At 63.5% G+C, this 91,939-nt stretch carries 77 protein-coding genes, 1 tRNA gene and 2 pseudogenes (1 of these 80 only partly in view); 36 read left to right on the forward strand and 44 right to left on the reverse strand.

The genetic code is table 11. The features are described 5' to 3' along the window. From rpoD to ACOZJV_RS32635, 3 genes are all read left to right on the forward strand, one after another. Positions 1-417: the 3' portion of an RNA polymerase sigma factor RpoD gene (gene rpoD, locus ACOZJV_RS32625; RefSeq protein WP_078472865.1), read on the forward strand. 1,431 nt of this gene lie to the left of the window's left edge; 417 of the gene's 1,848 nt are visible here — the last part of the coding sequence; its start codon lies beyond the left edge, outside the window; its stop codon occupies positions 415-417. Between the two features lie 119 nt (positions 418-536). Then, the gene (locus ACOZJV_RS32630) at positions 537-4,280 is read left to right on the forward strand and encodes an EAL domain-containing protein (RefSeq protein WP_201128281.1); all 3,744 of its coding nucleotides are present in this window, start codon (positions 537-539) and stop codon (positions 4,278-4,280) included. A gap of 15 nt (positions 4,281-4,295) precedes the next feature. Next, a tRNA-Ile gene (locus ACOZJV_RS32635) sits at positions 4,296-4,372 on the forward strand. Positions 4,373-4,505: 133 nt separating this feature from the next. Here ACOZJV_RS32635 and ACOZJV_RS32640 read toward each other — a convergent pair. From ACOZJV_RS32640 to ACOZJV_RS32690, 11 genes are all read right to left on the reverse strand, one after another. Beyond that, positions 4,506-5,057, reverse strand: a complete 552-nt coding sequence (locus tag ACOZJV_RS32640) for a serine acetyltransferase (RefSeq protein ID WP_421549401.1) — start codon at positions 5,055-5,057, stop codon at positions 4,506-4,508. Positions 5,058-5,101: 44 nt separating this feature from the next. Next, positions 5,102-5,788: a CatB-related O-acetyltransferase gene (locus ACOZJV_RS32645; RefSeq protein ID WP_153050272.1), complete on the reverse strand. Its 687-nt coding sequence runs from the start codon at positions 5,786-5,788 to the stop codon at positions 5,102-5,104. Positions 5,789-6,032: 244 nt separating this feature from the next. Then, entirely contained in the window at positions 6,033-6,953 is a 921-nt protein-coding gene (locus ACOZJV_RS32650) for a CobW family GTP-binding protein (RefSeq protein ID WP_421549402.1), read from the reverse strand. Beyond that, positions 6,950-8,698: an amidohydrolase gene (locus tag ACOZJV_RS32655; protein ID WP_421549403.1), complete on the reverse strand. Its 1,749-nt coding sequence runs from the start codon at positions 8,696-8,698 to the stop codon at positions 6,950-6,952. Before ACOZJV_RS32655 ends, ACOZJV_RS32650 begins: the two co-directional genes overlap by 4 nt. A gap of 92 nt (positions 8,699-8,790) precedes the next feature. Next, positions 8,791-9,972: a pyridoxal phosphate-dependent aminotransferase gene (locus ACOZJV_RS32660; protein ID WP_078472859.1), complete on the reverse strand. Its 1,182-nt coding sequence runs from the start codon at positions 9,970-9,972 to the stop codon at positions 8,791-8,793. Between the two features lie 48 nt (positions 9,973-10,020). Further along, positions 10,021-10,710, reverse strand: coding sequence for an ABC transporter permease (locus tag ACOZJV_RS32665; RefSeq protein WP_078472858.1), 690 nt, complete (start codon positions 10,708-10,710; stop codon positions 10,021-10,023). A gap of 9 nt (positions 10,711-10,719) precedes the next feature. After that, entirely contained in the window at positions 10,720-11,433 is a 714-nt protein-coding gene (locus tag ACOZJV_RS32670) for an ABC transporter permease (protein ID WP_078472857.1), read from the reverse strand. Positions 11,434-11,469: 36 nt separating this feature from the next. Beyond that, positions 11,470-12,246 (reverse strand): transporter substrate-binding domain-containing protein, encoded by a 777-nt coding sequence (locus ACOZJV_RS32675; RefSeq protein WP_421549404.1) that lies wholly within the window; start codon positions 12,244-12,246, stop codon positions 11,470-11,472. 55 nt (positions 12,247-12,301) lie between these two features. Further along, positions 12,302-13,090 (reverse strand): ABC transporter ATP-binding protein, encoded by a 789-nt coding sequence (locus ACOZJV_RS32680; RefSeq protein WP_020295443.1) that lies wholly within the window; start codon positions 13,088-13,090, stop codon positions 12,302-12,304. A gap of 59 nt (positions 13,091-13,149) precedes the next feature. Next, positions 13,150-14,733 carry an amidohydrolase gene (locus ACOZJV_RS32685; protein WP_421549405.1) on the reverse strand — a complete coding sequence of 528 codons (1,584 nt, stop codon included), beginning with the start codon at positions 14,731-14,733 and terminating at the stop codon, positions 13,150-13,152. A 34-nt stretch (positions 14,734-14,767) separates the two neighbouring features. Then, a complete protein-coding gene (locus ACOZJV_RS32690; protein WP_421549406.1) occupies positions 14,768-16,369 on the reverse strand; it encodes a 5-guanidino-2-oxopentanoate decarboxylase in 1,602 nt (533 codons plus the stop codon). 194 nt (positions 16,370-16,563) lie between these two features. Here ACOZJV_RS32690 and ACOZJV_RS32695 point away from each other — a divergent pair, with 194 nt between their 5' ends. Further along, positions 16,564-17,481 carry a LysR substrate-binding domain-containing protein gene (locus ACOZJV_RS32695; protein WP_078472852.1) on the forward strand — a complete coding sequence of 306 codons (918 nt, stop codon included), beginning with the start codon at positions 16,564-16,566 and terminating at the stop codon, positions 17,479-17,481. A gap of 108 nt (positions 17,482-17,589) precedes the next feature. Beyond that, on the forward strand, positions 17,590-18,708 hold the full coding sequence (locus ACOZJV_RS32700; RefSeq protein ID WP_421549407.1) for a succinylglutamate desuccinylase/aspartoacylase family protein: 1,119 nt from the start codon (positions 17,590-17,592) through the stop codon (positions 18,706-18,708). Positions 18,709-18,831: 123 nt separating this feature from the next. Here the strand turns inward: ACOZJV_RS32700 and ACOZJV_RS32705 are convergent, their stop codons facing one another. Beyond that, positions 18,832-21,201, reverse strand: coding sequence for a glucose/quinate/shikimate family membrane-bound PQQ-dependent dehydrogenase (locus tag ACOZJV_RS32705; protein WP_421549408.1), 2,370 nt, complete (start codon positions 21,199-21,201; stop codon positions 18,832-18,834). 240 nt (positions 21,202-21,441) lie between these two features. Here ACOZJV_RS32705 and ACOZJV_RS32710 point away from each other — a divergent pair, with 240 nt between their 5' ends. From ACOZJV_RS32710 to ACOZJV_RS32760, 11 genes are all read left to right on the forward strand, one after another. Then, entirely contained in the window at positions 21,442-22,353 is a 912-nt protein-coding gene (locus ACOZJV_RS32710; RefSeq protein ID WP_421549409.1) for a sugar ABC transporter substrate-binding protein, read from the forward strand. Between the two features lie 68 nt (positions 22,354-22,421). Beyond that, positions 22,422-22,883 carry an Lrp/AsnC family transcriptional regulator gene (locus ACOZJV_RS32715; RefSeq protein WP_078472848.1) on the forward strand — a complete coding sequence of 154 codons (462 nt, stop codon included), beginning with the start codon at positions 22,422-22,424 and terminating at the stop codon, positions 22,881-22,883. A gap of 267 nt (positions 22,884-23,150) precedes the next feature. After that, complete coding sequence (locus ACOZJV_RS32720; RefSeq protein ID WP_201128296.1) at positions 23,151-24,833, forward strand: flavin monoamine oxidase family protein; 1,683 nt, start codon at positions 23,151-23,153, stop codon at positions 24,831-24,833. Positions 24,834-24,912: 79 nt separating this feature from the next. Next, complete coding sequence (locus ACOZJV_RS32725; protein ID WP_421549410.1) at positions 24,913-25,707, forward strand: carbon-nitrogen hydrolase family protein; 795 nt, start codon at positions 24,913-24,915, stop codon at positions 25,705-25,707. Between the two features lie 48 nt (positions 25,708-25,755). Next, positions 25,756-28,212 carry a pyrroloquinoline quinone biosynthesis protein PqqF gene (gene pqqF / locus ACOZJV_RS32730; RefSeq protein ID WP_421549411.1) on the forward strand — a complete coding sequence of 819 codons (2,457 nt, stop codon included), beginning with the start codon at positions 25,756-25,758 and terminating at the stop codon, positions 28,210-28,212. Between the two features lie 156 nt (positions 28,213-28,368). Then, entirely contained in the window at positions 28,369-28,443 is a 75-nt protein-coding gene (gene pqqA, locus ACOZJV_RS32735; protein ID WP_020295432.1) for a pyrroloquinoline quinone precursor peptide PqqA, read from the forward strand. 111 nt (positions 28,444-28,554) lie between these two features. Continuing rightward, complete coding sequence (gene pqqB, locus ACOZJV_RS32740) at positions 28,555-29,466, forward strand: pyrroloquinoline quinone biosynthesis protein PqqB (protein ID WP_078472844.1); 912 nt, start codon at positions 28,555-28,557, stop codon at positions 29,464-29,466. Between the two features lie 95 nt (positions 29,467-29,561). Then, a complete protein-coding gene (pqqC, locus tag ACOZJV_RS32745; protein WP_020295430.1) occupies positions 29,562-30,314 on the forward strand; it encodes a pyrroloquinoline-quinone synthase PqqC in 753 nt (250 codons plus the stop codon). Further along, positions 30,311-30,586, forward strand: coding sequence for a pyrroloquinoline quinone biosynthesis peptide chaperone PqqD (gene pqqD / locus ACOZJV_RS32750; RefSeq protein ID WP_020295429.1), 276 nt, complete (start codon positions 30,311-30,313; stop codon positions 30,584-30,586). Before pqqC ends, pqqD begins: the two co-directional genes overlap by 4 nt. Further along, complete coding sequence (pqqE, locus tag ACOZJV_RS32755) at positions 30,558-31,727, forward strand: pyrroloquinoline quinone biosynthesis protein PqqE (protein WP_078472843.1); 1,170 nt, start codon at positions 30,558-30,560, stop codon at positions 31,725-31,727. Before pqqD ends, pqqE begins: the two co-directional genes overlap by 29 nt. Next, the gene (locus ACOZJV_RS32760) at positions 31,693-33,525 is read left to right on the forward strand and encodes a prolyl oligopeptidase family serine peptidase (RefSeq protein ID WP_421549412.1); all 1,833 of its coding nucleotides are present in this window, start codon (positions 31,693-31,695) and stop codon (positions 33,523-33,525) included. Before pqqE ends, ACOZJV_RS32760 begins: the two co-directional genes overlap by 35 nt. Positions 33,526-33,593: 68 nt before the next feature. On the opposite strand, the gene ACOZJV_RS32765 is transcribed toward ACOZJV_RS32760, so the two are convergent. From ACOZJV_RS32765 to ACOZJV_RS32790, 6 genes and pseudogenes are all read right to left on the reverse strand, one after another. Then, positions 33,594-33,752 carry a YqaE/Pmp3 family membrane protein gene (locus ACOZJV_RS32765; protein ID WP_003228885.1) on the reverse strand — a complete coding sequence of 53 codons (159 nt, stop codon included), beginning with the start codon at positions 33,750-33,752 and terminating at the stop codon, positions 33,594-33,596. 142 nt (positions 33,753-33,894) lie between these two features. Then, the gene (locus ACOZJV_RS32770; RefSeq protein ID WP_421549413.1) at positions 33,895-34,215 is read right to left on the reverse strand and encodes a helix-turn-helix domain-containing protein; all 321 of its coding nucleotides are present in this window, start codon (positions 34,213-34,215) and stop codon (positions 33,895-33,897) included. Beyond that, positions 34,208-34,563: pseudogene (locus ACOZJV_RS32775) on the reverse strand (type II toxin-antitoxin system RelE/ParE family toxin). The gene ACOZJV_RS32770 and the pseudogene ACOZJV_RS32775 overlap by 8 nt, the downstream one beginning before the upstream one ends. 238 nt (positions 34,564-34,801) lie before the next feature. Then, a complete protein-coding gene (locus ACOZJV_RS32780) occupies positions 34,802-35,527 on the reverse strand; it encodes a type 1 glutamine amidotransferase (RefSeq protein WP_421549414.1) in 726 nt (241 codons plus the stop codon). Beyond that, positions 35,527-36,810 carry an aspartate aminotransferase family protein gene (locus tag ACOZJV_RS32785; protein ID WP_421549415.1) on the reverse strand — a complete coding sequence of 428 codons (1,284 nt, stop codon included), beginning with the start codon at positions 36,808-36,810 and terminating at the stop codon, positions 35,527-35,529. Before ACOZJV_RS32785 ends, ACOZJV_RS32780 begins: the two co-directional genes overlap by 1 nt. Continuing rightward, on the reverse strand, positions 36,807-37,505 hold the full coding sequence (locus ACOZJV_RS32790; RefSeq protein WP_421549416.1) for an MOSC domain-containing protein: 699 nt from the start codon (positions 37,503-37,505) through the stop codon (positions 36,807-36,809). The genes ACOZJV_RS32785 and ACOZJV_RS32790 overlap by 4 nt, the downstream gene beginning before the upstream one ends. A 102-nt stretch (positions 37,506-37,607) precedes the next feature. Here ACOZJV_RS32790 and ACOZJV_RS32795 point away from each other — a divergent pair, with 102 nt between their 5' ends. After that, entirely contained in the window at positions 37,608-38,537 is a 930-nt protein-coding gene (locus ACOZJV_RS32795) for a LysR family transcriptional regulator (protein WP_421549417.1), read from the forward strand. 236 nt (positions 38,538-38,773) lie between these two features. On the opposite strand, the gene ACOZJV_RS32800 is transcribed toward ACOZJV_RS32795, so the two are convergent. The 10 genes from ACOZJV_RS32800 to bioB all read right to left on the reverse strand — a co-directional run bounded on the left by ACOZJV_RS32800 (position 38,774) and on the right by bioB (position 51,206). Continuing rightward, positions 38,774-40,552 (reverse strand): acyl-CoA dehydrogenase C-terminal domain-containing protein, encoded by a 1,779-nt coding sequence (locus ACOZJV_RS32800; RefSeq protein ID WP_421549418.1) that lies wholly within the window; start codon positions 40,550-40,552, stop codon positions 38,774-38,776. A 187-nt stretch (positions 40,553-40,739) separates the two neighbouring features. Next, on the reverse strand, positions 40,740-42,536 hold the full coding sequence (locus ACOZJV_RS32805) for an acyl-CoA dehydrogenase C-terminal domain-containing protein (protein ID WP_421549419.1): 1,797 nt from the start codon (positions 42,534-42,536) through the stop codon (positions 40,740-40,742). Positions 42,537-42,625: 89 nt separating this feature from the next. Continuing rightward, complete coding sequence (locus ACOZJV_RS32810; protein WP_043228644.1) at positions 42,626-43,918, reverse strand: GGDEF domain-containing protein; 1,293 nt, start codon at positions 43,916-43,918, stop codon at positions 42,626-42,628. A 220-nt stretch (positions 43,919-44,138) separates the two neighbouring features. Continuing rightward, positions 44,139-45,944: a phenylacyl-CoA dehydrogenase gene (locus tag ACOZJV_RS32815; protein WP_020295417.1), complete on the reverse strand. Its 1,806-nt coding sequence runs from the start codon at positions 45,942-45,944 to the stop codon at positions 44,139-44,141. Between the two features lie 292 nt (positions 45,945-46,236). Next, the gene (locus tag ACOZJV_RS32820; protein ID WP_020295416.1) at positions 46,237-46,533 is read right to left on the reverse strand and encodes a hypothetical protein; all 297 of its coding nucleotides are present in this window, start codon (positions 46,531-46,533) and stop codon (positions 46,237-46,239) included. Between the two features lie 107 nt (positions 46,534-46,640). Further along, positions 46,641-47,321: a dethiobiotin synthase gene (gene bioD / locus ACOZJV_RS32825; RefSeq protein ID WP_421549420.1), complete on the reverse strand. Its 681-nt coding sequence runs from the start codon at positions 47,319-47,321 to the stop codon at positions 46,641-46,643. Next, complete coding sequence (bioC, locus tag ACOZJV_RS32830; RefSeq protein WP_421549421.1) at positions 47,318-48,130, reverse strand: malonyl-ACP O-methyltransferase BioC; 813 nt, start codon at positions 48,128-48,130, stop codon at positions 47,318-47,320. The genes bioD and bioC overlap by 4 nt, the downstream gene beginning before the upstream one ends. After that, complete coding sequence (locus ACOZJV_RS32835; protein ID WP_020295413.1) at positions 48,123-48,854, reverse strand: alpha/beta fold hydrolase; 732 nt, start codon at positions 48,852-48,854, stop codon at positions 48,123-48,125. Before ACOZJV_RS32835 ends, bioC begins: the two co-directional genes overlap by 8 nt. After that, positions 48,847-50,025: an 8-amino-7-oxononanoate synthase gene (gene bioF / locus ACOZJV_RS32840; RefSeq protein WP_421549422.1), complete on the reverse strand. Its 1,179-nt coding sequence runs from the start codon at positions 50,023-50,025 to the stop codon at positions 48,847-48,849. The genes ACOZJV_RS32835 and bioF overlap by 8 nt, the downstream gene beginning before the upstream one ends. Positions 50,026-50,150: 125 nt before the next feature. Then, the gene (bioB, locus tag ACOZJV_RS32845) at positions 50,151-51,206 is read right to left on the reverse strand and encodes a biotin synthase BioB (RefSeq protein WP_078472827.1); all 1,056 of its coding nucleotides are present in this window, start codon (positions 51,204-51,206) and stop codon (positions 50,151-50,153) included. Positions 51,207-51,298: 92 nt separating this feature from the next. On the opposite strand from bioB, the gene ACOZJV_RS32850 reads away from it, so the two are divergent. The 5 genes from ACOZJV_RS32850 (at position 51,299) to rarD (ending at position 57,140) form a co-directional block, all read left to right on the forward strand. Continuing rightward, complete coding sequence (locus tag ACOZJV_RS32850) at positions 51,299-52,039, forward strand: ComF family protein (protein WP_421549423.1); 741 nt, start codon at positions 51,299-51,301, stop codon at positions 52,037-52,039. A 63-nt stretch (positions 52,040-52,102) separates the two neighbouring features. Then, positions 52,103-52,867 (forward strand): TOBE domain-containing protein, encoded by a 765-nt coding sequence (locus ACOZJV_RS32855; protein ID WP_421549424.1) that lies wholly within the window; start codon positions 52,103-52,105, stop codon positions 52,865-52,867. Positions 52,868-53,042: 175 nt separating this feature from the next. Next, complete coding sequence (locus ACOZJV_RS32860) at positions 53,043-54,944, forward strand: PhoX family protein (protein WP_421549425.1); 1,902 nt, start codon at positions 53,043-53,045, stop codon at positions 54,942-54,944. 125 nt (positions 54,945-55,069) lie between these two features. After that, positions 55,070-56,044, forward strand: coding sequence for a serine/threonine protein kinase (locus ACOZJV_RS32865; protein WP_078472823.1), 975 nt, complete (start codon positions 55,070-55,072; stop codon positions 56,042-56,044). Positions 56,045-56,252: 208 nt separating this feature from the next. Continuing rightward, positions 56,253-57,140, forward strand: a complete 888-nt coding sequence (gene rarD, locus ACOZJV_RS32870; RefSeq protein WP_201128316.1) for an EamA family transporter RarD — start codon at positions 56,253-56,255, stop codon at positions 57,138-57,140. 226 nt (positions 57,141-57,366) lie between these two features. On the opposite strand, the gene ACOZJV_RS32875 is transcribed toward rarD, so the two are convergent. Then, positions 57,367-57,885: a glycine cleavage system protein R gene (locus tag ACOZJV_RS32875; RefSeq protein WP_421549426.1), complete on the reverse strand. Its 519-nt coding sequence runs from the start codon at positions 57,883-57,885 to the stop codon at positions 57,367-57,369. A 501-nt stretch (positions 57,886-58,386) separates the two neighbouring features. Here ACOZJV_RS32875 and ACOZJV_RS32880 point away from each other — a divergent pair. Further along, complete coding sequence (locus ACOZJV_RS32880; RefSeq protein WP_421549427.1) at positions 58,387-60,564, forward strand: malate synthase G; 2,178 nt, start codon at positions 58,387-58,389, stop codon at positions 60,562-60,564. Positions 60,565-60,811: 247 nt separating this feature from the next. On the opposite strand, the gene ACOZJV_RS32885 is transcribed toward ACOZJV_RS32880, so the two are convergent. After that, positions 60,812-61,258: a response regulator gene (locus ACOZJV_RS32885; protein ID WP_201128318.1), complete on the reverse strand. Its 447-nt coding sequence runs from the start codon at positions 61,256-61,258 to the stop codon at positions 60,812-60,814. A 258-nt stretch (positions 61,259-61,516) separates the two neighbouring features. Between ACOZJV_RS32885 and ACOZJV_RS32890 the strand changes: the two genes are divergently transcribed. From ACOZJV_RS32890 to ACOZJV_RS32925, 8 genes are all read left to right on the forward strand, one after another. Then, positions 61,517-63,451 carry a DUF294 nucleotidyltransferase-like domain-containing protein gene (locus ACOZJV_RS32890; protein ID WP_207202151.1) on the forward strand — a complete coding sequence of 645 codons (1,935 nt, stop codon included), beginning with the start codon at positions 61,517-61,519 and terminating at the stop codon, positions 63,449-63,451. Continuing rightward, complete coding sequence (locus ACOZJV_RS32895) at positions 63,448-64,155, forward strand: PolC-type DNA polymerase III (protein ID WP_421549428.1); 708 nt, start codon at positions 63,448-63,450, stop codon at positions 64,153-64,155. Before ACOZJV_RS32890 ends, ACOZJV_RS32895 begins: the two co-directional genes overlap by 4 nt. Positions 64,156-64,378: 223 nt before the next feature. Continuing rightward, positions 64,379-64,897 (forward strand): RNA polymerase sigma factor, encoded by a 519-nt coding sequence (locus tag ACOZJV_RS32900; RefSeq protein WP_078472816.1) that lies wholly within the window; start codon positions 64,379-64,381, stop codon positions 64,895-64,897. Beyond that, complete coding sequence (locus ACOZJV_RS32905; protein ID WP_421549429.1) at positions 64,894-65,868, forward strand: FecR domain-containing protein; 975 nt, start codon at positions 64,894-64,896, stop codon at positions 65,866-65,868. The genes ACOZJV_RS32900 and ACOZJV_RS32905 overlap by 4 nt, the downstream gene beginning before the upstream one ends. 198 nt (positions 65,869-66,066) lie before the next feature. Beyond that, positions 66,067-68,526, forward strand: a complete 2,460-nt coding sequence (locus ACOZJV_RS32910) for a TonB-dependent siderophore receptor (RefSeq protein WP_078472814.1) — start codon at positions 66,067-66,069, stop codon at positions 68,524-68,526. A 69-nt stretch (positions 68,527-68,595) separates the two neighbouring features. Beyond that, positions 68,596-69,726 carry a PepSY-associated TM helix domain-containing protein gene (locus tag ACOZJV_RS32915; RefSeq protein WP_421549430.1) on the forward strand — a complete coding sequence of 377 codons (1,131 nt, stop codon included), beginning with the start codon at positions 68,596-68,598 and terminating at the stop codon, positions 69,724-69,726. Continuing rightward, a complete protein-coding gene (locus ACOZJV_RS32920) occupies positions 69,723-69,902 on the forward strand; it encodes a hypothetical protein (RefSeq protein ID WP_020295396.1) in 180 nt (59 codons plus the stop codon). Before ACOZJV_RS32915 ends, ACOZJV_RS32920 begins: the two co-directional genes overlap by 4 nt. A gap of 380 nt (positions 69,903-70,282) precedes the next feature. Then, positions 70,283-71,590 carry an MFS transporter gene (locus ACOZJV_RS32925; RefSeq protein ID WP_078472811.1) on the forward strand — a complete coding sequence of 436 codons (1,308 nt, stop codon included), beginning with the start codon at positions 70,283-70,285 and terminating at the stop codon, positions 71,588-71,590. A 46-nt stretch (positions 71,591-71,636) separates the two neighbouring features. On the opposite strand, the pseudogene ACOZJV_RS32930 reads toward ACOZJV_RS32925, so the two are convergent. From ACOZJV_RS32930 to ACOZJV_RS32950, 5 genes and pseudogenes are all read right to left on the reverse strand, one after another. Further along, positions 71,637-72,128, reverse strand: a pseudogene (locus ACOZJV_RS32930) (hypothetical protein); the annotation flags it as partial. 240 nt (positions 72,129-72,368) lie between these two features. After that, positions 72,369-73,748 carry a cell envelope integrity protein CreD gene (creD, locus tag ACOZJV_RS32935; protein WP_078472809.1) on the reverse strand — a complete coding sequence of 460 codons (1,380 nt, stop codon included), beginning with the start codon at positions 73,746-73,748 and terminating at the stop codon, positions 72,369-72,371. A 198-nt stretch (positions 73,749-73,946) separates the two neighbouring features. After that, positions 73,947-75,368 carry a two-component system sensor histidine kinase CreC gene (gene creC / locus ACOZJV_RS32940; protein WP_078472808.1) on the reverse strand — a complete coding sequence of 474 codons (1,422 nt, stop codon included), beginning with the start codon at positions 75,366-75,368 and terminating at the stop codon, positions 73,947-73,949. Next, positions 75,368-76,048: a two-component system response regulator CreB gene (gene creB / locus ACOZJV_RS32945; RefSeq protein ID WP_078472807.1), complete on the reverse strand. Its 681-nt coding sequence runs from the start codon at positions 76,046-76,048 to the stop codon at positions 75,368-75,370. The genes creC and creB overlap by 1 nt, the downstream gene beginning before the upstream one ends. A gap of 75 nt (positions 76,049-76,123) precedes the next feature. After that, the gene (locus ACOZJV_RS32950; RefSeq protein ID WP_020295390.1) at positions 76,124-76,624 is read right to left on the reverse strand and encodes an ATP-dependent zinc protease; all 501 of its coding nucleotides are present in this window, start codon (positions 76,622-76,624) and stop codon (positions 76,124-76,126) included. Between the two features lie 200 nt (positions 76,625-76,824). On the opposite strand from ACOZJV_RS32950, the gene ACOZJV_RS32955 reads away from it, so the two are divergent. Further along, complete coding sequence (locus ACOZJV_RS32955; protein ID WP_421549431.1) at positions 76,825-77,712, forward strand: acyltransferase; 888 nt, start codon at positions 76,825-76,827, stop codon at positions 77,710-77,712. On the opposite strand, the gene ACOZJV_RS32960 is transcribed toward ACOZJV_RS32955, so the two are convergent. Then, the gene (locus ACOZJV_RS32960) at positions 77,713-78,270 is read right to left on the reverse strand and encodes a DUF2780 domain-containing protein (RefSeq protein ID WP_201128330.1); all 558 of its coding nucleotides are present in this window, start codon (positions 78,268-78,270) and stop codon (positions 77,713-77,715) included. Between the two features lie 191 nt (positions 78,271-78,461). On the opposite strand from ACOZJV_RS32960, the gene ACOZJV_RS32965 reads away from it, so the two are divergent. From ACOZJV_RS32965 to ACOZJV_RS32975, 3 genes are all read left to right on the forward strand, one after another. Next, positions 78,462-79,103, forward strand: coding sequence for a sigma-70 family RNA polymerase sigma factor (locus tag ACOZJV_RS32965; RefSeq protein WP_201128331.1), 642 nt, complete (start codon positions 78,462-78,464; stop codon positions 79,101-79,103). Continuing rightward, positions 79,100-79,774: an anti-sigma factor gene (locus ACOZJV_RS32970; RefSeq protein WP_421549432.1), complete on the forward strand. Its 675-nt coding sequence runs from the start codon at positions 79,100-79,102 to the stop codon at positions 79,772-79,774. Before ACOZJV_RS32965 ends, ACOZJV_RS32970 begins: the two co-directional genes overlap by 4 nt. Before the next feature lie 149 nt (positions 79,775-79,923). Next, complete coding sequence (locus ACOZJV_RS32975; protein WP_421549433.1) at positions 79,924-80,493, forward strand: hypothetical protein; 570 nt, start codon at positions 79,924-79,926, stop codon at positions 80,491-80,493. A 184-nt stretch (positions 80,494-80,677) separates the two neighbouring features. Here ACOZJV_RS32975 and fdhA read toward each other — a convergent pair whose 3' ends face one another. The 8 genes from fdhA to ACOZJV_RS33015 form a co-directional block, all read right to left on the reverse strand. Beyond that, positions 80,678-81,877 (reverse strand): formaldehyde dehydrogenase, glutathione-independent, encoded by a 1,200-nt coding sequence (gene fdhA, locus ACOZJV_RS32980; protein WP_020295384.1) that lies wholly within the window; start codon positions 81,875-81,877, stop codon positions 80,678-80,680. A 119-nt stretch (positions 81,878-81,996) separates the two neighbouring features. Further along, a complete protein-coding gene (purU, locus tag ACOZJV_RS32985) occupies positions 81,997-82,854 on the reverse strand; it encodes a formyltetrahydrofolate deformylase (RefSeq protein WP_020295383.1) in 858 nt (285 codons plus the stop codon). A gap of 85 nt (positions 82,855-82,939) precedes the next feature. Beyond that, positions 82,940-83,572 carry a sarcosine oxidase subunit gamma gene (locus tag ACOZJV_RS32990; protein ID WP_201128333.1) on the reverse strand — a complete coding sequence of 211 codons (633 nt, stop codon included), beginning with the start codon at positions 83,570-83,572 and terminating at the stop codon, positions 82,940-82,942. A gap of 61 nt (positions 83,573-83,633) precedes the next feature. Continuing rightward, positions 83,634-86,651: a sarcosine oxidase subunit alpha gene (locus ACOZJV_RS32995; RefSeq protein ID WP_078472800.1), complete on the reverse strand. Its 3,018-nt coding sequence runs from the start codon at positions 86,649-86,651 to the stop codon at positions 83,634-83,636. Further along, the gene (locus ACOZJV_RS33000; protein ID WP_020295380.1) at positions 86,648-86,950 is read right to left on the reverse strand and encodes a sarcosine oxidase subunit delta; all 303 of its coding nucleotides are present in this window, start codon (positions 86,948-86,950) and stop codon (positions 86,648-86,650) included. The genes ACOZJV_RS32995 and ACOZJV_RS33000 overlap by 4 nt, the downstream gene beginning before the upstream one ends. Before the next feature lie 14 nt (positions 86,951-86,964). Further along, positions 86,965-88,215 carry a sarcosine oxidase subunit beta family protein gene (locus tag ACOZJV_RS33005; protein WP_078472799.1) on the reverse strand — a complete coding sequence of 417 codons (1,251 nt, stop codon included), beginning with the start codon at positions 88,213-88,215 and terminating at the stop codon, positions 86,965-86,967. A gap of 22 nt (positions 88,216-88,237) precedes the next feature. After that, on the reverse strand, positions 88,238-89,491 hold the full coding sequence (gene glyA / locus ACOZJV_RS33010; protein WP_020295378.1) for a serine hydroxymethyltransferase: 1,254 nt from the start codon (positions 89,489-89,491) through the stop codon (positions 88,238-88,240). Positions 89,492-89,761: 270 nt separating this feature from the next. Then, positions 89,762-90,502, reverse strand: a complete 741-nt coding sequence (locus ACOZJV_RS33015; protein WP_421549434.1) for a TraX family protein — start codon at positions 90,500-90,502, stop codon at positions 89,762-89,764. 220 nt (positions 90,503-90,722) lie between these two features. Here ACOZJV_RS33015 and ACOZJV_RS33020 point away from each other — a divergent pair, with 220 nt between their 5' ends. Continuing rightward, entirely contained in the window at positions 90,723-91,763 is a 1,041-nt protein-coding gene (locus tag ACOZJV_RS33020; RefSeq protein WP_078472797.1) for a low specificity L-threonine aldolase, read from the forward strand. The last annotated feature ends 176 nt before the right edge of the window (positions 91,764-91,939 follow it).

The raw sequence follows: 91,939 nt of genomic DNA on the forward strand, positions 1-91,939 counted from the left end.
CGTGAACCGACCCCGGAAGAGCTGGGCGAACGCATGGAAATGCCTGAGGACAAGATCCGCAAGGTATTGAAGATCGCTAAAGAGCCGATCTCCATGGAAACCCCGATCGGTGATGACGAAGACTCCCATCTGGGTGACTTCATCGAAGACTCGACCATGCAGTCGCCAATCGATGTCGCCACTGTTGAGAGCCTGAAAGAAGCGACTCGCGAAGTACTCTCCGGCCTCACTGCCCGTGAAGCCAAGGTCCTGCGCATGCGCTTCGGCATCGACATGAATACCGACCACACCCTCGAGGAAGTTGGTAAACAGTTCGACGTTACCCGTGAGCGGATTCGTCAGATCGAAGCCAAGGCGCTGCGCAAGCTGCGCCACCCGACGAGAAGCGAGCACCTGCGCTCCTTCCTCGACGAGTGATACCAAAACCCCCAGCCCTGCTGGGGGTTTTGCTTTACGCAGATTAAATTTCCCTCCCCCTCCCCGCCTCGCGTTGCCGTCTACACTCGACACATTCCCCGTGCCATAACGAGACGGTTATGCCCAGACTGCCGGCCGTGCTTCTGCTGTCGCTGCTCGCCTGGACCGCTACGGCTGGCGCGTTGACTCTCACCGATGAAGAGCGTGACTGGCTGGCGGCCCACCCCACATTGCGCCTGGGCGTCGACGCCTCCTGGCCGCCGTTTGAGTATCGCGACGAGGACGGGCGTTACCAGGGCCTGGCCGCTGACTACATCAGCCTGATCCAGAGCCGCCTGGAGATAAAACTCAACCCGATCGAACCGGTCAGCTGGACCGCCGTTCTCGAACAGGCGAAACAGGGCAAGCTGGACCTGCTGCCGGGGATCATGTCGACCCCGGAACGCCAGACTTACCTGGCCTTTACCCGGCCTTACCTCGACTTTCCCATCGTGATCCTCGCCCATGAGGGTGGCGCCCAGCCCCACAACCTCAGGGAGCTCTACGGCCTGAAGATCGCGGTGGTGGAAAATTATGCCCCCCATGAACTGCTGCGCACCCACCATCCAGACCTGAACCTGGTGGCCTTGCCCAATGTCAGCTCGGCCCTGCAGGCCCTCGCGACCGACCAGGTCGACGCTGTAGTCAGCGACCTCGCCTCGAGCATCTGGAGCCTGCGACAACTCAAGCTGGATGGGCTGTATGTCAGCGGAGAAACCCCCTACCGCTATCAACTGGCGATGGGCGCGCCACGGGATGAAAAGATCCTGATCGGCATTCTCGACAAGGTCCTGGCCGACCTCACCCCTGCGGAAATCAGCGTGATCCAGGAACACTGGGTGGGCAATGTGCTGGATCACCGTTCGTTCTGGTCAGACCTGCTGGTCTACGGCCTGCCCACTGTGCTGTTGTTGTTTGCGGTACTGGCGGTGGTGATCCGCATCAACCGCCGCCTGAGCTCTGAGATCTCCCGGCGCGTGGCCCTCGAGCAGCAACTGCGCAGCAGCGAGTACCACTACCGCGGCCTGGTGGAGAGCCTGTCGGCCATTGCCTGGGAAGCGCGGATCAGCGACTACACCTACAGCTACGTTTCGCCCCACGCTGAGGCGCTGTTGGGCTACCCGCTGTCCCATTGGCTGATTCCGGGGTTCTGGCGCAACATCATCCACCCCGCCGACCTGACCCGCGCCCAGACCTTCTGCGACCACGAAGTACTCGCCGGGCGTGATCACAGCCTCGACTACCGGGTCATCACCGCCGATGGCCGATGCCTGTGGGTACGGGACATTGTCAGTCTGATCGAGCATGGCCACGAACCGGTGATGCGCGGACTGATGATCGATATCAGCGAAGCCAAGCACACCGAGGAAGCCTTGCGCCTGTCCGAGCAGAAGTTCGCCTCGGTGTTCCAGCAATGCCCGGACATCCTGGTGATCGCGCGACTGTCGGACGGCTGCCTGCTGGAGGTCAACAAGGCCTTTGAGGAACAGATCGGCTTGCGGGCCGAACAGGTGCTCGGCCAGACCGCCTCCAACCTCAATATCTGGGGGATCCAGGGCGTCGGGCCGGGCCTGCTGCTGCGCCTGCAAGCCGGGAGTATCCGCAACCTGGAGATGCCCTTTCGCCGACACAACGGCCAGTTGTTCACCGGCCTGATTTCCGCCGAACCCTTCGACCTCGACACCACCCCGGCGCTGGTGGTGGTGGTGCGCGATATCAGTCGACTCAAGGAGACCCAGCAGTTGCTGCAGACCTCCGAGGAGAAGTTCGCCAAGGCCTTCCACGCCTCGCCTGACGGCTTGCTGTTGAGCCGCCAGCGCGATGGGCTGCTGATCGAGGTCAACGAAGGCTTCAGCCGCATCACCGGATTCAACAGCGCCATGTCCCTGGATCGCTCGACCCTGGACCTGGGCATCTGGGTCAACCTCAACGAGCGCAAACACATGCTCGACCTGCTGAACCGCGATGGCTACGTGCGGGATTTCAGCTGCCATATCCGGCGCAACGACGGTCAGATCCGTTTGTGCGAGCTGTCCAGCCGCCCCCTGCCCATCGGCAACGAAGACTGCATGCTGACCATCGCCCGCGATATCACCGAACGCCACGTGATGCAGGAAAAGCTCCAGCAAGCCGCCACCGTCTTCGAGAGCACCGCCGAAGGGGTGCTGATCACCGACACCCAGCAACACATCAGCGCGGTCAATCGGGCATTCACCGAGATCACCGGCTACAGCGAAGCCGAAGCCCTCGGCCACACGCCGCGCCTGCTGGCGTCCGGCCTGCACGACAGCGCCTTCTACGCCGCCATGTGGTACCAGTTGACGGCAGAAGGACACTGGCAGGGCGAGATCTCCAACCGGCGCAAGAACGGCGAGCTGTACCCCAGCTGGCTGACCATCAGTGCCGTGCGCAACAAGGAGCAATCGATCACCCATTTCGTTGCGGTGTTCGCCGACATCTCGAGCCTGAAGCACGCCCAGGCACGGCTCGATTACCAAGCCCACCATGACCCGCTGACCGGCCTGCCGAACCGCACCCTGTTCGAGAGCCGCTTGCTGACCGCGCTCAACGGCCAGCAGGAAAACGGCAGCCAGGGCGCGGTGCTGTTTCTCGACCTCGACCGTTTCAAGCACATCAACGACAGCCTCGGCCATCCGGTCGGCGATCTTTTGCTCAAGGGCATTGCCGTACGCCTCAAGGAGCAGTTGCGCGACATCGATACCGTGGCGCGCCTGGGGGGCGACGAGTTCATCATCCTCCTGCCCGGGCTGCAGCAAGCCAGCGATGCCGACCACATTGCCGGTAAACTCCTGAACTGCTTCAGCGCGCCCTTCCAGGCCGGGGAACATGAGTTCTTCATCAGCGCCAGCATCGGCACCAGCCTCTACCCCAAAGACGGCACCGACGTTGCCACATTGATCAAGAACGCCGACGCGGCGATGTATCGCTCCAAGGCCAAAGGCCGGAACCGGGTGGAAAGGTACACCCGCGACCTGACCGCCCAGGCCAGCGAGCGGGTCGCCCTGGAACACGAACTGCGCCGCGCCATCGAGCGCAACGAACTGTCTCTCTACTACCAGCCCAAGATCAGCCTTATCGATCAGGAACTGGTCGGCGCCGAGGCGTTAATCCGCTGGCGGCACCCGACGTTTGGCGATGTGCCTCCGGAGCACTTCATCCCGCTGGCCGAAGAAAACGGCATGATCCTGCAGATCGGCGATTGGGTGCTGGAGCAGGCCTGCCAGCAGATGTCGGCCTGGAACGAACGCTATGCGCCCTTCGGCCCGCTCTCGGTGAACCTGGCCGGCGCCCAGCTGCGCCAGCCCAACCTGCTGGGGCGCATCGAACAACTGCTCAAGGACAACCACCTGCGGCCAGGCTTCCTGCAGCTGGAGATCACCGAGAACTTCATCATGAGCCAGACCGAAGAAGCGCTGGAGGTGCTGCACCAACTCAAGCACCTGGGGGTCCAGTTGGCGATCGACGACTTCGGCACTGGTTATTCCTCACTCAGCTACCTCAAGCGCCTGCCCCTGGACTTCCTGAAAATCGACCAGTCGTTTGTCCGCGGCTTGCCGGACGACCCTCATGACGTAGCGATCGTGCGCGCCATCATCGCCCTGGGCCGCAGCATGCAATTCACGGTGATCGCCGAAGGCGTCGAAAGCCATGAGCAACAGGCATTTCTCGGCGCCGAAGGCTGCGAGCAGATCCAGGGCTACATCGTCAGCCTGCCGCTGTGCGCCGATGAGTTCGCCGCGACTTTTCTGCAGATGGGCGTTTCCGATTTTTCGGATAGCACAGCCGAGAATCCGTCGTTATAATCCGCCGCCTACTGAGGGCCTATAGCTCAGTTGGTTAGAGCAGAGGACTCATAATCCTTTGGTCCACGGTTCAAGTCCGTGTGGGCCCACCAAATAAAAAGCCGCGCATTGCGCGGCTTTCGTGTATCTGGACGTTACGTTTCAGCGTTCAAACGTGCTTCCAGTGAAGTTCGCGGAACACTCGGCACCCCGCTCCCCTGCCCACCTCAAAGGATGCCAACGCATTTACCGCGAAGGCCGGACCTGGCTCTTGCGCTCGTTGTAAAAGGTGCAATTGGCGGGGACGTCTTTGTTTACCAGGGACATCGCGCCGATCGTGGCGTTATCCCCCACCACCAGTTCGTCACCGATGATGCAGCTGTTAGCCCCGACGCTGACGTTGTCACCGATCCTCAGGTTGTAGTGATCGAGGCCGAGGGTCTTGATCCCGACCGTCGTATTTTGCCGGATAAAGAAATTCCGACCGATTTTTGCATGGCCGGAAATCACCACTCCGGGCAGATGCGCAATGCGCAGCCCCGGGCCGATGTCTGCGCCCAGATCAATATCGACCCCGTATTTGAGGTTGAGCTTTTGTTGCATCCGACGTGCACGCGCGGCCCAGAATCCGCCCCGTCGATGCAGGTACTGGGCAAGCCGGAAAGAGAACAGGAAGCGCAGTTTATTGTCTCTCCTGGCCCGCCGGAGAATGTTGGAGATCAGGCCGGTCCGGCTGCCCACTTTCTTCTTGTTGGATACTTCAACCCGCCAATACTCAAACAACTGGTCAAGAGTCACGCGTTCGGTCCTATGTGTTTCCGGGATTGATCATTTGAACACCATCAGCGCAGCACTTTGCACCCTTTGCAGGTCAGCTGGATCTGTCGGTAGTTGGCTGGCGCCAGCTGTGGCAGTTGCTCGAGGCAGGAAGCCGGGTCGTTGAGGGGCAGGTCCTTGAGTTGCGACATGTCCCGCTCCCACCACTTTGAAGCCAGCAGGCGCTCAATCATTTCCGCTGAATAGCGGTAGCGGATCAGCTTGGCCGGCACCCCGGCCACCACGGCGTAAGGGGGCACATCCTGAGTGACCAGGGCGCGAGTGGCGATGATCGCCCCGGTGCCGACGTTGACGCCCTCCAAGACCATGGCGTCGCGCCCGATCCAGACGTCATTGCCGACGGTGCCGAAGTCGATGTGCGCGTCGTATTGCCAGGCGGTATCGGTGTACTGGAAGGGGTGGGTGCTCAGCCAATCCGCAGGGTGGTTGTTTTTCTCCTGGCCAAGGATCACACCGGCACCGATCGAGCAGAAACGCCCGATCGAGGTCACCATTTGCAGGCAACTGTCACTCCTGATGTAGGTATGGGCACCGATCGACAGCTCGCCTCGAACGTCGATGTCCACCTGGCCCATGCGTACACCTTCCTCCAGCTTGAGCGTGGCTCGCTTGCCGATGGTCGAAATAGCGGTGCCAAACTTGAAACCATGCCGCCGGACCTGGCGATTCCAGTACCAATCCCTTATGCCCAACACAACCTCCGACCATCGAAATATGCCTGCCCTGCACCCACCTGAGCAACGCTCACGGTGCAGCACATTACATCAGCAAGAGGAGTTTTTGTTGGCACTTGGCGCTTTGTTCAGGAAACAAAATGGACGCGCGGCGCCTGGATTTCGGCGCCGTCCGATTGGCGCCTGAATCGATCAAAACCGGGGGCTCAGGGCAAGGCCACAACGGGCGCGCGAACACCCTTGCAGCCGCTGCCGTTGTCACTCAAGCCGCAATCAAACACGCCTCCAGGCTGCGGCCCAGGCTTTCGCGCAGTTCACTGCCGCGACGGGCGATGAACACCAGTTGCACCGCCTGCTGTGCATCGCTGTTTTGCGCGGCGCTGAACTGGCTGCGCTGGCCGACATGTTGCAACCACTGGGGAGCCTGGATGCCTTGCAGGTGCACCAGGCCCTTGACCCGGAAGACCTGGGGCGGGATCTGCGCCAGCCACTGGCGAAAGCGCTCCGGGTCCAGGGCTTGCGGGCTCTGCCAGAGCCAGGATTCGAACAGTTGGTCATGGCGGGTGGCGGCCGGGAGCATTTTCAGCGAGCCAGCCTCGCCCCGGTCGCTGAGCAGCAGGCTGTCGGGCAGTTCGGCGTACACCGTCTCGATCACCGGCACCCTCGCCCCCAACTTGCTGCGTATCACGGCCAGTTCCTGCGGGGCGAGCAGATCGGTCTTGTTCAGCAGCACCAGGTCGGCACAGGCGACCTGGGCCCGGGACAGGCGGGCAAACTCCCCTTCCAGGCTGCTGTAGCCGACCCCGTCGACCACGGTGATCACCGCATCGAGCTGCAATTGGGCGCGCAGTTGCGGGTAGGCCAGGGTTTGCAGGATGCGCTGCGGATCGGAAACCCCGCTGCATTCGATGACGATGCGCTCCAGGCGCGGGCTCAGTTGGCTGAGGCTGACCAACTGGGCCAGCAGGTCTTCCTGGACGGTGCAGCAGATACAGCCGTTTTGCAGGCTGTACACGGCATCGGTCACCTCGGCGATGATCGCCGCGTCGATGTTGAGCTCGCCAAAATCATTCACGATCACCGCCAGGCGCCCAGCGTCGTCGCGCTGGACCATGCGGTTGAGCAAGGTGGTCTTGCCGGCGCCGAGAAAGCCGCAGATCACCGTCACGGCAATACGGTTCATGACCCCTCTCCTTCCAGCACCGGCGGTTTCCCACGCCAGGTGGCCTGCAGCGGGGTGTCATCGAACAGCCCCTGCAAGTCGTACACCGGCTGGCCTTCAACCAGGGTCAGTTGCACCTGGGTGCGGTGGATATAGTTGCGCGCCGGCTGGGCGAACAGGTCGCGGTCGAGCACGATCAGGTCCGCCGACTTGCCCACCTCCAGGCTGCCGGTGAGGTGCTCCAGGCCCATGGCGTAGGAGCCATTGCTGGTCACCACTTGCAGTGCCTGCTCCAGGGAGATCGGTTCACCGAAGCAGTCAGGCTCCTGGTTCCACGGGTTCTGCCGGGTGACCATGGTCTCCAGTGCCAGCCAGGGGTCGATCGAGGCCACCGGCCAGTCGGTGCCCATGACCGCGATACCGCCCGCCGCCAACACGCCCTTGAAGTCATAGATACGCTTGAGGCGCTCCTGGCCGTAGCCGGAGCGGGCGCCGGTGGCGAACGGTGTCGGGTACCAGGCCGCCGGGGAAAATTCGGCAATCACTTCCAGCTCGCGAAAGCGCTTGAGGTTGCCCGGGTGCAGCAAGGTGCTGTGGGCGCACTGATGGCGAATGCCGCTGAAGCCATTGCGCCGGCGCGCCTCGGCCACCGCATCGAGGAACACGTCTGAGGCGCCATCGCCGGTGCAGTGGGCGATCACCCGCAGGCCACGGCGGTCCATGTCGACCACCATGTCGGTGATGTGCTCAGGCGTCAGGTTGAGCTTGCCGCGCCAGCTCGCTTCCTGCGGCCAGGGGGTCAGCAGGTAGGACGAGCGCGGCTCCACGGTGCCATCAAAGTGGAACTTGACCGCGTTGGCACTGAGCCGCGCGCTGCGGTAATAGTGCCGCTCGCCACTGAGCAGCTCCCAGCGCCGGCGCACCGGGAAGATATCGTCCTGCCAGCTGATGGCCGCTTCGATTCGAACCGTCAGTTGGCCCTGGTCGTCGAGTTCCTTGAGGGCTTGCAGGCGCTGCTCACAGACATGCACGTACTTGCTGGCCGTCACGCCCCGGGCGCTCTGGAAGTGCACGCCATCGCGGTAGGCCTGGCGCAGCACCTCCACCGGGGTCGGCGGCATGGCGGCGTGGATCATGGCGTAGGCGCCGTCGATCATCAGCCCGGTGGGTTCGCCCGTCAGTTCGTCGCGTTCCAGGTAGCCGTTGCGCGGGTCGCTGGTATGGCGGTCGATGCCTGCCAGCTCCAGGGCCCGGGAGTTGACCATCATGGTGCCCCACATGCGATCGAGCAGCGCGATCGGGCGATCCGGCAGGATGCTGTCGAGCCAGGCCCGCCCCGGGGTCAGTCCCGCCTCGCGAAAGGTGTAGCGCACCCAGTACTGACCATGAATCCAGCCATCGCCCGGGTGACTCTCGGCGTAGGCCAGGATCGCCTGCTTGAGCTGCTCCGGGGTCGGGTCTTCGATGCCCACGTCCAGGTCGTCGCTGTAGCGTGGCGCCAGCGCCAGGTCCGGGTGGGTGTGCATATCGTGCAGGCCAGGCATGCAGAACGCCCCTTGCAGATCATGCACCCGGGTCAGCGGGCCCTTGAACGGCAGCACGTCGCCGCACAGGCCCACCGCAATCAGGCGGCCGCCACGAATCGCCACGCTTTCAGCCCAGGGCTGGGCCGGGTTCATGGTACGGATCCTTCCGTTATCGAGGATCAGATCGGCAAACAGCCCACTGCTGGAGTGGGTCGATGTGAAGTTGTCGATGGCTGTCATGTGCGGCACCTGCTTTTTTCTAGGCAAAGGGAGGCCCTGCGGCGCGTTTTCGCGCCGTTGGACGAAGTCAGTCAGCGGGGTTGGGGCAGGCTCTAGCGGCCGGCCTCCAGGCTTTCGACGAAGCGGGCAATGCGCCGGCAGGCTTCGCTGAGGGCCGTGTCGGAAACCGTGAAGGAGACCCGGACAAAGCCTGCGGTGCTGGCGCCGAACGCACTGGCATCAAGCACCGAGACACCGGTGGCACGGAACAGCTGCCAGGCGAATTCGGTGCTCGACAGCCCCGTGCCGCGCACGTCCACCAACATGAACATGCCCGCCTCCGGGACCTTGCACTTGAGCAGCGGCAACTGGCCCAGGCCGGCCACCACCAGGTCGCGGCGCCGGCGATACAGCTCACGGGCCTGGCCGACGATCTGCTCGTCCAGTTCCAGCGCCTTCAGCGCCGCCGCCTGGATAAACCCCGGCAAGCCGTACAGCATGCACAGCAGCAGGTTATCCAGATGCCCGACCAGCTCGGTGGGCGCCACCACCCAACCAACGCGCCAGCCGGTCATGGCATGGGACTTGGACAGGCTGTTGAGCACCACGGTGCGTTCCAGCATGCCGGGCAAGGTGGCCACGCTCTGGTGGGGCCGGTCGTAGGTGAGCTGGCCATAGACTTCGTCGCTGATCACCCACAAGTCATGGCGCCGGGCGACCAAGGCCACCGCTTCCAGTTCTTCGAGGGTGTAGACGTTGCCGGTGGGATTGTTCGGCGTGGCCAGGGCGATGCCCCGGGTGCGCTCGGTGATCTGCGCCTCAAGGGCCGCCACGCTGAGCCGGAAATCCTCCGCCGCCGGCTGCGCGATCGACACCAGCCGCGCGCCGCTGGCCTGGATGCTGGCGGCGTAGGTCAGGTACATCGGCTCCGGCACCAGGACCTCGTCGCCCTGCTCGAACAGGCACATGGCAGTGGCATACAAGCCATTCTGCGCACCGGCGACCACTGCGATGTTTTCCGCAGTTACCGGCAAGTCGAGCAAGGCCGCCTGCTTGGCGGCAATCGCCGCGCGCAGGGCCGGGCGCCCGACCACGTGGGTGTAATGGGTGTCGCCTTCCTTCAAAGCCTGGACGGCTGCGGCGCAGATGGCCTCGTCGGTGGCGAAGTCCGGATCGCCGATGCTCAGCACAATCGCATCCTCGCCGCGCTCCTGGGCGTCGCAGGCGGCGTAGTGGATGTCCCAGGCACTGACGGTCTCGCCGCTGATGCGTTTGACCACGGATGAATACTGCATTAGCCACTCCTCGCCGGCCCTCGGCCAACGCTTAAATGAATTCAGATCTCAGGCCTGGCGCTGTGGCGTCTTGCCAATGCGGTTGAAGGCCTGCTCGATCACGATCGCCAGAATGATGTAGATCACCGCTACCACCAGCAGCGGCTCGTAGACCCGCAGGGTCTGGGCACGCACCAGGTTGGCCGCACCCAGCAGGTCGGTGACCGCCACAGTGGACGCCAGGGCCGTGGCCTTGAGCAGCATCACGCTTTCCCCGGCCAGGGTCGGGCGCAGCATCTGCAAGGCTCGGGGCATCCACACCCGGCGCAGCACCAGCCAGGGCCGCATGCCATAGGCCCGAGCCGCTTCCAACTCACCCCGCGGCACCGCGCGCAGGCCGCCGCGCAGTACTTCGCCGACATAGGCCGACACGCTCAAGGTCAGGGCCAGGGCCACGTACCAGAAGCCTTCACGCAGGTACGGCCAGAGCAGGCTGCCGCGAATCAGCGGGAAGCTGGCAAACACGCTGCCGACACCGTAGTAGAGGATGTAGATCTGCACCAGCAGCGGCGTGCCGCGCAGCACGCTGGTGTAGAAACGCAGCCCGTTGGCCAGCAGCGGGTTGCGCGACAAGCGACCCAACGCCACGCCGACCGCCATCAGAAACCCCAGGGCGCCGGAAATCAGCAGCAACTGGAAGGTGATCCAGGCGCCACGGATCAGTTCGCTGGAAAAGTTGTTCAGCCAGTTGAAGTCCATGCCCGCCTCCTAGACGTGTCGTGGCATCCAGCGTTCGAAGCGCACTTCGAGTTGCCGGAACACCGAGCTGGAGACCAGCGTGATCAGGTAATAGAACGCCGCCACCGCGAGGTAGAACAGCAGGTAGTGTTTGGTCGATGCCGCCGCCTGGCGCCCCGCCGACAACAGCTCGGTGTAGCCGACGACGCTGATCAGCGCGCTTTCCTTGACCAGCACCAGCCACAGGTTCGACAGCCCGGCGATGGCGAACGGCATCATGCTCGGCAGCACGATGCGCCGCAGCAGCAACAGGCGATTGATGCCATAGGCCCGCGCCGCCTCGATCTGGCCATGGGGAATGGCCTGGATCGCGCCGCGGATGATCTCTCCGGAGTAGGCGCCCTGGACGATCCCCAGCACCACGATGGCCGCCATGAAACCGTTGACCTCCACCCCCGGCCGCCCCAGCTGGGCCATCAGCAGGTTGATCAGGTCGGTGCCGGCGTAATACAGCAGCAGGATCAGCAGCAGTTCCGGCACCGCGCGGTACAGGGTGGTGTAGCAGTTGGCGCACAGCACCAGCCAGCGTGGGCCACGCAGCTTGACCATGGCCACCAGCAAGCCGATGGCCAGCCCGAGGATAAAGGCGCCCAGGGAGATACCCAGGGTTTTCACCATCCCCTGGGCCAGGGCCTGGAGCCAGCCCTCGGCAAAAAACAGCCGGTAGATTTCCGATACAGTCATAAGCGCACCTGCCGGGGATGGACCTGTAGAGCGTGATTATTCAAGGGACGAGATATCGGTCTTGAAGTACTTGGCGCGAATCTTCTCGTAGGTGCCATTGTCCCGCAGGGCCTGCAAGGCCACGTTCAGGCGCTCGCGCAGGGCATCGTTGCCTTTGCGCACGCCGGCGCCGACGCCTTCGCCGAACAGTGGGTCCAGGGGCGCCACGCCTTTGCTGGCGAGCATCGCGTTGTCCGGGCTGTCCAGCAGCGGCTCCACCGCCAATTGATCGGCCAGGAAGATGTCGATGCGGCCACTGCGCAGGTCGGCGAGGATGTCGTCCTGGTCGTTGTAGTAGCGCACGGTGGAGTTGGCGCCGAAGTACTTCTTGATGTACGCCGAGTGAGTGGTGGAACCCTGCACGCCGATGATCTTGCCTTTCAGGCCCTCGGGCGTGGGATCGACCTTGAGGCTGGCGTCGGCCACCCACAGCGCACGGGTTAAGAAGTAAGGCTGGGTGAAATCAATCACCTCCTTGCGCTCCGGGGTGATCGACAGCGAGTTGAGCACCACATCCACCTGCTGCGACTTGAGCGCCGGAATCAGCCCGTCCCAGGCCATTTCATTGAGCTTGCAGTCGGCCTGCATCTGCGCGCACACCGCGCTGATCATGTCCGGCTCGAAACCGCTCCAGGCGCCACTGCCATTTTTGTAGGAGAACGGCGGATAGGGTTCCAGGGCGATGCCGAACACCACCTTGTCTGCGGCGAAAGCCGGTGCGCCGGCACACGTCAGGACGCACGCATGGAGCAGGAGCAACAGTGTCTTTTTCATGATGAAACCCTCGTTTTATCGATTGTTATTGTTGGGTCAGGCCGTTTGAGCCAGGTCAGCGGTTGTCCTGCGCCATCACAAATTGTCGGCAGCGTTCGCTGCGCGGGTCCAGTAATACCTGGGCCGGTGGCCCTTCCTCTTCCACCTGGCCCTGATGCAAATACACCACCTTGCTCGAAACATCCCGGGCAAACGCCATTTCGTGAGTGACCAGGATCATGGTCCGCCCCTCTTCGGCAATGCCCTGGATCACCCGCAGCACCTCGCCCACCAGCTCCGGATCGAGGGCCGAGGTCGGCTCGTCGAAGAGCATCACCTGGGGCCGCATGGCCAGGGCCCGGGCAATGGCCACCCGTTGCTGCTGGCCGCCGGAAAGAAAGGCCGGGAACACGTCACGCTTGTCGATCAGGCCGACCTTCTCCAGCAGGTGCTCGCCGTGGGCGATGGCCTCCTTGCGGTCTTCGCCCAAGACAAATACCGGGGCTTCGATGACGTTTTCCAGCACCGTGCGGTGCGGCCACAGGTTGAAGCTCTGAAACACCATGCTCAGCCGGGTACGCAAGCGCTCCACCTGGCGCGCGTCGGCAATCTGCGCCACGCCCCGGGCGTTGGTCTTCAACTTCACCTGTTCGCCATTGATGCGCAAGCTGCCGCTGCACGGCACTTCCAGCAGGTTGATGCAGCGCAGCAAGGTGCTTTTTCCCGAGCCGCTGGAGCCGATCAGCGAGACCACTTCGCCCTCGTTGGCGCGCAGCGAAATCCCCTTCAGGACATGGTGATCGGCATAACTCTTGTGCAAGTCGTCAATCGCGACTACCGGGGTGTCCGGACTGTTTTTATTCACTGCTGCAGGCACGTCTGTGTCTCCCCTGGTTGCTCTGGTTGCGCGGCGTAAGCCAGCCGTCATTCGTCATCGCGGGCGGGAATCCACCACTCTTCGCCCCGCGCGGTGCGGATGTACTCCGGCCAGCGGAAGCGGTGCGGGGCCTTGAAGTCCGCCGGCAGCAGCGGCGCCTGCCAGCGACTGCCGCCAATCCCGCCGCCGGTGCGCTGCTCGAACTCGGCCTTGGCCGCGCCCAGCAGGTCGGCATCGCCGAACAGGTCGAGCAAGGTGCAGGCAATGGTCTTGGCCGCAACATTGATCATTGGGTCGATGGTCTGGGCAATCCCGCCCAGGGCGTTGGAAACCCAGTCCGGGTAGACCGTGCCCGGCGGCGCGGCAAGCATCGGCCGGGCCACCAGCAGGCGCACGGTGGGGCAGTGCCAGGTGTATTCCGGGTAGTCGTCGGAGGTCAGGTAGTTCTGCCAGGCCGGCATTTGCAGGCGCAGCTGGCGTTCGCATTCCTGGGGGTCGATCAACTCCTCGATGGCCGGCAGGAAGGGCTTGTCCATCGGCGCAAGGCCCAGGTTGACCTGGATCTCGCGGGCAATGGCACAGGCCTCTTCATTCCAACGCGGTGCGCCGATGGCGGCCAGGTTGTCGTAGGTGGACTGGGCCAGCACATGGTTGGGCAGGCCGCCGCGGGACTTGCAGACCCAGGTTTTTTTCCATTGGCAACCGGTGGCCATGGCGGCCGCAGCGGCGTTGTTGTCCATCACCTGGGAGATGGTTTCGGCCTGCTCGATGGAGTCGCAGCGCAGCAGGTACTGGATTTGCGACAGGTGTGGCGGCAAGTTGTCGGCGGTGGCCTGGCCGGCGGTGAGAATCGCCTCGTTGTAGCTCCACAGGCCGGTGAACGGCAGGGTCGAGCGACGCAGGCTTTCGTTCAGGGTGTAGAAGTGCACCAGGGCATCGTTGGCCCCTGGAGCCCGGGCAGCCAGGTGGTTTTGCGGGATCGGGCTGTAGCGATCGGCGGCGATCCAGTTTTGCGGGTCGTCGCAGGTGAAGCTGTAGATATAGGCGTAGGCAATACCGCAATGGGTATTCCAGGTGGTGGTGTTGTTCAGCGGCAGCATGTAGGTCGGGTGAAAGCTGATGGCCGCGTCCAGGTCATCGTAGTAACCCTTGGCCGCGTGCACCGGCTTGGAGGCACGGAGTTTTTCCGCCGGCTCGCCGAAGAACTTGATGGTGCCCTGCAGGCCGAATTCGAGCATCGCCGCTTTTGCCGCCAAGGCCCCGCCCAGGGCGCTGATGCCCAGGGCCGAATGCGGGTCGGTATGCCCCGGGGCAAAGCGCGACAGGCCATCACGGGGCATTTTGCGGGTGGTCGCCGCCTGGCAGTTGCCGGGCACTGCGTCGTACTCGGCGTAGGTCGCCAGCACCGGGCCCGTGCCCTGGGTGAAGGTGGCGCAGAAGGCGGTGGGCATGCCGCCGCTGTTCTGCTCCACGGTGAAGCCTTCGGCTTCCAGCAACTGCACGTACCAGGCGCAGGACTTGTATTCGCGAAACGCCGGCTCGGCGTAATGCCAGATGATCTGATGCCAGTCCGACAGCTGCTGGCGATGGCGTTCGACCCAATCGAGGGCAAATTGCTTGTAGGGAGACATGCACACAACTCCAGGTGGTTTCGCGGCTGTTGGGTCAGGCCGAGAGAAAGGCTTGGGCGTCCACTTCGATCAGCACCGGCTGCCGTGTATCGGCCAGGCTGGCCAGCAATTCGCCCAGCGCTGCGCGTGCGCTCACGCGGTGGTACTGCACGTGGCTGGCCTGGGCCAGGGCGGCGAAGTCCGGGGTCAGGATGTCCACCCCCAGCGGCGCGATATCCCGTGCGGTCATGTAGTCGCGAATCTCGCCGTAGCAGTGGTTGTTCCACAGCACCAGAATCACTCCCAACCCGGCCTCCTGGGCCGCGATCAGTTCCGCGCTGGAGAACTGCGCCCCGCCATCCCCCACCAGCGCCAGCACCGGACGGCCCGGCATCGCCAGCTTGGCGCCAATGGCGGCCGGCAAGGCGTAGCCCAGGGTGCCGAACCCGGTGCCGGCGTTGAACCAGCTATTGGCCTGCGGAGCCCGGTATCCCAGGGCGCCCTGGTACACCGGCTGGGTCGAATCACCGACCACTATCGGTGCCGGCAGGCTGTCGCGCAGGGTATCGAGCAGCGCCTGCATCCGCCCTTGCTTGTGGTTCCAGCCCGCGCGCTCAGCCGCATTCACGGCGGCCACCCGCGCCTCGGCCCAGGTACCCGCAGGCCGCTCCGGCAGAGCGTCGTGCAGCGCCTGCAAGCCCTGCCCGGCATCCCCCAGCAGGCCGATGTCGGCCCGCAGGGCGCCGAGAATCTGCAGCGGATCGATGTCCAGGCGAATCAAGGGTGCGTTCAGGCGCAAGGGCCCGAGGCCGAAGAAGTCGTAGTCGGTTTCCCCAAGTTCAGTGCCCACCGCCAGCACCACGTCAGCCTCGGCGATCAGCTCGCGACCATGGCTCGACGACTGCACGCCATCGAGCAGCAATGGGTGTTCCGGGGGCAGCAGGCCTCGGGCGTTGGTGGTCAGCGCCACCGGTGCCTGCAAGCGTTCGGCCAGGGCGCGCAATGCACCCGCGGCGCGACGTGCGCCGCCTCCGGCAAGGATCAACGGCTTGCGCGCCTGACTCAGCAGCTGCACCGCGCTGGCAATGGCTTCGGCCGCCGGTGCGGGCGCCTGGGGCAAGGCGCGGGGGCGCAGGTCGAGGTCGTCGGCCGGCATTTCCAGTACATCCAGCGGGATCTCGATATGCACCGGGCGCGGACGCGAGCAGCCGAACAGGGCAAAGGCCCGGCCGAGCAGTTCCGGCAGCTCCTGCGGGCGTTGCAGGGTGTGGCTGAAGGCGCAGACCCCGGCGACCATGGCACGCTGGTCAGGCATCTCATGCAGGTAACCGTGGCCCAGGCGCAGATGCTCGCGGCGGCTGGTGGTGGAAATCACCAGCATCGGCACCGAGTCGGCGTAGGCCTGGCCCATGGCCGTGAGGATGTTGGTCATGCCGGGGCCGGTAATGATGAAACACACCCCCGGCCTGCCGCTGGCACGGGCATAACCGTCGGCCATGAAGCCGGCACCCTGTTCATGGCGCGGGCTGACATGACGCAGGGAACTGCCGTGCAACCCACGATAAAGCTCGACCGTATGCACGCCTGGAATGCCGAATACCGACTCCACGCCATAGCCTTCAAGCAACCGGACCAACGCCTGGGCACAACTGACCATGGGAGCTCCTCACATTATTTTTATTAGTGGCCAGGCTCACCCGGAGCTGGCGCAGGTCCCTAGTATTGGTGAATGAATAATTACATCAATCGAATTTATTTTGCGTTAATGTCAAATTAAATTACCCAAACATCAGCCGCCTTGTTGCCTGTCTGCCCGGGCTAGAAGGCACCCCATCGCTGCCAGGAGGTTGCATGCGTTACCCCTCGATGACCGCCCTGCGCGCCCTGGATGCGGTCGCCCGCCTGGGCAGCGTGACCGACGCCGCGCGCCAGTTGAACCTGACCCGCAGCGCCATCAGCCATCAGATCAACAGCCTCGAACAGAGCCTGGGCTTTGCCCTCACCGAACGCATCGGTCGTGGCATTGGTCTGACCTATCGCGGTGAATGTTATGCCCGCGAAGTGCACCAGATCCTCGCCGACATCCAGGAAGCCGGCCGCCGCTTCGAGGACCAGCAGATCTCGGGCAAATTGCGTATCAGCTGCAACCCGGGGTTCGCCAGCTTCTGGCTGTGCTACCACATCAACGATTTCCTGCGGCAGTACCCGCAGGTGCAATTGCAGGTGGTCACCCCTCGCGCACCGGACGACACCAGCGACCCGAATGCCGACCTGTTCATCGCCTATGGCATTGGCGACTGGCCGGACCTGCTGGTGGAGCAGATCGTCGCCCTGCACTTTTTCCCGGTGTGCAGCCCACGCCTGATCAACGCCCTGGGCGGCCTGAAAACACCTCAGGAGCTGGCCGGCTTTCCGCTGATCCACATGAGCGACCAGACCGACTGGCGGGTCTGGCTGGCGGCGGCCGGGGCCTCCAGCATCGACGCCAGCAGCGGGATCATTTTTTCCGACGCCCATTGCGCCCAATCGGCCTGCATCGCAGCCCAGGGCGTGGCCATCGGCGACAACCTGCTCAGCGGCGATGCCCTGGCGCGAGGCCTGCTGGTCAGGCCGTTCGAGATTGCCATCAACCCGCTGCGCGGCTACTTCCTGGTGGTCGACCCGACCAAGGCCGAACGCTCGGTGGTGCAGGCCTTCAGTACCTGGCTGAAAAACCAGTTGCTGGCCACCACCCAGGGCATCAGCGACAAGCCGCCGATCAGCAGTTGAGGCGCGGCAATGGGCAATTGCGCTCACCAGTGAGGCGCAAATTCTTCGATTGATGGGCTGTTTTGCTTTACCGAGAATGGCCCGCCATCACTGCCGAGGAAGCCCCCCATGCGTGTCCAACACCAGCCCTTGCTGGCCCGCAGCCCCTGCACCCGACGGGACCTGACGAGTTTGCATTACGGCGAACCCGGGCGGGGCAAAAAGGTCTACCTGCAGGCCAGCCTGCATGCCGACGAACTGCCCGGCATGCTGGTGCTGCATCACCTGCGCCAGCGCCTGGACCAGGCCCAGGCAGAGGGTGCGATCCTCGGGGAAATCGTCCTGGTGCCGATCGCCAACCCGGTGGGCCTGGAACAGACCCTGATGCACGATGCCATGGGCCGCTTCGACTTCAACAGCGGGGAAAACTTCAACCGCCGCTACCCCGACCTGGCGGCGTTGATCAGCGACGGCCTCGAGGCACGCCTGGGCCAGGACGCCTCGGACAATCGGCGCCTGATCCGTCAGGCCATGGGCCAGGCCTTGCAACAATGGCCAGTCACCAGCGAGCTCGACTCATTGCGACGGGCCCAACTGCTGCTGGCCCATGACGCCGATGTGGTGCTGGACCTGCACTGCGACGCCCAGGCCATCCTTCACCTGTACGCCGAAACCCCTTACTGGCCGCAGATCGAACCCCTGGCGCGCTACCTGGGCGTGCACGCCAGCCTGCTGGCCAGCGGCACCGGCGCCGGCTCGTTCGACGAGGCTTGCGGCCAACCCTGGTGGCGCCTGGCCGAGCGGTTCGGCGAACACTTCCCGATCCCCCTGGGCTGCGCCAGCGTGACCCTGGAGCTGCGGGGCGAAGCCGATGTCGAACACGGCCTGGCACAAAGCGATGCCGGGCAGCTCTTCGCCTACCTGCAGCACCTGGGAGTCGTGGGCGGCGAGGCTCCGGCAATGCCGGCGCTGCACCACCCGGCGACGCCTTTTGCCGGCTCGCTGACCTTGCGTGCGCCCTGCGCCGGGCTGGTGGTGTTTCTGCATAAACCCGGGGCCTGGATCAACCACGAGGACCCGGTGGTGGAACTGATCGACCCACTGTCCGGCGTGACCCAGATGGTGCGCAGCTCAACCTGCGGTGTGATGTACATGCGCTCTGCCATCCGCTTCGCCGCCCCGGGCGTGGAACTGTGCAAGATCGCCGGTGCCGCCCCCCTGCCGGAAGGGGTGCAGGTATCGGCCTGACGATGGGCCCCTCAGTGAACCAGACGTCACTCTGCAGGGACGGCGCAGCCCCAAGCCGACGCAAAACCCCGCCCCATGAAAAAGCCGCGCAATGCGCGGCTTTTCACTGTGCGGTGTCAGCCCTTACTTGGGCAGCGCATAGGCGATCACGTAATCGCCCCGGTCCGTCGACTGACGGGCGCCACCGGCGGTGAGCAGGATGTACTGCTGGCCGGTTTTCGGTGACACGTAGGTCATCGGCCCCGATTGGCTGCCCACCGGCAGGCGGGATTTCCAGATTTCATTGCCATTGCCGGTGTCGAAGGCGCGCAGGTAGAAGTCCTGGGTGCCGGCGAAGAACAGCAGGCCGGATTGGGTGGCCAGGGAGGCGCCCAGGGTCGGCATGCCGATCGGGATCTGCATGTGCATGCGGATGCCCATCGGGCCGGTGTCCTGCACGGTGCCCACCGGCACCTGCCACATCAGCTTGCGGGTCTTCAGGTCGATGGCCGACATGGTGCCGAACGGGGGTTTCTGGCACGGAATGCCAGCCGCCGACAGGAAGCGTTCACGCATGGCGCCAAACGGCGTACCGGCCTGGGGCACCACGCCCATTTCGATGCCGCTGGCACCGGCGGCGATCTTGTCCCGCGGGATCATGTAGTTGGCCAGGCCCAGGCGCATGTCGTTGACGAACATGTAGTTCGTGTTCGGGTCCACCGACACGCTGCCCCAGTTCATGCCCCCCAGGGAACCCGGGAATTGCAGGGCACGGTCCAGGCCCGGCGGGGTATAGACGCCCTGATGGCGCATGCCCTTGAACTGGATCCGGCACATCAACTGATCGAATGGCGTGGCACCCCACATATCGGCTTCGGTGAGGGTCTGGTTACCGATCGACGGCATTTCCACGGAGAACGGCTGGGTCGGCGAATAACGCTCGCCCGGCACATTGCCCTGGGGCACCGGCCGCTCTTCGACCCGGGCAATCGGCTTGCCGGTCTCACGGTTGAGCAGGAAGATCTCGCCCTGCTTGGTGACCTGGGCCAGCGCCGGTTGCACGCCACCCTTGTCGTCCGGCACGTCGTACAGCAGCGGCTGCGCCGGCAGGTCGAAATCCCAGAGGTCGTGGTGGGTGGTCTGGAAGTGCCAGCGCACCTGGCCGGTTGCAACGTCGAGGGCGACGATGGAGGAGCTCCACTTGTCATCGAACTCGGTCCGTTCACCCGCAAAAAAGTCCGGGGTCGCGTTGCCGGTAGGCAGGTAGACCAGGCCCAGCTTGGGGTCATAAGACATCGCCGACCACACGTTAGGCGTACCGCGGGTGTAAGTCTCGCCCGCCGGTGGCCGCTTGGTGGTGTTCGGGTTGCCCGGATCCCAGGCCCAGACCAGCTCGCCGCTGCGCACGTCGAACGCACGCACCACGCCCGGTGGTTCGCCGGTGGAGAAGTTATCGGCGACGCGGCCGCCGACAATCACCACATTGCCCGCCACCAGGGGGGTCGAGGTCTGCTGGTAATAACCGGGTTTGACCTCGCCCATGTCGGTTTTCAGATCGACCGTACCCTGGTCGCCAAAGTCGGCGCAGGGCTTGCCGGTTTCGGCGTCGATGGCGATCAGGCGGGCATCGATGGTCGGCAGGAACAGCCGTTTGACACAGGCGCTCGCCGCCACGGGCTGCGCGGTCCCGGTCGCTGCGCTGCTGCTATCGAAGTAACCCAGGCCACGGCAACGCTGCCAGTTCGGTGCGCTGCCCTTGGGGTCGAACTTCCAGCGCTCGGCACCGGTGTCGGCGTCCAGGGAGAAGACTTTGCCGTAGGCGGTGCAGACGTAAATATTGTCGCCGACCTGCAATGGGGTGTTCTGGTCTTCGGCGCCAGAGCCATTGCTCTCGGGAATGTCGCCGGTGCGGAAGGTCCAGGCCACTTGCAGCTTGTCGATATTGCCTTTGTTGATCTGGTCCAGCGCGGCAAAGCGGTTGCCCGCCGTGGTGTTGCCCCAGTGCGCCCAGTCTTTCTGCTCGGTGCCCGGAACCACCGGGGTCACCGCCGGCTCAACGCTGGCCTTGACCACATGGGTCGGCACAAACATGTAGGCCAGGGTCGCCACCACGCCAAGGCCGAGCCCACCGGCCAGGCCATAGGCGCCACGGCCGGCGGTCGCGCCGGAAGCCCGCACCAGGGTCGGATAGACCAGAGCCACCACCAGGCCGATCACGGCGAAGGTCAGGACCCGCGACACCAGCGGCCAGTATTCCAGGCCGGTGTCCCACACCGCCCAGATCGCGGTCAGCACCAGGGCCACACCATAGAGCCAGGCACCGCGAGGGTTGCGGCGGGCGATCAACAGGCCGGAAACCAGCATCGCCAGGCCCATCAGCAGGAAGTACCCACTGCCACCCAAACTCACCAGGTAGCCACCGCCACCTGCCAGGCCAAGCCCGATCAGTGCGATCAGGACACCCAGGCCCACCAGCAGCCATTTGCTGCCGGCGGCAGCTCCAGAGTTGTTCATGTCGGAAATTTCTCCCATCTTTAACGTGGGCGAGAGAATGTACTACCTAGTTACTTATGACAACTTGTCGCAGCCAATTTGTGGCAAAAAATGTCATGAGCGGTTTCAGATTAGCCATAAAGCCGTACCGCGAAGAAAATAATAAATTCCAAACAGTATTGTTATGGAATATTTATTCCAATAATGTATTTACAGAATCTGCCGTTCCTCGTCTCCCACAATAAAAAAGGATCAGATGCCATGAGACGTTTCCTGGGCTGCCTGTGCGCGTTGCTGCTCTCTGTTTCCGCCCACGCCGAACTGCGCATCGGCGTTACGGTGGGGCAGTACGACAACTACATTTCCTACCTGGTGAAAGCCATGCAAGACCGCGCCAGGCAGGTGCCGGGCGGTGTCACCCTGCAGGTCGAGGACTCCGCCAGCGACGTGGTGCGCCAGTTGAGCCAGGTCGAGAGTTTTATCAGCCAGAAGGTCGACGCCATCATCGTCAACCCGGCCGACACCGCCGCCACCCGCAAGATCAGCGAAAAGGTCCTGGCGGCCGGCATCCCCCTGGTCTACATGAATAGCCGTCCCGAAGTCGAAACCCTGCCGGCCGGCGTGGTGTTTGTCGGCACCGACGAGCGCGCCATCGGCCGCCTGCAGATGCAGTACCTGGCCGAGAAGATGGGCGGCAAAGGCAACCTCGCAGTGATTCTCGGGCGCCTGGCCCACAGCGACACCGGCAAGCGCACCCACGGGGTCAAGGACGTACTGGCCAACTACCCGGGCATCAAGCTCGTCGAAGAGCAGTCCGGCGACTGGCAGCGGGAAAAAGGCATGGACCTGATGAACGAATGGCTGACCAAGGGCCAGGCCATTGATGCGGTCGCCGCCAACAATGACGAAATGGGCATCGGCGCCGCCATGGCCCTGCGCCAGGCCGGGCGCGACGACATCTTGGTGGGCGGCATCGACGGCACCCCGGACGGCTTGCTGGCACTGAAAAAAGGCCAGTTGGCGGTCAGTGTTTTCCGCGATCCGGTGGCCATCGGTGCCGGCTCCCTGGATGCCGCCGTGCAACTGGTCAACCACGAAGCCTTGCAAGGCGATATCTGGATTCCCACGCAGTTGGTCACCCCGCAGAACTACGCGCAGTTCCAGCGTCAGTAGCGCGGCGAGCGTCGGTGCGGGCGAGGCTGTAACATGCTCGCCCACCGATTCCCGCGCCGGAGCCCACCGTGTCTGAAAGCCGCCCTCCCGTCCTCGACGAAATCGATCGTCAACTGATTGCCGCCTTGCAGATCAACGCCCGCGAAAGCGTGGCCATGCTGGCCCGGCAACTGGGCATCGCGCGGACCACCGTGACCTCGCGCCTGGCCCGCCTGGAAAAAGCCCGGGTCATCACCGGCTATGGCGTGCGCCTGGGGCAACGGGTGATCGATGGCGGCCTGCAAGCGTATGTGGGCATCAAGGTCCAGCCGCGCTCGGGCAAGGAAGTGCTGCGCCGCCTCAGCGCCATGGCCCAGGTCCAGCAACTGTGTGCGGTCAGCGGCGAATTCGATTACGTGGCCTGGCTGCGCACCGACTCGCCGGAACAGCTCGACCAATTGCTCGACCAGATCGGCAGCGTCGACGGCGTCGAAAAAACCACCACCTCCATCATCCTCAGCAGCAAAATCGACCGCGGCCACCCCCTCTGACCCTGTAGCCGCTGCCGAGCAGCGCGAGGCGGCGCTGGCCCAAATCGCGCCCGAAAAGTGTCAGGTGTAAACCCATCGCCTGACAGCGCCCGATACTTCACCACCAGCCACACTTCGTCGTTAATTCACATTATTTCGTCATATCGCCTGATATGAATCCAAAACGACGACACTTTGCGTCTTATTTACGGGCGTTACGCTCCCTAGAATGGCTGCCAGCTTTTTCTATACTCAACGCTCTGCGTGAGCCGCCAGCAAGGTCCCGCCATGAACAAGAACAATCGCCATCCTGCAGACGGTAAAAAACCGATCACCATTTTCGGCCCGGACTTCCCTTTTGCCTTTGACGACTGGATCGAGCACCCCGCCGGCCTGGGCAGCATTCCCCAGGCCAACCATGGCGCCGAGGTGGCCATTGTCGGCGCCGGTATCGCCGGCCTGGTGGCTGCGTACGAACTGATGAAACTGGGCCTCAAGCCCGTGGTGTATGAAGCCTCGAAGATGGGTGGACGTCTGCGCTCCCAGGCCTTTGAAGGCGCCGAGGGCATCATCGCCGAGTTGGGCGGCATGCGGTTTCCGGTGTCATCCACCGCCTTCTATCACTACGTCGACAAGCTCGGCCTGCAAACCAAGCCCTTCCCCAACCCGCTGACCCCGGCCTCGGGCAGCACCGTGATCGACCTCGAAGGCCAGACCCACTACGCGCAGAAACTCGCCGACCTGCCGGCACTGTTCCAGGAAGTGGCCGACGCCTGGGCCGATGCACTGGAGGACGGTTCGCGCTTCGGCGAGATCCAGCAAGCCATTCGCGAACGCGATGTGCCGCGCCTCAAGCAACTGTGGAACACCCTGGTACCGCTGTGGGACGACCGCACCTTCTACGACTTCGTCGCCACCTCCAAAGCCTTCGCCAAGCTGTCCTTCCACCACCGTGAAGTGTTCGGCCAGGTCGGCTTCGGCACCGGCGGCTGGGACTCGGACTTCCCCAACTCGATGCTGGAAATCTTCCGCGTGGTCATGACCAACTGCGACGATCACCAGCACCTGGTGGTCGGCGGCGTCGAGCAAGTGCCCTTGGGCATCTGGCGCCATGTGCCTGAGCGTTGCGCGCACTGGCCCGAAGGCACCAGCCTCAGCTCGCTGCATAACGGCGCACCGCGCACGGGCGTGAAACGCATCGCCCACGCCGCCGACGGGCGCTTTGCGGTGACCGACAACTGGGGCGATACCCGGGAATACGCAGCGGTACTGACCACTTGCCAGAGCTGGCTGCTGACCACCCAGATCGAATGCGACGAAACCCTGTTCTCGCAAAAGATGTGGATGGCTCTGGACCGCACGCGCTACATGCAGTCGTCGAAAACCTTCGTCATGGTCGACCGGCCATTCTGGAAGGACAAAGACCCGGAAACCGGGCGCGACCTGATGAGCATGACCCTCACCGACCGCCTGACCCGTGGCACTTATCTGTTCGATAACGGCGACGACAAGCCAGGGGTGATCTGCCTGTCCTACTCATGGATGAGCGACGCCCTGAAAATGCTCCCGCACCCGGTGGAAAAGCGCGTGAAGCTGGCCCTCGACGCCTTGAAAAAGATCTACCCGAAAGTCGACATCGCCGCGCGCATCATCGGCGATCCGATCACCGTGTCCTGGGAAGCCGACCCGCATTTCCTCGGTGCCTTCAAAGGCGCGCTGCCGGGCCACTACCGCTATAACCAACGGATGTACGCGCACTTCATGCAGGACGATATGCCCGCCGAACAACGCGGAATCTTTATCGCCGGCGACGATGTGTCCTGGACCCCAGCCTGGGTCGAAGGCGCGGTACAGACCTCCTTGAATGCGGTTTGGGGCATCATGAAGCACTTCGGCGGGCAGACCCACGCCGAAAACCCGGGCCCAGGCGATGTGTTCCACGAAATCGGCCCCATCGCCCTGGCCGAATAGTCGACACCCGCCCTCGCGGGCCGGCTTGCCAGCAGCATCGCTGCCAAGCCGGCCCCGCGGTTGATCAGGAGTAATCCCCATGCGCGTAGCGCTTTATCAGTGCCCGCCACTGCCCCTGGATGTAGCCGGCAACCTGCAACGCCTGCAAAACATCGCCATGGAAGCCAGCGACGCCGACCTGCTGGTGCTGCCCGAGATGTACCTCAGCGGCTACAACATCGGCCCCGAGGCGGTCGGCGCCCTGGCCGAAGCCCAGGACGGCCCCTCGGCCGAACATATCGCGGTCATCGCCCGGGCTGCGGGCACCGCGATTGTCTATGGCTATGCCGAGCGCGCCGAGGACGGGCAGATCTACAACGCCATCCAACTGATCGATGCCCAGGGCCAGCGCCTGTGCAACTACCGCAAGACCCACCTGTTCGGCGACCTCGACCGCTCGATGTTCAGCGCCGGGGCCGACCAGTTCCCGCTGGTGGAATTGAACGGCTGGAAACTCGGGTTCCTGATCTGCTACGACATCGAGTTCCCGGAAAACGCCCGGCGTCTGGCACTGGCCGGCGCCGAGCTGATCCTGGTGCCGACGGCGAACATGCGTCCCTACGAGTTCGTTGCCGAGGTGACCGTGCGTTCCCGGGCTTTTGAAAACCAGTGCTACGTGGCCTACGCCAACTACTGCGGCAGCGAGGACGAAATCCACTACTGCGGCCTGAGCAGCATCGCCGCTCCCGATGGCACCCTCTGCGCCAGGGCCGGGCTCGACGAAGCGTTGATCAGCGGCGTGCTGGACCGGCAATTGATGCTCGACTCCCGGGCGATCAATCGCTATTTCGTCGACCGTCGCCCCGAGCTTTACGACGACCTGAACAAGCGCTGATCCCGGGTTATCCGCTAGCATGAGCGCTTCTCTGTTCTGGAAGTGCTCATGCCCGCGCTGAACCACCCCCTCCTACCCCACACTGAAACCCTGGCCAACGGCCTGCGAGTTTCAGTGCGCCATGCCCCCCATTTGAAACGCTGCGCGGCGAGCGTGCGGGTCAATGCCGGCAGCCACGATGTGCCTCCGGCCTGGCCTGGCCTGGCGCACTTTCTGGAACACCTGATGTTTCTCGGCACTGAGCGCTTTGCCGCGCAGCAGGGCCTGATGGCCTATGTCCAAGGCCATGGCGGGCAGGTCAACGCCCAGACCCGCGAGCGCAGCACCGAGTACTTTTTCGAGTTGCCACCCGCCGCCTTTGCCGGTGGGCTGGAGCGTCTGTGCGACATGCTGGCCCACCCGCGCCTGGCCGAAGAAGATCAACGGCGCGAGCGCGAAGTGCTGCACGCGGAATTTATCGCCTGGTCCCGGGATGCCACGGCACAACGGCAGTTTTCGCTGTTCGACCGCCTGTCCCCGACCCACCCCTTACGCGCCTTCCATGCCGGCAATCGCTACAGCCTGCCGGTGCCACGCCCGGCCTTTCGCCAGGCCCTGGGCGAGTTCTACCAGACCTTCTACCAGGCCGGGCAAATGACCCTGAGCCTGGCCGGCCCGCAACCGCTGCAAGAGCTGCGGGCCCTGGCCGAACGTTGCGGCGTCGAGTTCGCCAAGGGCGCGCCCGTGCCCCAGGAGCTGCCGCCCGATTTGCAGGCCGACGGCCCCGGGCTTTATGCCCGGCAAGACGGCCGTCACCTGGACCTGCTGCTGTGCGCTGAGCAATTGCCCGAGGGTGCCGCAGACGCTCTGGAGGTGCTCTGTATCTGGCTGGCGTCGAGCAAGCCCGGGGGCCTGGTCGCCGAGTTGACAACACGCGGCCTGATCGATGGCCTCAAAGCCGCGCCGCTGTATCAATTTGCCGGGCAGGCCGTGGTGCATGTCGACATCGGCTTGACTCCCCAGGGCCTGGAACACGTGACGCTGATCCGCCAACAGGTGCAGGACTGGCTGGGCTTTTTTGCGACGCAGACCGACTGGCCGCCACTGAGCGCGGAATACGCGCGCCTGCAACAACGCCGGCAACAGGTCGCGGGCGCGCTGGAACTGGCACGGTTCGACAGCGAGCAGCGCCAGGGCGCATTGACCGGCCCAGGGCTGGCGGCTCTCCAAACACTGCTCCAGCAACTGCAACCCAAGGCGGGCGAGCCCCTGGCGATTGCCTGGCAACTGCCGCCTGCCAATCCGTTTCTGGCTACCGAAGTCGAGCCGCCACGCGCCGGCCTGATTCGCGGACAAACCAGCAAGCACCGCGGGCTGCGCACCTTTGCCCAGGACCGCAGTCGTGGCCGGCTCGAGCTGCCGGCGCTGAACTTCAGCCAGGCCCTGGCCGAAGATACCGGCGAGGCCGCTCTGTACCTGCGGTGGCGTCTGCACCAGGCGGCCCCGGCCGGGCTGCTGCCGGTGCTGGTGCGCAGCCTGCACGAGCTGCAAGTGGATGCGCGCCAGGCCGGGGTGGAGGTGACGCTGAACGCCAATGGCCAGGACTGGCTGCTGAAAATGACCGGCCACCCGCAACCGCTGCCGGCGATTCTGGCCCAGGTGCTCAAACAGCTGAGCCAGCCCGCTGCCGCCACGTGGCTGAGCAGCGAACCCGCCGCCGCGCCCCTGATCCCGATCCGTCAGTTGCTCAAGGCCCTGGCCGAGCCGCAGTGGGAATCTGCCGCGACCAATGATGCCGCGGCCCTGCAGTTACTGTGGGCCGGCGCCCGCTGGGACGGGCTGGGCCTGGGCCTGCCCGAAGCGACGCAACACGCGTTGAAAAGAGCCCTGGGCAAGATGCCCGGTAGCCCCGACAGCGCCCTGGCAGACGTCACCCCCAGCGCGGCCGGCTACCTCTGGCAAACCATCGACTGCGACTCCAGCGAACACGCGCTGCTGCTATTTTGCCCAGCGCCGTCGACCCGCGTGGAAGACGAGGCTGCCTGGCGCCTGCTCGGCCAACTGTCCCAAGCGCCCTTCTATCAGCGCCTGCGGGTCGAGCTGCAACTGGGTTATGCGGTGTTCAGCGGTGTACGCCAGATCAACGGACACACCGGGTTGCTGTTTGGCGTGCAGTCGCCCGGGGCTCCAGTGCCTGAGATCCTCGAACACATTCGGCAGTTTCTGCAGCAACTGCCAACGCTGCTGGCTCAGCTTGACCCCGTGGAACTGGCCTCCCAACGCCAGAGTCTGGCGGCGCAATTCGACTCCGCCAGCCTGGGGCTGGCCCAAGCCGCCGAGCTGCTATGGCACAGCGCCCAGGCCGGCCATCCGTCGGATTATCTGCAGCAATTGCCGCCAGCCATCGAGGGGCTGTCAGCGGCCACTCTGCAGGACGCGGCCCTGCGTCTGAATCACGCCGAAGGCGGCTGGAGGTGCCTGACCACCGGGGTTTGCCCGGGCGCACCGTGGCAGGTGCAGCGCTGATCATTACCGTTGCGGTAAAGGGCTTTCTTGCACAGGGGCAGGTCAGGACCGGGGACCATTGAGTAAGATAGCTCCCTAAGCATCTGAACATCTCCGGCCGGAGGTGGACTATATGTAATGCAGTCACCCGTCCCATCCACTTGAAGGAGCGCCTCCATGTCCTGGTCCAAACCTGCCTACACCGACCTGCGTATCGGCTTCGAAGTCACCATGTACTTCGCCAACCGCTGATTTCTGGCCCCGGGCAACTGCCTCGCAGGAACCCCGGAAACAGAACCCGCAGTGCAACGCCTCGGCTCGCCGGGGCGTTTTTTTGTTGTGTCTTGCCCTGATGGAGCCACCATGTTTGTCCAGATTCTAGGTTCGGCCGCCGGTGGCGGTTTCCCGCAGTGGAACTGCAACTGCGTGAACTGCGCAGGCTTTCGCGATGGCAGCCTGCGGGCACAGGCGCGTACCCAATCGTCGATCGCGATTTCCGATGACGGCGTGAACTGGGTGCTGTGCAACGCCTCGCCGGATATCCGCGCCCAGCTCCAGGGCTTTGCCGCGATGCAGCCGGGCCGGGCCCTGCGCGATACCGGGGTCAGCGCGATCATCCTGATGGACAGCCAGATCGACCACACCACCGGCCTGCTCAGCCTGCGCGAGGGTTGCCCGCACTCGGTGTGGTGCACCGACATGGTCCACGAAGACCTGAGCACCGGTTTCCCGCTGTTCACCATGCTCAAGCACTGGAACGGTGGGCTGGACTGGCACCCCATCGAACTCGGCCAGAGCTTCGGCATCCCGGCCTGCCCCCACCTGCGCTTCAGCCCGCTGCCGCTGCGCAGCGCCGCCCCGCCCTACTCGCCGCACCGCTTCGACCCGCACCCCGGCGACAACATCGGCCTGCTGGTCGAAGACCTGCGCACCGGCGGCACCCTGTTTTACGCACCGGGGCTGGGCCAGGTCGATGGCTCCCTGCTCAAGATCATGGCCAGCAGCGATTGCCTGCTGGTGGACGGCACCCTGTGGGACGACGATGAAATGCAGCGCCGTGGCGTCGGTACTCGCACCGGGCGGGAAATGGGCCACCTGGCGCAAAACGGCCCGGGCGGCATGCTCGAGGTGCTGGAGCAGTTGCCGAACCAGCGCAAGGTACTGATCCACATTAACAACACCAACCCGATCCTCGACGAAGACTCCGCCGAACGTGCCGAATTGGTACGCCGAAAGGTGGAAGTGGCTTACGACGGAATGAGTATTGAGCTGTAGGGCGAATCGCGAGCAAGCTCGCTGTACGGGCTCTGCATCCACTGTGCAGGAGCGGGCCTGCGCGACCTTGCACCCGCAGCCCCCGGAGAACCGCAATGACTGACACCGCACTGTCCCCCGCCGAGTTCGAACAGGCCCTGCGGGCCAAGGGCGCCTATTACCACATCCACCACCCCTATCACGTGGCGATGTATGAAGGCCGGGCTACCCGCGAACAGATCCAGGGCTGGGTCGCCAACCGTTTCTATTACCAGGTCAATATCCCGCTCAAGGATGCCGCGATCCTGGCCAACTGCCCGGACCGGGAAATCCGCCGCGAGTGGATCCAGCGCCTGCTGGATCACGACGGTGCCCCCGGTGAAGACGGCGGCATCGAGGCCTGGCTGCGCCTGGGCCAGGCCGTGGGCCTGGATCCGGATCAACTGCGCTCCCAGGAACTGGTACTGCCCGGCGTGCGCTTCGCGGTGGATGCCTACGTCAACTTCGCCCGGCGCGCCAGTTGGCAGGAGGCGGCCAGCAGCTCGCTCACCGAACTGTTCGCGCCGCAGATCCACCAGTCGCGCCTGGACAGCTGGCCACAGCATTACCCATGGATCGACCCGGCCGGCTACCAGTACTTCCGCACCCGCCTGGGCCAGGCCCGGCGTGATGTCGAGCACGGCCTGGCTATCACCCTGCAGCACTACACCACCCTGCAGGGCCAGCAGCGCATGCTGGAAATTCTCCAGTTCAAACTGGACATCCTTTGGAGCATGCTCGACGCCATGAGCATGGCGTACGAGCTGCACCGCCCGCCTTATCACAGCGTCACCGAACAACGGGTCTGGCATAAGGGGATCACCCTATGAGTTTTGATCGCAGCAAGGTTCCGCACTGGCGACCCGGCTACCGCTTCCAGTACGAACCGGCGCAGAAAGGCCATGTGTTGCTGTACCCGGAAGGCATGATCAAGCTCAACGACAGTGCCGCGCTGATCGGTGGCCTGATCGACGCTGAGCGTGATGTGGCGGCGATCATTGCCGAACTCGACGCGCAGTTCCCCGGCGTGCCTGAGCTGGCGGACGATATCGAGCAATTCATGGAGGTCGCCCGTGCTCAGCACTGGATCGAACTTGCCTGATACCGCGCGCCTGCCGCCCAAACCCGAGGTCGGCCTGCCCTTGTGGCTGCTGGCCGAACTGACCTATCGCTGCCCGCTGCAATGCCCCTATTGCTCCAACCCGCTGGATTTCGCCGAGCAGGGCAAGGAGCTGAGCACCGAGCAATGGCTCAAGGTCTTTCGTGAAGCCCGGGAAATGGGCGCCGCGCAGCTGGGGTTTTCCGGGGGCGAACCCCTGGTGCGCCAGGACCTGGCCGAGCTGATTGCCGAAGCGCGCAAACTGGGGTTTTACACCAACCTGATCACCTCCGGCATCGGCCTCACCGAGCAAAAGATCAGCGACTTCAAACAGGCCGGGCTCGACCACATCCAGATCAGCTTCCAGGCCAGCGACGAACAGGTGAACAACCTGCTGGCCGGCTCGAAAAAGGCCTTCGCGCAAAAGCTGGAAATGGCTCGCGCGGTCAAGGCCCACGGCTACCCGATGGTGCTGAACTTCGTGACCCACCGGCACAACATCGACAAGATCGACCGCATCATTGAGCTGTGCATCGCCCTCGAAGCCGACTTCGTCGAGCTCGCCACCTGCCAGTTCTACGGTTGGGCGCAGTTGAACCGCGTCGGCCTGCTGCCCACCAAGGAGCAGCTGGTGCGCGCCGAACGGGTGACCAACGAGTACCGCGCCAGGCTCGAAGCCGAGGGGCATCCGTGCAAGCTGATTTTCGTCACCCCGGATTACTACGAAGAGCGCCCCAAGGCCTGCATGAACGGCTGGGGCAATATTTTCCTGACCGTCACCCCGGATGGCACCGCCCTGCCCTGCCATGGCGCGCGGCAGATGCCGGTGCAGTTCCCCAATGTGCGCGAGCACAGCATGCAGCACATCTGGTACGACTCGTTCGGCTTCAACCGTTTTCGCGGCTACGAGTGGATGCCCGAGCCTTGCCGCTCCTGCGACGAGAAGGAAAAAGACTTCGGTGGCTGCCGCTGCCAGGCGTTCATGCTCACCGGTGATGCCAGCAATGCAGATCCGGTGTGCAGTAAGTCGGCGCATCATGGGATGATCCTCCAGGCTCGCGAAGACGCCGAGCACGCCACCCAAACCATTGAACAACTGGCCTTCCGTAATGAACGAAACTCACGCCTCATCGCCAAGGGCTGAGCCCTTCAGCGCCGCCCAGGCAGTTGCCGCCGGGGTCGACTTCAGCGAATTGCGCCTCGGCGCCCAGGGCCTGTTCTGGAACGAATATCGCCCGGCCGACGCGGCCTGCCGAATCTGGCACTGGCAACACAACCAGGCCCGGTGCCTGACGCCCAAGGGTTTCAGCGTCAGCAGCCGGGTCTATGAATATGGCGGCGGTGCCTTCTGTCTGAGCGACGACGGGCTGGTGTTCGTCAATGACGCAGACCAGCAGCTGTACCGCCAGTCCGTGCAGGGAGAAATGCCCACTGCGCTGACCACCGGGGAATGCCGCTACGGCGACTTGCAATTCGCCGCGGGCAAGGTCCTGGCGGTCGAGGAGCATCAGGACCGGCACCGGTTGGTGGCCATTGCCCTGGCAGATGGCAGTCGCCAGCTGCTGGCCGAAGGTGCGGATTTCTACGCCGCGCCCACCTTGAGCACCGACGGCCAGCGCCTGGCCTGGATCGAGTGGGATCGTCCCCATCAACCCTGGACCGCGACCCGACTGATGGTCACCGAGCGCCTGGCCAATGGCCTCTGGAGCGCGCCGCGTTGCCTGGCGGGTAACGACACGCAAGAGGCCCTGCAACAACCACGCTTCGATGCCAGCGGTCGCCTGTATGCCCTGACCGATCGCGGCGGCTTCTGGCAACCCTGGGGCGAATCGGCGGATGGCTTGCAGCCGCTGCCCAGCGCCGCTGCCGATCATGCCCCGGCGCCCTGGCAACTGGGCGGTTGCAGCTGGCTGCCGCTGGGTGGCGAGGCATGGCTGGCGAGCTGGACCGAGGCCGGTTTCGGCCGCCTCGGCCTGCGTCGGCAGGACGGCACGCAACAGGACTTGAGCGGCAACTACAGCCGCTTTCGCAGCCTGGCGATGGACCAGCAGTTCATCTATTGCATCGCCGCCTCGCCGGTCAGCCCGTCGGCTGTGATCGCCATCGACCGTCACAGCCAGCAGGTGCAGGTGCTGGCCGGTGGCGTGTCGCCGCTGCCCGCAGAGCAGATCAGCCTCCCGCAGACCCTGAACTACCCGAGCGGCCAGGATCAGGCCCACGGGTTCTTCTACCCGGCCATGGACAACGCCGCCTCACCGCCGTTGGTGGTGTTCATTCATGGCGGCCCGACCTCGGCCTGCTACCCGATACTCGATCCACGCATCCAGTACTGGACCCAGCGCGGGTTCGCCGTGGCCGACCTCAACTACCGAGGCAGTACCGGTTACGGCCGGGCCTATCGCCAGGCCCTGCACCTGCGTTGGGGGGAGGTGGATGTGCAGGATGCCTGCGCCGTGGTCGAGCATCTGGCCGAGCAACGGCTGATCGACCGCAGCCGCGCCTTTATTCGCGGCGGCAGCGCGGGGGGCTATACCACCTTGTGCGCGCTGGCGTTCGCGGATGTGTTTCGCGCCGGCGCCAGCCTGTATGGCGTCAGCGATCCTCTGGGCCTGACCCGCACCACGCACAAGTTCGAGGGCGACTACCTTGACTGGCTGATTGGCGACCCGGAGCAGGACGCCGAACGTTATCGCGCCCGCACACCGCTGCTGCACGCGGGCAATATCCGGGTGCCGGTGATTTTCTTCCAAGGTGAACTGGACGCAGTCGTGGTGCCCGAACAGACCCGCGACATGCTCAAGGCCCTGACGGACAACGGCATTGCGGCCCAGGCCCACTACTACCCGGACGAGCGCCACGGCTTTCGCAAGGCGAGCAACCAGGCTCATGCGTTGGAGCAGGAGTGGTTGTTTTATCGGAAGGTCATGCAAGGGCTGGACTGAATCAAGCGCTCAGCCCGGCCGCCGCAACGCGGCAAGCCCGCCCCTGCCATCAGGGGCGGGCTGCGGCTTCAGCGCTTGGCGATGATGTACACCGCATGCACGATGCCCGGGATATAACCGCACAGGGTCAGCAGAATATTCAGCCAGAACGCGCCGCCGAAACCCACTTGCAGGAACACCCCCAGTGGCGGCAACAGAATGGCGATGATGATGCGGATAAAGTCCATGGGCAGCTCCATAAAGGCAATTGGCTCACACGAGCCTTACAGCTAATCGACCCGCGCCGCTCGACAGGGTTCAGTCGATTTGCCCTGGCCGCTCAGGCTGACGATCAGCCCTAAGCCCTGCGCTACCGGCCTGCGGGTCGATTCACGCCAGTATTTCCAGGCCATGCTTGTGCACGATGCTCAGTAGCTTGAGCGCCATGCCGCTGGGATGTTTGTCACCGGCCTCCCACTGCTTGACCGTGGACGCGCTGGTGTTCAGGTACCGTGCGAACACCGGCTGGCTGACGTGATTGCGCTCGCGGATCGCCTTGATCTCCTGGGCCGACATCGCGGCCGGAACCGCCGCGATGCAGGATTCATCGAAGCGGTGCAGGGTGGTCTTGCTGATCGCGCCGATGGCGTGCAGCGCACTGGCCGATTCGTGGATCGACTCCAGGGCCTCGCTGTTGAATTTCCTAGTCATGCTTGATCTCCACAAAAGCGTTCATTTCCAGCATCTGCTGCACTTGCCAATCGTCCAGGCGGTCATAGACCCTGGCCAATTCGCGGAAGGCCATCAGCTCCTTGAGGCTGATGTTGCCCTGGTCCTGCTTGGCGAAGAGAAACTGATACACCCAATAACGCCGCCCCTGGCCAACACGATCGAACGATGGCGGTTGGCGTTCAGGCGTTTTTTCCAGATTCCGCCGCCGAGGTCGTCAGCTTGCCCGAGCAGCATCTCGCTGAAGGCTTGCCGGAGCGAGCTGTCGCTGATCAAGGCCTTGTTGGCGGCGGCCGTGAATCCTCTGGTTTTGAATAATCGGACTTTCATGGTGTCCCTTCCGCAGAAAACCTACCACTAAGTGGTATATTTTTTCAAATCAGGCCGCCCGACGGCGCCCCGCCCCGACCTCGGCGAATCCGTGCCGAGTGCTTCAGGCAACCCGAAGCAGGACGCCGCTTCAAGTACCACAAAGGGTTTTGCAAAAACCCGAGACAAAAAAACGCCCCGTGCGAAAAATCGGACACGGGGCGACGCGTTATTACCGCGAGACGGTTCAGGAATTCTGTCAACGCAAGGTCGGGTGCGGCCCTGAGAGGTAGTCCAGCAAACGGAACAGGGTCGGCGCCAAGCCACTGCAATGGGGAATGCCGGCGCGGATCGCCTGGTCATCCTCGACGGTATCCGGCCGAGCCTGGTGCTCGGCATTCAGCCAGGCCTTGGGCCGGGCCTGGAGCAGCGCCTCGATACTGTGCCAATCGCTCTGCATCAGGCACTGCAGGGCAATAGCCCGCTCCTGCCAGATAAACCCCTGGTTGGCGCAGGCCGCCGAGCGATACAGCGGCAACGCGCCCTTGGGCAGCTCGAAGCTCTCACCGTGCCAATGAAAGGCCATCAGCCGTTCCGGCAATGCCAGGCCCAGGGGCGAACCCTGGGCATGGGGGTATTTTTCCACCGGCCACCAGCCGATCTCCCGCGATGCGCTGATGCGCACTTCAGCACCCAGCGCCTGGGCCAGCAGTTGGCCGCCCAGGCCTATCCCCAATACCCGCTTGCCCGCGGACAGCGCCTTTCTGATCAAGCGCTTTTCGGCGCCCAGCCAGGGAATCAGGGGATCATCGTGAACGCTCATCGGCCCGCCCAGGGCGATCAGCAAATCGAAACTGTCGAGCCGCGGGATTCGCGCCTGGGCATAGAGATGGCAGATGTGCACGGCACTGGCACGTTCCAGCAGCCACTGGCTGATACGGCCCGGGCCGGCGGCCGGGGAATGTTGCAGAATCAGCACCCGCATCAGACAGCCACTCCCTTGCGGCACTGCAACTGCGCCGTGCGCACCCGAGAAAACGCACGCGCGAGGCGCAGCAGCATTTCATCGATATTGGCTTTGCTCACCGTCAGCGCCGGGGTAAAGCGCAGGCAGTCAGGCTGGGGCGCGCTGAGCAGCAAGCCTTCGTGACGCGCGGCCTTGACCAGTGCCTGGGCCGAGTCGTCGGACAGGCTCAAGCCCCAGAACAGCCCGTGGCCATGCAGCGCGCCCTGGCCGTGACGATGGGCCAGGCGCGCCAGGCCTTCGCGCAGGTATTGGCCGGTGTCGCGAACCTGTTCGAGAAAACCGTGCTCCAGCACCGTGTCGAGGACCGCCAGCCCGGCAGCACTCATCAACGCGTTACCGTGATGGGTGCCGTCGAGTTCGCCCACCTCGAAACAGCAGGCCTTGCCCCGCGCCAGCAACGCCGCCAACGGCACGCCACCCCCCAGGCCCTTGCCGAGCACGGTGATGTCGGCGCGGACACCGTAGACCTGCTCCGCCAGCAGGGCTCCGCAACGCCCGATGCCGGTCTGCACTTCATCGAGAATCAGCAGGATGCCCAGCTCGCGACACAGCCGCTCGACGCCCTTGAGGTAATGCTCGGTGGCGGGAATCACCCCGGCCTCGCCCTGAATCGGTTCCAGCATGATCGCCACGGTGTGTGCGTCCACCGCGGCATGCAGCGCCGGCAGATCATTAAACGGCACATGGCTGAAGCCTGGCAGCCGGGGTTCGAAGCGATTGCCCTGGTTCGGGCTGGCCGAGGCCGACATCGCCGCAAACCCGCGACCGTGACAGCTGTTGCTGGCGGTGATGATTTGCGCCGCGCCGCCCCGATACAGTTGGCCCCACTTGCGCGCCAGCTTGATCGCCGCCTCACAGGCCTCGCTGCCACTGCCCAAGAGGTACGCCTGGTCGCTACCGGTGCTCAGGCACAGGCGTTCGGCGAGCTTGAGCATGCTGCGGTTGTAAAACCCCGAGCCGGGGTTGATCAGCGATTGCGCCTGGGCGGCCAGCGCCGTGACCAGGGCCGATGGGCTGTGGCCCAGGCTGTTGGCGGCCGCGCCCTGGGTGAAGTCCAGGTAGGCGCGGTCTTCGTTGTCCCAGAGCCAGGAACCCTGCCCCCGTACAAACACCGGTTGAGGCCGCTGCACGCTGGGCATCAGGCGCTCGCTGCTGCGCTCGTCAGCGCTGGCCGGTAGGCAGAAATCATTGGCCAGGTCGTCGAGGCTGGCGGGCTTGCGCCGCAGATTGAACAGATTCATGCGCGCAGCCCTTCCAGCGGCAGGCCGAGCAACCGTGAAGACCAGTCTTCGACGCGGCCGGTGCGCATGCGCTTGATTGCGATATCGCGCCAGCGCGAAGCGAGCGCCGGGCAGTCCACCAGTTTTTTCAAGCCGGCATGCTCCAGAGGCTCCTGATAAAAACAACGCAGGGCCCAGGCCACGGTCAGGCCGGGATAGCTGCGCTGGATCAGCTCGAACGGCTGGTCGGCGCTGACGAACCCGGGCTTGAGCACCCGGTAGAACCAGCCGCAACGGCCATTGTCCTGGGCCTGTTGCGGCAGGCTCGGGATGCCCCAGCGGTGGCTCAGGCGATAGCAGGGGGAACGTGGCTGGCTGATCTGCAGCAAGGCGCCGCCCCAGCGAAACATGTCGCCCAGGCACACATGTTCTTCCGTCAGGCCGTGGGTGGAGAGGTTTTCGCCAAAGGCCGGGGCGCACCAGTCGATCTGTGGATAACGCTTGCGCCAATAGGCGTAGTGCTCGGCCGGGTAGTGATGCAGGGCACGCTCGGGGCCGGTATGAAAGCGCGGATCACCGTGCTCATCGCTGCCCAGGCCTTGCGGCCACAACCAGAGTCGATTTGCAACCGGGTGTTTATCCGTGTCGCTGATCAAACCCTGGCCGATGTTTTTTGCCTTGCCTATGTAAACGCCCTCCACATAAACCGTATTCATCGCGCTCTCTGGCCCTGTAAGCCTTGTGAATAGGGGTTAGACTAGGCTTCTTGGCGGCACTCGGCCATTTCGATTTTCCAGCATTTTTGATAAGTAAAACTTATGGATTTCAAGCAACTGCGTTATTTCGTCGCGGTCTATGAAGAAGGCCATGTGGGCCGGGCCGCGGAACGCCTTTCCATCTCCCAGCCGGCGCTCTCGCAGCAGATCCGGCAGCTGGAACAGAACCTCGATGTCAGCCTGTTCGAGCGCAGCAGCAAGCGCCTGTTGCCGACCCTTGCTGCGCACACGTTGTATAACCATGCCCTGCCGCTGCTCGATGGCATGCAACGGGCACGCGAGGCCCTGGGCAACTTCCGCGGCCAGGCCCTGCGGACCCTGGCCATCGGCGTATTGCAGACCGTACACACCAGCCTGGTACCGCAAATGCTTGAGCGGGTGCGCAAGGCACAGCCCCATCTGGTGGTGCAGATCTATGAATTGACCGGCCTGGAAATCGAACGCCGGCTGCTCAATGGTGCGCTGGACATCGGCATCAGCTACCTGCCGCCGCGCCAGGCCGGATTGCACGGCGTGTCACTGTACGAAGATGAGCTGACCCTGGTCATCCCCGCCGACCACCCGCTGCGCGAATTCAAGAAAGTGTCCATCAGCCAGGCGGCCGAGTTGCCGATGCTGCTGCTCGGCGAGGAATTTCAGGTGCGGCAGATCTGGCAGGCGCAACTGGCCAGCCTCGGGCGCCGCCCGCAAGTGCAGGCCGAGTTGAACAATATGGCGGGGATTCTCGATAGCCTGCCCCATACCCGCCTGGCGACAGTGTTGCCAGGGCGCTCACGCCAGGAACATGGCAATAAGGATTTGCTCTGGAAACCGCTGAGTGAACCCAGGGTGCCGTTGAAAGTGGGGTTGGTCTGTCGCGACGTGCAGCGTCAGCAAGGCACATTGGAGCTGCTGCGCAGCCTGCTGGAAGACGTGATGAATGGCCCGCAAGGACGATTGCCCGGGGCCGCCCCCCTGGATGGGCTGGGCTGAAGAGCCCGGAACAAAAACCCGGGCAAAAGAAAACCCCGCCGAAGCGGGGTTTTGCACACTGTTTCCCTGACATCCTTTTCACTCCGCCATCCTGGCAGAATCCTACGTGTCCATGTTTTGCTTTTGCGCTTCCTGCGCGACGTCCATGTGAAGTAGATTAGCTCTGGATCCAATCTGTCGATAGACGTAATCAGCAGCACGCAATGTAAGAGAATGCTTACATTGCGCCCTCAGCCTCAGAACTGCGCAGCGTCCAGCAGGAACAGCGATTCACTGCCCGCCTTGACCGACGCGCTCAACGAGTGAATCCGCGGCAACAGGCGAGCGAAGTAGAAACGCGCGGTGCCCAGTTTGCTGGCGTAGAAGTCTTCCTGCCCTTCCTTGCCCAGTGCGGCCTTGGCCATCAACGCCCACATGTAGGCATAGGCTGTGTAACCAAACGCTTGCAAATACTCGACCGAGGCCGCGCCGATTTCGTTGGGGTTACTCTTCGCCCAATCCAGCAGCCAGGCCGTCAGGTCGTCGAGCACAGCCACGGCGTCATTCAACGGCTTAGTGAATTCCCCCAGGTCGCTGCTGGCGGTCGCAGTGAAATGGCGGATCTCGTCGGCAAACAACTGATAGAACGCACCGCCGTTGCCGACAATCTTGCGCCCTACCAAGTCCAGCGCCTGAATGCCGTTGGTGCCTTCGTAAATTTGGGTGATGCGCACATCACGCACCAGCTGCTCCTGGCCCCACTCGCGAATGTAGCCGTGACCACCGAAAATCTGCTGCCCGTGCACCGTGGTTTCCAGGCCCAGATCGGTCAGAAACGCCTTGGCCACCGGGGTCAGCAAGGCCACCAGGTCTTCGGCGCGTTTGCGCGTGGCGGGCTCTTCGCTGAACTTGGCGGTGTCGAGTTGCATCGCCACATAGGTCGAGAACGCCCGGCCGCCTTCGTTCGAGGCTTTCATGGTCAACAGCATGCGGCGCACGTCCGGGTGGACGATGATCGGGTCGGCCACTTTGTCCTTGGCTTGCGGGCCGGTTGGCGAGCGGCTTTGCAGGCGATCGCGGGCGTACTCGACGGCGTTCTGGTAGGAGCGCTCACCCGAGGCCAGACCCTGGATACCAACCCCCAGGCGTTCGTAGTTCATCATGGTGAACATCGCCGCCAGGCCTTTGTTCGGCTCGCCCACGATGTAGCCGACCGCCTCGTCGAAGTTCATCACGCAGGTGGCCGAGGCCTGGATACCCATCTTGTGTTCGATCGAACCGCAAGTCACCGGGTTGCGCGCACCCAGGCTGCCGTCGGCATTGACCATGAACTTGGGCACCAGGAACAACGAGATCCCCTTGGGCCCGGCCGGTGCGTCCGGCAGCTTGGCCAGCACCAGGTGGATGATGTTTTCGGTCAGGTCGTGCTCACCGCCGGTGATAAAGATCTTGGTCCCGCTGACCCTGTAGGAACCGTCCGCCTGAGGCTCAGCCTTGGTGCGGATAATGCCCAGGTCGGTACCGGCATGGGGTTCGGTCAGGCACATGGACCCGGCCCAGACTCCGGCGTACATGTTCGGCAGGTAGGTCTCTTTCAGTTCTTCGCTGGCGTGGGCGTTGATCGACAGGCAAGCCCCGGCGGTCAGCATCGGGTACAAGCCAAACGACAGGCTGGCGGAGTTGACCATTTCCTCGACCTGGGCCGACACCGCCTTGGGCATGCCCATGCCGCCATAGGCCGGGTCGCCGCCGACGCCAACCCAGCCGCCCTCGGCATAGGTCTGGTAGGCCTGGGTGAACCCCTGGGGCGTGGTCACCGCGCCATTGCTCCAGTGGCAACCTTCTTCGTCAGCGCTGCGGCTCAGCGGGGCGATGCTCTTGCCAGTGACTTTGCCGGCTTCCTCAAGAATGGCCTCGACGGTTTGCGCATCGACCGTTTCGGCCAGCGCAGGCAGCTCGGCCCAGAGTTTGGCGACCTCGAAAACTTCATTGAGGACGAAGCGCATATCGCGCAGGGGCGCTTTGTAGTCAGCCATGGCAAACCTCGCAAGATCTAAACAAGAGGGCCGAAACAGGCCCCAATAACGAAAACCGAAGTGTAACCTAACAACTTTTGTGACACATAGGGTCAACTAGTGACCTTTTTGTTAATTTTAGTCACACAGGATTCCGGACATGATAAAGCCCGCACCAGGCGGGCTTTCAACGGCTTGATCGAACAGGTTAAAGCGCGAACAACTCCGCTGGCAGCTGCATCAGGCAGTCGCTGCCGGCTTCCACCGCCGCCCGATGAGTTGCAGTACGCGGCAGCAGACGCTTGAAGTAAAACTCACAGGTCGCGAGCTTGGCCGTGCAGTAATCCCGGTCACCCTCGCCGGCATCGAGCTGCGCCTGAGCCACCAGTGCCATGCGCAACCAGAGGTAGCCGAGAATGATGTAGCCGCTGTACATCAGGTAATCCAGGGCAGCGGCCCCCACTTCATCGGGATTCTTCAGCGCCGCCATGCCGACCTGGGTGGTCAGTGTGCCCCACTCCTGATTCAGGCCATTGAGCTGCGCGACATAGGCCTTGAGCTGCGGGTGCTCACCCTGGGCCTGGCAGAACTTGTGGACGATCCGGGTGAACCCCTGCAGCAGCTTGCCCTGGCTGCCAAGGACCTTGCGCCCCAGCAGGTCCAGGGCCTGGATGCCGTTGGTGCCTTCATAAATAGGGGCGATGCGGCAATCGCGCACCAGTTGCTCCATGCCCCATTCGCGGATAAACCCGTGGCCGCCAAACACCTGCATGCCGTGGTTGGTCACTTCCAGCCCGGTCTCGGTCATGAACGCCTTGCAGATCGGGGTGAGGAAGGCCAGGAGGTTTTCGGCATCCTGGCGCTGCTCCGGGTCCGCGCCGAGGTGGGCCACGTCCAGCAGTTGCGCGGTGAAATAGGTCAGCGCCCGGTTGCCTTCGTTGAAGGCCTTCATGGTCAGCAACATGCGCCGCACGTCCGGGTGGACGATGATCGGGTCCGCCGCCTTGTCCGGGGCCTTGGGCCCGGTCAGCGAGCGCATCTGCAGGCGGTCGTTGGCGTACTTGATCGCACCCTGGAAGCTCGCCTCGCCCAGACACAAGCCCTGCATCCCGGTGCCCAGGCGCGCATGATTCATCATGGTGAACATGCAGTTCAGGCCCTTGTTGGCCTCGCCGATCAAATAGCCCCTGGCCCCATCGAAGTTGAGCACACAGGTGGCCGATGCCTTGATGCCCATCTTGTGCTCGATGGAGCCACAGCTGACCCCATTGCGCTCGCCCGCCTCGCCTTGAGCGTCAGGCACGAACTTGGGCACGATGAACAGCGAAATGCCCTTGGTCCCCGCCGGCGCATCCGGCAGCTTGGCGAGCACCAGGTGGATGATGTTGTCACTCAGGTCATGTTCGCCGGCGGAGATGAAAATCTTGCTCCCGGAGACCGCATAGCTGCCATCGGCCTGAGGCACGGCGCGGGTCTTGATGATGCCCAGGTCGGTGCCGCAATGGGCTTCGGTGAGGCACATGGTGCCGGTCCACTGACCGCTGGTGAGTTTGCTCAGGTAGGTGGCTTTCTGCTCGCTGGAGCCGTGGGCGTGGATCGCCGACATCGCACCGTGGGTCAGCCCCGGGTACATGCCCCAGGACGTATTGCTGGAACCGACCATCTCGCTGATGACCAGCCCCAGGGACTGCGGCAAGCCCTGGCCGCCGTAACTCGGATCCGCTGCCAGGCCGTGCCAGCCGCCTTCGACGTACTGCGCGAAGGCCTGCTTGAAGCCCTTGGGGGTGGTGACCACGCCATTTTCGAAGTGACAGCCTTCCTCGTCCCCGGAGCGGTTCAGCGGCGCGAGTACGTTCTCGCAGAACCTTGCTCCCTCTTCGAGGATCGCGTCGACCATGTCCGGGCTGGCGTCGGTCGCACCCAGGGCCGCGTAGTTGGCGTGGAAGTCGAACACATGGTCGATCAGAAAGCGCATGTCGCGCAGCGGGGCTTTGTACTCAGGCATGGTCGTGTCTCCGGCAGCAGATAGCCCACGCTACTGCTGCCCACCAGGCCTGCCAATCACAGTCCAGACGCTGAATGCGCCATCATCACTCAACCCGCAGCGCTGTCCATGCGCACCGCGCCACGGCGGTTCTGGCCGAAGGCGATAACGCAGTTACGACCGGCGCCCTTGGCGTTGTACAGGGCCTGGTCGGCGGACTTGAGCACCTCTTCCGGGGAGCGATGCTCCACCAGGCGTTCGGCCACACCAATGCTGACCGTCACCGACACACTGGAGGCTCCGGCGCCCGCTCGGCGCTGGCGGCCTTGGTGATCGTCCTGGGGCCGGCTGTCCTGATTGCGCAACTGGATGTTGTAGCTGGCAATCGACTCACGGATCACCTCCAGGTGCGGCATGCATTCTTCCAGGGTCTTGCCGGCGAACACCAGGGCGAACTCCTCGCCGCCATAGCGGTAGGCGCGCCCGCCGCCACTGATTTTCGACAGCTTGCTGGCCACCAGGCGCAGCACCTGGTCGCCGACATCGTGGCCGTGGGTGTCGTTGAATTTCTTGAAGTGGTCGACGTCACTCATCGCCAGCACATAGTTGCGACCCAGACGCTGCATGCGCTCGTTCAAGGCACGGCGCCCCGGCAGGCCAGTCAGCTCATCGCGGAACGCCATCTGGTACGCCTCATGGGCCACCGCGGCGGCTATCATCAACATCACCTGGCTGCACATGATGTTCAGGGTGAACGGCAGGATGAAAGTCTTGGGCAGCATCCAGAACAGCCCGAGCAAGCCCACCAGTTGCGCCGCGTGCAGGGGCCGTGGATTGCGCCAGTACTGCACCGCCAGCAACAGGAACGCTGCCAGGAACACGGGGTAGGACAGCTGGATCAGGCTCATCCAGGCGCCATGCAGCGCCGGCCAGCGGATTTCCGCCAGCCAGTTCAACAGCGCCTGTGGGTAACTTTGCTCAAAGCCCAGGGCCACGCTGCCAAACGCCAGCAGCACGGCAAACCGCGCCACCATGTCCTGGAACAGGTGGGTACGTTCCTGCCAGGCGGCAAACAGCCCGAACAGCAGCGGCAGCAACAGACACACCAAGTGAAAGACCACCGCAGCGTCCTCACGGACCTTGCCGTTGTCGCGGTAGTAATCGGTCTGGGTATCGAGCAGAAAGTAGGCGATGTACACCGTGACCATCAGGAACAGCTCGCGCTGGCGCCGATAGACCGCGCAATAGGCGCCGCCGAGCAGCAGCACCAAGGTCGGCAGGACGTTGAACAGCGAGGTGAAGAAGACGTTGAGATCCTTGACGTAGGCAGCCGCGAGCCCCGCAAGCAACAGCAGCAAAGACGGTAAAAAGTGACTGAAACGTACAGCAGAAGAACGCGGCAAGGGTAAAGCTCCGACGCGGCTAATCAGTAGATGGCATTGTGCCTGCATTGCATGCAGTTAAGCACAATCAATGTGACAGACATCACATTGCCATCTCTTTAACGGCAGGCAAGACATTCTTCTTAGCGTTTTAGTCAGGAATTTTATTGGCAGATCGCCAGGCATAAAAAAGCCGCTTTCCCCGAAGGAAAAGCGGCCTTTGCATCGACGCCGGTAAGGCTTAGTAGCCCAGGCCGAAGTCTTCTTCTTTCATGTCCATCAGGTTGTTGGCGCCCGACAGCATGGTGGCCACGTGAGTGCGAGTACGCGGCAGGATGCGCTGGAAGTAGAAGCGCGCAGTCTGCAGCTTGGCGGTGTAGAACGCCTCTTCGCTGGTGCCGGCAGCCAGTTTCTCGGCAGCCAGGCGCGCCATGTCGGCCCAGAAGTAAGCCAGGCAGGCGTAACCGGAGTACATCAGGTAGTCCACCGAGGCGGCGCCCACTTCTTCACGGTCTTTCATCGCTGCCATACCGACCTTCATGGTCAGCTCGCCCCACTCTTTGTTCAGCGCAGCCAATGGTGCGACGAACTCTTTGACAGCTTCGTTGCCTTCGTTGGTCTGGCAGAACTTGTGGACGATCTTGGTGAAGCCCTTCAGCGCTTCGCCTTGAGTCATCAGCACTTTACGGCCCAGCAGGTCGAGGGCCTGGATGCCGGTGGTGCCTTCGTACAGCATGGAAATACGGCTGTCGCGAACGTTCTGCTCCATGCCCCACTCGGCGATGAAGCCGTGACCGCCATAGATCTGTACGCCGTGGTTGGCGGACTCGAAGCCGACTTCAGTCATGAAGGCTTTGGCGATGGGCGTCATGAACGCCAGCAGCGCGTCGGCTTTCTTCTTCTCTTCTTCGTCCACACCGTATTTGACGATATCGACCTGTTTGGCGGTGAAGTAGACCATCGCCCGGTTGCCTTCGGCGAACGCCTTCATGGTCAACAGCATACGGCGTACGTCAGGGTGCACGATGATCGGGTCGGCAGCCTTGTCCGGCGCTTTCGGGCCAGTCAGGGAGCGCATTTGCAGGCGATCGCGAGCGTATTTCAGGCCGCCCTGGAAACCGATCTCGGCATGGGCCAAGCCTTGCAGGGCGGTGCCCAGGCGCGCGGTGTTCATAAAGGTGAACATGCAGTTCAGGCCTTTGTTCGCCGGGCCGATCAGGAAACCGGTGGCCGCGTCGAAGTTCATCACGCAGGTGGCGTTACCGTGGATGCCCATCTTGTGTTCAAGGGAACCACAGCTAACGGCGTTGCGCGCACCAATCGAACCGTCGGCGTTCGGCAGGAACTTGGGAACGATAAACAGCGAGATGCCTTTGGTGCCCGCAGGGGCATCCGGCAGGCGGGCCAAGACGATATGGACGATGTTGTCGGCCATGTCGTGTTCACCGGCCGAGATGAAAATCTTGGTGCCGGAGACTTTGTAGGAACCGTCGGCCTGAGGTTCGGCCTTGGTGCGCAGCATGCCCAGGTCGGTGCCGCAGTGCGGTTCGGTCAGGCACATGGTGCCGGTCCATTCGCCGGAGACCAGCTTGGTCAGGTAAGCGTCTTGCTGCTCGGGCGTACCGTGCTCGGAGATGGTGTTCATCGCACCATGGGACAGGCCTGGGTACATGCCCCACGACCAGTTGGACTCGCCAACCATTTCACTCACCGCCAGACCCAGGGACTCCGGCAAGCCTTGGCCACCGTGCTCTACGTCATGCGCCAGACTTGGCCAGCCGCCTTCGACAAATTGTTTGTAGGCTTCTTTGAAGCCAGTCGGGGTTTTAACGCCGGACTCGCTCCAGGTGCAGCCTTCGATGTCACCCACGCGGTTCAGCGGAGCCAGCACCTGCTCACAAAACTTGGCGCCTTCTTCGAGAATGGCGTCAACCATGTCCGGAGTTGCGTCTGCGCACGCCGGAAGGCTCTGATAGTGCGCTTCGTAGCCGAGCAGTTCGTCACGAACGAAGCGAATATCACGCAAGGGGGCCTTGTAGTCAGGCATAGCGATAAACCTCTGCTGATGTAACCGGGAATGAACAACCGCGTGGATTTATTATGGCGGTCAAACAGTTGTTTGAAACATACGTTTACGCCTAATTCTTGTCAAGCACCGCGCAACCGCCATTCGTCATCACGCCGCTGAACGCCGCGCAGGCAAAGGCCCGCGGCGAATGCCACGAAAAATGTCAGGCCACGAATGAAGTAGCGACGCTAGCAGGCAGCGCTTGAGAAACAGGAAGGGAGAAGCGGCGCAGTCTGGCCCGCCCTTCTGAAGGTGCAGGCCGGCGCGGGGATCAGGCGTAGGTATCGATCAACGTACCGAGCATTTCATCGCTGGCCTTGGCGATTTTCACACCCAGTTCGGCCTGGACCTTGCCCATGGACATCTCGACCATGCTCGATTCCAGATCCGACTGCTGGCTGCGGTCCACTGAACGCAAGCGATCAACCTGGACGTCGGAAGACTGGCTGGTGACGGAGCGCTCGATGGTGGTATTGGCGATCTGGCTGGCGGCCTGATCGACACGGTTCTGCCCGGTCTGAATGCTGCTCAGACCCGCGTAGAAAGCGGTATTCCCTGAAATTTCCATGGGAGGACTCGACCTGATTAAGGATGAACGACGCTCATTGAAGCAGACCCGTCAAAAAAACACCCGTCAAAAACAATAATGGCAATCTGCCTTGTCATAGGCAAAATCTAGTCCAGCAGGTCCAGCTGCAAGTGTTCGGCCACCGCCTGGGCGCTGAGAGGCTTGAGCTTGGGCACTCGACCCAGGCACGGGGCCGGCAGGCGTTCAGCCAGGGTGGCGAGGTTTTCCTCCAGGCGGGAGGTCTTGGGATCGATGATATTGGCAACCCAGCCGGCCAGCTGCAGCCCGTCCCGGGCGATGGCTTCGGCGGTCAGCAGCGCATGACTGATGCAACCCAGCCGCACCCCCACCACCAGGATCACCGGCAGGTCCAGGGCCATGGCCAGGTCCGACAGATTGTCCTGGTCAGCCAGGGGCACACGCCAGCCGCCCGCGCCTTCGATCAGGGTGAAATCGGCGCCCCGGGCCAGGATCTGGCGCATGGGCAGCAGCAACGATTGCACCGTCAAGGCCACCCCCGCCTCGCGCGCCGCCAGATGGGGGGCGATGGCCGGTTCGAACGCCACCGGATTGACCTCGGCATAGTCCAGGGCCAGGGAGCACTCCGCCATCAGCGCCAGGGCGTCCGAATTGCGCAGGCCCTTGGTCGTCACTTCACAGCCGGATGCCACCGGCTTGCCGGCCGCCGTACTCAACCCCGCCAGACGCGCCGCATGCAGCAGCCCGGCGGCGATAGTGGTCTTGCCGACATCGGTATCGGTTCCGGTGATGAAATAGGCAGGGCTCATTGCGGCTTCTCCAACACGGCGTACACCGCCTGATAGGTCGCGGGCAGACCCTGAGGCTGACGAAAGCCCTCATAAGCGTCGATCAGGCCCATGATCCGGGCGCGTCCGGTCAAGCCGCCGGGGCGTCCGGGGTTCAGATTATGCGCGCCCAGGGCTTTCAACTCATGGGTCAGGCTGCGCACATCCGGATAATGCAGCACATGGGGCCGGGATTGCAGGTTCAAAATCCGCAGGCCACTGGCCGCGCACAGCTGTTGATAAGTGCCGAGCTCGCGGAACCGATTGACGTGCACCATGCCATCGACCTGCCGCCAGCTGTCACGCAGCTCCTGCAAGGTCCCGACACACAGACTGGCAAACGCCAGCACACCACCGGGGCGCAGTACCCGGTGCGCCTCTCGTAGTACCGAGGCGAAATCCGCACACCACTGCACCGCCAGGCTGGAGAACAGCAGATCGCAGCTGTCTGAACGCAACGGCAGGCGTTCGGCGTCCCCGGCAATAAAATACTGCGCGCCGCCCAGGGGCCGTGCGTGATCGAGCATGCCTTCGGCGATATCCAGCGCCAGCCCCTGGGCCCCAGGGAAATGCTCGGCCAGGGCCCGGGTGAAATACCCGGTACCGCAGCCTATATCCAGCCAGCAGGCGAACGACCGCTCGGGCGGCAGGCGCCGCAGCAGCTCATGGCCCACCGCCCGCTGCAGATCGGCGACGCTGTCGTAACTGGCTGCGGCACGGGAAAAGGACGCCGCGACCTGGCGCTTGTCCGGCAAGCCGCCGAGTAATGGGGGAAGGGACAAATCAGTCATCACCGGACTCATGCAAAAAGGCCTGGATCGCCCCCGCCACACCGTGGGGGTCTTCCAGAAGAAACGCGTGGCTGGCCTGTTCAATCAGGCCAATTTCGACATCGGGCAATAACGCCAGCAACTCGCTCGCGGCTTCTGCCGGCACCAGCGCGTCGAGCCCGGCAAACAGATGCAACTGCGGGCCACGAAACGCCTGTAACGCGTCCCGTGTATCCAGCTGCGCCAGCAACTCCAGCCCGGCCATCAACACCGCTGGCGGGGTATTCGGCGCACCCCCCAGCAGCAGGCGCGACAGGCCGCGCGGGTCCTCGGCGCCCTGGGCACAGAGCAGGCCGAAACGCTTGAGGGTCAGTCGCGAGTCGGCGTTGCAGCCGGCCAGAAAGGCGTCGAAGGTTTCCCCGGCCATGGCGCTTGCCCACTCGCCATGGGCCACAAAGCTCGGGTTGCTGGCCAAGGTCAGCAAGCCGCAACAGCGATCGCCACGGCGCGCCGCCAGCTCACTGGCCAGCATCCCGCCCAGCGACCAGCCGCCGAGCCAGGCGTTGTCCGGCAAATCCGCGTCGAGTTCATCGAGCCAGTCCCCCAGGTCGCTGGACTCCAGCTCCGGCAAAGGCTCGATTTCGACCTTCAGGTGCTGGTCCAGGCCCTGCAACGCCGCCGCCAGCGGCTCCAGCGGGGAAATGCCCAGGCCCCAACCCGGCAGCAGAATCAGTCGATCACGCATGGCTTGGCTCCGGTCCCAGTTCGCTAAAACAATCCGCCAGTGCGTTTAACAATAGCTGGACCTGGGCTTCGCTGTGGGCTGCGGACAAGGTCACACGCAAGCGCGCACTGCCCGCAGGCACGGTTGGCGGGCGGATGGCCGTGACCATCAGGCCGCGTTCGCGGAGCATCTGCGACAGGCGAATGGCCCGCCCGCTGTCGCCAATCATGATCGGCTGGATCGGGGTAAAACTGTCCATCAACGCCAGGCCGATCTGCTCGGCGCCACGGCGGAACTGGTGGATCAGGCCGTTGAGGTGCTCGCGCCGCCAATGCTCGCTGCGCAGCAGTTCCAGGCTTTTCAAGGTCGCGCAGGCCAGCGCCGGGGGTTGGCTGGTGGTGTAGATGTAGGGCCGGGCAAACTGGATCAGGCTTTCGATCAACTCTTCGCTGCCGGCGACAAAGGCCCCGGCCGTACCGAACGCCTTGCCCAGGGTGCCGACCAGCACCGGCACGTCGTCCTGGCTCAGGCCGAAGTGCTCGACAATCCCACCGCCATTGGCTCCCAGCGGGCCGAAACCATGGGCGTCATCGACCATCAGCCAGGCGCCCTTGGCCCGGGCTTCACGGGCCAGCGCCGGCAGGTCGGCCAGGTCGCCGTCCATGCTGAACACGCCGTCGGTGACCACCAGGGTATTGCCGGTGGCTTTTTCCAGGCGTTTGGCCAGGCTGACCGCATCGTTGTGCAGATACCGATTGAAACGCGCCCCGGACAACAGGCCGGCATCCAGCAGGGACGCGTGGTTGAGACGGTCTTCCAGCACGGTGTCGCCCTGCCCCACCAAGGCCGTGACCGCCCCCAGGTTGGCCATGTAGCCGGTGGTGAACAACAGCGCTCGCGGGCGTCCGGTCAGGTCGGCCAGGGCTTCTTCCAGTGCGTGGTGCGGGCCGCTGTGGCCGATCACCAGGTGCGAGGCGCCACCGCCCACGCCCCAACGCAAAGCACCGGCGCGCCAGGCTTCGATGACTTGCGGGTGGTTGGCCAGGCCCAGGTAGTCGTTGTTGCAGAACGCCAGCAACGGCTGGCCATCGACCACCACTTCAGGCCCCTGGGGGCTTTCCAGCAGGGGGCGTTGGCGATAGAGGTTTTCGGCACGGCGGGCAGCGAGGCGCGCGGCGAGATCAAAAGACATGCAGGCCTCGGTGATCAAAAGAGTGGCTGGAGCCGCTGCCCCGGGCTGCGACAGGTAATCGGGACCTCGAAGCATGCAAGGTCCTCACGCCCCGGTCCAAGGCCGCGGCTACAGGCTGGGGGCAGTCAGAGCGCGGCGTTGTAGAACTGCTCGCTGCTCTTTTGCTCCACCAGCGCCTGCTCGATTGCCGCCTGGTGCACTTCATCGGCGTGCTCTTCACGGGCTTCGGGCAGGATCCCCAGGCGCGAGAACAGTTGCATGTCCTTGTCGGCCTGCGGGTTGGCGGTGGTCAGCAACTTGTCGCCATAGAAAATCGAGTTGGCGCCGGCGAAAAACGCCAGGGCCTGCATCTGCTCGTTCATCGCTTCACGTCCAGCAGACAAGCGCACGTGGGATTGCGGCATCAGGATGCGGGCCACGGCGAGCATGCGGATAAAGTCGAACGGGTCGATGTCCTCGGCGTTTTCCAGCGGCGTGCCGGCGACTTTCACCAGCATGTTGATCGGCACCGACTCCGGGTGTTCGGGCAGGTTGGCCAGTTGGATCAGCAGGTTGGCGCGGTCATCGAGGGACTCGCCCATGCCGAGGATGCCACCGGAGCAGATCTTCATCCCCGAATCACGCACGTAGGCCAGGGTTTGCAGGCGCTCGCTGTAGGTGCGGGTGGTGATGATGCTGCCGTAGAACTCCGGCGAGGTGTCGAGGTTGTGGTTGTAATAGTCCAGGCCAGCCTTGGCCAGGGCTTCGGTCTGCTCCTGATCGAGGCGCCCCAGGGTCATGCAGGTCTCCAGCCCCATGGCCTTGACGCCCTGCACCATCTGCAGCACGTAGGGCATGTCTTTGGCCGAGGGGTGCTTCCAGGCCGCGCCCATGCAGAATCGGGTCGAACCAATGGCCTTGGCGCGAGCGGCCTCTTCAAGGACCTTCTGCACTTCCATCAGCTTTTCTTTTTCCAGCCCGGTGTTGTAGTGGCCGGACTGCGGACAATATTTGCAATCTTCCGGGCAGGCCCCGGTTTTGATCGACAGCAAGGTCGACACCTGGACCCGGTTGGCATCGAAATGCGCGCGGTGCACGGTCTGCGCCTGGAACAACAAGTCGTTGAACGGCTGAACGAACAGGGCTTTGACTTCAGCCAAAGACCAGTCATGACGCAAGGTGGCGGTGGTGCTGGCGCTCATGGGCGATTCCTTGATTATGCTTGGGGCAGACGACGGGGTAATCGGATACCCACAGCCGCGACACGGATGTTCGGCATATTTAAGGAAGCGCCATGCACTGTCAACCAGAATACGAAGGACCGGTTTACATCTGGTTAAATAACAACCAAACCTGTTTGCTCTGCGATGAACCCTGCGATAACCCGCAGCCCATTTGCGTCGAGTGCGAAGCCGAGCTGCCCTGGTTAGGCCCGCAATGCCGGATCTGCGCCCTGCCCTTGCCCCAGGCGGGCCTGACCTGCGGCGAGTGTCTGAGGCGGGTGCCGGCGTTTTCCCAGGTGGTAGCGCCCTGGAGCTACGGCTTCCCGGTCGACAGTTTGATCACCCGCTTCAAGCACGGGGCAAAGTGGCCGTTTGGCCGCCTGCTCGGCGAACTTCTCAGCCAATCCCTGCATCATCGTTTCAATGACGGCCTACCGCGTCCGGAGCTGCTGTTACCGGTGCCCCTGGCCAGCCGGCGCCTGCGCGAACGCGGTTTCAACCAGGCGGCGCTGCTTGCCCAATGGCTGGGCCAGGGCCTGGGGATTGCAGTGGATGAAGGCATGCTGCTGCGGACGCAGGACACCCCGGCGCAGCAAGGCCTGGACGCCCCTGCCCGGCGGCGCAACTTGCGTCGGGCCTTCAGCCTGGCGGACAAGGCCCGGGTTGGCGGCCGTCATCTGGCCCTGGTGGATGACGTGCTCACCACCGGCGCCACTGCCGAAACCCTGGCCAGACTGCTGCTGGATGCCGGTGCGCACCGGGTCGACGTGTATTGCCTGGCCCGCACACCCAAACCCGGGGAGCCGGCCTGACTTGACTCTCGCCCCTCAAGCCGCACACTCAGCCTCCACCTCCAGCGTTCACAGTGCCCTGCCATGTCCTTGCCCACGTTATTGACCCAGCACATCGTCCGCCGCCCGCAACGCATCGCCCTGTTGCAGCACATCGCCGAGCAAGGCTCGATCACCCGCGCGGCCAAAAGCGCCGGGCTCAGCTACAAGGCCGCCTGGGACGCCATCGATGAGTTGAATAACCTGGCACAAAAGCCCCTGGTGGAACGCAGCGTCGGCGGCAAGGGCGGGGGTGGCGCCAAGCTCTCGGCTGAAGGTGAACGGGTGTTGCGCCTGTACCTGCGCCTGCAAGCCTTGCAGGCCCAGGTGCTGGAAGCCGCCGAGGACGCCAGCGACCTCGACCTGCTGGGTCGCCTGATGCTGCGCACCAGCGCGCGCAACCAACTGCACGGCAAGGTGGTGGCGATCGAGGGGCTCGGTCGCAATGACCTGATCAGCCTGGAACTGGCCCCAGGCCTGGTGATCCAGGCGCAGATCACCCACGACAGCACCCAGCGCCTGGAACTGCTGCCCGACACCGAAGTGGTGGCGCTGATCAAGGCCGGCTGGCTGGAGCTGCAAGCACTCGGCCAGCCCATTACCGCCGGGCACAACGGCCTGACCGGCAGCATCGAGCAGATCCTCGACGCCGAAGACGGCCCCTGGGAGGTTCGGATCAGCCTGCCCAACGGCCCGACCCTGTGCGCCCTGGTCGAGTCCTCGCAACTCAAGGCCCAAGGCCTCGCGGTGAACCGACCGGTCCAGGTTCAGTTTTCCCCCTCCAACGTCCTCCTCGGCACCCCGCTGTAGCCACTGCCGCCAGGCTGCGCTGGCCCTTGAAGACAACGCATTTCAACCGCAATGCCCCGGCGCCCGGACCGGCCAGCGCAGCCTGGCGGCAGTGGCTACGGGCGGGACATATGGCTGCAACATTTTTGTCATCAGGGCTGATTAAGGTGTCTGCAAAAATCGCAGGAAGCCTGACATGAGCCTATTAGAAGAAGACCAACCCACGGACCTGGAGCAAATCGTCGGCCTCAGCCGCCGTGGTTTCATCGGCGCCGGTGCGCTGTGCGGCGCGGCAATGTTCCTGGGGGGCAGCCTGCTGAGCCGCAGTGCGCTGGCCGCCAGCATCAGCGCCGGCTCCAGCCCGCTGCTGGGTTTTACCGGCATCGCCGCGGCCACCGCTGACAGCCTCAGCCTGCCACCGGGCTACACGGCGTCGGTGCTGATCAGCTGGGGTCAGCCGCTGCACAACAACGGCCCGGCCTTCGACCCCACGGGCAACGGCAGCGCCCAGGCCCAGGAGCTGCAATTCGGCGACAACAACGACGGCATGAGCCTGTTCGCCTTCCCCGGCGACGATCAGCGCGCGCTGATGGCGATCAACAACGAATACACCAACTACCGCTACCTCTATGCCCACGGCGGCATGCCGCAATCGGCCGAAGAAGTGCACAAGGCCCAGGCCAGCGAAGGCGTGTCGGTGATCGAAGTGCAACGCAAGAACGGCCAATGGCAGTTCGTCCAGGGCTCGCGCTACAACCGACGCATCCACGGCAACACGCCGATCCGCCTGAGCGGTCCCGCCGCCGGTCATGCGCTGTTGAAGACCGCCGCCGATGGCCAGGGCAAGCACGTGCTCGGCACTTTCCAGAACTGTGCCAACGGCAAAACCCCATGGGGCACCTACCTGACCTGTGAAGAGAACTTCACCGACTGCTTTGGCAGCAGCAACGCCGAACAGACGTTCGATGCCGCGCAAAAACGCTACGGCGCGGTAGCCGCCAGCAAAGAGATCAACTGGCACCCCCACGATCCGCGCTTCGACCTGGCGCACAACCCCAATGAACTCAACCGCCATGGCTGGGTCGTGGAAATCGACCCGTTCGATCCGCAGTCGACACCGGTCAAACGCACCGCCCTGGGCCGTTTCAAGCACGAGAACGCGGCCCTGGCCGAAACCGCTGATGGCCGCGCCGTGGTCTACATGGGCGACGACGAACGCGGCGAGTTCATCTACAAATTCATCAGCCGCGACAAGATCGACCACCGCAACCCCAAGGCCAACCGCGACCTGCTGGACCACGGCACGCTGTACGTGGCGCGCTTCGATGGCGGCGACAGCAATCCCGACCTTCCCAAGGGCCAGGGCCAATGGATCGAGCTGAGCCACGGCAAGAACGGGCTCGATGCCGCCAGCGGCTTTGCCGACCAGGGCCAGGTGCTGATCCATGCCCGCCTGGCCGCCAGCGTGGTCAAAGCCACGCGCATGGACCGGCCGGAATGGATAGTGGTCAGCCCCAAGGATGGCCAGGTCTATTGCACCCTGACCAACAACGTCAAACGCGGCGAAGACGGCCAGCCGGTGGGCGGCCCCAACCCGCGGGAGAAAAACGTCTATGGACAGATCCTGCGCTGGCGCACCGACCGCGATGACCATGGCGCCATGAGCTTTGCCTGGGACTTGTTCGTGGTCGCCGGCAACCCTTCGGTGCACGCGGGGCAAGCCAAGGGCGGCTCATCGAACATCACTCCACAGAACATGTTCAACAGCCCCGACGGCCTGGGGTTCGACCAGGCCGGGCGCCTGTGGATCCTGACCGATGGCGATGTCAGCAACAGCGGCGACTTCGCCGGCATGGGCAACAATCAGATGCTCTGCGCGGACCCGGCCAGTGGCGAGATCCGCCGGTTCATGGTCGGCCCGGTAGGCTGCGAAGTCACCGGCATCAGCTTCTCACCCGATCAGAAAACCCTGTTTGTCGGGATCCAGCACCCGGGCGAAAACGGCGGCTCGACGTTCCCCGAGCACCTGCCCAACGGCAAGCCACGCTCTTCGGTCATGGCCATCCGCCGTGAAGACGGCGGGATCGTCGGCACCTGATCCGCTCAGGCCGGGATGTCAGCCACCGAGACATCCCGACCAAGCCTAAAGCCGCCACCTATCCGGGCCGGTGTGCGCTACCATGCGTGGCCTTACGCGGCAGCCTGCTGCGCGCAGGAGTGAGCATGTCGCACCCGTTTGAAACACTGACCCCGGATCTGGTCCTCGACGCCGTAGAAAGCATCGGTTTTCTCAGCGACGCCCGCGTTTTGGCGCTCAACAGCTATGAAAATCGCGTGTACCAGGTCGGCATCGAAGACGGCGAACCGCTGATCGCCAAGTTCTACCGTCCCCAGCGCTGGACCAACGAAGCCATCCTCGAAGAACACCGCTTCACCTTCGAGCTCGCCGAGTGCGACGTACCGGTAGTGGCGCCGATGATCCACAACGGCGCCAGCCTGTTCGAGCACGCGGGCTTTCGCTTTACCCTGTTCCCGCGCCGTGGCGGCCGGGCACCGGAGCCGGGCAACCTCGACCAGCTCTATCGACTGGGCCAGTTGCTCGGCCGTTTGCACGCGGTCGGCGCCACCAAGCCGTTCGAGCACCGTGAGGCGCTGGGGGTGAAAAACTTCGGCCACGACTCCCTAGCCACCCTGCTTGAAGGCAATTTCATACCCAAGGGCCTGCTGCCAGCCTACGAGTCAGTGGCGCGGGATCTGCTCAAGCGCGTGGAAGAGGTTTACAAGACCACGCCGCACACCAATATCCGCATGCACGGCGATTGCCACCCCGGCAACATGATGTGCCGTGACGAGATGTTCCATATCGTCGACCTCGACGACTGCCGCATGGGGCCGGCCGTGCAAGACCTGTGGATGATGCTCGCGGGTGATCGTCAGGAATGTCTCGGGCAATTGTCGGAATTGATGGATGGCTACAGCGAATTCCACGATTTCGACCCACGGGAACTGGCCCTGATCGAAGCCCTGCGCGCCCTGCGTCTGATGCACTACAGCGCCTGGCTCGCACGGCGCTGGGACGATCCGGCATTCCCCCACAGCTTTCCGTGGTTCGGCACCGAACGCTATTGGGGCGACCAGGTCCTGGCCCTGCGCGAGCAACTGTCGGCACTCAATGAAGAGCCGCTGAAACTGTTCTGAGCCGCCGTTGCACGCCCGGCCCTGGCCCAGGGTCGGGACTGCTCGTCGCCGCTGCCGCAGGCTCGGGCCGCGTTCGGACGCAGTCCTTCACGAACACCGCCCATGCACCTGGCACCCCAGCGCACGACTGTTAACAAAGTCTCACGACAGTTTCAGACAAATCTCCTTACAATCGTCGCTTTGTTAGCTGCCTAAGCAAGGATTCTGCATGCAAGCCGCCAACCCGCGTCACGGGTACATTCTGGGCCTGAGTGCCTACATCATCTGGGGCCTGTTCCCCCTCTACTTCAAAGCCATTGCCAGCGTGCCCGCGGTTGAAATCATCATTCACCGGGTCCTGTGGTCGGCGTTGTTCGGCGCTTTGTTGCTGATGGTCTGGAAACACCCCGGCTGGTGGCGCGAGCTGCGGGAGAATCCTAAACGCCTGGCGATCCTGGCCTTGAGCGGCACCTTGATCGCCGCCAACTGGCTGACGTACGTCTGGTCGGTGAACAACGGCCGGATGCTGGAGGCCAGCCTGGGCTACTACATCAACCCCCTGGTGAATGTGCTGCTGGGCATGTTGATTCTTGGCGAGCGTCTGCGACGTCTGCAGTGGCTGGCCGTGGTGCTGGCGGCGGTGGGTGTGGCGCAACAGGTGTGGCAGGTGGGCAGCCTGCCCTGGGTGTCGCTGGTGCTGGCGCTGACCTTCGGTTTCTACGGGCTGATCCGCAAGCAGGCACCGGTCAAGGCATTGCCCGGGCTGGTGGTGGAAACCTGGATGCTGGTGCCGATTGCGGTGGCCTGGCTGCTGTTCAACCCGACGGCTAGCAGCGCCCAGCTCGAGTTCTGGGGCAGCTCCGAAGCCTGGTGGCTGGTGGCCGCAGGCCCGGTCACCCTGGTGCCGCTGGTGTGTTTCAACGCGGCTGCGCGGCATTTGCCTTACACCACCCTGGGCTTCTTGCAGTACCTGGCACCGACCCTGGTGCTGTTGCAGGCGGTGTTGCTGTTTGATGAACACCTGTCCTCCAGCACGCTGGTGGCGTTCATGTTCATCTGGGCCGGCCTGGCGGTGTACAGCGTGGATGCCTGGTTGAGTTTGCGTCGCCGCAGCTGATCAAAAAACGAACAATAGCTTGCAGGCCACGGCTCACGTGGCCTGCAAGCATTCTTCCCAAGGTTATCCACAGCGTGATCCCCGGCGTTTGTGCACAAGCCCTTGAAAACTGATGATTTTTTGATCAAACCCTGGAGAGCCCCGGCCCCTTTGGGCTGGAGACCTGTCTCTACAGGTTATCCACAGGCGCATGCACCTTAAACTTGGATAACCGGCAGTGCCGGGCTCAGGTCTCGCTGCGCAGCACCAATTCGACCATCAGGTCATCGGCCAGGGTTTCCAGGCGAGCCTGCAGCACATCCAGGGACAAGGTCAGGGGCACCGCAAGGACTGCCTCGGCATGAAACAACGGCTCGCTGCTCATAGGCGCGGGGCGCACTTCAGTCACCAACCGTTCCAGGTTGACCCCCTGCTCGCTGAGCAGCCGGGTGATGTCGCGCACGATGCCCGGCCGGTCGTTGCCCACCAACTCCATGGCGATCGGCTTCCAGGTGCAGGACTGCTCGATACCACTTTCAGCGATCAGCACGCGAATCCCGTGGCTCGACAAGCCCTGGAGCGCGTCCACCAGTTCGTCATAGGCTTCGGCCGGCACCCCGAGGCGCAGGATCCCGGCAAACTGCCCCGCCATGCGCGACATGCGGCTCTCCAGCCAGTTACCCCCGTGCTCGGCAATGCACTGGGCAATGCGCTCGACCTGTCCGGGCTTGTCCGGGGCGAATACGGTGAGTACGAGATGGTCCATGGCGCAGTCCTCTGATCATGACTTTTGTTATAGAAGCGCAAGTATAGGCAAGCCTCGCCGGCCCACCTGCGGCCAGTGAATCCCGCTACAGACCGCTCGAAAGGGGCACTGGCAGCCGGGGGCCAGGCGCAAAGACACAAATCGTGTACAACTATTTGAATTTATATGGAACAATCCGTGCGCTTTTTGAGAACATGACCGCCACTTGCGTGACCAAAGGAGCAACTTTAGTCGCGGAACGACGTATTTAGTCTAATTTTCACAAGCGCAATTGATCATGTAGTATGCCGCAGCGCGCACTACATAACGTTGGACCGATGTCTGCCAAGGCCCAGTCGCAACCCTCAAAAGCCCCGTCAGCAAGGCTCCGCCGTTGATTGGAAGCAGCCAGCCGCCCGCGATGGCATGTACTGGTAGAGGGGTTTGTGGTTTAAATGCCAGGGCTTCATTGTCAATTTGAAGAGCTGAAAAGCGAAATAGCTGAGCAGAGTGAGGCAAGCAATGACTGAACACGTTCAAGTGGGTGGCCTGCAGGTCGCCAAAGTCCTGTTCGACTTCGTGAACAACGAAGCCATTCCCGGTACCGGCCTCACCGCCGATTCGTTCTGGGCCGGCGCCGACAAGGTCATCCATGACCTGGCCCCGAAAAACCAAGCCCTACTCGCCAAACGCGACGATTTCCAAGCGCGTATCGATGCCTGGCACCAATCCCGTGCCGGTCAATCCCACGACGCTGTGGCCTACAAGGCCTTCCTGCAAGACATCGGTTACCTGCTGCCAGAAGCAGCGGACTTCCAGGCCACGACGCAAAATGTCGATGACGAGATCGCCCGCATGGCCGGTCCGCAGCTGGTGGTTCCGGTCATGAACGCCCGCTTCGCCCTCAACGCTTCCAACGCCCGCTGGGGCTCGTTGTACGACGCGCTGTACGGCACCGACGCCATCAGCGAAGCCGACGGCGCGGAAAAGGGCAAAGGCTACAACAAGGTCCGTGGCGACAAGGTCATCGCCTTCGCCCGTGCCTTCCTCGATGAATCCGCACCGCTGAGCGCGGGGTCCCATGTCGACGCCACGAGCTACAAGATCGTTGGCGGCAAGCTGGTGGTCGGCCTCAAGGGCGGCAGCAACAGTGGCCTGCGCGATGATGCCCAGTTAATCGGCTACCACGGCGACGCTGCGGCACCGACCGCGATCCTGCTCAAACACAACGGCCTGCACTTCGAAATCCAGATCGACGCCACCAGCCCCGTCGGCCAGACCGACGCCGCCGGCGTCAAAGACGTGCTGATGGAAGCCGCACTGACCACCATCATGGACTGCGAAGACTCGGTAGCTGCCGTCGACGCCGACGATAAGGTGGTGATCTACCGCAACTGGCTCGGCCTGATGAAAGGCGACCTGGCGGAAGAAGTGGCCAAGGGCGGCAAGTCCTTCACCCGCACCATGAACGCCGACCGCGAGTACACCGCTGTCGACGGCTCGACCCTGAAGCTGCACGGTCGCTCCCTGCTGTTCGTACGCAACGTGGGTCACTTGATGACCATCGACGCGATCCTCGACAAGCACGGCAACGAAGTGCCGGAAGGCATCCTCGACGGCCTGCTCACCAGCCTGGCGGCGGTGCACAACCTGAACGGCAACACCTCGCGCAGCAACAGCCGCACCGGCTCGGTCTACATCGTCAAACCGAAGATGCACGGTCCGGAAGAAGCGGCGTTCACCAACGAGCTGTTCGGCCGCATCGAAGACGTGCTGGCGTTGCCACGCAACACCCTGAAAGTCGGGATCATGGACGAGGAGCGCCGCACCACGGTCAACCTCAAGGCCTGCATCCAGGCGGCCAGCGAGCGCGTGGTGTTCATCAACACCGGCTTCCTCGACCGTACCGGCGACGAAATCCACACCTCCATGGAAGCCGGCGCCGTGGTGCGCAAGGCTGAGATGAAGGCCGCAAAATGGATCGGCGCCTACGAAAACTGGAACGTCGATATCGGCCTGAGCACCGGCCTGCAAGGTCGCGCGCAGATCGGCAAAGGCATGTGGGCCATGCCCGACCTGATGGCCGCGATGCTCGAACAGAAAATCGCCCACCCGCTGGCCGGCGCCAACACCGCCTGGGTTCCATCGCCCACCGCGGCGGCGCTGCATGCCCTGCACTACCACAAGGTCGACGTATTCGCCCGCCAGGCCGAGCTGGCCAAGCGCCCTCGCGCTTCGGTGGACGACATACTGACCATCCCCCTGGCCAGCAACACCAACTGGTCGGAGCAGGAAATCCGCAACGAACTTGACAACAACGCCCAGGGCATCCTCGGTTACGTGGTGCGCTGGATCGACCAGGGCGTGGGCTGCTCCAAAGTGCCGGACATCAACGACGTAGGCCTGATGGAAGACCGCGCGACCCTGCGCATTTCCAGCCAGCACATCGCCAACTGGCTGCGCCACGGCGTGGTCACCGAGACCCAGGTGCTGGAAAGCCTCAAACGCATGGCTCCAGTGGTTGACCGGCAGAACGCCGGCGACGCGCTGTACCGTCCTCTGGCGCCAGACTTCGACAGCAACATCGCCTTCCAGGCGGCGGTCGAACTGGTGATCGAAGGCACCAAGCAGCCAAACGGCTATACCGAGCCGGTGCTGCACCGTCGTCGTCGCGAGTTCAAGGCCAAGAACGGCCTGTAACAACGCGGCGCTAGCCCAATGAAAAAGCCCCGATCACTGATCGGGGCTTTTTTTTGCAACATGGGTGACGGCGTCTAGGGCCTGTACGAAAACTCGCCGAGCAAAGATCAGGCAAGGCAAAAACAGACGAGGAACGGCCGGGGTCGCGTTCGACTGTAGGGACCTACATGAGCATTCCGATCGGACTCGCGCCCGAGCCTGTTTTTAACGCAGCATGATCGAAGCGCAGGTAGTTTTCGTACAGAGCCTAGGGGACCACGCCCAGTTCGTGCTTGACCAGGCTCAGCAGCTTGTCGGTGTCGATGGGTTTGAGCAGGAAGTCGACCACGCTCAAATGCATGGCCGCAATGGCGTCGCGCACGTCGGCGTCGCCGGAAATGATGATGATCGGCAACGCCGCCCGTTCCGATTCGCGCACCTGGCGGATCAGCTCCAGGCCATTGCAAGGCGCCATGCGCAGGTCGGTGATCAGCAGTCCGATGGATTTATTCGAGTTCAAAAGCTCCAGTGCCGCTTTGCCGCTGGCAGCGGTAACGCAACGGATGCCATCCAGTCCGAGGATTTCCGAAAGCAACTCGCGCGCATCTTTGTCGTCATCGGCAATCAATACGCGCTGTGGCGGCAGGTCGGGCTCCAGCATGACTGCGCTTAGCGCCTCGCGCTCGGCGTCACTCAAAATATCGTGGTCGGACATAGGTTTCCTACATGTTCAAGTCAATCCCCTAGCACAGTGGTCAGACATCGCTAAGCAGGCCTTCAATGTGCACTTCGTCGGAAATTTTTCCAAGAGGTCTGTTGAGCACTTTTTTTGCGCCAACGACCCCGGGCTTAGACCAAATCCCCACGATTGAAGCCCTACCTAGACTTACGTCCAATGGGCACCCCGGGCACAGGGGCCGACCATGGCTGTTGATCCGACCACAACAAATCCAAAAAGACTGCGGTAATAGTTATGAGTAAAGCGGATGCCTTCACCCAGGCAGGGAAAACCGCGGTGTTGCAGAACATCCACGGCACCATGCAGTTCCTGCAACGGTTCCCGCCGTTCAACCAGATGGAAAACGCCCACCTGGCCTACCTGGTAGAACAATGCCAACTGCGCTTCTACGGGCCTGACGAGAGCATCATCAAGCCCGCCGACGGGCCGGTGGAACACTTCTACATCGTCAAACAGGGCCGAGTGGTCGGCGAACGTCCGCACACGGCCAAGGGCGGCACCGAGACCACCTTCGAGATCACCACCGGCGAATGCTTCCCGCTGGCCGCCCTGCTGGGCGAACGGGCCACGCGTACCGAACACCTGGCGGCCGAGGACACCTTCTGCCTGCAACTGAACAAGCCGGCCTTTATCAAGTTGTTTGCCCTGTCCTCGGTGTTTCGCGACTTCGCCTTGCGCGGGGTCAGCAGCCTGCTGGACCAGGTCAACCAGCAAGTCCAGCAAAAAGCCGTGGAAACCCTCGGCACTCAATACTCGCTCAACACCCGCCTGGGCGAGCTGGCCATGCGTCATCCCGTGACCTGCAGCACCGTCACCCCCCTGCGCGAAGCCGTGACCCTGATGCACGAGCAACAGGTCGGCAGCATCGTGGTGGTGGATGAGCACAAGGCGCCGATCGGTATTTTCACCCTGCGCGACCTGCGCCAGGTGGTAGCCGACGGCACCGATGATTTCACTCAGCCGATCGAACGGCACATGACCCACGGCCCGTTCTACCTGACGCCGGACCACAGCGCATTCGACGCGGCCATCGCCATGACCGAGCGCCATATCGCCCACGTCTGCCTGGTCAAGGACCAGCGCCTGTGCGGCGTGGTCTCAGAGCGTGACCTGTTTTCCTTGCAACGGGTCGATCTGGTGCACCTGGCGCGCACCATCCGCAATGCCCCCCGGGTCGAGAACCTGGTGGCGCTGCGCGGCGAGATCGGGCAACTGGTGGAACGCATGCTGGCCCACGGCGCGTCCTCGACCCAGATCACCCACATCATCACCCTGCTCAACGACCACACCGTGTGCCGGGTGATCGAACTGACCCTGGCCGACCGCGGCGATCCCGGCGTGCCCTTCAGTTGGCTGTGTTTCGGCAGCGAAGGCCGCCGTGAGCAGACCCTGCACACCGACCAGGACAACGGCATTCTGTTCGACGCCCGCGACGCGGCCCACGCTGCCGAGATCCGCGGCAAGCTGCTGCCCCTGGCGCAGCAGATCAATCAAAGCCTGGCGCAGTGCGGCTTTACCCTGTGCAAGGGCAATATCATGGCCGGCAACCCCGAGCTGTGCCTGTCCCGCGCCGAATGGGCCCGGCGTTTTTCCGCCTTTATCCGCGAAGCCACCCCGGAAAACCTGCTGGCCTCCAGCATCTACTTCGACCTGCGGGTGGTCTGGGGCGATGAACAAGGCTGCGAGCAACTGCGACGCGGCATCCTCGACCAGGTGGCCGACAACCGGCTGTTCCAGCGCATGCTGGCGGAGAACGCCTTGCGTCAGCGGCCGCCGGTGGGGCGCTTCCGCGAATTTGTGCTGGCGAAAAAGAACGGCGAAAAGGCCACCCTCGACCTCAAGGTCCAGGGCCTGACCCCCTTCGTCGACGGCGCCCGCCTGCTGGCGCTGGCCAACGGCATCAGCGCCAACAACACCCTGGAGCGCCTGCGCCAACTGGTGGCCAGGGAAGTGATCGAGCCCCTGGACGGCGCGGCCTATGAAGAGGCCTACCACTTTATCCAGCAGACCCGCATGCAACAGCACCAGCTGCAAACCCGCGAGAACCTGCCCTACTCCAACCGCGTCGACCCGGACCGCCTCAACCACCTGGACCGGCGCATCCTGCGTGAATCCCTGCGCCAGGCCCAGCGCCTGCAAAGCAGCCTGGCCCTGCGGTATCAGCTATGAGCCTGTTCGCCTGGCTGCGCCCCGCCAGTGCCAGCCTCACCCCCGAACAACAGCAGCGCCGCGACCGCCTGCCGGCCCCGGCGCCATTGGGCGAATGCAGCCTGCGGCAACAGCGCTGGGTGGTGCTGGACCTGGAAACCAGCGGCCTGAACCTCAATCGCGACCAGGTGCTGTCGATCGGTGCGGTGGTGATCGAGGACGGCGCTATCGACTTCAGCCAGCAGTTCGAGCGCACTTTGCTGCGGGTCGACCACAAGCTCAGCCCCAGCGTGCTGATCCATGGCCTGGGGCCGAGCGCGATTGCCGCCGGTTGTGACCCGGCCCAGGCGTTGCTGGACTTTATGGAGTTTATCGGCGACAGCCCGGTGCTGGCCTTCCACGCCCCCTTCGACCAGCACATGCTCGGTCGGGCGCTGAAAGACAGCCTGGGTTATCGCCTGCAACACAGCTTTATGGATATCGCCGATCTGGCACCGCTGCTGTGCCCTCAAGCCAATATCCGCGAAGCCGGGCTGGATGACTGGATCGACTGGTTCAAGCTGCAAGTGGGCGAACGCCACCATGCCGCCGCCGACGCCCTGGCCACCGCAGAACTGGCGCTGATCCTGTTCAGCCGTGCCCGCCAGCAGCAGATCCACAGCCCGCTGAACCTGCAACAGCGCCTCAACCAGTGGAAGCGCCGTCAGCAGGCGCCTTCTTTCTAACCGGCGGATCTTCGGTGCCGGTCAGGGCAGCGCAGCCTCGCAGGCTCGGCAGCGGCTCCACACCTGGCGGCACCAAGCAACGCCCGCACTCGGCTAAACCCGGCGTCCCTGATGGCCATAACCACAGGTTTCACCCGACAGGCGCCCATTGCGCGGCCGTTGCGCCCCTGCGACAATCGCGAATAATTCTCGTTAGTTTAAACTTCTCGATTGGTGATGCCCGTTGTCGTCAGCCCAAAGCCCCCACAATGAGCTCGTTGGCGCGTTATATCGCGACCATCGCGGCTGGCTGCTGGCTTGGCTGCGACGCAACGTGGCCTGTCCGCAACGGGCCGAAGACCTGAGCCAGGACACCTTCGTCCGCCTGCTGGGCCGCGACGAACTGAACACGCCGCGCGAGCCACGGGCCTTTCTCGTCGCCATCGCCAAGGGCCTGCTGTTCGACTATTTTCGCCGTGCTGCCCTGGAGCAGGCGTACCTCACCGAACTGATGCTGATCCCGGAAGCCGAGCACCCCTCGCCGGAAGAACAGCAGATGATCCTCGAAGACCTCAAGGCCATCGACCGCCTGCTCGGCAAGCTGTCGAGCAAGGCCCGCGCCGCGTTCCTCTATAACCGCCTGGATGGCCTGAGCCACGCCCAGATTGCCGAGCGCCTCGGGGTCTCGGTGCCGCGCGTGCGCCAGTACCTGGCCCAGGGCATCCGTCAGTGCTACATCGCGCTGTACGGTGAGCCGGTATGAACCCCATCAGCTCCAAGCCGGTTTCGTCCCAGGTGCTGGACGCGGCGATTGCCTGGCAGTTGTCGCTCGATTCCGGCAACGCCGTGGAGCGCGAGGAGTTCGCCAAATGGCACGCCGCCCATGAAGAACATGCCCGGGCCTGGCGCCAGCTGGGCATGCTCGACCAGCGCTTCAGCGTGGCCTCGGGCCCGGCCCGGGTGGCCCTGCTGCAATCACGCGAAGGGATCCGCCGCCGGGTGCGCAAGCTCGGCAGCGGCCTGGCCAGCGTTGCGCTGATGATCGGCCTGGCGCTGTTCGCCGGGGAACGCTACCTGCCGCTCAACTATTGGCTGGCCGACCAGCGCACGGCCACCGGCGAGCAGCGCACCCTGCACCTGAGCGACGGCACCGTGATCAACCTCAATACCCACAGTGCGCTGGATGTGCGCTTTGACGACAAGCAACGGCGCATCGTGTTGCAGGAAGGCGAGATCCTGATCGAAACCGGCCACGGCGACGCCCGCCCGTTCATTGTCGAAACCGATGACGGACACATGCGCGCCCTCGGCACGCGGTTCCTGGTCAAGCGCGAGGACCAGGGCACCCGCCTAAGCGTGCTGCAGTCCGCCGTCGCCGCTCGTCCGCAGGCGAGCCCCGACGAACAGATCCTCAAGGAAGGCCAGCAGGTACTGATGCGCCGTGACGGGCTCGGCCCGCTCCAGGCCTTGAACGCCGGCGCCGACGCCTGGACCCGCGGCATGCTGGTGGTGGACAACGCACGGCTCGAAGACCTGATCGGCGAACTCGGTCGCTACCGCCGCGGCCACCTGGGCGTGGCCCCGGAAGTCGCCGACCTGCGTATTACCGGCAGCTTCCCGCTGCACAACACCGACCTGGCGCTGACCGCGCTATTGCCGACCCTGCCGGTGCAGATCGAACGGCATACGGCGTGGTGGGTAACGGTGGCTGCCAAGGCCGACGCCAAGCCCTGAAACCCAGCGGTCGGCATTGCCGCCGTGGCCGGCAGGCCTGCGCTGCCCCTCTGCCACGCAGGCGCTCGCCTGGTGCAATGGGCGCGATCGAAGCTCGCCTTTATCTAAATCAAAATTATTTTCAATCAGCCCTATCACTTTTTGCATCTCGTCCGGCACATAGGCAATTGCGAACTATTTCCATTCAGGAGCCGCCGTATGTACCGCTCGCTAGACACCTTGTTGCGCCCCAGCCTGTTGGCCGTGGCCATTGCCCTCTGCACCCCGCTGGCCAGCACTGCGTTGTTGGCCGCCGAGCAGGCGTCCAGCGTGCGTACCTACAACCTGCCGGCCGCGCCCCTGGCCAGCACCCTGAACCAGATCGCCAGCCAGGCTGGCCTGGCCCTGAGCCTGAACCCGTCCCTGGCCGCCGGCAAAACCTCGGCCCCGGTCAAAGGCCCGTTCGACGCCCCCGGCGCCCTGCGCGAAGCCCTGCGCGGCACCGGCCTGCAACTGGAGCAAAGCGGCGCCGGCACCTACAGCCTGGCGCCGATCCCGGAGGGCGTGGTGGCGTTGCCGGAAACCAGTATTACCGGTCAGGAGTTCGCTGAAACGGCTTGGGGACCGGTGGATGGCTACGCCGCCAAGCGCACCGCCGCAGGCACCAAAACCGATACCGAGCTGCGAGAAGTTCCCCGTTCGATCTCTGTCGCCACCCGCGATCAGATGCAGGATCGGGCCGTACAGAACCTCGACGATGCCGTGCGCTACATGCCGGGCGTCACCGCCAGCAGCTATGGCAGCGACAGCCGCGCCGAATGGTTGAAGGTCCGCGGCTTCGAGCCCACCCAGTTCCTCGATGGCTTGCCGCTGCCCAAGGGCACCTACACCATGCCCAAGCTGGAAACCTGGGATCTGGAGCGTGTGGCGCTGCTGCGTGGTCCGGCATCCTCGGTGTATGGCCAAACCCCACCCGGTGGCCTGCTGGATATGGTCAGCCGGCGCCCGCAGGACACGGCCGGCCATGAAGTCCAGTTGCAAATCGGCAGCTACCAGCGCAAGCAGATCAGCTTTGACAGCACCGGTCCGATCGATGATGAAGGCCGCTTCCTGTACCGCGTCAGCGGCGTGGTACGCGACAGCAACACCGCCATCGAACATAACGAGGACAAGCGCTACAACATTGCCCCCAGCCTGACCTGGAACATCGACGACGACACCAAACTGACATTCCTGAGCCAGTTCAACCGCGACGATACCGGGATCACCAGCCAGTTCCTGCCCCTGCAAGGCACCAAGCTGTACAGTCCGGCAGGCGAGGTGAAGTACCACAAGAACCTGGGCGACCCGAGCTGGGAGTATTACGACAAGACCTACTACGCCCTGGGCTACGCCTTTGAACATCGCCTGAATGATGTCTGGCAGTTCCGGCAGAACCTGCGCTACACCAAAAGCGACCTGTCCTTCCAGGGCATTACTGCTGGTGGCTTCTATTGGCCGAACAAACCGGATCTGGCGGTCAGTGCCGACGGTACGGTTCGGCGCGGTGCCAACATCGTCAACGAAGACATCAGCCAGTTCGCCGTGGATAACAACTTCCAGGCCGACTTCAATACCGGTGTACTCAAACACACGCTGTTGCTAGGCCTGGATCACGAACGCGTCAACACCAACTACAAATGGCTGTACGGCGAAGCCCCTACCAGCAACATCATCAACCCGATCTACGGGCAGGACTTCAGCAAGGTCGCCTATTCCGCCTACAACGATTACAACCAGAAACGTCAAGGCACCGGCCTGTACCTCCAGGACCAGATGGCCCTCGACAACTGGCGCCTGACCCTGGGCGGACGCCAGGACTGGCTGCACACCGATACCAAGTTCTACAACATTGCCAGCGAACCCCGTGATCAGCGCGACGACCACGCGTTCACCGGCAATGCTGCGCTGAGTTACGTCTTCGACTCGGGCTTCACGCCCTATGTTTCCTATGCCGAGTCGTTCCAGGCCGAAGCCGGCGGTAACTCCAAGGGGCAGGCCTTCGAGCCTAGCACCGGCAAGCAATACGAACTGGGGGTCAAATACCAGCCGCCAGGCAGCGACATACTGCTGACCGCTGCGGTCTACGACCTGACGCGGCAGAACATCGTGCTCTCCGACAGCCTGGGCGTAAGCCGGCCATTGGGCGAAGCCAAGGTCCGCGGCTTCGAGTTGGAAGCGGTAGGCAACGTCAACGAGAACCTCAAGCTCACGGCGGCCTACACCTACGCCAACAGCAAAATGACCAAGGTCGGCGACCCTCAGGACAAAAACCGTCCGTTGCCCCTGACCCCGGAAAACCAGGCCTCGATCTGGGCCGACTACACCTGGCATAACGGCTTGCTGGACGGCTTCGGCGTGGGCTTTGGCGCGCGCTACATCGGCGAAACCAATAACATCCCCGCAGGTAACCTGCCCTATGTCGGCAGTAAGTCCGACGGCGACACCGATGCCTATACGGTCTACGACGCCGCCGTGCACTACGACCTGGGCCGCCTGCAGAACTCGCTGAAAGGCGCCAGCATCGCCCTCAATGCCAACAACGTATTCGACAAGGAATACATGTCGACCTGCGACGGTACTTACTGCTACTACGGCGATCGCCGCAACGTCATGGCCAGCGTCAACTACAAGTGGTAAACCGCTAGCTTTCCGGTATCACAACAAGGGTCACGGCCACGCCGTGGCCCTTTTGCATCTGGATGATTCATGAAAAGCCAAACCATCCGCCGCTGGTCCTTTATCCACACCTGGACCAGCCTGATCTGCACTGTATTTCTGCTGATGCTGGCCCTGACCGGCCTGCCGCTGATTTTCCACCACGAGATCGATCATCTGCTGGGTGACTCGCCGCAGCTGCGGGAAATGCCCGCCGAGACTCCGCACCTGGACCTGCAGCAGCTGGTGCGCGCCGCCGAAGCCCATCGGCCAGGCGAGGTGATGCAGTACTTCGGCTGGGATGAGGACGATCCCAACGGCGTGGTGACGATCATGGCCAAGACCGCCGGCACCGAGCCCAACTCCTCCCACACCTTCATGCTCGACGCCCGCACCGGCGAGGCCGTGGCAATGCCCTCGGCCAATGGCGGGCTGATGATGGTCATGCTGCGCCTGCACGTGGACCTGTTCGCCGGCCTGCTGGGCAAGCTGCTGCTGGCGTTCATGGGCCTGCTGTTCGTGCTGGCGATCATTTCCGGCACCGTGCTGTACCTGCCCTTCATGCGCCGGCTGAAGTTCGCCAGCGTACGCCACGACAAATCCACCCGCCTGCGCTGGCTCGACCTGCATAACCTGATCGGCGTGGTGACCCTGACCTGGGCCCTGGTGGTGGGCGTGACCGGAGTGATCAGCGCCTGCGCCGACCTGATTATCGCCGCCTGGCGCAATGACAGCCTGAGCGCGATGATCGCCCCTTACCGCGACGCGCCACCGCTGACGCAACTGGCCCCGGCCAGCCGTCTGCTGGATATTGCCGCGCAGGCCGCGCCGGGCATGCGCCCGGACTTTATCGCCTTCCCCGGCACGCGCTTTTCCAGCGAGCACCATTACGCGGTGTTCATGAAGGGCAGCAGCCACCTGACCTCGCACCTGCTGACCCCGGTGCTGATCGACGCCGCGACCCTGCAGGTCACTGCCGTGGCCGAACGGCCGTGGTACATGGACGCCATGGGCATGTCCCAGCCGCTGCACTTTGGCGACTATGGCGGCATGCCGATGAAGGTCCTGTGGGCGGTGCTGGATGGGCTGACCATTATCGTCCTGGGCAGCGGCGTGTACCTGTGGCTCGTGCGCCGGCGCAACAGCCGCGTCTTGAACAGCACGCAAAAGGTGGCGCCATGAAGCCCCGGCAGAGCAATTTCTGGAAGGTCTTCAGTGCCCCGCTGCTGATCGGCCTGCTCAGTGCCGTCGGACTCTTCGCCGCCCTGCTGGGCGATGGCGCCTGGGACAGCCTGAGCTGGCTCGGCCTTGGGCTGCCGGCCCTGATCGCTCTGCGCGGATTGCTCGTACGCCGCTAAATCCCCCTCCACGATCCCGCTCTACACCCAGGCGCCCTGCAGTGGCGCCCGGGCCAATTGCGGCCTTCGTTGTACGACGACGATCCCGCCACATCCCACTGCATCTCGTCAGCCCAGAATAAAAACCCCATTGACAGCCCGTTAAAGGGCTCTTATAACGGAATCCAGTTGTACGACGACACACAACGTAACAATTTGTCGACCCATAAAAATAATTCAAAGAGTGTCCAGCCAATCATGACCCGACTCCGTCTTTCGCCCGCACCGCCCGCCTGTTTCCTGCTGCACGCCGCCCATTCGCCACCGTGATGCCCCTGCGCGCGCCCTTTGGCGCCGCCAACCGGCAACACCCATAAATCCAAGAAAATGATGGTGAAGCGATGAAAATCAAAGGCATCCGCTGGTGGATGGTCGGCCTGGTCACGGCTGGCCTGATGGTCAATTACCTGGCCCGCAATACCCTGTCGGTGGCCGCACCGACCCTGATGAGCGAGATGAACATCTCCACCGAGCAGTACTCGCACATCGTCGTTGCCTGGCAGGTCTGCTACGCCCTGATGCAACCGGTGGCCGGCTACATCATCGATGCCATCGGGACCAAACTGGGCTTCGCGATATTTGCCGTGGCCTGGTCCGTGGCCTGCGCGGCGGCGGCGCTGGCCTCGGGCTGGCAAGGCCTGGCGGTGGTTCGTGGCCTGCTCGGCCTGACCGAAGCGGCCGGGCTGCCGGCAGCAGTCAAGGCCTCCACCGAATGGTTTCCTGCCAAGGAGCGCTCGGTGGCCATCGGCTGGTTCAATATCGGCTCGTCGATCGGCGCGCTGCTGGCCCCGCCTTTGGTGGTCTGGGCGATTCTCAACAGTGGCTGGGAACTGGCGTTCCTGATCGTCGGCGCCATGGGCATCATCTGGAGCTTCCTGTGGCTGGTGCTGTACAAACACCCGCGGGACCAGAAGCTGCTGAGCGAGCGTGAGCGCGACTACATCCTCAGTGGCCAGGAAGAGCACTTCAAGGATCCAAATCCGAAAAAAGGCAGCTGGAAAAAGATCATCGGCAACCGCAACTTCTACGCCATCGCCAGCGCGCGCATGTTGTCGGAACCGGCCTGGCAGACCTTCAACGCCTGGATCCCGCTGTACCTGATGACCGAGCGCCACATGAACATCAAGGAAATCGCGATGTTCGCCTGGCTGCCGTTCCTCGCCGCAGACCTGGGTTGCGTGCTGGGGGGATACCTGAGCCCGTTCTTCCACCGCTACTGCAAGGTCTCGCTGTTCACCTCGCGCAAGATGGTGCTGTTCTTTGGCGCCTCGTGCATGATCGGCCCGGCCTGCATCGGCCTCGTGGCAAGCCCCTACACCGCGATTGCCCTGCTGTGCGTCGGCGGCTTCGCCCATCAGACCCTGTCCGGGGCGCTGTATGCCATTACCTCGGATTCGTTCGGCAAGAATGAAGTGGCCACCGCCACCGGCATGGGCGGGATGTTCGGCTACCTGGGCGCTGCGGCATTCACCCTGGTGTTTGGCGTGATGGTGACCAAGATCGGCTACAGCCCGCTGTTCGTGGTGCTGGCGATTTTCGACATCATCGCCGCCCTGGTCGTGTGGAACGTCGCTCGCGAACTCAAGCCCACCCCGGCCTCACCCGCCAGCAGCAACACCCCGGGCGCCCAATTGAAACCCGCGCTCTGAGTGACCCCCTATAGCCGCTGCCGGGCCTCGCGAGGCTGGGCAGCGGCTATAGGGCCGGGTTGGTGGCGGTAGTGGAGGTGACGGGATGGTATTTGGGGAAGCGGCGCAGGACATAGGCGATGCGGGCCAGGTCGATCAGGATCACCGGCACAAACCACAGGTTCTCCGGCACTGCGCCAGAGGCCACCAGCAACGTGAAACCACTCAGCAACAACAACGGCAGGTGACACAGGGCCAACGCCCGATGCAGCCTGGCACTCACGCCCTTGCGTGCCCTGAGGCAAAACACGCCAAAGCCTGCCACCAGCCATAAGGCCGCTGGGAGCACCAGCATCCAGCCAATGTAGGCAAACATCACCACGAACTCCGGTTCTCCCTCACCCTTGCGCCGAAACTCGCTGTCGAGTGCGATAACCACCGCCAGCCCGTACAGCGCCAGCAAGGCCAACGTCAGCACCGTGTGCTTGAAATACAACCTGCGCATCCTGCATTCCCTGGTTTGAAAGAGTGTCCGGCCGGCACGATACAGATCAATCGCCCGGCCCTGTAGCGCTGTTTACCGATGGCGGCCGGCGCCTTCGCTCAAGCCTTCGGCCCCGGTGCCGATTGCCCCGGCGGTGCAGGCCACGCCGCTGCGACCGGAGCGTCCAGCAACACCCACTGGCGGCGGCTACCCGCCGGCCGTCGCAGAGGTGGTAATTGCTCCAAAGGGAACAACCCGGCAATGCGCTGTGCCAACGCCTCGCCCTCTGCCTGATCCTCACGCAACCCCAATGATCTACACATGAACCGTCTCCAGATCGAACTCCAGTGGCTTGGCTGCACGGGTCTGGGCAATGCCATACCAGTCCAGCTTGCGGGTCAGCACCATGAACACACCCAGCAGCCCGAACAGCAGCAGCGAGCCCATCAACAGTGCGTAGTCTTCAGCGCTCAGCAAGCCAAAGAGCAGGCCGTACAGGGCCGCCAGGCCGACCGCGAAAGCTGAACCGTGACGCCAGCTGTGCAAAACGTGGCTGACGTAAAAGCCGATCAGCAACACGCAGGCGCCGGCCGACAGCAGGTAAGCCAGGGTGAACCCGAGGTGCTCCGACAGCGACAGCAGCAACAGGTAGAAGAAGGCCAGCGCCACCCCCACCAGGGCGTACTGAATCGGGTGCACCGCCAGGCTCTTGAGCACTTCGAACAGGAAGAACCCGGCAAAGGTCAGGCCGATGAACAGCAACGCGTATTTGATCGCCCGGTCGCTCTTGAGGTACTGGTCCACCGGGTCGATAAAGCTCACGCCGAAGTTGCGGCTGTTGAAATCACCGCACTGCTCGCTCATGGCCACGCAGCGATCCATGGCCTGCTGCAGGTTGGTGGAGAAGAACGAGGTCTGCCAGGTGGCGGAAAAACCCTGCTCGGTGATTTCACGCTGGGCCGGCAGGTAGTTGCCGATAAAGCTCGGATGCGGCCAGTTGGCCATCAACTGCACCTTGCTGGTCTTGCCCACCGGCACCACCGACAACTGCCCGGTGCCTTGCAGGCGCAGTTCGAAACCGAAATCCAGCTGGGTGGGTTTCTTCACGTCCAGCGGCGGCAACATCACGTGCACGCCCTCGTCCAGCCAGCTGACATAGGTGCCTGGGGCAAAGTCCAGGGTCTGGCCGTTGAGCTCCAGTTTCAGGGCATTTTCAATACCGCGGATGTCGCTGATGCCCACCGCCAGGAAGGCCCGGTCGAACTGATAGTCGGCAAAGTCTTCGCTGATGCCGTACTGCGCGGGAATGGCAAATTGGCCGCTGAGGTGGGTGTTGGCGTGAAACAGCCGGGCCTCGTAGATCCCCCGGGCGCGCAGTTCGGTCTGCGCCTGGCCATTGAGCTCGAAGTGCTCGGGCAGGAAAAACAACCGGCCCTGTTTCTCGACAATGTATTCAGAGCGCTTTTTGGTTTTTTCGTCGACCCGCCAGGTACGGACCTTCTTGCGGTAGTCGACCACCATCACCGGGCCGGTCACCCGTTGGCTGCCACTGGAGCTGCGGGCGATCTCGTCGAGCACGCCGTCGCGCAATTGCTGACGGTCGTCGATCAGGCCGTTGATCATCAGCAAGGGGATCAGCAGTAGCAGGATCAACAGGGCAATCGCCCCCAGTTTTACGGTCAAGCTGCGGTTCATGGATTCTCTCCCGATTCGTATGAGAGAGAGTCTGGCCCGCCCATATGGGGGCTTTATGAGGGCAATGTGGAGACTGTGTGGAGATTTTCGTACCCCTTTACCGCTGCCGAGCCCGCGAGGCTGCGCTGGCCCTCAACGACCAACGCATTTATCCCGCCAGATCTTCAGCGCCCTTGCGGGCCGGCGGCTACAGGGTAGTTATCGAGGGAGGTGGAGGGTGACTTGCACGCCGCCGGGAACGTTGCCGATGGTCATGCGGCCACCGTGCAGTTGCACCACTTCTTCGACGAAGTTCAGCCCCAGGCCAGTGCTTTTGCGCCCACTGTCCGGGCGTGGAAGGGAGTAGAAACGCTCGCAGAGGCGGGCCAGGGCATACTCCGGAATCGCCTCGGCCTGGTTGAACAGGCTGAACTCGACCTGCGCACCCAGTTGCTTGGCAAAGAAACGCAGCACGCCCTGGGCCGGGGTGAAGTCCAGGGCGTTTTCCAGCAGATTGCCAATGGCCTGGCGCAACAGGAATGGCTCACCGATCAGGGTCAGATTCGGGTCGATGCGCTGTTCAATCTGCAATTGCTTGCGCTCGATCCGCGCGCTCTGGCTTTGCAGCAACTCATCGATCAGGGTCGCCAACGGCACCTCGACTCGCTCTTCCAGCCCCTGGCGCTGCTCGACCTGGGCCAGGTCCAGCAGGCGCTCGATCAACTGCTGCATGCGTGCGCTTTCACTGCCGATGTTGCCGACAAAGCGCTGCTGCTGCTCCACCGGCATCTCGCCCTGCAGCAACTCCGCGGCGCCACGAATCGCCGCCAGCGGGCTTTTCAATTCGTGGGTCAGGGTGTGCACATAACGTTCGACGTAGGCCTTGCCCTCAAGCTGGGTGCGCATGTGCTCCACCGCCGTGGCCAGTTGCTCCAGCTCACCACCACGGTAATGCGGCAATGCGGCACGCCGGCCTTCGCTGACCGCCTGGGCATAGGCGGTCAGGCGGCGCAACGCCGCGCTGAGCCACCAGGACAGCAACGCGCCGAACAGCAGGCCCAGGGCAATCAGGCCGATGCCGTACCACACCAGACGGCGTTCGGTGCGGTCGACATAAGGCTGCAACGAGCTGTTGGGTTTGGCCACGGTGACCACGCCGATGATCTTGCCCTTGTCACGGATCGGCGCGCCCACGTGCATGACCGAAGAGTTCGGATCATCGGCCACCGCCCGCGACGAACGCGCACCGTACTGGCCGCGCAAGGTCAGGTACACGTCGTTCCAGCGCGAGTAATCCTGGCCCACCGCGACTCCGCTGGAGTCCAGCACCACCTTGCCCTGGTCGTCGGTGACATAGATGCGGTGGTTGACCTGGTTCTTCGGCAGGCCCCAGATACTGGCCGCCGGCTGCCGCTCGCCGTAGGCCTCGAGCAGTTGCGGCCAGCGGTTTTCATTGAGGGTGCCGGCCTTGAAGTCATCGCGCAGGATTTCGGCCATCAGGTTGGCGGTGTCCACCAGGGTTTCTTCGGTGGATTGGCGCACCCCGGGACGGATTTCCTCCATCACGGTGCTGAGCACAAAGTAGCTGGTCAGGCCGATAAACAGCGCATACACCAGGAAGATCCGGATGCCGAGGGACATCAGCTATGACTCGGGCTGTAGCTGTAACCCAGGCCGCGGTGGGTCTGGATCGGCTCGGCGGTGGCGGCCACCAGGCGCAATTTGGCGCGCACGCTCTTGATATGGCTGTCGATGCTGCGCTCGTAACCGGCGTCCGCCGCCACCCCCAGGGCATCGAGCAACTGTTCGCGACTGAAGACCCGCTCCGGCTGCTCCAGCAGGCACTGCAACAGGCGAAACTCGTGACGGGTCAGGCTCAGGGGCTGGTTGCGGTAGCTGATCTGCACCCGCTCGGCGTCCACCACAAACAGCGCCGAAGCCGGTTCAGCAATGGCCCGCGGCCCCATGCGCTTGAGAATTGCCTTGACCCGCGCCGCCACCTCGCGTGGGCTGAACGGCTTGACCACGTAATCGTCGGCGCCGATTTCCAGGCCCACCACCCGGTCGATTTCACCGTCGCGGGCGCTGAGAAACATCACCGGCACCTCGCTGAAGCGCCGCAGTTGCTTGCAGGTTTCAAAGCCGCTGATATCGGGCAGGCCGATGTCGAGAATGATCAGGTCCGCCGGCGTCGCCCGCTGATGTTCCAGCGCCGCCTGCCCCAGGCTCAGCCAGGTGGTGCTGAAACCTTCGCCTTGCAGGGCGAAAATCAGCGTATCGGCTATCGCCGCTTCGTCTTCGACAATCAGGATATGGGGCATGGCGTCCGGGCACAGGAGTTGAATGCCCGAACGGTGCCGGATGCCTCAGGCCGCGTCAATCAGATGCAGCAGCCATCAGCAGTCAGGTTTGTCTGCGGTGTAGCGCCGGGCCGGGTTCACCGCCGCGCCAAATTCACGCAGGGCCTTGGCGCCGATCAGCAACGGGTAGTTGAAGCTGCTGCGGTCGGTCAGGTTGACCTCCACCGTGCGCTTGACGTTGCCCAGGCACATTTCCAGGTCGACCACCGGACGCTTGGCGGACTGCGGCTCGTCCTTCTCGTCATCTTCGTCGGAGCGACTCTTGATCTTGCTGATCCGCGCCACCTTGTGTTCGTAGACCTTGTTATCGGCGTCCTTGGTGGCCAGGCGAAAGCGCACCCAGTCCTCGCCGTCACGGGTGAAGGTCTCGATGTCCTTGGCCGACAGCGAGGCGGTCAGGGCCCCGGTGTCCATCTTGGCCTTGAGGGTTTCACCGATTTCCGGCAAGCGAATGTTTTCGTAGCGCCCGTAGAGGGTCGGCTCGGCGGCCATGACCGGCAGGGCCAGGAGGGACAAAAGAGCAAGGACGGCTTTCACGTGGTGGGGTTCCTTGAAGAGTGGGCAGCGGGATTTTAGACCCTTGCCGCTGAATTCGTTCGCCAGCGCCACCGTGTTAGCGGCGCAGCGAATGAAAAGCATACCCGGTCATGGGTGAAACATTCGTCAGCACACTGGGATTTGGCCTGTTCGCCGAAGCTGCTTATCATGGCGCGCCAAAATGATTTCAAGAGTGCCTTATGCGCCGCCTGCTCACCGGCTGTTTCGTCACCCTGCTGCTGTTGCTCAACACCCTGGTCCTGTTCGGCCCGCTGATGGTGTTTGCCCTGCTCAAGCTGGTCCTGCCGGGGCGCCTGCGCGATTACGCATCCTGGGCGGTGATGTGGATCGCCGAAACCTGGGCCGAGATCGACAAGCTGATCTTTGCCCTGTGCATCCCCACCCAGTGGGATATTCGCGGCGGCGAGGGGCTGCGGGTCGACACCTCCTACCTGGTGATCAGCAATCACCAGTCCTGGGTCGATATTCCGGCGCTGATCCAGACCCTCAACCGGCGTACGCCGTTCTTCAAGTTCTTCCTCAAGAAGGAACTGATCTGGGTGCCGTTACTGGGCCTGGCCTGGTGGGCGCTGGACTACCCCTTCATGAAGCGCTACAGCAAGGCCTTCCTGGCCAAACACCCGCAGTTGCAAGGCAAGGACCTGGACATCACCCGCGCCGCCTGCGAGCTGTTCAAGCGCCAGCCGGTGACCGTGGTCAACTACCTGGAAGGCACCCGTTTCACCCCGGCCAAGCGCGCGCAGCAACAGTCACCTTTCACCCATTTGCTCAAGCCCAAGGCCGGCGGCGTGGCCTTTGTGCTGGCGGCGATGGGTGAACAGCTGGATGCGATTCTGGATGTGACCGTGGTCTATCCACAGCCGACGATTCCGGGCTTCTGGGACCTGATCAGCGGCGCGGTGCCCAAGGTCATCATCGACATCCGCACCCGCGAGCTGGACCCGGCGTTGTGGCAGGGCGACTACGAAAACGATCCGGCCTTCCGCCAGCAGATCCAGAACTGGGTCAACCAGCTCTGGACCGAGAAGGATCAGCGCATCGCCCAATTGCGCGCCGAGGGCAACTGATCAGCTGCCTGTGCCCCAGATGCCGCTCAGGCTTTGCAGCAACGAACCACCGACGCCCTGCTGCCCCAGGTATTGCAGGATCAACGGCGCAAACTGGCCGATCATGCCGCTGTCCATGCCCAGGGCGCCGAAGGTGTTGTTCAGGTCGTTGGTGTTTTTCACATTGCCCAGCAGCCCGTCCAGGGCCGGGGATTTGGCCGAATCACCGAGCAAGCCACCCAAACCGCCAAGCCCGCCGAGGGCATTGTTGCCTGTCAGTTGATCAAGGCCGGGCACGCTTTTCGCCAACTGCGCGTAATCGGTGGAGCTGAGCCGGTTTTTTGCCAGGCCGAGCATGGCTCCCGCGCCGCCCACTGCCTGCTCCGGCGACACGTTCAATTGCGAACCCAGGGTATCGAGCAAGCCGGCCGCTTGCGGGGTGGTGGCCGCCTCGCCGGCCTTGTTGCCCTGGGCGCCGGCAATGGCTCCGGCCACATCACCCAGGTTGAACCCCGCAAACACCGGGCTCGCAGCCAGGGTCATCAGCGAAGCCAATAGCAAACCGCGTGAAATCTTCATCGAGCCAACCTCAGTGAACGCTGCGCCATCCTCAAGAGTGGGATGGAAAACAGTTTTTTGACTGAATTCCCGAAGTAATGTTCCGAACGCTGGTCGGCGCGAGACGGGAACAGCGCTCCTGAAAAAAAACCAACGGGGTGCATCCGCCAGCTGCTTGCCCACGTATATCCAAGGGCCTGGAGGACACCCTGATGAATGGAACAACCGCCCACCCTGGACTAACCTCAAGCCACCTTCGCGGCCCGTCGCCTTGGGCTCACCCCTGGACTGCCTGGAGAACGGTTATTTCCACTGTCGATACCGATCAGCTCAGACAGCTGCTGGCCCAGTGTTCACTGGGTGACCGGCACGCCTTCGAAACCTTGTACCGCAGCGTCGCGCCGCGACTGCACGGGGTAGCCCTGCGCTTCATGGGCCGCCGCGACCTGGCGGAAGAGGTGTTGCAGGAAAGCTTCGTGCGCATCTGGAACAACGCCTCGCGCTACCAGGCGCACCTGTCCGCGCCGCTGACCTGGATGATCAACATCACTCGCAATCAGGCCATCGACCAGTTGCGCAAACACCGCGAACGCCCCCTAGGCGCACTGGAAGAACAACAGTTGGAGGATCAAAGCCTGTCGGCCCACGAGCAACTGGACCGCGCCCGCGATGCCAGCGCCTTGAACCGCTGCCTGGCGACCCTGGAAAGCATGCAGCGCCAGTCCATCAGCGTGGCCTACTTCCAGGGCCTGTCGTGCTCGGAATTGGCCGAACACCTGGCCGCGCCCCTGGGCTCGGTCAAGTCGTGGATTCGTCGCGGCATGGAGCGCCTGCGCAGGTGCCTTGAATCATGAATTACCAGACCCCCGCCCTGCGCCGCGCCCTCGCCGCCGACTACAGCATCGGCCTGATGCAGGGCGCGGCCCGACGCCGCTTCGAGCAATGGCTGCTGGATGACGCGGCCTTGCGCGCCGAAGTGGCGCAATGGCAGGAACACCTCGCCAGCCTGACCCACACACTCCCGGAGCAGGAAGTGCCGGAGCGAGTGTGGCAGGCGATCCAGGCCCGCATCGAACCGCAACGCCTGCACGTGCCGCCCAAGCAATCCCTGTGGATGCGCCTGCGCCTGGTAGTCGCTGCCTGTGCGGTGCTGGCCTCGCTGTATATCGGTTTCATCTACCAGAGCGACAGCGTGCGCTACAGCGCCACCCTGCTCAGCGCCAGCCAGCAACCGGCGTTGCAGATCCAGGCCCATGGCCAATACCTGCAGGTCGACCCCCTGGCCCTGGCCACCGTCGGTCTGGACCGCAGCCTGGAGCTGTGGGCCATACCGGCCGACGGCAAACCCATCTCCCTGGGCGTGGTGCCGGTGGGTGGCAAGGGCCGGATCAACCTGAGCCAGGCCCAACGCGATCTGCTGGGCACCCCCATCGCCCTGGCCGTCAGCCTCGAACCCCACGGCGGCTCGCCCACCGGGCAACCGACCGGGCCGGTGTTGTATCAGGGACCATTGGTGGCGTTGTGAACCTCAGTGGTGGGCATGAAAAATCAGTCCCGAGATGGCATTCGAACCCAAGCTGATTGAAAATGCCGCGCAAACCCCTTGGCCTCAGACCGGCCAAGGGGTGCTGGTGTGAAGGACTCACCCTTTTTCGGCGTTATAAGCGAAGCACAATGAAACGTTTTCTGTATGTTTGCGGCCTGCTGGGCCTGGCAACACTGGTTGGCATCTGGAGAATGGGCACGCCGGTCGATGAGGCTGTATGCAGCGCCGCATCAACCACCTCCGGCCCCTTGGGCACGGTTATCAGCCAGTACGCCGACGACACGGGCGGGGCCGATTGGAGGGATAACGGCAGCCCCTTCACCGTTCTCGAACTACCCGCCGCCCACGCCCTCGCACGCGAACCCCGGCAGCACTACTGCGAAGCCCTGGGCCTTCTGCAAAACCCCCAGCGCACGCCCACCGAAAAGGTGCACACCGTGATGGTGATGCTTAGCCTACCTATCGATTATTACCTCGGCTTTATGGATCGCAGTCATGAGCTGTATCAGCGTGGGCTTATCGATGCCTCGGTGCTGGGCTTCGTCATGACCCCGAGGGGTACCGCACTCAACTACTGGTGGCTGCCGCAATGGCGATCGCGCTATCAACGCGATGCCCTCGGGTTATATAGCCAGGCGCAGATTGAAGACGTGCTATCCGGTTCGCATTGGTTTGACTACCCGGGGCGGGGGTTTTGAGCGGTTCAGATTGAAGCTGTTTTTCCACCCATCAGCCGCTCGACAGGCGCTGGGGCTGCAAAATGACATCCATACACCTGACACGCCACGGCACCCGATGGGTGCCAGCGCAGGCTACCGGTCGGCTGGGGGGCGGAGAAAAAAAAGGGCGACCCGTGGGTCGCCCTGTTTGTTGCGGCTGGAATTAAGCAGCGCTGAAGAGTTTGTGCGGGTCGATGACGAATTTCTTCGGTACGCCGGCATCGAATTCGCCGTAGCCGCGAGGGGCGTCGTCGAGGCTGATGACTTCGACCCCGACGATGTCGGCGATTTTGATCCGGTCCCACATGATGGCTTGCATCAATTGGCGGTTGTACTTCATCACCGGGGTCTGACCGGTGTGGAAGCTGTGGGATTTGGCCCAGCCCAGGCCGAAGCGAATGCTCAGGCTGCCCATTTTGGCTGCGGCGTCCACCGCACCCGGGTCTTCGGTCACGTACAGGCCGGGAATCCCGATCTTGCCCGCCACCCGCACCACGCCCATCAACGAGTTGAGCACGGTGGCCGGGGCCTCGTGCTTGACCCCGTCATGCCCATGACCACGGGCTTCGAAGCCCACGGCGTCCACCGCGCAATCGACTTCCGGCTCGCCGAGCAAGGCCGCGATCTGTTCGTGCAGCGGGGTGTCCTTGGACAGGTCGGCGATTTCAAAACCCTGGGCCTTGGCGTGGGCCAGGCGGATCGGGTTGACGTCACCAATGATCACCACCGCCGCCCCCAGCAAGCGGGCAGACGCCGCAGCCGCCAGGCCGACCGGGCCGGCACCGGCCACATACACCGTACTGCCAGGCCCTACGCCCGCCGTCACGGCACCGTGGTAACCGGTGGGCAGAATGTCGGAGAGGCAGGTCAGGTCGCGGATTTTCTCCATGGCCTTGTCGCGGTCCGGCAGCTTCAGCAGGTTGAAGTCGGCGTAAGGCACCAGCACATATTCAGCCTGGCCGCCGGTCCAGTCGCCCATGTCGACATAGCCATAGGCGCCGCCAGGGCGGGCCGGGTTGACGCTCAGGCAAACCCCAGTGTGCTGTTCCTTGCAGGAACGGCAGCGCCCGCATGCCACGTTGAATGGCACCGACACCAGGTCGCCGAGTTTCAGGTTCTCGACGTCGCTGCCCTTCTCGATCACTTCGCCGGTAATTTCATGCCCCAGAACCAGGCCGGTCTGGGCGGTGGTACGGCCGCGCACCATGTGTTGGTCGGAGCCGCAGATGTTGGTGGAAACCACGCGCAGGATGACGCCGTGCTCAATCTTCCTGCCACGGGGGTCCTGCATTTTGGGATAGTCGATTTTCTGTACTTCGACCTTGCCGTTGCCGAGATACACGACGCCACGATTACCAGACATGCAAGTCACCTCTGTAGTTGTTGTTGTGAAGAGATTTGAAGCAGCTTCAAGCGGCAAGCTACAAGCCGCAAGAAGTGTGCATACCGCTGTTACTTGTCGCTTGAAACTTGCCGCTGCCCTTAAAGCACTACCGTGCGGTTGGCGTTCAAGAACACCCGTCTTTCGATGTGATAGCCCACTGCGCGGGCCAGGGTCAGACCTTCGATGTCGCGCCCCTTGGCGATCAGGTCCTCGGGATAATGGCTGTGGTCCACCACTTCCACGCCCTGGGCGATGATCGGGCCTTCGTCCAGGTCGTTATTGATGTAATGCGCCGTGGCGCCCACCAGCTTCACGCCTTTGTTGTAGGCCTGGTGGTACGGCTTGGCGCCCTTGAAACCGGGCAGCAACGAGTGGTGGATATTGATCGCCTTGCCGTCGAGCTTGCGGCACAGCTCCGGCGACAGCACTTGCATGTAGCGCGCAAGGATCACCAGCTCGGCGCCCGACTCTTCTATCACCTGCCACACCTGGCGCTCCTGGGACGGTTTGTCGTTAGGGTCGAGGGGGAAATGGTAGTAGGGAATCTGGTGCCAGTCGGCCAAAGGTTTCAAATCGGGGTGATTGGACACCACCGCCACCACGTCCATCGACAGCTGGCCGATGCGCTGGCGGTAGAGCAGGTCGTTGAGGCAGTGATCGGCCTTGGAGACCATGATCACCACTTTGGGCCGGTAATTGGGCGCGGTCAGTTCGAAGACCATGCCGAAGGCCTCGCCCCTGGCGGCCAGGCCGGCGCGAAACCCCTGCTCGTCAAAGGACTCGGGCTGGCGAAATTCAACGCGAATAAAAAAACGGCCCGAAAGCCGGTCATCGAAGGAGTGGTGCTCGGTGACGTAGCAACCCTGCTCGAACAGAAAGCGGGTCACCGCGTCCACCGTGCCGAGCACACTGGGGCAATCGGCGGTCAAAATCCATGTGTCTGGGACGCGGCTCATCGTTGACGACTCCTGAGTAAAGAAAAAACTGGTCGTGGACCGGGCGCCCCCTGCGGCGGGGGCGCCTGCCACCACGGCGCAGCATTCAGGCCTGGACGCTCAAGCCGTACTCGGCGGCGGCATCCTGCAGCCACAACCACCAGTAATCGGAGAAGCTGCGGCGGATCAGCAGTTCCCAGGTGTCTTCAGCGGTATGGCGGATCACCAACTGCGACTTGGCGAACACCGTGCCGACCGCCTTGCCCACCGGGAAGCTGTCCGGGTGCACGTCGTAGCTGGTGGACTTCATCAGCACCTGGCGCACATTGGGCCCCGACAACTCGAGGATCTGCTGGCCGCCGCTGACGTTGACGATCTGGATATGCAACTCGCCCAGGGCTTCGCGCAGGCTCTTTTCCGCGGCGAACTCTTCACCGCCAGGCACGATCAGCAGCCACTCATCCGGGCCGAGCCATTGCAGGCTGGTTTCACCCTTGACGATCACCGCCAGGGCGCCGGGCAATTCGATGCCCAGGGCCTTGTGCACGCCGGCAGCAAAGGCCGGGTCATGGCCGTCGCCACGAATCGTCAGGTGGCCCAGGAGTTTCTTTTCGCGCACGGTCACGCCGGCATTCTTGCGGCCCTTGCCCACAAGGCTGGCGAGGTCGGCGTGATGCAGCGACGACTCGGCCTTGGCCCCGTTGGTCGGGCGTTGCTGGTAAACATTGGCAGCGGTCATATGGAGCACCTGTGTTGAATTCTGTTGGAGCCTTGCCCGGCGAACCGGGCAAGGCTCACGGCTACACGTTCTGGCGATCGCCCTTGGGGTCGAAGAACACCGAAGACACGATTTCCGCCTCGATCACGCGACCATCGGCCAGGGGCGCGAAGACCCGCTCGCCCAGGCGCTTGAGGCCGCCCTTGACCACGCCCAGGGCAAACGAATACCCCAGGGAGTTGTGGGCGTAGCTGGAGGTGACGTGGCCGACCATGCTCATCGGGATCGCCTGCTTGGTGTTGAACACCAGTTGCGCGCCCTCCGGCAGCCATTGGGTCGGATCGATCGGCTTGAGGCCCACCAGTTGCTTGCGCTGATCGCGCACGCAGTCTTCACGGTTCATCCCGCGCCAGCCGATCCACGAGAACGGCTTGGTCCGCCCCACGCACCAGCCCATGTTCAGGTCGTCCGGGGTCATGGAGCCGTCGGTGTCCTGGCCGACAATGATGAAGCCCTTCTCGGCCCGCAGCACGTGCATGGTCTCGGTGCCGTAGGGGGTCAGGTTGTAGGCCTTGCCGGCCTCGACGATTTTCTCCAGCACGCCCATGGCGTAGTCGGCCTGGACGTTGACTTCGTACGACAGCTCGCCGGTGAATGAGATACGGAACACCCGCGCCGGCACACCGCCGACCAGGCCTTCCTTCCAGGTCATGAACGGGAAGGCTTCGTTGCCCAGGTCAATGTCGGTGACCTGGCTCAGCAGCTTGCGGCTGTTGGGCCCGGACAGGGTCATGGTCGCCCAGTGGTCGGTGACCGAGGTGAAGTACACCTTGAGCTCCGGCCATTCGGTCTGCTGGTAGATCTCCAGCCACTGCAGCACGCGCGCCGCGCCGCCGGTGGTGGTGGTCATCAGGAAGTGGTTGTCGGCCAGGCAGGCGGTCACGCCGTCGTCGAAGACCATGCCGTCTTCCTTGCACATCAGGCCGTAGCGCGCCTTGCCCACATCGAGCTTGGTCCAGGCGTTGGTATAGATGCGGTTGAGAAACTCGCGGGCGTCCGGGCCCTGGATGTCGATCTTGCCCAGGGTCGAGGCGTCCAGCAGGCCGACGCTGTCGCGCACGGCCAGGCATTCGCGCTTGACGGCGGCGTGCAGGTCTTCGCCGTTTTTCGGGAAGTACCAGGGGCGCTTCCACTGCCCGACGTCTTCGAACTCGGCGCCGTTTTTCAGGTGCCAGTGATGCAGCGCGGTAAAGCGTACCGGCTCGAAAATGTGCCCGCAGTGCCGACCCGCCACAGCACCGAAGGTCACCGGCGTGTAGTTGGGACGGAACATGGTGGTGCCCATCTGCGGAATGCTGACGTTCAGCGAGCGCGCGGCAATCGCCAGGCCGTTGACGTTGCCGAGCTTGCCCTGGTCGGTGCCAAAACCGAGAGCGGTGTAGCGCTTGACGTGCTCCACCGACTCGAAGCCTTCGCGGGTGGCCAGTTCAATGGCGGCGGCGGTGACGTCGTTTTGCAGGTCGACAAATTGCTTGGGCGCCCGCGAGGTGCCTTTTTCATGGGGCACCTGGAACAGCGCCAGGGTCGCTTCTTCGAGACGGGTCAGGGTTTTGGGCAACACCCCTTCCACGGTCTTGAACCCGGCTTCGCTGGCGGCGCGCACGCCCCCTTCAAAACCGTCGGCCAGGGAATCGCCCAGGCCGTAGACGCCATTGATGCCACCGACGCACACGCGCTTTTGCGGTGCTTCGCCGGGTACGAAACCCAGGATGTCTTCACGCCAGGTCGGCTTGCCGCCCAAGTGCGAGGCCAGGTGCACCACCGGGCTGTAGCCACCGGAGCTGGCGATCAGGTCGCAATCGAGCCACTCGCCGGGGCTGGTCACGGTGTGCGCCTTGACATCAATTGCCGCCACTCGCGCGGCCGTCACGTGCTTGCTGCCACGGGCTTCGATCACCGCACTGCCGGTGAGGATGCGAATGCCCTTGGCCCGGGCCTCTTCCACCAGCGCGCCGCGCGGGTTGCTGCGGGCGTCGGCGATGGCCACCACCTGCAGGCTGGCGTCGAGCCAGTCCAGGGCCACGCGGTAGGCATGGTCGTTGTTGGTGCTCAGCACCAGTTTCTTGCCCGGGGCCACGCCGTAACGGCGAACGTAGGTCGACACCGCGCCGGCCAGCATATTGCCCGGCACGTCGTTATTGCCGTAGACCAGCGGCCGCTCGCACGCGCCAGTGGCCAGCACCACGCGCTTGGCGCGCACACGGTGGATACGCTGGCGCACCTGGCCGATGGGCGCGCGATCACCGAGGTGGTCGGTGAGACGCTCGTGAATGGTCAGGAAATTATGGTCGTGGTAGCCATTGACCGTGGCCCGTGGCAACAGCAGCACATCCGGCAGCGCCTTGAGTTCGGCGATCACCGTGGCCACCCAATCCGCTGCGGGCTTGCCGTCCAGGCTTTCGCGGCTGTCGAGCAGGCTGCCGCCGAATTCTTCCTGTTCGTCCGCCAGGATCACCCGCGCCCCGCTGCGCGCTGCGGCCAGGGCTGCGGCCAGGCCGGCAGGGCCGGCGCCGACGATCAGCACGTCGCAGTGCTGGTTCATGTAGTCGTAGCTGTCCGGGTCGTTCTCGGTCGGCGAGCGGCCCAGGCCGGCAGCCTTGCGGATGTACTTCTCGTAGGTCATCCAGAACGATTGCGGGTACATGAAGGTTTTGTAGTAGAAGCCCGGCGGCATCAGCTTGCCGCCGACCTTGCCGAGAATCCCCATCATGTCGTTGTTGACGCTGGGCCAGCCGTTGGTGCTGGTGGCGACCAGGCCCTGGTACAGCGCCTGTTGCGTGGCGCGCACGTTAGGGATTTGCGTGGCTTCGGTGGCGCCGATCTGCAGCACCGCGTTCGGCTCTTCGGCACCGGCGGCGAAGATGCCCCGTGGCCGCGAATACTTGAAGCTGCGACCGATGATGTCCACGCCATTGGCCAGCAGCGCGGCGGCCAGGGTATCGCCTTCAAAGCCTTTGTAGGTCTGGCCGTTGAAGGTGAAGCTGAGGACTTTGTTGCGGTCGATGCGGCCACCGTTGGACAGCCGATTGGTCTGGCTCATACCTTCTCTCCAGCAGCCTTGGCGGTGAATTGCGGCTTGGTGCCGATCTTGTAGGTTTCAAGAATTTCGTAGGTCAGGGTGTCGCGGGTGGCGTTGAAATACTGGCGGCAACCGGCGGCGTGAATCCACAGTTCGTGGTGCAGCCCACGGGGGTTGTCGCGAAAGAACATGTAGTCGCCCCACTCGGCGTCGGTGCAGGCGTTGGGGTCCAGCGGACGCGGGATGTGGGCCTGGCCCGATGAGTGGAATTCCTCTTCGGAGCGCAGCTCGCCGCAATGAGGACAGAAGATATGCAACATAGGGATTTCTCCTGTTAGTGGGCGACGGCCGCAGCGCCGTGTTCATCGATCAGCGCACCGTTGTGGAAACGGTCGATGGAGAAAGGCGCAGCCAGCGGGTGCATTTCACCCTTGGCCAGGCTCGCGGCAAACACGTTGCCGGAGCCCGGGGTGGCCTTGAAGCCACCGGTGCCCCAACCGCAGTTGAAGAACATGTTCGGCACCGGGGTCTTGGAGATGATCGGGCAAGCATCCGGCGTGGTGTCGACGATGCCGCCCCATTGGCGGTTCATGCGCACCCGGGACAAGACCGGGAACATCTCGACGATGGCCTGGATGGTGTGCTCGATCACCGGGTACGAGCCGCGCTGGCCGTAGCCGACCCAGCCGTCGATGCCGGCGCCGATCACCAGGTCGCCCTTGTCGGACTGGCTGATGTAACCGTGCACGGCGTTGGACATGATCACGCTGTCGATGATTGGCTTGATCGGTTCCGACACCAGGGCTTGCAGCGGGTGGGACTCGATCGGCAGGCGAAAGCCCGCGAGCTTGGCCATGTGCCCGGAGTTACCGGCGGTGACCACGCCGACACGCTTGGCGCCGATAAAACCCTTGTTGGTTTCGACGCCGATGCACACGCCGTTTTCCTTGCGAAAACCGATGACTTCGGTCTGCTGGATCAAGTCCACGCCCAGGGCATCCGCTGCCCGGGCAAAACCCCAGGCCACGGCGTCGTGCCGAGCCACGCCGCCACGGCGCTGGACGGTGGCGCCGAGTACCGGGTAGCGGGTGTTTTTCGAGCAGTCGAGGTACGGAATCTCGTCTGCCACCTGCTGGGTGTTGAGCAGTTCGCCGTCCACGCCGTTGAGGCGGTTGGCGCTGACCCGGCGCTCGGAATCACGGATGTCCTGCAGGGTGTGGCACAGGTTGTAGACGCCGCGCTGGGAAAACATGACGTTGTAGTTGAGGTCCTGGGACAGGCCTTCCCAGAGCTTCATCGCGTGCTCGTAGAGGTGCGCAGACTCGTCCCACAGGTAGTTGGAGCGCACGATGGTGGTGTTACGCGCCGTGTTACCGCCGCCCAGCCAGCCCTTTTCAACCACCGCGACGTTGGTGATGCCGTGCTCCTTGGCCAGGTAGTAGGCAGTGGCGAGGCCATGCCCGCCGCCGCCGACGATGACCACGTCATAGACCTTTTTCGGGGTCGGCGTGCGCCACATGCGCTGCCAGTTTTCATGGTGGCTGAGGGAGTGTTTGAAGAGGCCGAAGCCCGAGTAGCGTTGCATAGTCATTACTCCAAAACGGCGCTCAGCGATAAACCGGGAAATCAGCGCACAAGGCCGCGACCTGGCGGGCGACATTGGCCTCGACATCGGCATCGCCGAGGTGGTCGAGGATGTCGCAGATCCAGCCGGCCAGCTCAGTGCATTGGCTGACCTTGAAGCCGCGGGTGGTGACCGCCGGGGTGCCGATACGCAGGCCGGAGGTGACAAACGGCGACTGCGGATCGTTGGGCACGGCGTTCTTGTTCACGGTGATATGGGCCCGGCCCAGGGCGGCATCGGCTTCCTTGCCGGTCAGGCCCTGGCGAATCAGGCTGACCAGGAACAGGTGGTTATCGGTACCGCCGGACACTACATCGTAGCCACGTTTGATAAACACGCCGGCCATGGCCTGGGCGTTGTCGATCACTTGTTGCTGATAGGTCTTGAAGCCGGGCTCCAGGGCTTCCTTGAAGCACACTGCCTTGCCGGCGATCACGTGCATCAACGGGCCGCCCTGGCCGCCGGGGAATACCGCAGCGTTGAATTTCTTTTCCAGCTCTTCGTTGGCCTTGGCCAGGATCAGGCCGCCACGGGGACCGCGCAGGGTCTTGTGGGTGGTGGTGGTGACCACATCGGCGTACGGCAGCGGGTTCGGGTACAGGCCGGCGGCAACCAGACCGGCGACGTGGGCCATGTCGACGAACAGGTAGGCCCCGACCTTGTCGGCGATCTGCCGGAAGCGTGGGAAATCCAGGGTCTTGGAGTAGGCGGAGAAGCCGGCAATGATCATTTTCGGCTGGTGCTCGACCGCCAGGCGCTCCACTTCGTCGTAGTCGATCAGGCCAGTGTCGGTGTCGATGCCGTACTGCACGGCGTTGTAGAGCTTGCCGGAAAAACTGACCTTGGCGCCGTGGGTCAAGTGCCCGCCGTGGGCCAGGCTCATGCCGAGCACGGTGTCGCCGGCCTGCAACAGGGCGAGGAACACCGCGGCGTTGGCCTGGCTCCCGGAGTGCGGCTGGACGTTGGCGTAATCGGCGCCGAACAACTGCTTGGCGCGCTCGATGGCCAGGGCCTCGACCTTGTCCACGTGCTCGCAGCCGCCGTAGTAGCGCTTGCCCGGGTAGCCTTCGGCGTATTTGTTGGTCAGGCCGCTGCCCTGGGCCTGCATGACGCGCTTGCTGGTGTAGTTTTCCGACGCGATCAGTTCGATATGGTCTTCCTGACGCTGCTCCTCGGCATTCATCGCCGCCAGCAGCGCATCGTCATAACCCTGGATCTGGTCTTGCTTGCTGAACATCGCGTCTCTCCCAGCGGCGGCGGTGCGCCTTTCGTCTCGGTGAGGCCTGCCTCGCGACAGTGCCCTTTGGATGCGATGGTAGGGCCGGCGCTGCCCGACCAAATGCCTATGGACGCCACGCAAAGGTGCGTTTACGACATGGGCCCACCCGCCCCTGTAGCCGCTGTCGCCAGGCTCGGTCTGCGTTCGGATGTTGGCAGGAACTGACGCCGAGGATCTGCCGGAAGAATCGCGGTGCAGCATAGGGCCAGCGCAGCCTGCCGGCAGCGGCTACAGCGCTTGGCGCAACGCCAGCAACAGCAGGAAGTGCCCGGGATACAGCAGGTAGGCCCAACGCCGCATCGGCGGCACGGAATGCGGGTGTACGCCGCGCAACAGGCCGATGCCCAGCAACGGCGCCAGCAGGCAGCTGACAATGCCCAGGCTCGCCGCCTGATTGCCCAGCAGCGCCGCCGGGAACAGGGTCTGCCATTGATTGGCTGCCAGGCACACCAGCCCGGGCAACAGGCTCCAGTACCAGGGCCGGCCAATCACCAGCAGCAACGCCAGGGGCAACAGCACGCCAAACACACAGAACATCAGTCGCTCGGAGAACAGTCCCGCCAGCGCCAAAGCCGCCACCCCCAAGTACAACGCCATCCCCCGTCGTTGCTGCCAGCCGCGGGCCACCAACAGCCCCAAGGCCAGGGTCGGCAGTACGTTCAAGGTGTCGGGGTCGGGGATAAACAAGCGGTAAGGAATCTCGCTGACCAGGCTGAACACCAGCAACCATCCCAGATACCGCCACTGCCCGGTCACCTCGCCCCGGACCACGCCAACCCGCGCCAGATTGGCCGCCATCGCCAGGCAAAACCAGGGGAACGCAAGGCGCCCGGGCACATAGAGAACATCCACCTGCCAGCCCACATAGCGCAGGTGGTCGAGCACCATGCTCAGCAGCGCCAGCCACTTGAGCAGGTCCAGGGCACCGTCACGTCGGCCGGCAGGTGTGATCAGCGTGGGCCCAGGCATAAATCTCCATGCAATGTGCATTTTTCATGCATAAACAGAACGTGTGCACCCTCGCCAATCTTGGGTAAAGTGCCCACCACCAGGCGCTCGATAGTGCGGCGCCCTCTACGAATGTGTGTTTCAACCGATCTTCAGTGCAGCACTCCTTACCCAGGAACGCCTTACCCGAGGCCCTTTACCCAAGGCGCCTCATTACGGACACCTATCACGGAAGCAGGCCATGACCGACAAGAGCCAACAATTCGCCAGCGACAACTATTCCGGTATCTGCCCTGAAGCCTGGGCCGCCATGGAACAGGCCAATCACGGCCATGAACGTGCTTACGGCGATGACCAATGGACCGCACGGGCCTCGGATCATTTCCGCAAACTGTTTGAAACCGACTGCGAGGTGTTCTTCGCCTTCAACGGCACTGCCGCCAACTCCCTGGCCCTGTCGTCGCTGTGCCAGAGTTACCACAGCGTGATCTGCTCGGAAACCGCCCACGTCGAAACCGACGAATGCGGCGCTCCGGAATTTTTCTCCAACGGTTCCAAGCTGCTGATTGCCGGCACTGAAAACGGCAAGCTGAGCCCGGAATCGATCCGCGAAATCGCCCTCAAGCGCCAGGACATTCACTACCCGAAACCACGGGTGGTCACCTTGACCCAGGCCACTGAAGTCGGCAGCGTCTACACCCCGGAAGAAATCCGCGCCATCAGCGCCACCTGCAAGGAACTGGGGCTGAACCTGCACATGGACGGCGCGCGCTTCTCCAACGCCTGCGCCTTCCTCGGCTGCTCGCCGGCCGACCTGACCTGGAAAGCCGGGGTCGACGTGCTGTGCTTTGGTGGCACCAAGAACGGCATGGCGGTGGGCGAGGCGATCCTGTTCTTCAACCACAAGCTGGCCGAAGACTTCGACTATCGCTGCAAACAGGCAGGCCAACTGGCCTCGAAAATGCGCTTCCTCTCGGCGCCCTGGGTCGGCCTGCTGGAAAACGACGCCTGGCTCAAATACGCCCGCCACGCCAACCACTGCGCGCAGCTGCTGGCCAACCTGGTGGCCGACATCCCGGGGGTGGAACTGATGTTCCCGGTGCAGGCCAACGGCGTGTTCCTGCAACTCTCGGAACCGGCCATCGCCGCGCTGACGGCCAAGGGCTGGCGCTTCTACACCTTCATCGGCAAGGGCGGCGCACGCTTCATGTGCTCCTGGGACACCGAAGAAGAGCGCGTGCGCGAACTGGCGGCAGATATCCGCACGGTGATGAGCGCCTGATACAACGCCGGACGTGGTGAGGGAGCTTGCTCCCGCTGGGGCGCGTAGCGGCCCCAATGGCGACCACCCCACTTCTCCCGGCAGATCGCGAGCTCTGGGTTTACGGCCGCTGCGCGACCGGGCGGGAGCAAGCTCCCTCGCCACAGAGGGCAAGCCGCCTGTGACGTTGGTGGGAG

Origin of the sequence: Pseudomonas sp. QD4, from assembly GCF_049199125.1 — a bacterium.
Taxonomy (GTDB): domain Bacteria; phylum Pseudomonadota; class Gammaproteobacteria; order Pseudomonadales; family Pseudomonadaceae; genus Aquipseudomonas.

What these genes read in the sequence shown, in the direction of transcription:
- ACOZJV_RS32965 (WP_201128331.1), top strand. Translation starts at nt 78,462, where the DNA reads ATGAATGGAACAACCGCCCACCCTGGACTAACCTCAAGCCACCTTCGC.
- ACOZJV_RS32835 (WP_020295413.1), bottom strand. Translation starts at nt 48,854, where the DNA reads ATGCGTGATCGACTGATTCTGCTGCCGGGTTGGGGCCTGGGCATTTCC.
- ACOZJV_RS32910 (WP_078472814.1), top strand. Translation starts at nt 66,067, where the DNA reads ATGTACCGCTCGCTAGACACCTTGTTGCGCCCCAGCCTGTTGGCCGTG.
- ACOZJV_RS32760 (WP_421549412.1), top strand. Translation starts at nt 31,693, where the DNA reads ATGAACGAAACTCACGCCTCATCGCCAAGGGCTGAGCCCTTCAGCGCC.
- rarD (WP_201128316.1), top strand. Translation starts at nt 56,253, where the DNA reads ATGCAAGCCGCCAACCCGCGTCACGGGTACATTCTGGGCCTGAGTGCC.
- ACOZJV_RS32920 (WP_020295396.1), top strand. Translation starts at nt 69,723, where the DNA reads ATGAAGCCCCGGCAGAGCAATTTCTGGAAGGTCTTCAGTGCCCCGCTG.
- bioC (WP_421549421.1), bottom strand. Translation starts at nt 48,130, where the DNA reads ATGACTGATTTGTCCCTTCCCCCATTACTCGGCGGCTTGCCGGACAAG.
- ACOZJV_RS32785 (WP_421549415.1), bottom strand. Translation starts at nt 36,810, where the DNA reads ATGAATCTGTTCAATCTGCGGCGCAAGCCCGCCAGCCTCGACGACCTG.
- ACOZJV_RS32720 (WP_201128296.1), top strand. Translation starts at nt 23,151, where the DNA reads ATGAACAAGAACAATCGCCATCCTGCAGACGGTAAAAAACCGATCACC.
- bioD (WP_421549420.1), bottom strand. Translation starts at nt 47,321, where the DNA reads ATGAGCCCTGCCTATTTCATCACCGGAACCGATACCGATGTCGGCAAG.
- purU (WP_020295383.1), bottom strand. Translation starts at nt 82,854, where the DNA reads ATGAGCCGCGTCCCAGACACATGGATTTTGACCGCCGATTGCCCCAGT.
- ACOZJV_RS32670 (WP_078472857.1), bottom strand. Translation starts at nt 11,433, where the DNA reads ATGACTGTATCGGAAATCTACCGGCTGTTTTTTGCCGAGGGCTGGCTC.
- ACOZJV_RS32955 (WP_421549431.1), top strand. Translation starts at nt 76,825, where the DNA reads ATGCGCCGCCTGCTCACCGGCTGTTTCGTCACCCTGCTGCTGTTGCTC.
- ACOZJV_RS32790 (WP_421549416.1), bottom strand. Translation starts at nt 37,505, where the DNA reads ATGAATACGGTTTATGTGGAGGGCGTTTACATAGGCAAGGCAAAAAAC.
- ACOZJV_RS32805 (WP_421549419.1), bottom strand. Translation starts at nt 42,536, where the DNA reads ATGCCTGAGTACAAAGCCCCGCTGCGCGACATGCGCTTTCTGATCGAC.
- ACOZJV_RS33020 (WP_078472797.1), top strand. Translation starts at nt 90,723, where the DNA reads ATGACCGACAAGAGCCAACAATTCGCCAGCGACAACTATTCCGGTATC.
- ACOZJV_RS32770 (WP_421549413.1), bottom strand. Translation starts at nt 34,215, where the DNA reads ATGACTAGGAAATTCAACAGCGAGGCCCTGGAGTCGATCCACGAATCG.
- ACOZJV_RS32820 (WP_020295416.1), bottom strand. Translation starts at nt 46,533, where the DNA reads ATGGAAATTTCAGGGAATACCGCTTTCTACGCGGGTCTGAGCAGCATT.
- ACOZJV_RS32685 (WP_421549405.1), bottom strand. Translation starts at nt 14,733, where the DNA reads ATGTCTCCCTACAAGCAATTTGCCCTCGATTGGGTCGAACGCCATCGC.
- ACOZJV_RS32780 (WP_421549414.1), bottom strand. Translation starts at nt 35,527, where the DNA reads ATGCGGGTGCTGATTCTGCAACATTCCCCGGCCGCCGGCCCGGGCCGT.
- ACOZJV_RS32800 (WP_421549418.1), bottom strand. Translation starts at nt 40,552, where the DNA reads ATGGCTGACTACAAAGCGCCCCTGCGCGATATGCGCTTCGTCCTCAAT.
- creC (WP_078472808.1), bottom strand. Translation starts at nt 75,368, where the DNA reads ATGTCCCTCGGCATCCGGATCTTCCTGGTGTATGCGCTGTTTATCGGC.
- ACOZJV_RS32860 (WP_421549425.1), top strand. Translation starts at nt 53,043, where the DNA reads ATGAGCCTATTAGAAGAAGACCAACCCACGGACCTGGAGCAAATCGTC.
- ACOZJV_RS32995 (WP_078472800.1), bottom strand. Translation starts at nt 86,651, where the DNA reads ATGAGCCAGACCAATCGGCTGTCCAACGGTGGCCGCATCGACCGCAAC.
- fdhA (WP_020295384.1), bottom strand. Translation starts at nt 81,877, where the DNA reads ATGTCTGGTAATCGTGGCGTCGTGTATCTCGGCAACGGCAAGGTCGAA.
- pqqF (WP_421549411.1), top strand. Translation starts at nt 25,756, where the DNA reads ATGCCCGCGCTGAACCACCCCCTCCTACCCCACACTGAAACCCTGGCC.
- pqqC (WP_020295430.1), top strand. Translation starts at nt 29,562, where the DNA reads ATGACTGACACCGCACTGTCCCCCGCCGAGTTCGAACAGGCCCTGCGG.
- ACOZJV_RS32895 (WP_421549428.1), top strand. Translation starts at nt 63,448, where the DNA reads ATGAGCCTGTTCGCCTGGCTGCGCCCCGCCAGTGCCAGCCTCACCCCC.
- creB (WP_078472807.1), bottom strand. Translation starts at nt 76,048, where the DNA reads ATGCCCCATATCCTGATTGTCGAAGACGAAGCGGCGATAGCCGATACG.
- ACOZJV_RS33000 (WP_020295380.1), bottom strand. Translation starts at nt 86,950, where the DNA reads ATGTTGCATATCTTCTGTCCTCATTGCGGCGAGCTGCGCTCCGAAGAG.
- ACOZJV_RS32925 (WP_078472811.1), top strand. Translation starts at nt 70,283, where the DNA reads ATGAAAATCAAAGGCATCCGCTGGTGGATGGTCGGCCTGGTCACGGCT.
- ACOZJV_RS32890 (WP_207202151.1), top strand. Translation starts at nt 61,517, where the DNA reads ATGAGTAAAGCGGATGCCTTCACCCAGGCAGGGAAAACCGCGGTGTTG.
- ACOZJV_RS32630 (WP_201128281.1), top strand. Translation starts at nt 537, where the DNA reads ATGCCCAGACTGCCGGCCGTGCTTCTGCTGTCGCTGCTCGCCTGGACC.
- ACOZJV_RS32990 (WP_201128333.1), bottom strand. Translation starts at nt 83,572, where the DNA reads ATGACCGCTGCCAATGTTTACCAGCAACGCCCGACCAACGGGGCCAAG.
- ACOZJV_RS32710 (WP_421549409.1), top strand. Translation starts at nt 21,442, where the DNA reads ATGAGACGTTTCCTGGGCTGCCTGTGCGCGTTGCTGCTCTCTGTTTCC.
- bioB (WP_078472827.1), bottom strand. Translation starts at nt 51,206, where the DNA reads ATGAGCGCCAGCACCACCGCCACCTTGCGTCATGACTGGTCTTTGGCT.
- ACOZJV_RS32695 (WP_078472852.1), top strand. Translation starts at nt 16,564, where the DNA reads ATGCGTTACCCCTCGATGACCGCCCTGCGCGCCCTGGATGCGGTCGCC.
- ACOZJV_RS32865 (WP_078472823.1), top strand. Translation starts at nt 55,070, where the DNA reads ATGTCGCACCCGTTTGAAACACTGACCCCGGATCTGGTCCTCGACGCC.
- bioF (WP_421549422.1), bottom strand. Translation starts at nt 50,025, where the DNA reads ATGTCTTTTGATCTCGCCGCGCGCCTCGCTGCCCGCCGTGCCGAAAAC.
- ACOZJV_RS32970 (WP_421549432.1), top strand. Translation starts at nt 79,100, where the DNA reads ATGAATTACCAGACCCCCGCCCTGCGCCGCGCCCTCGCCGCCGACTAC.
- ACOZJV_RS32665 (WP_078472858.1), bottom strand. Translation starts at nt 10,710, where the DNA reads ATGGACTTCAACTGGCTGAACAACTTTTCCAGCGAACTGATCCGTGGC.
- ACOZJV_RS32675 (WP_421549404.1), bottom strand. Translation starts at nt 12,246, where the DNA reads ATGAAAAAGACACTGTTGCTCCTGCTCCATGCGTGCGTCCTGACGTGT.
- creD (WP_078472809.1), bottom strand. Translation starts at nt 73,748, where the DNA reads ATGAACCGCAGCTTGACCGTAAAACTGGGGGCGATTGCCCTGTTGATC.
- ACOZJV_RS32660 (WP_078472859.1), bottom strand. Translation starts at nt 9,972, where the DNA reads ATGCAGTATTCATCCGTGGTCAAACGCATCAGCGGCGAGACCGTCAGT.
- ACOZJV_RS32850 (WP_421549423.1), top strand. Translation starts at nt 51,299, where the DNA reads ATGCACTGTCAACCAGAATACGAAGGACCGGTTTACATCTGGTTAAAT.
- ACOZJV_RS33015 (WP_421549434.1), bottom strand. Translation starts at nt 90,502, where the DNA reads ATGCCTGGGCCCACGCTGATCACACCTGCCGGCCGACGTGACGGTGCC.
- glyA (WP_020295378.1), bottom strand. Translation starts at nt 89,491, where the DNA reads ATGTTCAGCAAGCAAGACCAGATCCAGGGTTATGACGATGCGCTGCTG.
- ACOZJV_RS32700 (WP_421549407.1), top strand. Translation starts at nt 17,590, where the DNA reads ATGCGTGTCCAACACCAGCCCTTGCTGGCCCGCAGCCCCTGCACCCGA.
- ACOZJV_RS32905 (WP_421549429.1), top strand. Translation starts at nt 64,894, where the DNA reads ATGAACCCCATCAGCTCCAAGCCGGTTTCGTCCCAGGTGCTGGACGCG.
- ACOZJV_RS32880 (WP_421549427.1), top strand. Translation starts at nt 58,387, where the DNA reads ATGACTGAACACGTTCAAGTGGGTGGCCTGCAGGTCGCCAAAGTCCTG.
- ACOZJV_RS32855 (WP_421549424.1), top strand. Translation starts at nt 52,103, where the DNA reads ATGTCCTTGCCCACGTTATTGACCCAGCACATCGTCCGCCGCCCGCAA.
- ACOZJV_RS32650 (WP_421549402.1), bottom strand. Translation starts at nt 6,953, where the DNA reads ATGAACCGTATTGCCGTGACGGTGATCTGCGGCTTTCTCGGCGCCGGC.
- ACOZJV_RS32975 (WP_421549433.1), top strand. Translation starts at nt 79,924, where the DNA reads ATGAAACGTTTTCTGTATGTTTGCGGCCTGCTGGGCCTGGCAACACTG.
- ACOZJV_RS32765 (WP_003228885.1), bottom strand. Translation starts at nt 33,752, where the DNA reads ATGGACTTTATCCGCATCATCATCGCCATTCTGTTGCCGCCACTGGGG.
- ACOZJV_RS32885 (WP_201128318.1), bottom strand. Translation starts at nt 61,258, where the DNA reads ATGTCCGACCACGATATTTTGAGTGACGCCGAGCGCGAGGCGCTAAGC.
- pqqB (WP_078472844.1), top strand. Translation starts at nt 28,555, where the DNA reads ATGTTTGTCCAGATTCTAGGTTCGGCCGCCGGTGGCGGTTTCCCGCAG.
- ACOZJV_RS32725 (WP_421549410.1), top strand. Translation starts at nt 24,913, where the DNA reads ATGCGCGTAGCGCTTTATCAGTGCCCGCCACTGCCCCTGGATGTAGCC.
- ACOZJV_RS32795 (WP_421549417.1), top strand. Translation starts at nt 37,608, where the DNA reads ATGGATTTCAAGCAACTGCGTTATTTCGTCGCGGTCTATGAAGAAGGC.
- ACOZJV_RS32960 (WP_201128330.1), bottom strand. Translation starts at nt 78,270, where the DNA reads ATGAAGATTTCACGCGGTTTGCTATTGGCTTCGCTGATGACCCTGGCT.
- ACOZJV_RS32815 (WP_020295417.1), bottom strand. Translation starts at nt 45,944, where the DNA reads ATGCCTGACTACAAGGCCCCCTTGCGTGATATTCGCTTCGTTCGTGAC.
- ACOZJV_RS32705 (WP_421549408.1), bottom strand. Translation starts at nt 21,201, where the DNA reads ATGAACAACTCTGGAGCTGCCGCCGGCAGCAAATGGCTGCTGGTGGGC.
- ACOZJV_RS32690 (WP_421549406.1), bottom strand. Translation starts at nt 16,369, where the DNA reads ATGGTCAGTTGTGCCCAGGCGTTGGTCCGGTTGCTTGAAGGCTATGGC.
- ACOZJV_RS32875 (WP_421549426.1), bottom strand. Translation starts at nt 57,885, where the DNA reads ATGGACCATCTCGTACTCACCGTATTCGCCCCGGACAAGCCCGGACAG.
- ACOZJV_RS33005 (WP_078472799.1), bottom strand. Translation starts at nt 88,215, where the DNA reads ATGCAACGCTACTCGGGCTTCGGCCTCTTCAAACACTCCCTCAGCCAC.
- pqqD (WP_020295429.1), top strand. Translation starts at nt 30,311, where the DNA reads ATGAGTTTTGATCGCAGCAAGGTTCCGCACTGGCGACCCGGCTACCGC.
- ACOZJV_RS32915 (WP_421549430.1), top strand. Translation starts at nt 68,596, where the DNA reads ATGAAAAGCCAAACCATCCGCCGCTGGTCCTTTATCCACACCTGGACC.
- ACOZJV_RS32655 (WP_421549403.1), bottom strand. Translation starts at nt 8,698, where the DNA reads ATGACAGCCATCGACAACTTCACATCGACCCACTCCAGCAGTGGGCTG.